Source organism: Paenibacillus xerothermodurans, assembly GCF_002220865.2.
GTDB classification, from domain to species: Bacteria; Bacillota; Bacilli; order Paenibacillales; family NBRC-103111; genus Paenibacillus_S; species Paenibacillus_S xerothermodurans.
On the sequence record NZ_NHRJ02000006.1, the window covers coordinates 1 to 115,343 of the forward strand.

The following is a 115,343-nucleotide window of genomic DNA, read 5'->3' on the forward strand; positions in this document are numbered from 1 at the left end:
ACAATGTGTTCTACCACACGGTGGCCGAAATCCGTAACAATGTTCAGCAATTTATGGACGAAATTATGAAATCTCGGTGGTCGATCATAGATCGGCTTTGTGTTAGGTTCTAACTCAATTCTAGCGAATTCATTAGTTCAACTTATATATTTATCCAGAGGAGAGAATTCACTTTTTCCTCCTATTTTATTAAATGCTGAGTCCAATTGGGAATTTGTAGCTTATGATAAACTGAGGCCTAACTTTGGAAGACTACTTTGTAATAAAAAGGCTTCACTCATCGATGGGCAGCATAGGCTTGGCGGTATAAAATCATATATTCGAGACACAAATTCTGAATTGAATGTACCTTTTGTCGCATTTCATTTTCTAGATGGTGACGAAGAAATCCAACTTTTTGATACGATAAATACCAAGGGAAAGCCGATAGGAAGCTCCTTAAGCAAATTTCTTCAGAGACAGGCAGATGAGTTAAGTTGGATTTCCACCGAGTTAGCTCTTCGAAATGATAGCCCATTTCATAATAACTCTTCAATTACTGGAAAAACACTTCTGGACGCCAAATCACTTTACAAAATCTTTATCGATTAGTAGAGATATTAACCAAACCAGCACATATAGTTCAGCTTTCAAAAGAAGTAAAGCTTATGCTTGTTATGGTTTATTTTAATGCAATAAAAGAACATTTTACTAAAGAGTGGTCCGATTATAAAGAGTATAGAATTACACATATTGTGTGTCTAAATGCTCTGAGTATTGCTGGAGCGCAAGTTTTTTCTGCATGCGTTGCCGAAGACAAGAAACATATTGACTATAGCCGTATAGTTAAATATGTTAAGAAATTGAAAAAACTAGATTGGTCCAGTTGCGGTGCTTTAAGATACATTCGTGGTACTTCTGGCTCTAAAACCCTTGCTTCTGAGTTATTAATTCAGATGATACCAGAGTAATATCTAGCAACCTACATCTTCTTCAAACACAATAAGATTTCAGAGATTCCATTTAAGTTGAGAAGCAGAGTATCAGTTAGCTTACGATTGAAAATGGATGACTTAAAGATCATCTCCATATTTCGCTGCTAATAGGTCCCAACATCTCACGTGCCAACAACCCATCTCCCACGGTTATTAATGGACTCGTGATAACAGTGCAACGGTCTCCATGCAGAAAATAGTGAAGCGGACAGCCAATTATACATTGTGTGAAAGGTATCAGTATCTTTGAATCCATTGTATTTAGGATAGATCTTGAAAAACCGTTCGAGTCCCATCGCTTTTCACATATCCTTTTTTACATATGTAATTTTACACACTCTAATTTAACTATGTAATTGAGGTTAATTCCTACTCATAAAAAGTTTGGGAAAATAAATAAGGCAGACGATCTAAGCGATCGACTGCCTTATTTATATTGGCTAGCAATGATCCCTGCTTCACCCATGAACCGATCCCCTTTTTAGTTAGCGATCCGGTAATAAACTCGTGTAAAGCGATGGCTATTTTTGTCCGTCTTTAATCTTTTCATACAATTTACCATCTTTAAAGGTCAATTGCACCTTAACTAAATCGGAATCTAACCCGTCAAAAATATAAACTTCAGTGTAATTTGGAGTCCCGCGTTGTCCAATAACCGAATGAAACTGACCTGGGCCTCCCACAATTTGGGTCACCTCTTGATAACTCATTCCTAATTGGAGCAAATCAAATTCCTGCTTCGTAATCAACCGATCACGCATCAATTTATTGTGCTTATCTACTGGTCTAGGTACTGGTGGATACACATTAGGCTCCATTTTCCTGGGATCGGTTATGGATTCCTTTTGATGAGTGATCTCCCCGTCTGCACATGCCATCAGTCCCAACATTAGTAAGATGACCGCGTAGTTCAACAACAACACCCCTTACGTGACAAATATAGATCAAAGAATACTATGATTAGTTATCTTTTAAACGCACATCTAATTGAAAAAGGTGCACCCACCTTAACCTTTTTTCATACATTCGAAAAATAAAAGCCCTCTGGGCTTATCACAAGCCCGGAGGACTCCATCAAGAAATTTAGTATGATATATCAAGAGAATAAGGTGTATCATGATATGCACGAACCACAATAATATATTCTCCGGAAGGATAATTAGGAATAGAAATCATGTCTTGAGGATCTCCCCAGCCATTCTCACTTACAACCGCCGGATCATCCCCATTTTGAGGTGATGTTCCTGGATTCCACACCATTAAATCAACGTCTCCACGATTTTCGGTTGGGTTTAATAATGTTACGTTTAAATCAGCGCCAGTGCGATTAACATTAACTTTATAAAAATAATCGAATCCTGCCGTAGCAGTATCATAAATTGTTCCGTAAAAACCACCAGATGAGAAAGAACCATAACTCCACCCGCCAGCTCGTTTAATCGATTCATGAATATCAATCATACCGTTACCATAGTTCATGTCATAACCAGGTGCTCCCATATCGATAGGGACTGCAGCTAATTCGCCTCCATTTGTATCACCTGTTGTGTAATAAGCATCCAGCATTAACGCATGTATCCCAGTGACTGCGGGTGAAGACATAGAAGTACCATTCTTACTCACGTATCCATTCGTACTGCCATGCATTGCTGCCGTGATATTCGTTCCTGGGGCGACCACCCATGGTCCTTGACCACCTGTTCCTCGACTGGAACTATAATTCTAGCCATAGCCGCCCTCTGCAGGGTATGTAGTCCGTTTTGCAAAAGTGCTCATTGTACCGTAATAATCTCTAACATTATCGCCATTTACATCTAGACCATGGGGCTCACCGTTCGCATCAAACCATAATCCATTTCCATTGTTACCTGCAGAAACAAAAACTGGTCTTCCCATACTATTCAATGTGTTAATCTGGTCAACAATAACTCCCTCCGCCTCAGTGTCAGCGAGGGTACCCAGACTAAGATTTACCAAGTCAAAATTCAAGGTATTGGCGTTATCAATTAACCATTGTAATCCCCGTTGTGGTTCGGGCGCTTTGCAGCTTGCAGGTCATTCGGACGAGCTCGCCCGCACTACCGGGCTAACGAGAAATGAAACACATCCTGCATGAGAATGGACGCCGCGCCGATCAGCTTCGCGTCTTGGCCGAGCGATGAAGTATACATATGCATTTTCTCAGATAGCACATGCAGCGCGTGCTTTGCGACGTAAGCATAGATTTTGTCAAACAACACGCTGGATTCAAAAATCAGCTCTCCGCCGAGAATAATGACTTCAGGGTTCAGCAGATTAATTAAGTTGACCACGCCGGCACCCAGATATCCTGTCATTTCATCCGCGACGTCGACGGCCAGTGCATCCCCTTCGTTCAGCGCTTCGTTGAAGACCGATGGCGTAATCGCGCCTTTTGTGACTGACGCCTTGCTAAGCATGGTCGTCCCCCTCCCTCTGGAGATGGACGTGATAATCCGCCCGTACACCGCCGGCCAGCTAACATAATTCTCGAGGCAGCCGACATTGCCGCATTCACATCGAATCCCGCTCCTGTCCACGCTCGTGTGCCCAAATTCCCCGGCACCGCCGCGCTCACCGCTAAGCAGCGTGTCGTTCACAATAATTCCGGCACCGACACCGTCCCCCACCGTGATATACAGCAGATTCCGGACGCCGCCGTATTTCCCCGTGAGCTTCTCAGCCATGACCGCAGCATTCGTGTCGTTCTCCACCCACACCTTTCGGCCGTACCGCAGCTCCATCATACTTTTTAAATCCATGTGTGCGAGACCCAGCTTCGCGTTATAATGGATGACCCCGGTGTGACGGTCGACGATGCCCGGAGTAACAACGGAAATACCGATGCACCTATCCATGTTGGTGGAGGCTTCGACCAGCCGGTCGATCATCTCCAACGTGGAGGCGAGCACTTGCTGGCCGTTGGTTTCCTTCACGTTTAAAGTTTGTTTCTCAAAGATGTCGCGTGCCAGGTTCATCTTGGCCACTTCGATCAGCGAATTGGAAATCGACGCGCAGATCATGAAATGGTTATCAGGAGAAAACTTCAACAGTATCGGCTTTCGGCCTCCATTGGATTGCCCGACCCCGGTTTCCTGTACGAAGCCTTCCCTGATGAGCTCCTGCACAGCCGAGGCCACCGTGGTCGGGCTAATATTGTTGCTTTTGGCGATCTCGCTGCGGGAGATAGGCCCACGCTCCCGGATCATATTTAAAATGATAGACCGGTTTAATTCCTGAATCAGCTTGACGTCGCCCGTTCGTATTTTTTTCAAGTTGAACCTCCGGTTTACATAGTCATCGTTATTTTGCGTGCAGAAGATGCCACGTTTCTTAAAGTTCGAACAACAAAACGCATTTGGAAATGAAAGCGTTGACAATATTCGCCCGGGCCGATACAATGGTGCTGTGAAGGCCTGATTTCTATCCACTTTATCCATCTACTGGAGAAATTATAGCATACAACATTAGCCCAGCATACTGACAAGGACACAAAATTCACTTTATTAAGTTAGGTATAGCACTTCCATCGCTACATGCTGCCACTGTGACATCGCTCTTCCGTGCCCACTTAATCCATCGACTGGATAAAGATGAACTATGATTATGCCGAGGAGGTGACGAGCCCGTCATTGTTTGCGTAAGAACAGCTTGTCCGGACAGAAGCCGGCACTCATTTACGGTTATATGAAACCAATCCAGGATGCGGAGGTAATCAGATGCGCGGAAAGCTCACTTCACTTCTCTCGGTCTCAACGGCATGTCTACTCTTGTTAACCGCATGCGGCGGGAACGATACCGGGGGCGACGCGGACGGCGGCACAGGCAAAAAAACAATTAATGTCGCGCTGTGGGATGAAAATGCCAAAGGCTTTTTGGATGAAACGATTGCTCTTTACAAAAAGGACCACCCCAATGTCGATGTCAAAGTCACCTACACTCCGTTCGCGGATTATTGGACCAAGCTGAAGACTAGTCTGGCCGGCAAGGGGGGCCCCGATGTGTTCTGGATAAACGGGCCGCACATTTACGCTTACGCCTCCTCCGGTCTGATTAAAAACCTGCAGCCGCTGATTGTCAAAGATAAACTGGATACCTCTATCTACACCCCTGCACTAGTCGATTTGTACACGTATGAAAAAAATTTATACGGCATCCCCTATTTTCTCGACTCCGCCGGACTGTTTTACAACAAAGAGATCTTCGACAAAGCTGGGATTAAATATCCTGACGGCACTTGGACCTGGGATACACTCAAGGAGAACGCGCCGAAGCTGACAGATAAATCGAAAGGCGTTTACGGGTACATCGCTCCTATCGCCAACCAGGGCGGGTACTACAACTACATCCACCAAGCCGGCGGGTATGTAATCAACGAAGAGCGAACCAAATCGGGCTTCGATTCTCCGGAAGCGCTGGCCGCGTTCCAGTGGATGGACACCTTTATGAAAAATGGCTCGTCTCCTTCCGGGCAGCAGCAAATCGAGACGGAGGGCAAACAGCTCTTCGGTTCCGGTAAAGCTGCCATGTACCCTGCTCTGTCGGTGAACAGTCCGGAATTTCACAAGCTGCTTGGAGACAAGCTCGGGGTCGCCCCGCTGCCGGCCGGCAAGCACAAAGCATCGATTGTCCACGGGCTGAGCTGGTCCATTAATCAAAACACGCCTAACGAGCAGGAAGCCTGGGATCTCGTGAAGGTGCTGACCAGCAAGGAAGGCAATGAGAATTTGGCGAAATCCGGCTTCAGCATACCGGCGTATAAGGGCACGGAAGCTGGATGGGTGAAGTCGATTCCTTCCCTCGACCTTAAAGTGTTCGTCGACTCCGTGGAGTTCGGTGTCGCCTATCCGGTTTCCCAGAAAACGGCGGAATGGCAGGCGGTAGAAACGAAGGAGCTGCAAAATGCATTCCTCGGCAAGAAATCGTATGAAGACGCGCTCAAGACTATCGCATCGGAGATGAATAACATTCTCGCGACGGAGAAGAAACAGTAAATCACTGTGCTAAGGCCGTACGATCCGCCGCGCATTCCGGCAACACCGCATAACAGCGACGGCGCTTTTCGGCAAGACCGTGTCTCTTATGCATTGCGAAGAAGTTCAAAGCGCCTAACCAAACAGAAGGGTGGTGTCAGCATGATCGAGCTTAACACGCAGGCGTCACACTCAAAGCAAAGCGGAATCCGCGGCCGGCGCTCACTGTCCAAACTTCAACTACATGAAGCGCTCTGGGCATACGTGTTCATAGCTCCCGTCGTTCTGGGGCTCGGTATATTTTATATGGCGCCTTCCGTTGCCTCGTTGTACCTGTCGTTCACCCAGTGGGACGGATTGTCTTCGCCGACTTTTACCGGGCTTGATAACTTCATTGAACTATCTAGGGATACCGCATTTTTGCAGTCCCTGGGGAATACCTTGTTGTATACCATAGGCACGGTACCCTTGACCTGCGCGTTCGCCGTCGTTGTGGCTGTTCTGCTGAACACATCAATTAAAGGTATGACGGTGTATCGCACGCTGTATTTCATTCCCGTGATCACTATGCCTATCGCCGTTGGGATGGTGTGGAGATGGTTGTACAATTCGGAGTTCGGGTTGATCAACTATGTGCTTGGTGCGCTGCATTTGCCTCAGCCAAACTGGTTGTTCGACGAAAATATAGCCCTCCTGTCGATCATTCTTATCAGCGTTTGGAGCGGGGTTGGGTATAGCGCGGTCATTCTGCTGGCAGGCCTCCAAGGCATATCCCCTGTGTACTATGAAGCAGCTTCCTTGGACGGTGCGGGACGGTTGTATCAGTTTTTTCGGATCACCATTCCGCTGCTCGGCCCGAGCCTGTTCTTCGTCACAGTGATGAGCTTCATTAACTCGTTTCAGGTATTCGATCTGATCTATGTGATGGTCGGCAAAAATGACGCCATGCTCGACGCCACCCGAACCATTGTGTACAACATTTGGGAGACCGGGTTCAGATTCTTTAATATGGGTTATGCTTCGGCGCAAGCGTTTGTGCTTTTTGTGATTATTTTGTTTTTCACGGTGCTGCAATTTTATTTTCAGAAAAAATGGGTTCACTATCAATAGAAGGAGGAATCGATATGGCAGCAATGGCTCCTGCCGCCGCCAAACGCGGGTCATCACATCTATGGGTGCACCTTACGCTCTTGCTCGGTGCGGTTATTATGGTCGCCCCCTTTTTGTGGATGATTTCCACCTCCCTGAAGTCTTACGCTGAATCTATGCAGGTGCCGCCGACATGGATTCCGACGGAGTGGCATACGGACAATTACGCGCGAGTCCTGGATACCGTGAACTTCCTGCAGTACTATCTCAACACGCTAGTCATGACCATCGGACGTACCGCAGGGCAGCTTGTGTTGTGCTCTCTGGCCGCTTATGCATTTGCTTGCATGCGGTTTCCGGGCAAGTCTGTGATTTTCATAAGCATGCTTTCCGTCCTGATGATTCCCTCGCAAGTGATCCTGATTCCAAGCTATGCGATCATGCGCACGCTTAACTGGCTGGACACCTTTTATGTGCTCATCGTTCCGGGCATCTTCAGCGCTTTCGGTACGTTTCTGTTACGCCAGTTCTTCATGAGCCTGCCGCGGGAGCTCGAAGAAGCGGCCAAACTGGACGGCTGCAGCTACTTCGGCATTTTCCGCTGGGTGTATCTGCCCCTGTCGCGGTCGGCACTCATCTCTCTGGCCATCTTCACCATTTTGGCCTCGTGGAACGATTTGCAATGGCCGTTAATCATGACCAGCGAGGATGAGATGAGGGTGTTGTCGATCGGCATCTCCGCTTTTCAAGGGCAGCATGCCACGGATTACCCGCTTCTCATGGCCGCAGCGGTCATGGCTACTATCCCGATCATCGTTATTTTTGTCTTCTTCCAGCGTTACTTTATCGAAGGGATTGCGATGAGCGGTATCAAGGGGTAACACGGTAAATAAAACATAAAAAAGGAGCGGCAGCGATGACTCATGTAATGTTGATCGGTGCGGGAACTATGGGCCGTACCCACGCGTTATGCTATGCGAAAATGGAGAATGCGAAGCTCACAGGCATTGTGGAAGCACGACCGGAGAAAGGCGAGGAATTAGCACAAAGCTTAGGCTGTCCGGTCTTCCCGACCTTGGACGCCGCCTTGGCCTCACTTTCACAAGTGGATGTCATTGATGTATGCCTTCCTACCTTCCTGCACAAGGAGTATGTGATGGCGGCAGCCGATGCGGGAAAACATGTCATTTGCGAGAAGCCGCTGGCCGGTTCGCTTGAGGACGCGCGTGAGATGATCGACCACTGCAAAGCGAAAGGCGTGCGGTTGTTTGTAGGTCATGTTCTCCGGTTCTTCCATGAATATGAACGCGCGAAACAGCTGCTTGACGATGGAGTAATTGGTGATGTGTCCGTTGCCCGGACCTTTCGGGGAGGGGGATTTCCTGCGGCGTGGAATAACTGGTACAACGACTTTGCCGGCAGCGGCGGCCTCACACTCGATATGATCATTCATGATTTTGACATTCTACGCTGGTATTTCGGGGACGTGCAGCGGGTTTACGCCAAAGGGCTGTATCCCTCCAATCCGGATCGGATGGATTACTCCCTGGTGACACTGCGGTTCCAAAACGGGGTGATTGCCCATGTGGAAGGCTCCTGGGCGCACCAAGGCTTCGGTATGAAATTGGAGATTGCCGGGAAGAAGGGCATTCTGGATTATGACAGCACCAGGGATAGGCCGGTCACAGCGGTGAGCCGCAAGGCCGAGGCAGGCTTTGCCGGTGTGGCGGTGCCGGAAAGTCCAGTGGCCGAAAGTCCGTATTACAAAGAATTGGCCCATTTTTTGGCTTGCCTCGTGAGTGATACGGACCCCCTGGTCACCGCGGAGGATGCCTACAGAGCGATGGAAATTTCACTCGCCGCGATTGCATCGATGAAATCCGGCAAGCCCGTAACACTAGGCGTCGTGCCTGTATTATAATCCAACCCGCAGGAGGTTATTGTGATGAAGATAGGTATCATAAGCTTTGCCCATATGCACGCTTACAGCTACGCGAAGGCGCTTCAGCGCATGGAAGGTGTCGAGCTGGCCGGGATTGCAGATGACAATCGGGAGCGCGGCGAGAAGTATGCGGCGGAGTTTGGCACCCGCTTTTACGCTGACTATAAACAGCTGCTGGATGAGGATTTGGACGGCGTGATCGTCACATCGGAAAATGCCCGGCACAAGGAGCATGTGGTGGCCGCTGCCGCTGCCGGCAGGCATGTGCTGTGTGAAAAGCCCATAGCCACAACTGTGAAGGATGCGAAAGAGATGATCGACGCCTGCAGACGGAACAACGTTCTGCTGCAAATCGCCTTCCCGGTTCGCTTTAATACTTCAGTTATCCGCGCCAAAGAGATCGTAGCTTCAGGCTCATTAGGCACAATCTTGGCTATGAGAGGAACGAACCGCGGGCAGAATCCGGGCGGCTGGTTTATCGATCCTGATCTCGCCGGAGGCGGCGCGGTGATGGACCATACCGTGCATGTTGTTGACATTATGCGTTGGCTGACAGGCTCGGACGTGGCCGAAGTGTATGCGGAGATCGACCACCGGGTGTCCGACACACCTATCGACGACACGGGCATCCTTTCCATGACATTCGATAACGGCGTCATCGCTACACTGGACTGCAGCTGGAACCGGAATCGCACTTACCCGACATGGGGTGATGTGACCCTTGAGATCATCGGGACGGAAGGCACACTGTCCATAGATGCTTTCAAACAGAAGATCGATGTACACTCCGACGACCGCGGCTTCCAACACGCTTATTGGGGTGATGATATGGATGCCGGACTGGTCCGTGACTTTGTTTTGTCGATTCGCGACGGCAAGACAGAGGCTTCGATCACGGGGGAGGATGGTATGCGTGCGCTCGAAGTCGCGTTGGGGGCTTATGAATCCGCCAAGCGTGTAGATCCGGTACGGCTGGGCGCGGAGTTTTCCGTTGGGGGGCGACCTGCATGATCAAGGCTATTAATCAATGGGGGTTCGCAGAAGGAACACCGCTTGAACAGGTGTTTGAGGTGAGCCGTGCGGCTGGCTTCGACGCCGTTGAGTTGAATCTCTACCCTGCCGGCTCGGTTGGACTGACCATGGATTCCACGGCGTCCGAGGCGGAGGCGATCGGAAGTATGGCGGATCGTTACGGTATTAAGCTGAGAAGCTTATCCACCGGGATGCTCTGGCAGGCTCCGCTATCCGCTGCGGATGAATCCACCCGCGCCGAAGGGCGGCGGATCGTTGCCAAACAAATCGAGCTCGCGAGTCTTCTGGGCATGGACACAGTGCTTGTCGTGCCCGGAGTTGTTAATGCGGTCACATCCTACGAGGTGTGCTACAGCCGCAGCCAGGATGAAATACGCCGGCTCATTCCGGCTGCCGAGCGCGAGCAAGTCCACATCGGGATCGAAAACGTGTGGAATAAGTTCCTGCTGTCCCCTCTCGAGATGGCCCGGTATATCGATGAATGCGAGAGCCCCTATGTCGGGGCGTACTTCGATGCCGGCAACGTGCTGCAATTCGGCTTTCCGGAGCAGTGGATCCGGATTCTCGGTCCGCGCATCCGCAAGGTCCACGTGAAAGACTTCAGCGTACAGGTTGGCAATATTCATGGTTTCGTGCCGCTGTTCGTAGGCAACGTGAATTGGCACGAGGTTCGTGCGGCGCTGGCCGAAATCGCTTACAATGATGTACTGACCGCCGAATTAAACCCATATGCGCATGATCCGGTGCAGATGGTTAAGGATACGGCTGTCCATCTGGATCGGATTATGCAGCTGACGGGTTCGGCGGGATAACGGGCGACCTGCCAGTCTAGGGCAGGTCCATATGGATATGCCCCTGCCCTAGTTCAATCTCTGACCTTCCCCCTGGACAGGGGGAGGTCACACGGTTCAAAGCCTGCCATCTGGCGAGGGTGGAAGTCGATGGGCTTCCACTCCCCATCACAGTGATATTTTGCGTATCGGAGTGATGCTCATTCTCCCCATTTGATTCAGGATTGTTGAACCCATCAGGATATGGTTGTTGCCACCAGCCGCATTCGCATTAAGCGTTGGCCAGCCATCCCCCGGATCGCTCCTCACCCGGACCGCCCAGCATCATGCCGGTGCCGATTGCAGTGCAGTCCAGCGGACTGTCCGCGATATGAACCGGCACACCCGTGTCTTCACTAATGCGTTTATCTATACCTTCCAACAGTGCGCCGCCGCCATACAGCAAAATGCCCTGCTCCACGACGTCCCCTGCCAGCTCCGGAGGGCAGGCCTCTATCGTTGCACGAATCGCGTCCACCACAATTTTCAGGTAATCGTCGAAAATGGCGAAAATCTCACTGGAAGTCAAACGGATGGTACGCGGCAAACCCTGCACCATGTCACGTCCGCGTATATCCATCCTGCGCTCTTCGCTCGAGTCGATGGCTGTTCCGATTTGTTTCTTGACTTCCTCAGCGGTGCGTATCCCTATCTCCACATTGTAAGTGCGTTTCACGTACTCCATGATGTCCTGGTCCAGAGACATTCCCGCTCGGTTGATGGTTTCACTTGCAACAATTCCGCCGAGCGACAGCACGGCAACCTGGCAGGTGCCACCGCCGATATCGAGCACCAAATGTCCCATCGGTTCATTAATAGCCAGTCCCGCCCCAAGCGCAGCCGCCAATGGATCCTCGACCACCACGGCCTTTCTTGCTCCTTTATGTATCATCGTTTCCTCAACCGCACGCTTTTGTACATTTGTGATGCCGCAAGGTACGGAAATATACACCTGAGCACTGCGAAACGCCGATGCGCGCCCTTGCACCTTTTTGATAAAATGCTGCAGCATCCTGCTGGTCATATCGAAATTGGCGATAACGCCGTTCTGTAACGGATAAGTAATTTGGACGTGAGCCGGGGATCGGCCGATCATTGCTTGGGCTTCGGCACCCACCGCAAGAAACTCCCCAGTATTATGATCCACAGCCACTACGGTTGGTTCGCTCAGCACAATGCCTTTGCCTTTTTCGAAGATGACCGTATTCGACGTGCCCAGATCAATGCCGTAAAATTTGCTGAAACGGTTAAACATGAATACCTCTCCTCCTTGGTTCGTTCGAAAACCCGATAGCTCATCGGAGGCCGGTTCAAACGGATATTATATTATTCTTGCCGCTGTCTAGTTTTGTGGGGTAGTATGCGTATGGAAGAATCATCCAACACACCAAACAGGGCCTCGACCTTAAAATGATACAATGGTTCAGCCGTGCTGGAAACTTGTAAATTGTAGCAGTTTTGGCGCTTGTATAGAGGCCCTCGCTGAGGAGGCATACGTGGCACCTCTGAAGCGCAACGTAAGCGGATACGTTCTATTAAAAACAAAAAAGCCGCTATTCTCGCGGTTGATGTGTTGTCGTTATGCTTTTCGCTTTGTATGAACCGGGACGCTGCTAGTCGGTCATCTTGTGTGGCAATAGATCTTTGTAAGTCAACAGCTTCAAAGCGATATTCACCTGCAAATCAGATAAGTGGCACACATCGGCCAGCTTGCCCACATCCTGACTGGGGGCGTCACCGTTTGCTATCGCGTCGAAGACTCTCTTTTCTGCAATACTCAGCTTTTTGAAATGATTGAGTTTTGTCCTCATGGGGTCTTGTCTGCTAGGAATCATGGCGCCTCCCTTTGTCCATAGAATTGCTTCAAGTTTAATTTAAACTCGTCGTTAAAAAATGAAACAAATGCATTGGGCGGCGGCACCGGAGTGACCAGGTTGCTGTTTGCTGCAGGTTATCTGAAAGGAGCTTCAACGAAGATAGAAAGCGGGAGATTGGCGGTATGCGTGACCGCTGCGACGGCCGCTATGGTCAAAAGCGTGATCAGCGTACTGCGTGACCGCTAGGACGGCTGCTATGCTCAAAAACGTGATCAGCGACGTACTGCGTGACCGCTAGGACGGCTGCTATGCTCAAAAACGTGATCAGCGACGTACGGGAAAACGCCAGTCCAATGAGATGTACCCATCGGACTGGCATGCAGCTCAAGATCTAGTCTAGTTTAATCCAACTGTCCCATTCATGCACAGCGTGCCCCTGGAAGGAAGAGTTGTTGCCCATGGCAGTGGTTAATGCGTTCAACTGGTTTAGCATCGCCGCGTTTCCGTGCGAATAAAAGCTGCTGCGTGGATCACCGTTGTTGACGGTTTCCACGGCCATTATCAGGGGAACACCGGCGCTGTTCGCATGATTCAATTCATCCTTGACCGATTCCGCCATTTGCTGCGCGTTGTCGAAATAAGCCATCAATGTCACTTGATCCACCCGACGAATCATCCAATCGGCCAACGTCGTGCTGCCTCCAGCGCCGTCCGACACATTGAACTTATCCAACCACACCGGCATGTCCATGCCTACAGCCAAATCGGAGTCAGACTTCACTTCTTCCGCGAAACCGCTGACGGTGTCCCTCCATAGCCCAATGACTGCATCCGAATCTTGTTTCCACTCCGGCAGTACGTACGGCTCCACATCCAGATGAATGCCATCAAATTTTTCCTCCGGCTGAACTTGCTGATTGTATTGTTTCACCCAATGAACGAATTCGTACATTTTTTTGTTGTGCTCGGGCAGTACCCAATTGGGTGCGCCACTCAACGCCCGCACCTCGATGCCTCTCGCACCCGCTTCCCGGATGAAATTACTGTAGTACGCAGTTGGGTACGTTGGATCAACAAACAAATAAACCCGATTGACATTTTTGTCACTTAATTGCTGCAGCGTGCCTTCTCTGTCATCGCCGATGACATAGGGATTCCACATCCAAGTGCTGACGACAGCTGGCTGCTCCGCCGCTTGCGCTTTATTTTCAATTCCCCCGAACAGCGGGAACCCGAGAAACGCTTGACCTGCCATAAAACAGCTCAGTACCACTTTTCCTACTCGCTTTGACCATAGAGACCGTTGTGTTGTTTGCATTCATCTTCTCCTTTGCCACGCTATGATTTGGATTGTATGTACCCATCAACACAGTTCGTTATAAAGAACCAAAATGAGACGGAATTCAATGAATGTTCACATTTCACATGAAAACACCATTGACTTCGGGGCTGCTCAACATTTTCTGATTTTATGTATTCTGTGACACCGATGAAACATAGGAGACTTCATGTCACAAACAGTTACTTATCCCGGAGAAAAACGACCGTTGAATAAACAGCAAAACAGCCGGGCGAAGGATAATCCCTTTGCCCGGCTGTTGCTCGCGAAAACAACCTATGTTGTCACGTTAGCAGACTTGCAGATTGATCCGCTTCTCTGCTAGCGCTCCTCTATGTCCCTGTTTGTCATTTCTTATGTTCGCGTCAATAGCTGTCCGTAAAAATCGTCAAGGAGTTGTCGTCGGCTGCGTGCTAGGTGTGCCTTGGTTTGGATTGGTTGACGTCCCTGTAGACGGAGTCGTCACACTGCCGCTTCCGCTGGTGCCGCCCGGAGTCGTGGTGCCAGTACTGCCTGTACCTGTACCGGTGCTTGTGCTGTCGGCTCCCGTGCCGCTAGTACCTGTGCCGGTGCTTGTGCTGCCCGCTCCCGTGCCGCTCGCACCTGTCCCGGTACTTGTGCCGCCGGTACTGCCGGCATCCGTACCGCTAGTGCCTGTGCCCGTGTCTGTCCCGCCAGTGCCGGTCCCGCCGGTACCTGTGCTGCCTGTTCCAGTGCCCGTGCCGGTGCTATCTGTTCCAGTGCCCGTGCCGGTGCTGCCTGTACCCGAGCCGGTAGTACCGGATCCGCTGCCCGTGCTGGTGTCACTGCCGGTTCCAGTGCTGCTGGAGCCACTGCCTGTGCTTGTGCTGTCACCTGTATTGCCGGTGCTGGTGCTTGGTGTAGTCGTACCTGATGTGCCACTGTCTGTGCCGGTGCCGGACGTGTCATCCGCCGAGCCGCAGCCGCTGATCGTCAAACCTAAAGCAAGAACTACAGCTGTCTGAATGAATCGTTTTTTCATAGGTTTCTCCTCCTTATTTTGGCTTCTCTATCCTATAACCTGATCGACCGCGCGTGAAACAGACATACATTGTAGTCATCACCGCTCAGCCGAACCCCCGCCGCCCGGAGCCACCGCCATCTGTCATGCAGCAAGCCTGCATCCATATTTGTGACAAATCTGTGAAATTTAATGTGGAAGCACGCAATGTTACACCAATTTGAAGCCACTGGATTTTCAGAAGGCCCGCTTGGCTGAAACCTTGGGAACGAGTATCCCCGGCGTAAAAAAAGGGAAACCCTAAGGCTCCCCAAACACTGTTACTTTCTATTATGTTTAAAAAAACCGGCCGCGCCGGTTTCCAAGAACGTAATGTAAGTTTAGGCCAGATCACTCAGAATGTTCGTTCCTTCCAAGTAACCGAGCTTTTGCAATTCCTTCAACTCCGCCTGGAGAGCATCCCTGTCATTGTTCGACAACTCAACCATCTCATCGACAGTTGCGCCGGGATGACTGTTCAAATATAGCAGCAGTCCTTTGGCCGCCCAGGACAATCTGCGGTCACCGTAATCGCCAACAATGTCGCGAAACACCTTGAACGGAATCAGTTTCTTCTCAGACAGGCTTTGAAGCGCTGTGGTGGCGTCTTGCACACTCATTCGGCCTTTGGCCGCGACCTCCGTCACTGTAGGCGGAGTGGGACTGCCTGCTTGGATAACATTATTTAGGACAAAACATACCATCTGTTGATAGATATCTAACTCCGGCACTTTGAAAATCTCTGAGATAGTAAACGATTGTGAATGAGCTGCAGGTGTTAAACTTGGCACTTTAATCCTCCTTATAAAACGTGACGTGCTACTGTTTTATTCGAAGCCGGAATGCGATAAAAGTCCGTCGAATGCAAAAACATCACACGATTAGGAGTTTCTGCTGGGCGTGCAGTGATAATCTACGAATTGGTTGATCGGAAAAAGGAGAACTCTCGCTGTTCCTTCCAGGATACCTTGGTTGATTTCGATGAAATTTTTCCCGCTGCGCACGTATTGGCCTTGCAGGCTGCCTATCGCTTCCACGTCGATCGAAACATCGTATGGTTTGGTTTCGACGTCTTTTTGATTCAAATAAATATAGAACGACGTGGCGTAATAAATTTTCATGCCTTGTACGACAAAATGGTCGTGGTGCACTTCGGTCATAAATCCGGTCACCGCGTCACCACCAGGCAGCTCCACCCGGAAGATGCCGCCTATTAGCGACTGGAGCCGCTGTGCCAACGTTGTTTTCTCGGGCAAGGGACAGCCGTGCTTAGTCAATGTCATAACGCATATCTCCTTCTCTCATCAAGTCATACATTCTATGAGAGCAAGTCTTAAATGGTATATGCTGTTGACGGCGCCGCGCGACACTAAAAAAGCTTAGCCGCGCACCTCCAGGTGGTGCAGACTAAGCTTGCTTCATTTCTGGCGGCCATCCGCCACCCTACGTCAACCAGACACAGCAGGCAGCTTTCGCCCTTCGTTTACGAGCAATACGCCTTCTTTGCATAATCCCAACGGCTCCCATCGGCAATTGGCGCATAGCCGGCTGATATCATCCGGCACGACATTGGTGTTGATGCTGCTGCACAGTTGCTCCCAACTTATAACGCTGCCCAGTTCGACGTCAACCGTGTCGAGTACCGCAGCATCTTTCAAGTAGATACCTTCATTGTGGCAGTGGGGGTGCTGATCTGCAGGATAAGCCTGACAAATATCATCAGGTCCTTCGATGATCTCGATCAATGTTTCAGGATGAAGCCGCAGCGTTTCATAAATCGATGTCATGTTTGCGCAAAATTGTTCCGAATAACCTTTTCCCCGATAACCTAACAAACAAAGAACATGATGTCCACGCAGTCGAATATTCATTCATGCATCCCCTTCCGGTGAGAATCGTCAACCTGATTATACCATTCGGGGTTTACATTTGTCCCTTATTGTTTGGCGTTCACGGAAGGTTAGGAGATCTGGCTAATTTTCTTTTTCGCCCGCTGCAAAGCATTGTCCACACGCTTAGGGTTAATGCCAGTATTAGCCGCGGTTTCGGTAAATGAGTAGCCCCGCAGGTAAGAAATGACCAACGGTTCGCTCCGTATGTGTGAGTTTGCTCAAGAAATGCTGAAGACGCTGCTGCTGAGCGGTTACCTGCTCATGTTCCAGAACATACTGCTCAGGCTGAGCGGATTTCTCATCAGGCATGAGATCGATCAGCGGCCGCCGGCTGTCGTCATCGTGCGCAGCCTCCAGCAGCGGTTGGCAGTGATTCAATATTTTTTGCTTTTTTCGTGTGGTTTGCTTCAAAACGCTGATCATAGCATTTTTCATATGGAGCCGTGCGAATGGGCCAAAGCTTCCTTTGTCAGTCTCAAACTTTACGAGAGCCATCCATAGACCTACGCATCCTGCTGGATAAAAATCCTCTTGTGTCACCCCGAGGGCAAAAAACTTTTTGCTGTATGTCCGTATGTTAGGGCGATAGAATTCTAGTAAACGGTCGAAGTTTTAACATAATGTTAGGATGCGGTTAACTTTTCACGAATTCACAGTCGTTCTTGCAGTTATCGGCCGTCAGAATATAAGTGCGCTGTGCAGTCCACAATACATATAATCCCATTTGACAGTTAGCATCCTGTGCAAAGGATGTGGTATAGTGGAGGACAAACAAAAAAGTTTGGAGGGGATTCTCTGTGAATTCATTTACGTTTTATAACCCAACCCGCCTCATCTTTGGCAAAGGCTCGCTGGATCAGCTGCCCGATCAACTGCCACAAAACGTTCGTGTTTTGGTGGTGTATGGCGGAGGCAGCATCAAAAGAAACGGTGTATATGACGGTGCTATGGAGCACCTGAAAAAGCTGAACGCCCAAGTCTTCGAGTTGGCCGGGGTCGAACCGAATCCTCGCCTGAGCACTGTACATAGAGGTGTCGAAATCTGTAAAAAAGAAAACATCGCGTACCTGCTCGCCTTGGGCGGCGGCAGTGTCATCGACTGTGTTAAGGCAATCGCGGTTGGCGCGAAATACGAAGGCGATGTATGGGATATCATCACTCGTAAAGCGACGCCTACGGACGCTCTGCCTTTCGGCACGGTTCTGACACTGGCTGCTACGGGCTCGGAAATGAACGCCGGCTCCGTCATCACAAACTGGGAAACACAGGAAAAATATGGCTGGGGAAGTCCTCTCACATTCCCAAAATTTTCGATTTTGGATCCACAGTTCACTTTCACGGTGCCGAGAGACCAGACGATTTATGGAATGGTTGATATTATGTCGCACGTGTTTGAGCAGTATTTCCATCACACGGACAATGCCCCTGTGCAGACCGGCTTCTGCGAGGCCATTCTCCGGACTGTTATAGACACCGCGCCAAAGCTGGTGGAAGATCTTGAAAATTTTGAGCACCGCGAGACGATTCTGTACTCCGGTACGATGGCGTTGAACGGCACGTTGTCGATGGGTATCCAGGGCGACTGGGCAACTCATAATATCGAGCATGCGGTGAGCGCCGTATACGATATTCCTCATGGCGGAGGCTTGGCTATCCTGTTCCCGAACTGGATGCATCATGTGCTGGACGCTGGCGTGGACCGCTTCAAGCGTTTGGCCGTCAATGTGTTTGGAGTGAATCCAGCCGGAAAATCCGACCGTGATATCGCGGTAGAAGGTATTCAAGCGCTGCGCGACTTCTGGACTTCAATCGGCGCTCCTAGCCGACTTGCGGACTATGAAATCGGCGATGACAAATTGGAGCTCATGGCGGACAAAGCGATGGTCAACGGTCCATTCGGCCACTTCAAGAAGCTGGAACGTGACGACGTTCTTGCGATCTATCGCGCGTCGCTGTAAGGCAGCTCCGACCTCGGCTCGAGCGAGAACAGCGGCAGCCCTTCCGGCACCGTGCTAAAGTAATGCGACCGGTCGGCGCTATGTCCCACTCACTCGGGGACCGCCTGACGATAAAGACATCCCAAGAAATACAGTCGCGAGTGCTGCTTGTGGCAGTAGAGAATTGATATAAGCATATAGTGATAGCGTGTGAATTGGCATTATAATTCGCACGCTATTTTTGATTTAAAAGCTATTTTGTAAAATATTGTTGCTACATAGAAAGACCAATCCTTAGTGCCCAAGAAGCTTCTCCTAAAATATAAGCTCTATGCAGTTCGCATACAACATCATGGTCAGATGACTCATATTTTCTCATTTTCATGATTAATCCTCACCCCCTAGCTGCACACCAGAATCTGCCGCGCGAAGGCGCCTTTTCTCACCACGCAGCGATCAGAGATTGTCAAGCCAGCCTGCACGATATCCCCATCGATGGTTTCCGTTGCAATAATTACGACTCGGCCCGCCAAGCGACGTGCTGCTGCCAGCATCTCCAAACGCTGCTCGGACGACAACTTTGAGCACAGGTTATACGGCAGATCAACGATGGCGGCATCGTAACTGCCGCTTAGCGATCTGATGTCCCCTATGGACACTACATCGGGCATTCCGAAGTGCGCTAAATTCACGCGCGCTCCTCTGACGGCCAACGGATTGATATCATATCCGACAATGTCGATTCCCATGGAAAGTGCTTCAATTAACACCGTTCCGATGCCGCAGCACGGGTCCACAGCCTTCACCCCGGGCGTGCGCGGAACGGCAATGTTAGCCACCGCCCGCGCAACACGCGTGCTGAGCGCCGTGGAGTAATTTTGCGGCTTGTCATTGTGCTGCAGCCACACCGCTTCGCTTGTGCGGCATTCGCCGAACAACCAGCGTCCTTCCGCGTAAGCGATGCCGTATAACCGCTGCGGCTGGCGCATGTCCGCTCGACCGCGTACGTGGGCTCCCAGCTCTCGCTCGATCGCGCGCTGCTCATTATAGTCGGCATCGCCATCGGCCTCAACGTACACAATCTTGAAAGTGTGCCCGCCCAGCTCCAGCTCTCGTATTTGGTCGGTAATGGCGCTTAAGCTGTCACCCATGTATTTGACCGTCAGCCGCTTCTTCATAAACGGACTCCGGCTCGGGTCAAGTTCGATTCCGCTTTCCAGATATCCTTGCCTTGGCTCAACGCCAAACAAGGTGCGCAGCTCCAGCCTGCACAGCGGCAGTTCATCCTCATGGCATGTGTAAGTATACAAAAAAGTTTGCATTTGCAAACGACTTGGGACATTCAACATGTATCCTTCTTTCCAATGGTTGTGATGGGTTGCGTTCAGTCTATCACGTAAGGGCATTGTATGATAGCTTTAAAGGAAGGAACTACAGCCAATGAACAGTTTCTGAAAGGAAAAAACTAAAGGATCTTAACACGAAGGTCCTTCTTTTGAAAAATGGAGTGTTTTCATGGAAATTATTATTGGTCTATCTTTTATACTGATATTATTAATTACTTTGGCATGGATAAGTATAAGGCATTTAATGAAAGGTATAAGAAATAGAAATGTTTTGACTATTTGCAAAGCATTAGTTGGAGTTATTTTGGTGATTGGATCTTCTTACTTTGTTTACACAATGATTCAGCTATTCTTAAATGCTCCTGGTTCGGATTTTAGATGAGTTATGACCAGCTGATCAAGAATGCCGATGACGCTATGTATTGAGCCAAGACAACTGCTAAGAACCAAGTTATTTATTCGAGCAAATGCTGCTTTTATCCGAAGCCGAATAATGACTGCAGCAACGTGAAAAAGGAACCTACACCTGAAGGTTGGTTCCTTTTTCTTGCGTCACAGCAGTGGCATCGGCAATGTACTGTGTACTTATAACATCTGTGCTGTTCATTGAACGCTGATGAATAAAATCTGAGGTTGTTCAGCGTTTTCGAAGTAAATTGATAGGTGTTTGCTCAGTCGCAGGAGTGTCGCTGTGCTTTTTTATTCATCGGACACTTTACCGGCTCTATTGGTTTGAGTAGGGAGAGAATCCCAAAAGCTTGTATCAACGGTATCGATAGAACCATCTGCAATAGCTCTCACCGTCGAAGCTAAGGTGGTAATCGTTTGTTTAATGAGGTAACCGTTACTTTTTTGTCCAAGCGCGTAGGATTCGATGTAGTGATCGGACATGCCCCGCATTTCGAACAGAAGAGTGGATATATCATAACGGACAGCTGCTCCGTTGCGTCCGATTTCTTCACCGGAACCGCCATTGTATTTTCCAATGTGGCCCCAACCCGTATTCTCGATAGCATGATACACGACTGCACCTAGTTTTTTAGAACGTTCTAGGACATCAGGCTTGACTTGAGAATTAGTCGGATAAAGAATGGATCCCGAAACAAGTTCGCCATCTGTTTGGCTGGTAGTTCCTTGATGATGCAGGTCAATCATGTAGTCGATATGATATTTTTCAAATACATTTTCATATAAGGCTTTCACTTCAGCTTCCATGCTGCTTATTGGTTTATCATGTTCACGATTCAAATCTATCTCGTTTGCATTATACCGCGTTAAGTGGCGGTCTCCATCAGCCAAGTAGTTCTCCAAGGAAAAATTAACATCACCCATGGCACCATCGGCATTTAACATAGGGATAATTAAGATATTCACTTTATCCAAGACATCTTTTGTTTTGTTTGTGCCTAAGTGCTTGATGAATTCAAGCGCTCCTTCCGTTGTCAGCTGTTCGTTTCCATGCTGCTGAGTTAAAAATAGAATGGTAGGGTTAGCAGGATTCGATATGTATTTTGACAAATAAATATCCCTGCCCTTCACAGTTTGACCGATGATCTCCAAATCCATTGACTTTTGCTTAGTATCTTGTGTTTTCAAGTATCCTACCATGCTGTCATACGTGTGAAGAATTGAAGTTTGGATAGAGCCTTGACCAGCTCCTGGTCCATTCCCCACTGCACCAACTGGGGCAGCGCCAACGGAAACAGCGCTTATTGCCATAAGACTGGATAGAGTAACGGACAAGATCTTCTTTTTTAAATTCATACATATCCTCCTTCACATTTTTTATAAAACGTTAAGAATTATTTAACCTGCGCGTTCAACTGAAGGTTGAGATTTGCGCAATTGAAGCTTACGTATCTCCAAGCGGATTAATAAGGATACTACTAGAGCTGCCGCAAACAGTGCCGCGAAAATGTACAGTGTGCCGATATAGCTATTGGTCGCTTCACGTACCCACGTGGCCAGAATCGGCCCCGCCAATCCCGCTGCCGCCCATGCGGTCAAAATATAACCGTGAATCGCACCCAGCTGCTTCGTGCCGAACATGTCGCCGATGTAGGCCGGAATGGATGCAAAGCCGCCGCCATAACACGTGAGAATCAAAAAGATTACAATCTGAAACAATTGTGCATTGGCCACCACCGGCAGCAGTAAAAATGCTGCGATTTGAATCAAGAAAAACGCGGTGTATGTATTCGGTCTGCCGATATAATCCGACAATGACGCCCAGCCGATGCGTCCCAGCCCATTAAACAATCCCATTAGCCCAACCATGGATGCGGCCGCAATGGAGGTCATGTTTGCAATTTCTTGCGCCATTGGAGAGGCGACAGATATGATCGCGATACCACACGTAACATTAATAAACAGCATCAGCCATAGCATCCAGAACCGTGCGGTTTTCACCGCCTCGTTAGCCGTGAGCTGAGACAGATCCGCCTTCAGTTTCTTTTTCCCAGTCTCAACAGCCGTTTTGAATCCTTCCGGCATCCAGCCGGCCGGCGGCGGAGCGAGATACAGTGAGGAACTCAGCATCAAAGCGAAGTAACTCGTTCCCAATATGTAAAATGTGCTGGCGATCCCGACTGAATCGATCAGCTGTGCGATGATAGGGCTGCTGACCAGCGATGCAAAGCCGAAACCCATAATCGCCAAACCCGTGGCTAACCCCCTTCTGTCAGGGAACCATTTGACGAGCGTGGACACCGGTGCGATATACCCGACCCCCAGACCAATACCGCCGCATACTCCGTAAAACAAGTATAACAAAGGCAGTGACGACAAGTGTACAGCCAGACCGGAGCCCGCTATCCCCACTCCAAAGAAGGCCGCGGCTAACAGTCCAGCCTTGCGCGGACCGTACTTCTCCACAAAATGGCCTAAGAAAGCTGCAGAAAGGCCAAGAAATAAGATAGCCAAGCTGAACGTGAACGTGACCTGCTGAAGGTCCCACCCAAATTGATTAATGAGTGGCTTGGTAAAGACACTCCAGGCATACACGGAGCCGATCGAGATGTGGATTCCAACGGCCGCTGCGGCAATGAGCCAACGATTTTTGATCTTTTCCATGAATCGCTCTCCTTCTCATTTATGTACCGTACTTCAATGCCTCGTTGTTATCTCCGACTCCTGTGCAAACGCTTTCCTATTCGCAGTCCTGAATCCATATTGCCGGATAACCAGCGAGCAAAATACTCCCTCCTTAGTTCGACAACTTGCCCTATAAAAACAGTATAACTTTTCCAATTCATGGTTTCAATTTTTTTGTTGAAACCTAAGCTATCCTCCTTCACCCGGTACCAATATTGGTAAACCTCGGAATGCCAACGCCCGACTACAGCCTTAGCGCAGGTTCGTTATTCAACACAAATGCTAAATAGCTGTGCTTCGCCCCGTTGTTCTTTGCCATTTAAGGCTTTACCAAATATTTACTTGTACTTGTCCCACAGTTCACACTTCCTCTCTATAATGTAAACGCGGTCGTAAAAACGAAAGGAGGTTTTATTGGTTGTTCACGAAACACCGCACAATCATTGTGATACTCATGCTCTGCTTCGGATTATTGGCGGCTCCTCCAGCTTCGGCGCATACCGATAACAGCGAAGGTTTCTCCAAAGTGTCTGGAGAGCCCGGCAAGCTGAGGTATCATCTTATGCTCGATTACTTCGAACTTGGCCGCGTCGTGATGCTGGAAGCCATGCCGGACATGCCTGCTACAGAGCTGGCACGCAAATTGGAGGAAAATCGGGCTGCTATTCTCACTTACATCCAAGACAATCTTAAGGTCTACATCAACGGACAACCGGTCGATGGCGCATTGGTGCAATCCTGGGTGGATACTAGAATCGGCCGCCTGTACGCCAATCTCGTTCTCGATTACCCCAACGCTTCCAATTCAAATGCGGTGGAAATCAGCTATGGAATTTTTTTCGATGACAACGACGAGCTTCACCGGAACATCACAAGCTATGAGCTGAACGGCCGTGAGGGGCAATACGTATTTAGTGCGCTGAACCGCGGGTTACCGTTAGGTGAAACCTGGTACATAGGACAAGCGATGCGCTTTATCCAGCTTGGGTTCCACCATATCATGATCGGGCTTGACCATATTTTATTTGTCGTGGCGTTGGTGCTCACGTCGAAGTCGGTCAGGGACGTGCTGAAAACCGTAACCATCTTCACCCTCGCCCACAGTGTGACGCTTGGATTGACAGCGCTAAATATTATTTCGGTGCCGTCTGAGACCGTGGAACCGCTCATTGCATTGAGCATAGCCTACGTCGCCATTGAGACTTGCATCATGCGGCAAAATAAAGCGCGCCCATACATCGTGTTCGGCTTCGGCCTCATGCACGGTGTCGGCTTCGCCGGGGCTCTAGAGCTCACCGGTCCGCTGAAGGCCAGCTCGCTGTTGTCGCTAGGCGCATTTAACATTGGTGTAGAACTCGGGCAATTATTGGTCATTGGTCTGTTGTTCGTACCGTTGTTGCTTGTTCGCCGATATAACTGGGCCCGTCGTGTGGAAGCGGTCGCCATGGTCTCTGTGTTTGCACTTGGCTTTTTCTGGTATTGGGAGCGGATGCTCGCCTGACGTGCACGCCACCTACCGCGAAAGGGGGAATGCCACGAAAAAAAGCAGCTTGGCGAAGGACGGATAAGCATCTGGATTGGTTCAAACTTAACCCTGGTGGAAAGAGGAGGAGATGAAGTGTCGCTATTGCGGAAATTCAAATGCAGCTCGAAGCGAGTTCAGGTGCTAAGCGTCGCGGCCATGTGCGCTATGGCTCTTGCCGCTGTGTATAAGCCGGTCATGGCCGGCACGCCCGAAGCAACGGTGAGCGGGACGGTGTTCGTAGATACGGATAGAAACGGTGTGCAAGACAAAGGTGAAATTGGTCTTCCGGGGATCAGCGTGTCGGACGGTGCTGCTATTGTCCGGACGGACGACCAAGGGAAATACATATTGCCGGTGGACACCGATCGCCGAGCGACGGATGTGGTGTTTGTGACAGTTCCAAGCGGCTTCGCCGTTGCTACGAATGAGTACAAAATTCCGAAGTTTTATCAAAATTTAGGCGCTCTGCAGCCAGGTGAGACCCGCAGCGCGGAGTTCGGTTTGCAGCCGGCGCCGGCGTCGGTGCACCCGAACTTTATCTTTGTCGGCATTGCCGATGTGCATGTGCAGGCCGGAACGACCAACAACCGTGAGCGTTTCACAGATCAATTGGCGCAATTGAATGCACTGACCGGCGGCCCTGCGTTTATCGCCATCAGTGGGGATATAACGAACAACTCGACCGACGCAGAGTACAAGGACTTCATCGCCAGCACGGCCACATCACAGTTACCGGTTTATCCGGCAGTGGGTAACCACGATTTCACCGGCGGGGCCAATTATGCCGCCCGAATCGACCGGTACCGCACTTACCTGGGCCCGGAATGGTATTCTTTTGATTATGGCCAGAAGCATTTCATCGTATTAGAAAATAATCTCGGTATGCGCGAAGCGGATCAAATGGAATGGCTGAAAGCCGATTTGGAACGAAACGGTAAAAATAAGGAGATTGTCGTTATCACTCACCGGCCGTTCAACAATCCACAGACGCCTCACCCATCGGAGGCGAAGCAGTATATTGACCTGCTCGGGCAGTATAACACCCGCCTCTTGCTGATGGGGCATACTCATGTGAACGACGTGGCCACGGATACGATTGAAACGGCCAAACACGTGGTGACTAACTCCAGCTCCTATACGATAGACCAGACACCGAACGGCTTCCGTGTCATTTCCTTTAAAGGGAACAAATCCACGAATCCGTACAAGTATTACGGCGTAGAGCAGAGCCTCACGATCGTGAATCCGGCGCCGCACAGCACGGTTCCGCAGGGCGATGTCCAAGTGCAGGTGAACGCCTACAACACATCAAGTAACGTAAAGGAAGCGAAATACCGCGTGGATGGCGGCTCTTGGAAGTCCCTCACAGGATCTGGTGCGATGACTTGGTCTGACACATGGAAAGCGGGCAAAGAATCGCTCGACGAGCACACGATCGAAGTCCGGGTGACAGACGACAGTGGAAAAACCTGGTCGGAGAGCAGTACCTTCACACTGGTAAAAGCATCCGAAGCGGCACGCCCGCAACAGGGTAAAAGCTGGCCGATGTTCCACGGTAATGCACAGCACACGGGCGAAGCACTCGATAAGCTGCCGCCGGATTTGAAGCTGGCGTGGAGCCATTTGACCGAAGGAACTATTCTCACCTCTTCTCCCGCTATCGTTAGAGATACAGTCTTTATTGGAACAAGAGACGAGAACGATACGAAGGAAAATACCGTGCTCGCACTGGATTTGGTCACGGGCCGGGAAAAGTGGAAATTCGCAGCCGACGCGCAAGTGCAAGCTTCTCCTGCTGTTGTAGACGGCATCGTTTATGCGTCTACGATCCGCGGCACCCTTTACGCGCTCGATGCGGATACAGGCAACAAGCTATGGGAAAAGACGGTTGGCGCAGGCGAAGTGAACCGGGCTTGGATGTATTACTCCCCTACCGTTGAAGACGGCATTGTGTATCAAGCGTACAGCTCAATGCGCGGTGGAGAAATGATGGCGCTCAATGCAGCGACAGGAGAAACCGTGTGGACCGCCAAGCTGGCAGGAGGCTGGATCACGGAGTCGTCGCCTGTGGTAAAAGACGGCAAGGTATTCGTCGGTGCGGATGGTGGTTACCTGATCGCCATTGATGCGAAAACAGGGAAAGAATCGTGGCGCGCACGTCCGGCCGGCGGCTGGATGCACTCTATGCCGGCCATCGCCGACGGCACGGTGTACATGGGCTACGGCGGCGGTCTGATCGTTGCGCTGGATGCTAACACCGGCACCGAAAAGTGGCGTTACAAAAGTGACACAAGCACCTCGTATATCGCAGGAAATACCACGGGCGCTTCCCCGGCCGTGGCCGAGGGAGTCGTCTATATGGGCTTCCCGAACGGCAGAGTCGAAGCGCTGAGCGCCGACACAGGCGCCAAGCTGTGGAGCGCAGCCACCAAAGGCGGCATTATCTCGTCCGCGGCGGTATCCGGCGGCACTGTATACGTAGGCTCAAACGACGGTTACTTATATGCGCTGGACAAAGAGAACGGCGCGGTCCAATGGTCATACGAAATCGGTGCGTGGGTAGCTTCTTCACCCGCAATCTCGGGTAACACGCTAGTTGTGGGTGCATTTGACGGTAACGTCTATGCCTTCACCGCTGGCAAGAAGTGATGTAAGCAAGGGGGCGACTTGCCCCCTCTCCCCGCCGTTGTGACTGCTTGCCAACGGGCCGAAGCGTCCACTACCAGTGTACACAGTGACAGCCAGTCGCAGAAAATCGTCTTGCAACAGTAGTCAACAGGTCACCGAAACGTCAAGTTCATGCCATGGACATCCACATTCAGCGGCGCTTTAAGTACCATAGGCTGTTGTTCAACCGATAAACTCGCTTATCACCTTGTTAAACCTATGACGCTCCTCCCAAAAAGGGCCGTGGCCGCTATATTGAAACGGAACCAGAGTAGAATTTCTTATGGTTCGATGCATTTCCAGCGCTTGTGCGAAGGGAATTACTTTGTCATGCACACCGTGAATGAGTAAAGTGGGGACCAATATTTTTGGCAGATCGGCATGCAGCTTCGCGTCTCGTAACAAAACGATGACCGCCGCGGTGGACCAACCCGCTGCCTTTAATCCTAATTGGAGAAACCAGTCCGAGAACGGCCGTGTTACATATTGAAAGAAAAAAGTGTCTGTCACGGTTTGCATCATTTTCGGCCGGTCATTCCGCGCTTCAGTGAGCAGGCTCTCAGCAGTTTCGGGTGTGAAACCTGTCGGCGCTGCAGCGTCGATCAGTACGAGCTTACTAACGCCATAACCGCTGTGCCGGGACATATACCGGATCGCAATCGCTCCACCTGTGGAGTGGCCGGCGAGAATAAAATTGTCTAATCGAAGCGCCCCAACTACACATCGGATATCATCCGCCAGACGGTCATAGTTATAGCCATGCAGTGGTTTGTCCGACTTGCCGAACCCCCGCCAATCGATGCCCACGCACCGATATCCCATTGCTGGAAGAACATCAAACTGGTATTCGAACTGCTTGTGGCTTAGCGGCCAGCCATGCAGGAACACTACCGTCCTGCTTCCCCGCGGATTGATGTCTTCCACATAGACCTTCACACCTGCTTCTACACTCACATAATAGCCCACGCCCATGCCTCCATCTCAGTGAAAAAATGACCATAACACTAATGTATGCCATGAAGCAAAATAGGTTACTGCCTATCGGGGCGGCCCGGTATATGTGGGTCAGAGCTTCATTTTGCCAAATTGGTGTTACGTGGACGTGTCCTGCCTATACAAAAAATGGAAAACTACATACCGTAACTAATAGAAACAGCGTATCAGCGTTTTTTGGTACCGACGCGAAAAGGATCGAGGAGAGTGAACGATGTCTAGTTACTCGGCTCATGAGCTGTATTTGGAGCTGCTGAAAAAAACAATTCTCAATGAAATCTACATTGACCTGGAAGGGGCCGATCCGCACAATCGCAGAGAAGGACTCGACTGGCCTGTCATAGGGCACAGTATGATTGGCAGACATCGCATGGAAAACTTACAACAATGCATGGCATCGGTTATTGCGAACAACGTGCCGGGTGACTTCATAGAGACGGGCGTATGGCGAGGCGGCGCGTGTATTTTTATGAGAGGCTTTCTCAAAGCGTATGGAATCACCAATCGGCAGGTGTGGGTGGCCGATTCTTTCGAAGGTTTGCCAGAGCCTGATATACAGAATTATCCGCAGGATATTGGCAGCGCACTTCATACTGTTTCGCAGCTCGAGGTGTCTTTGGAAAATGTACAAGAGAATTTTGCGAAATACGACTTGTTGGATGAACAGGTGCGCTTTTTGCAGGGCTGGTTCAAAGACACGCTGCCCACAGCTCCCATTCAGCAAATCGCGGTGGCTAGGCTGGACGGGGACATGTATTCCTCGACAATGGATAGTTTACGCAACCTGTATCCTAAAGTATCTCCAGGGGGTTATATCATCATCGACGATTATGGTGTGTTGGCCACTTGTGCGGCTGCGGTCACCGATTACAGAAACGAATTCGGCATTACTGATCCAATCATTCCGATTGATTCTACCGGGGTATATTGGCGCAAGACGCGTTAAAATTTTTGCATAGTGAAAAAACAACCGCCGGCTAAACTGCACCTCCAATGTTGATCGTGTCTAGCAATTGGGGTGCAGTTCAGTTCCGTCTGGCGGTCTTTCGCGCGTTATGTTACTTTCTTGCCACGTACTTGCGGATATCGAACGCTACGGCAGCCACGATGATCAGGCCTTTGATGATCAGCTGCCAATAAGGGCTGACCCCGATAAACGTTAATCCATAGTTTATGACGCCGAAGATCAACACACCAACCAGCACGCCGGGCACGGTGCCGATCCCGCCGGCGGTAGATACACCGCCCACCACGCATGCCGCTATTGCATCCAGCTCGTACATGTTGCCGTAGTTGTTGGTCGCACCGCCTGTCCGCGCCGCCTCCAGCACGCCGCCGAGGCCGTACAGCGCGCCTGCGAAGGCATAAATTTTGAGCAGGTTGCTCTGCACGTTGATCCCTGATACTGTGGCTGCCTGGCTGTTGCCGCCGATGGCGTACATATATTTGCCCAGCCGGGTTTTGTTAAATACGATCCATACGATGGCAGACACCACGATGGCTATAATGACGATGTATGGCACGGAATAAGGTCCGTTCGGCCCGACAAAGCCGGTGCCCAGTGCGGTAAAATCCTGCCTTAAGCCAGCGATCGGCTGGGACTCATTGGGCTTAAGGTCAAAATATAACGAATTCGCGCCGTACACGATGACCATCGTGCCCAAGGTCGCTATAAAAGGCGGCACGTTCAGCTTCGCCACAATCCAGCCATTGAGCAACCCCACTAACAGACCGGCGACGATGCCCAGCACGATCGGTGCCCACAGCGGAAGCTCAGGCATATCGGGAAAAAAGCGCCGAGGGTAATCCGATATCTGCAGCATCGATGCTGACAACACGGCAGTTAAGCCAACAACGCGGCCCGCTGACAAATCCGTGCCACCCGTGATCAGGACGAAGGCCATCCCCAAGGCGATGATCGCCCGGGTTGAGTTCTGCAGCAGGATGTCCCGGAAAATGTCTACGGACAGGAAGCGCGGATCAGTGATCGCTATTCCTATTACAAGAATGATCAGTACGATGTAAATTGCATACTGCGAGAAAAAATTGCCTATCGTTCTGGTTCTGTTATTTACCACCGGTGTGGTACTCATCAGAGTTCCCCCTTCAATTGCCTACGGCATACGATCTACGTATAGTGACGGCCATGGTACACCTATACGATTGTGCAGCCGTCGTATGTCATGCCATATACTTGGTGGCCAAGCGCATAATATCTTCCTCAGTCGCATCCTTCCCGCCAATAATGCCGGACAGCCTGCCTTGGCACATGACCATGATGCGATCGGACATGCCGAGCAGCTCGGGCATTTCAGAAGATATCATGATGATGCCCTTGCCCTGCTTCGCAAGGTTCGCGATGATTGAGTATATTTCGAATTTCGCGCCGACGTCGATGCCGCGTGTCGGTTCGTCCAGCAGCAATATGTCCGGTTCAGTCAGCAACCACCTGGCCAAGAGCACCTTTTGCTGATTGCCGCCCGACAAATTCCTGATCAACGTCTTGGTGGACGGTGTCTTAACCCTGAGCAGCTGAACGCTGTGTTCTACTGCCGCCCTGCTTTTGTGCTCATTCAGCAGCCGAACTGGATTGATATAGCGATCCAGATTGGCGACCGCCCCGTTTTCGAGCACCGACAGCACCGGGAATATGCCTGTGACCCGACGCTCTTCCGTCAGCAGGGCCATCTTGTGCTTTTTCGCATCAATCGGAGATTTGATTCTTACTTCTTTGCCGTGGATAGAGATCGAGCCGGAAGCCAATGCCCGCAAGCCGAACAACGCTTCGATAACTTCGGTGCGCTGTGCTCCGACCAAACCGCCGATGCCGAGCACTTCCCCTTTGCGCAGCTCAAACGATACATCTTTAAACGACTTAGGGTTCGTGGAAGTCAGCCCTTGTGCCTGGAGCAGCACACCGCCAGGAACGTTGGTCCTCTCCGGAAACCGCTGACTCAGATCCCGTCCGACCATCCGGGTGATGATGAGGTCGGTGGTTAGTTCGGCCGCAGGCCAAGTTCCAATCCACTTACCGTCCCGCATTATCGTAACATCATCAGAAATGCGCAGTATTTCCTCCATTTTATGTGAAATGTAGATGATGGCCACGCCCCGGCTTTTCAGCTGCTCTATGATCTTAAACAGCGCCTCCACCTCGTTGCCGGTGAGAGATGAGGTTGGCTCATCCATGATGATGACTTTGGAGTTGTAAGACACGGCCTTGGCTATCTCCAGTGATTGCAGCTTGGATACCGACATCGTGCCCGCCAGGGTATCCGGCCGGATGTCCATGCCCATCTCTTTAAATAACGCTTCGGTGTCTTTGTACATTTTTTTATGGTCGACCCAACGGACAGGTCCGACACCTTTCATCGGAAACCTGCCGAGCCATATATTCTCCATTACATTTCGCTGCGGAACGGGATGCAGCTCCTGATGGATCATCGACACGCCCAAATCGAGCGCGTCCTTCGAGCTGTTCATCTCCACCCTGCTGCCGTTCAGCCATATTTCGCCGCCATCCGGCTTGTATATACCAAAAAGACACTTCATCAGCGTCGATTTTCCCGCGCCATTTTCACCCATCAAAGCATGCACCGTGCCCGGACGCACCTGCAGGGTGACATTGTCCAGCGCCTTAACGCCCGGAAACTGTTTGGAAATTCGCAGCATTTCAAGCACATAGCCGTTGTCAGTCATGGTAACGCCCCCTGCGTATGTTGAATGTATACGCCCTCACAATCAGGAATCCTAGTTAAAGTGAAACGCAGCTTATAACGAAAGGAGGCTGCGAGGCAGCACGCACGGCTGCCTCCACCCGCTCCGCCTCGAGGATGTGCGTGTTTTACTTCGCGTCGTTCATATTGTCTTTGGTGATTTTTTTGTACGGGATCCACACATATTTACCGTCGGTGATGTCGTATCCCGCGTTGTCCTTGTTCGGTGTCTGACCCTGCGCCAGCACAGTCGCCACATTCAAAGTGGCCTTACCCTGGTTCTTCGCATCGTTCAACACCGTGCCAAGCAAAGTTCCCTCTTCCAGTGCTTTCAAAGCGGGTGCCGTAGCGTCCACGCCTACAACCGGAATGTATTTGTTGTCTTTGAAATAGCCTTTCGCTTTCAGAGCTTCAATTGCACCCAATGCCATATCGTCATTATTGGCAAACACCGCTTCGATTTTATCGCCTTGGGACGCAAGGAACGCGGCCATTTTCTCCTGCCCTTTCACGCGGTCCCACATCGCCGTATCCTCGGCTAGTTTCTCAACCTTCATTCCGGCATCCTCAACCGCTTTGATCGAAAACTTGGTGCGCAGCTCAGCATCCTGATGCCCCGGCTCACCCTTCAGCATGACGTACTGCACGGTGCCGTCCTTGTTTTTGTCCGCTTCGGGGTGGGCTTTGAAGTAATCCACAATGAGCTGCCCTGACATCGTGCCGGACTGCTCCGCTTTGGCGCCTACGTAATATACTTTATCCCACTTCTTCATGTCGTCGGCTAAAGGCTCGCGGTTGAAAAACACGACCGGTATGTTGGCTGTTTTCGCCTTGTCGATGATGACTCCGGCACCCGTACGATCGACCGGATTGATTGCAAGCGCATTCACTTTTTTCGTGATAAACAGGTCTACCTTGTCGTTCTGAGTCGGCTGCGCATTCTGACTGTCCACGATGTCCACCTCAGCCTTATCCTTCGCCGCGTCCGAGATGGCGTTGCGCACGCCGGTCATGAACGTGTCGTCAAATTTATAAATCGCGACCCCGATAATCGGCTGTTTCGCCGCCGCCGGCTGCTCTGTTTGCCCGCCTCCCGTGCCTGTCGCAGCTGCCGGGGTATTTGCTCCGCCGGAGCTGCCGCAGCCGACCATACCGGCCATTAATGCTGCAGTGATCATTGTGCAAACCGCCTTTTTCATGAGAAGACCTCCCGTGTATATAAGTTTCATTAACACAACCTATTATCTGGGAACGCCGACAAAAAACACATGCAATATTCTCATCAATACTATAAAAATTCTGCTGAATGTATGCGAAAAAAATAACCCTCCGCCGTTCACGCCCCGGCTCGATGGGTTATTTCACGAAAGGAAAGAGCAGCTTTTGATTGTCCGACCAAAACATATTTTCCTGATCAATCACCTTGGTTCCGGTATCTACGAATCCCGGCACTTCGCTCCCGTTCAAAGCGCCTAAGGCGTGCTTGACGCCAAGGTAACCCATGCTGAACGGGTTTTGGATGATTGCGGCTTGAATTACGCCTTCTTGCAAAAACTCGATGTTTTCCGGCGTACTGTCGAACGAGATTACTTTCACCTGACCAGCGAGGCCCAGCGCTTGGATCTCTGCCGCAACGCCGATGGAAGACACTGCATGGAGCGCGACAATCCCGTCGATTTGCTTGTGCTCCGCTATGATGTTCCGCACATGTTCACCGCAGCGTGTCTCATCCGATATGCAGTACTCTTTTTTCAACACCTGCACGCCATGATACTTCGCAATCTCGTCCAACAGCCCCCGCTCCCGCTCCTGCGAATTACGCGACTCCTTGCCACCGCTCATCACGGCGATTCGGCCGAACTCCCCGATCAATTCAATCAGCTTGCGGCCCGCTTGTCTGCCTGCCTTATAGTTATCGATACCTATGAAGCTCCGCACTTGAGGCGAGCTCACTTCAGAGTCAACAGTAATGACGGGCACCTGCTGCGAATCCGCCTCCTGTATGACGTCAGCTAACGCCTCATAGTCATTAGCAGCCAACACAACTGCCTCCGTGCCCTCAACCAGCGACTGCCGGACTAGCCCGATCTGCCCGCTCACGTCATCCTCTGCCCCAGGCTCGTATACCTTCAATGCGACATTGAATTCTTTAGCCGCAGCCTCCGCGCCCATGCGTACCGTCTGCCAATAGTCACTGCCGCCGGTCTTCAAAATTAACGTTACCGCCCTTGCCACAGTCGTGTGCGGTGCCGCCGCTTGCTGTGCACAGGAACTGGTGGAGATCGCAGCCAGCAGCGCGAATGTTGTCATGATCCCTAATCTCCGAACATAGGTCAACATATTATTCCCCCGCGTCCTCGTCCCGAATAACTGGAATCCACGCTTTCACGCACGTTCCTTCCTCCAATTCACTTGCAATCTCCAAGCCATAGGGGGCGCCGTATGTCAGCCTTAGCCGCTCGTGCACGTTGCGCACGCCAACCCCTGACCCCTCTGCCGAGCTCGTGCCGGCGGTCAACAGCTGGCTGAGCTTATCCTCGGGCATGCCCAATCCGTTATCTGTCACTTCAAAGAGCAGCTTATGATCTACGATGGCGGCTGAAATCTGAATGTACCCGGGATCAGCCATCTGTTCTATCCCATGATATATGGCATTCTCGACTAACGGTTGCAGTATGAGCTTGATCGTTTTGCACGTGAGGGTCTCTTCCTCCGCCGAAATCTTGAAATCAAATTTGTTTTTGTAACGGTTCTGCTGAATAATCATGTAGTTGCGAACATGCTCGAGTTCGTCCCCGACGGCGATGACCGATTGCCCTCGGCTGAGGCTGATACGGAAAAATTTCGATAGCGCAGTGATCATCGTAATAACATCCTCACTCTTCCCTGTTCCGGCCATCCGCACTACCGAGTTTAATGTGTTATACAGAAAATGCGGGCTTATCTGTGACTGCAGCACCTCCAGCTCGCTCTTGCGTTTGGCCTCCTGCTCGCGGACGTTGGCCTCCATCAGCTGCCGAATCCGGGCGACCATGACATTGAAGCTGCGCGACAAACGTCCCACTTCATCGTCCCGGCCAACGGCAATGTGAATATCGAAGATACCCTGTTCGACTTGACGCATTGATCTGTCGAGCCGCTTGAGCGGCTGCGAGATTTTGGCCGAAATGTACGCGGATACCAGCAGCACAAAAAGCAGTACGAATACCAGCAGCCAGGTGATAAAACCGCTAATTTCCTTGCGGGTGGTGACGGTTTCATCCATGTAGGAGACACCTATGATTTTCCAGCCGATGTTGTCCACAGTTTCAATGGTGATCAATCTCTTCTCACCGTTGGATTCGTCCAAGTAGCTTCCGTATGTATATTTCAGTGCTTGTTCAACGTTCTCATATTTTAGCCCGGCATAGATTAGCTGCTGCTGCGGATGGTAAATCATATTGCCGCCCGACTCGTCAATGATGTAGACGTACCCTTTTTTGCCCAAGCTCACCCGTCGGCACAGCTCGTCAATCGTCTTAAAGTTTACATCTATCATCAGCACCGCCGGAACGTTCCGCCCGTTGCGAGTGATGTTGATCCCCTTGCTCAAAGATACGACCCAGGTGTATTGGCCCTTGTACAAATTTTGAATATGCGGCAGGGAGAAGGACAAATGGTTCGGGCTCTCCCGAGCTGCCTGAAACCAGCTTTGCTCCGTCAATCGGGTGTTCACGCGCATTGGTTTGGACGGCAGTCCGGTCACCAACTCCCCGTCGGCAGTAAACAGTGCCATGGATACGATGTCCTGGCGTGTGTCCAAAATCGTCGTCAACCGCTCACCCAGCGTCACGTTGGGCAGGCTTGGGGTCGCGCGAATCTTCTCATCCACAAGCTCGAATACATCTGCCATCCCACGCAGGTAAATATCCAAATTATAGTTCACCTGCTCGACGATCTGCTGATTGCTCAAATAGGTGTTCTGCTCGGCCGTCTGCGCGAATTTATTGTATAATATGACGCTCACCAGCAGCATAACCAAAATGGTGATGAGTGTGAAAGCGACCGTGAGTATCACCTGAATACTGCGACCCCGCCAGTGATCCGTCCAGCGGTTCCACCATTTGTTCCACACTGTGACCATACCTTTCCCCCACTCACCCCTCTCTCGAACTGCTTCTATACTCTTTGGGAGACACACCTACATGTTTGCGAAACGCGAAGCTAAAATAATTCGGCTCGGCATAGCCGACTTTCCCTGCGATTTCAAGTGCTCTCAGGTCTGTTGTTCGCAGCATCTGTTTCGCCGCCTCCATCCGGACATGCTGCAGATAGCCGCCGAACGTCATTTTTGTCTCCCTTTTGAAAATACCGCTGAAATATCCGGCGCTGATATGCAGATGCTGGCACACCTTCGCAATAGAGATGTCACTCTGATGATAGTGGGCGTGCACGTACGCCTTCGCCTGGTCGACCAATGACTGGTAGGCGGAGTGCCGTTCATGGACAATGCTGCTCATTATTTTGCTGCACAGCTGTATGATCCAATCCTTCGCCTCTTGCAGGTTGGTGAAGCGGTCGATTTCGGCAAACGGTTTAAAGTCGGCGCCCAGCGCGACGTCAAGATCCGGCGAAGCTTGCTGGGCCGCCTTGAGTATTGTTGTCAGGATTTCCAACAGGTAAATCTGACAGTCCTTAATCGAAACATGGCCGTCGGAAATGCCGAGAAACAGCTCTTCCACAATATCCTGCAACTCCGTGAACGTACCGACCTTGATGCAGCGCATCAGCGCGCGCTCTTTCAACTCATCGAAGCGCAGCTTTTGCACATACCGGGCCTCGACATCATCAATGCAGATTACCCGGTTGTTACCAAGGATCAACCGGTAATCCAGCGCGTGCACCGCATCCTTGTACGAATAGCTCACCTGCTCCAGTTCCGACGTCACAGTGCCTACCCCGATCGTGACTGTTAATCGCAAATATTTTTCGATATTTTGGCGTATTTCCTCCAATGCAATCAGTGTCCGTTTGGTCACGGCCCCACGTTCCCGCTCCTCCGCTACGGTAAGCGCAACCAGCTGGTTATTATGTAAGAAAACGATCCCAAGTCCCAGCCTATTGATTATTTCCTCGGAAATATTTAACATCGCGAACAGTTTCAGCTCATTGTCTTTGGAATATCGCAGCGAATGACCTGCTTCGGCTTGATCGGTAGTGTTGTGATCCATGCTAATGACGGATACCACATAGCTCTGTCCCTGCAGCCTCAAGTCATAGTTACGCGCCTTTTCTTCAATCTCGGTTCTGCGCAGCCTCCTGCTGATCAATGCGGCCAGAAACACCTCCCGCAGTACCGGCAAGCTCTCACGGTAATGCTCCTGCAAAGCCGTCAGGTTTTCTTTCTGTTTCATGTCCGCGTCGATCAGTTCTTTTATTTTGATTAAAGCTGCGATAAGCTCATCATTTGAAAACGGTTTCAATACATATTCATCGATATGGAGTTTCACCGCCTTTTGCGCGTACTCGAACTCATCAAAGCCCGTTAAAATGATAATTTTAGCTGTCGGATAATGCACGCGCATCCATTCGGACAGCTGTATGCCATCCATAAACGGCATTCTTATATCCGTTACAACGACATCCGGCTTCCACCTTTCAATCATGTCCGTCGCTTCTTTGCCGTTCTCCGCCGTGTCGACCACGGTAAAACCATAGCCCTCCCAATCAATCTCCCGGAACAGACTGCAGCGTACGTCCTCTTCATCCTCCACCAGCAGCAATTTATACACGCCAACTACCTCCCAAATGCAAGAACTAATCTATAAGTCTAGTTGCGCCTCTATGCTTGATAATTATTAATTTATCAGAGTTTACATGTATTTGAAAATAAGGGGAACTTTGATTCATGAGCATTGTCTTTACATAAGTATTATTTTTCATTTGTTAGAATTTGGAATATAATAAAATATGTCATCGTATATTGTCGCTGTACGGCACCTAGACAAGGAGGATAAGAACGCAATGCCTGTCACCTCATTAACAAAAAGGTTTATCGCTAACCTGACTGTTGGTGTGTCTATCGTTTGCATAACTTACTTTGATTCAGGCGACTTCGGTTATCTGTATTTCGCAACGGTCTATGTATGCGCGGCCACAACATTGGATTTGGCTCGAAAGCTGTGGTGGAAAAGAAAAACCAGGACGTAACGCGAAAGGAGATGCGGGCACCTAAAAAATGGAACCATCAGCGAAAACATCGGGAGCGTATCATTTCATTCGGTGAGGGAGGTATATGATGAGCAAAAAAGCACGGGTGGCGTCGGACTGCACTACCGCTTGTCAGCCGGCGGCCGTGAACGACGGAGAAGGGGGCGGCTGCCCCGTTCTCTCACACTACCCACACATGCGGGGATGCATACGCGATACCCGAACCGGCAACCACCACTGCTGTGGGGTACATCACAAAAGGAAACATTGCAAAACACGCCCAAATACTTGGACGTTATCAATTCATCCTGTTCTTTTCCTACCGTACACCGGTACGGAAAACCTTTAAGATACCGAAAGTTTCAACCCCGCCAACAGCTATACTGCCAAAGCGAGCCAACGCCTCAGCATTTTCCTTAAGCATTTTATTCAAATCGTCCAGGCTCCTTGGAAAATCCGTCCCTTCAGACTCCGACGCCGAAAGTGCAAGATACCAAGAGACCACCTCATTTGGATCTTCAAATTGAATTCTTGTGCGTTTGTCTTGGCGGGTATAACCTCTGTGATAACCGTCAACATCGTCTGCTTCTTCCGTCTGATACAGCGGCCCAAATGCCGTTGTGCTTCCATCCGCCTTGTCTACCACTAAACAAGCGGTTCCGTACCCCTTGCCTGATCTGCCTTCTTTTACGACCTCAAGTCCAATATGTACATCATATAAGCCGTGATCTAATTTTGTAATGATATATCCACCTGTTACTTTCGTGTCACCTGATTTTTCCGTTTGACTCATATGATCAAATTGTTCTGACAAAGAAAAATCCCCCTACCATTGTTATCGTGACGCATTCCTGACCACGTCCTTTTGCAAAAAATAATATGCCCAATTTTTGCCTCCAACATCCATGCTGTTGGTACCGAGACCCACAAGGCAAACTACTCTACTATATAACAGTGCGTTCAACGAGTGGGAATTATAACTTATAGTGAGAGAGATGTCGTCTTCACGCCGCCGTGCTGCAACCCGAGGTGAGCAGCATTCAACCCTCAATTTCATTGTTTTGAGACAGCCTTCTTTCCACGTGCAATCGGCGAGCAATAATCAGTAGAGCGCTGAACACCAGTATGATCGGTATGATAAAAATATGCGGCGACATTCCCTCAATCATCGCGGGCAGCAAGTATCCGACGAGAGCAGCCGTTTGTGAAATAAACACGTACAGGCTGGACCCAAACCCTGTCCTGTGAATGAACATCCGCTGAACATACCCCATGGCTACCCCGTACAAAATGGACACGGACAAGGAATAGATAGGCTGAACTGCAAAAAACAGCGCCAACGGTGCAGCCAGCGCATAAACGATGTATGCCACAAGCGCACACACTCCGCCCAGCAGAATAACCTGCTTGCTTCCGTACCTGATCGCCCAATAGCCGGCTAAGGTCATGAACAACAGCTCGAACACGGCCTGGCAGCTCCATAAATAAGACATGAGGTGCGGTTTGCCGAACAGCTCATTGAACACTAGGGGCAAGTACAAGCCGCGAATCGCGTCCGCGCAGGACAGCATCAGAAGTGCAATTAACATCGGAAGCGAAAATGGTTCGCCATGCCGTGCAGCGGAGCCGATGGCCGCTCCCTTTATTTCGGTATACATCAGTAAAAGCAGGAATAACGCCATATATCCCATCAGGTTACCCCACAGCACGCCGTGAAATCCTGTCACCACGTACAGCATTGCTCCAAGGAGCAGCCCTGCAAAAAAGCCCACGCTAAAGCCCGTGCGCAGCCACAGCAGCGCCACCTCAACAATGGCTGAGGCCCGCTGCGTGAAATGGCTGCGGGCCATGGCAAAAATTTGTCCCATTATGAGTCCTGATGGTGCCGTAGCCAGCGCCATGCCGAGTAGAGCCCCCGCGTAGTCAGCGGCATTCATGTAAACGCACAATCCGGTAATGCACACTGCTGCCGCGGCCAGGGGAAGAGCTTTCTTCCCCTGCATTTTGTCGCTTACTATGCCAACGGATAGCGTAACCACAATGTTCAGCAGCAGCGATATGGCGAAGATCGAGACGATCTCCCTTTTGACCAGATGGAGATGCTCGCTCATATAAATCGCGTTCATTGGGGCTAAAATGCCCGTCCCCACACCATACAACACTATGGCCGCGAGAAGATAGCCCGCCCCCTTCACTCCAATAAATGCCTTAATGTCTGACACCATCTGCATAAATGCTGCACCGCCCGGTACTAGAAGTTATAGCCACTTTGCACAAATTGTCCGCTCATCAACAGTCAGCTCATTCTGCAGGCTGTTCGAACTACGGCCAGTGCGATTTCAAAAGTAAATTTCCTTGCCCTGCTCAGCAGATTCATAAATACCGCACAGTATTTTCATCATCTCAACACCGTCTTCCACCGGGCTGAGCGTCGCCGTCCTGCCCAGGCAGCTGCCGACAAAGTGGTTGATTTCATTTTGAAACCCCTCAGCAAAATCAAATGCAGCATTGTCAACCTGAGGAGACATGTTCAGGATCGTGTCATGCTTTTCGGACACTATGGCAAATTGCGGCTCGATTTCCGCGCCGCCCTTATCCCCAAACAGCTTCACGGTCACCTCATCTTTGGCCGCATGCAGAGTAAAGCTCACATCTACCATAATCGAGGCGCCATTCTCGAAACGAATGAGGGCGTTCGCCATATCTTCCACAGAATTTTGGCTGGCGTCATAGTCCGCAGCTTGATAGAACGACAGGTTTTTAATATTTGCACGGTTGCCAAGCTTGTTATACACGTTGCCGCTGACTGATCTCACCTTGGGCCGCCCCATTAAGTACCAACAAATATCAATGACATGCACACCGATATCCATCAGCGGGCCGCCGCCCGAACGGCTGCGATCCGCAAACCATCCGCCCGGATTGCCTAGACGACGCAAGCAGGAAGCTTTGGCATAGTAGATTTCGCCGAGCTCGCCATTTTCGATAAATTTTCGCAAAATCTGTGCATTGCTGCTGTATCTGCGGACAAAGCCAACCTGCAGCAGCTTGCCGCTGCGATGGACGGCTTTTTCGACTTCGAGCGCTTGCTCTACGGTGACGCTGAGCGGCTTTTCGCAGAGCACATGCTTACCGGCATCGAGTGCGGAGATGCTCACTTCGGCATGCGCATGATTCCACACACAGACGCTGACAGCATCGATGGCCGGATTAGCCAACAGCTCGCGATAGTCGGAATACACATTGGGAATTCCATATTGCTGTGCTTTTGCCTCCGCTCGCTGCACATTCAGGTCGCAAATGGCTGCGAGCTCCACATCCGCGTTGTTTCGATAGGAGTTCAGGTGCACCTCAGATATCGTGCCTGCGCCGATGACGCCGATTTTCAACTTGTTCATTTGCCATTGTTCCTTTCTGTTTTCGGCTTGAATTTAAAGGAATACGGAACTTCCTGACTTGGCGGAATCATGTGCGCTCAACGTGACTTTTAATGTTTCGACCGCCTCTTGGTATGGCGCCAGAATTGAATCTGGGTTTCCTGACATAACAGCTTGAATGAACGCGTCATCCTGTGCCTTATAGACATTCACCTGATTTTTATACGTGACCGTGTGATTGTTCTCCATAATGGTAAGTGCAGTGCCTTCCAGGAAGACTCTGAAGCCCCGGCCAATGACTTCCAGGCTGGACCGTCCATCGGGCTGATCGACAAAGGAAGTATCCAGATGTCCGACTGCTCCCGAGGCAAAAAGTAAGTTGACAGAATATACGTCAGGAATCGTGATACCTGGCACATCATCCATTACGGTTAAAGCCATATCAGCGGAAACTTTAGTGACATCGCCGGCTAGATAGCGCATTAAATCAACGTTGTGTGTAGTTTGTTCTACGAGCTGGCCTCCTGATTTGGTTATGTCTCTCCACCATGGCACAGGCAAAAATGACCCGAACCGGTGCGCCCGCACCATGGCTATTTTCTTATCCCTCAGATACTGCTTGGCACGCGCAATCGTATCCAGGTGACGCAGGCAGTATCCCGTCGATACCATAATGTTCGCGCTTTCAATGGCTGACCGTTTTCGCTCCACAGTTTCCATGTCGAGGCCGACCGGCTTTTCCACAAACAAGTGGATACCTCGCTCTGCAGCCTTCTCTTCCATGTGACCATGCGCAAAGGGAGGCACGCACAAAAACAGCGCATCCAACTGTTCCTTAGCGAGCATCTCATCGAAATCGCTGTAGGCAGCCGCGCCAAACTCAGCTGCCGCTCGTTCGGCGTTCGCTTGCACAATATCACATACGGCGGCGAGTTCCGCATACTCATTATTGTGTAAATGCTTTAAGTGCTCCGCGCCTATCCCTCCCGCTCCGACGACCCCAACGCGCACAACCATCGCACGTCCCTCCTTCTTCTGCGCTACGCTTCTGCCAACATCCGCTTGACGTTTTCCATGCCCAGCTTGGACCCGAGCCTGCATTCCTCCATGCCTTCGAATTCCACGGAGATATAACCATCGTAACCGGACTCCTTGATCAGCCGAAGCACTTCCGGTATCTTAATATCGCCGTGTCCGATAATCGCTCCTCTCAAATGATTGCCGCTTGCCGTTTGAAACCATCCGGTGCCCGGATTGCGGTCAGCCGGGCGCAGATAGAAATCTTTCAGATGCACCACACAAGCGAAAGGGAGATTCTTCTTCACCGCGGCCACGGGATCTTCGTCCACGCACATGAAATTGCCGATGTCCAGGGTCGTTTTGAAGTTGGTACGGTTGACCGCATGGATTAAGCTTTGAATCCTGCCGCTGGATTGGATGAAAAAGCCGTGATTTTCAACGCTGGTTGTTATCTGGTGCTGAGCCGCATAGTCGGCTATGATCCGGCAGGCGTTGACCAGAGACTCCAGATCCGCCTCGAACTGCTGAATCGCACACTCATCCACGGGCCGGAAGGCAACATCATGCCGCATTGTGCTCACGCCAAGGGCCTTCGCGATATCCACGTGCTTGATAACACGTTCGATCTCCCGCTCATACTCCGAGTGGTCCGGTTGAATGAAATTAGATGATACACAGTAATTCGAAATGTCTACGCCGACTTCTTGTGCCTTTTCCACAATTGCCTGTATTAACTCCGGACTTTCTTCCAAGTCAAAGCCGAACGGAGATATCTCCACATGCTCTCCACCGTTGTCGGCAACCCATTGAACAGCGTGCAGCACATCCATTTCACCGGTAGTGATGGCACGCGACAAACTGTATGTACTCAACCCGATTTTCATCCGGTCCCCTCCTTCAATTACTCTATTCCGTCACTTCAAGTTCTTTGACCAATTTTCCGCGCGGCTCTGCAAATCGTCCAGGAAGGACTGAATGTCCGGCGCATTTCCCTGAGCTGCTTGGCTGACAAATCCGTTGATGGCCGGGCTTATATCGCTCAGATAGAAAGGATTCGCCTCGTCCATAAGCTCGGAATGCGAGACCTCAGCCACCTTCAACGACTCTCTCACGAATTTATCCTCAGGCAGAACAAAATCTGGATTTTTCAGAGACGGCATATAGGAAAAATAACGGTAATTATGCTTCTGCATTTCGTAACCGGCAAGGAATTTCATCACCTCCCAAGCAACCTCAACATCCTTTGCCTCTTTTGCCATGATGATAGGATCAACCGCTGCCCATCCCTCTCCTTTCGGGCCGACATTCATCGCCGTCCCATAGCGGTCCAGCAGGCTCTTATCCCCGCTCACCCGGAATTCGCTCATGGTGGTGGCACCGGTCATATCGAGACCTATCGCGATGTTGTTCTTCGCCAGCCCGAAGTTTTCCGCTCCCTGCGCATTGACGAAGCCCGGAGGTGCTAAGGGGGCCGCTTTTTTCAGATACTCCAGAACTTTCACCATTTCCGGAGAATTCAACTTCCATTTAATGTTCTTCATGTCGGACAGGCTGCCTTCGGCCCCTTTGGCACCGAATGCCATAGTCAACGCCACGAAGGTGGATCCGTTGATCGAGTTGCCGGCCCAATAGAGGCCGTAATTGTGTTCACTTGTTTTGGGGTTGTTGCCGGTCATTTTTAATGCGCTTTCCAACACTTGTTCGGCAGATGCCTGCTCGGGAAGCGGAGGCACTCCCCAATCCTCAAATAGCTTTTTGTCGTACATGGTGATTCTTCTCCCGAGCACGGCGGGAATACCGAAATGATGGGCTTTATCAGGCGATTTGGTGCTGTAAGAATTATTCCATACACCGCTGATGTACAGATTCGGATCAAATTCAGGATCACCCTGGATCAAATCGTCGATATCCCGAATCAGTCCTGCCGCATACCATTGGGAGGCATAAGCTCCGCCAGTGTAAAGAATGTCGACATCTTTGGAAAGAAGCATTGCTGATTGCTTGGCTTTGGCGTTTTCCCAAGGGACTTGATAAATTTCCAATTTGATATTGGGATACATTTGTTTAAACGTCTTATCCAAAAACTCATTCAGTCCAACGCTTTCCGCGCCGGTCAGGGGATCAATTCCATTGTCCAGCTGCCAACCCGCTAATGCAACTCTCACCGTGCCTGCCAGATCAGACTTCTTTTCCACTGGCGGTGTGTCCATTGCAGCTTCCTCGGAAGAACAAGAAGCCAAACTAACAGCAAGCATTATCGCTAAACAAAGGAGTACAACTTTTTTCATTGCGGTTTACCCCTTTCTCAAATATAACACGACTGAATCGAACACGGTGCCTTATTGCTTGATGCCCGTCAAGGCGATGCTCTCAATGATGTACCTTTGAAGGAACAGATAAACGACTATCACAGGGACTAGGCTGACCGTTGTGGCAGCCATGATGATGGACGGGAATTTGTTAATGCCGTTGTTGTAGGTGAACATCGCAAGACCAAGCTGAATCGTATACTTAGATGCGCTTTTTAAAGCCAGCAAAGGCCATAGCAGGTCGTTCCATACGCCTAAAAAAAGAAGGATCACCATAGTTGCGACAATTGGAGTACACAGAGGAAAATAAATTCTGGAAAAAACCGTAAACTCTTTGGCACCATCCATGATGCCTGCCTCTCTTAAGCTGGAGGGAAGCTGATCAAAAAAGGCTTTGGCCAGGAACGTGCCGAACGCGTAGTTGAGTGCCGGCAGGTAGAAGGCCCAGTACGAGTCAATAAGATGCAGCTTGCTGAAGAGCAAGTATTGCGGAATCATAGTCATTTCGAACGGAATCATCATGGTACTTAACGCCAGGACAAGAACCACATCTGCACCTTTGAAACGGATCTTGGACAAGGCGTAGCCCGAAAGCAGCGCTGACCCCACACTTACCAAAATCACGCCGCAGCTGACATATACCGAATTGAGAATATATTTCAGCATCGGCACGTTCGTGAACGCCGCTTTGTAATTTTTGAAGGACGGATCTTCCGGCCAAAATCTCGGAGGAAAGCCTAATTCAAGCCTCGCAGCCCAGTCAAAGCTCGTGCTCACCATCCATACGAAAGGTATGATCATCACAAGCGAGCTTAAGGAGAGAATCAAGGTCAGGAACCATTGGACTACAGCTTCATTCAGCCGCCTCGAGGTACTTCGGAATTGCAAGGACGACATAGCCTCCCTCCTTCAGTCAAAACTGTCTTTTTTTCTGTTGAGTCTAAGCAGCAGAACCGTAAGCACAAGAATTACGAGGAACAGTAAATAAGAAGCCGCCGTCGCCAAGCCCATTTGCCCTGCCAGGAACGCGTTCCTGTAAATATACAATACGGCGCTGAGCAAGGATCCACTGGGGTTTCCCGCTGTTCCGCCGATCAGCCACACATCGGTAAAACGCTTCATGCTGCCGATCGTGCCCATCACAATCATGAACACGAAAATCGAACGCAAGTACGGGATGGTTATATACCACCATTTGGTTATCCCTCCGGCGCCATCCACCTCGGCAGCCTCATACAGCTCGCGGGGAACGCTCTGCAAACCGGCTATGAAAATAATCGTGTTGTAACCTAAAGCTCCCCACATGCTCATCATGACGATACTCAGCCGGGATACATTAGGGTCCGTGAACCAACCGACCGGAGCGATCTCGAACCATCCGAGCGCGAAGTTAAGCAGTCCTTCTTTGGTCGGAAAGAACAAGAAAGAAAACAATAGTGAAGTCGCCACGGCGGAAACTACGTTGGGCATAAAGAAAATGCCTTTGAAGATGTTTTTGGCCGTCACGAATTTCAAGCTGTTAATAACGCTTGCTAACACAAAGGAAACCGCAATCCCAAGCGACACCGATAGAATGCCCATGTACACGGTGTTGGAAAGAGACTGCCAAAAAATCGGATCATTCAGCACGTAGGCATAGTTGGCTGAGCCGACCCATGCTCCCCCGAGATTCGCACCCGACGTCTGGTGAAAGCTCATGTAGAGCGCCGCGAGCATTGGATAAATGGCAAAAGCAAACACACCGATAACCAAAGGAGAAACGAAGGCAAATCCTGTCCAGTCGTGTCGTGTCAATCTCCATTCACGCCGCTGTGCCATCTGGCTCATATCCCCTTCACCGAGAAGCCTTTGAAGTGGCTGTGGCTGCCATGGAAGCTGGAGAAGCCGATCTGGCCGGTTAAATACGGTTGATCGTTATCGCTGTATTCGATCTTTGGCTCGCCATTCACGCTAATCTTGAAGCGGTTACCGTTCGCTTCCACAGTGATCGAGTATGTTTCTTCAGTGCGCCACACACAATCGGCTGCCGCCAATTGTGTATAGCCGTTGTCGTTTTTGTAAAGCACGATTTGATTTTCAGGCGCGAGCCCAGCCGCGTAGGAGCGAATCGCTCCCTGCACACGAAATTGGATGTTATGGCAGCCTCCGGTCTTGGGGACAACCTTGCCTGTAAACACATAATCGTCCCAGTGCAAATCACCGGTATAACACTCCGCCGGCTCACCGTAATAGCTGCCGCTTAATTCCCCGTCCTCCAGCGTCCATAAGCCTCGGAGATACGTAAATTGAGATACTTCAATGTGCAGCGTATTCCATCTCTCCAACCGCTCCTTCGCAAAGTCCAGCTCATAGTCCGGTTTGCCGGAGAAATGAACGTCATCGACGTAAGCGCTAAGAGTACTATCCCAGCCGTGCATCGGAATCAATTCAACACCAGCTTCCTCCAAGCAGACACCACTCATGAAGGGGATATCAAGACGCACGTCTGCCCACTCACCGGGAAGCAGTGTTTTACTTTTACCGTAATGCCGAATGCCGGCGTTGCCGTCTTTTACATATGCGCGAGCTTTCACCGGATTCGTCTCCGCAAAAGGTATCATCACCTTCGCTTCTAACGACTGCCCCGGATAAAGAAGCGGTGAGAAGCTCGGATCGTAACGGCTGTCGTTGAAATCGTCGGGACGGTAGTAAGTTTTATGGTAAACCCGGAAACCGCAGCCGCCGCGTACCTTGTCAAATGTGATCTTGAGCGAGCCCGTTCCGCTGGCTGCGGCTTCCGTCGTATGTTCTACAGCTCCCGTCACGTGCCAATCTGCATCGGAATCCAGACGGAACGCATGTGTCGAGCCGGGATATTCAAAATGAAAGCGAGGCCCAACGCCAGCTAACACTGCTTTCCACTCGGCAGGCGGCTCTTCGCCGGCGATCTTGTAGCCAAGGTTGGCTATATAGGCGGCGCAGCCCGGAATATCCACGATGTTAAGTGAACCGATGACGGTGGAGCAGCACAAGAAGTCGTTGATCGGTTTTCGCCAGGAGTAACCAATACCGCCGAGACCGCTGCGCACGCCCATGATCGTACCCACGTTAGCAACGTTGCAGTCTGTGTCCCAGCCGCACATGTTGCATATATTGATTGCGCGGCTGAAATCACCTGCGCCGTACAGCAGAGAGAGCACGATCACTGCGGAATTGGGGATGATATGGCAGGCACCGGGATACCGGTCGTAGCCAAAGTTCTCGTGCACGTGCCGGAAGCAGTCCCGCCAGTTGCCGGGATTGTTCTCGTAGTAGCTGATGACGTCTCTGGTGATACGCGCGTATTCGGAATCCGCCGGAATTACAGACAGGCCGGCCGCAATGATGTTCCCGATGTCTTGCTCCGTGAAGGCTGCAGCAATACAAGCAGCGATGAACATACCACCATACTTGCCGTTACCGTCATGCGACACACTGGCCATTTTTTCAGCGTATTCGCTCGCGAGCTGGGGATTCCCGGGTGCGATCAGACCCCACGCATCGATGAAAATCTGGCCCCCGATTTGTTCAGCGACGGCGGACCCGTTCTGTTCCAGAGACCCCGATCTGGGAGCGGCAATGCCATTTTTTAAATTCAAATAAGCCGTATGCTCCGTTGATTTTCCATACCCGCCCCACCAGAAAAAGCCGTGTCCGTCCGGCACATAATTCAGCCACGTCAGACCCATTTGCTCCGCTGTAATCTCACTCGTGTAAGTGTAATCCTCCAACGCCCGCAGAAAAACCATAGGCCCGTTGGTATCGTCGTCTGCGGCAAAGTTTTTGAATTCATGCAAGTAACCGGTAATTTCCCCAAACGTGCGTTCCAACCGTTCATATGTCCAGCCTTCTACGTTACCCCCATGCCGGACGCCGATGATCTTGCCCAGCCAGCCCGCGTAAACCTTCTCGATATAATCCATCGGAATACTCGACATGCCTCAGCCTCCTATTCTTTAATACCGCTCATGACCACACCTTCCACGAAATGCCGCTGAGCTAAAAAATACACAAGCAGCACCGGCAATGTAACAATCACAGCTCCCGCCATCATATAGTTCCACTGCGTCGTGTAAGTGCCTTGAAACGTTGCAAGTCCCAGCGTTAGCGTCTTCAACTCGAGCTTGTTAATGTAAATCAGGGGTCCGAGAAAATCGTTCCACGTTCCCATAAAGATAAAAATCGCTAAGGTGACCAAAGCCGGTTTCGCGTTAGGCAGCATAATGTGCCGGTATATTTGCGGAAAGCTGCAGCCGTCGATCATTGCCGATTGCTCGAGCTCCTTCGGAAGTGTGAGAAAAAATTGCCGGAGCAAGAAGGTCCCGAAAGCACTGAACAACGCCGGGACAATGAGAGCGTTGTGGGTGTTCAGCCAGCCCAGCGACTTGATGATTTTGAACGTAGGTATCATTGTGACCTGGTATGGAATCATCATCGTCGCCAAATATACGGTGAATAATGCGTCACGTCCGGGAAATTTCAACCGTGCAAAAGCGTACGCTCCCATCGAGCATGTAAGCAGCTGGCCCACCACCACGAGCAGCGTGATCTTCGTTGTGTTTAACAAAAATTTCCCCCACGGAGCGCTATTAAACATATAAATATAGTTCTCCCAGAGCAGCCGGCCCGGAATCCACACAGGCGGAAATGCATACATTTCATTCAAGCTTTTGAGAGAGCTCGAGATCATCCAGAAAAACGGGATAATCATCAACAGCGACCCGGTTAGCAAAAACAGATGTATCGCTGCATGTCGCCATAGCTTTGAGCCCCTGCTTACCCTGCTTACAACCGTGCGCTGCAGTTCAACGTTTGCTTTGGGAGTACTCATCAAGCCTGACCTCTTTTCTCAATAAACGTCTTTGCTCTTGGCGAGCCTCATCTGGATCAAAGTAACGACAAAGATGATGGCGAATAATATGTAAGCCATAGCGGACGCGTAGCCCTGTTTGAAAAACTGAAACGCATTCTGGTATATCCAGAAGACCACAACGGTAGTGGATTTGGCAGGGCCGCCTCCCGTCATAACAAAGATTTGGTCAAACACCTGGAAAGAGCCGATAATAGACATCACTACAACAAACAAGGTGGTATGCCTCAGCAGAGGAACCGTAATGTAGAAAAACTGCTTGATCCCGCTAGCCCCATCTATCTTCGCAGCTTCGTACAACGCCGGAGAGATACCCTGCAGGCCTGCAAGGAAGATCACCATGTTGAAGCCCAGGTGTTTCCATATGCTCATGATAATGATCGCGGGCATTGCCCACTCAATACTCGCTAGCCATTCCGGCTGATACATATTCAACCGGGCCAGTATGGCGTTAATTAAACCGTAATCTGTGTTATATAACCACTTCCACACTTGAGCGACGGCGACCATGGATGTCACCACAGGGATGAAGAATGCGGTTCTGTATGCCCCCATGAAGCGAATTTTCGCATTTAATGCAATAGCCACAATTAACGCTAAAAGGACTCCCAAAGGTACCGTGCCCAAAGTGAAATACAGCGTATGGCTTAGTGAGGCTAAAAAATCCGCATCATGCAGCAGATTGGCATAGTTAGTTACACCGATCCACTTGGGCGACGTGATTCCATCGTACTTGGTAAAGCTCAAATATAGGGAACTGACGACTGGTATTAAGGTGAAAATCAGAAATCCGACCATAATAGGAGTGATAAATATATATCCCCATAGCGTTTCTTTGTAGCGGTAAGATCGCGGCGAAGTTATCATCGGGTGCCTCCTGTCAGAACAGCCTAAAAGCATAATTAGTTCAGAGCCTACAGTGGTTCACTCGCTCAAAATCTGGTTCATGGTGCTGACGATTTTGGTCTGCGTCTCCTCAGGCGATTGCGTGCCGAGCAGCATCAGATCGATTTCCTGTGTCACCGCCAGATTGATTTCCGCAGATCTCATATTCGTAACTTCCTCCAAGTTAACCATTGGCGCGCTGGCGATGAACGCTTTCACGTTGTCCGGAAACTTCGAATCGAGAATCATTTGGTTCGCCGCGTTGTCCTGCGTCGCAGGCAGAGCCATATTGTACTTGGCCACAATATTCATCCCTTCCGGACCCACGAAAAACTTCAATACCTCCCAAGCCTCTTTCGGATGCTTTGTCTCCGCTGATATGCCCCATTCCAGCACCCCTGCCTTGGTAGTCTGTGTGACCCCTTTAGGCATTCTGACCACATCCCATTGGAAGGGCAGCGGCTCGGCTTTAAAAGCCGGGAGCTGCCATAATCCTGATGCGAACATAGCAACCTGCCCGTTGCGGAACTGCGCGTCACTGCCCTGGCCCTGTGCTTTTTGTTCCGCCGGATTCGGGGAAGAACGATCCTGCACTGCAATCCGATGCATCAGCCGCAGGGCATTCAGTGCCTCCGGCGTGTCGAACCCGCTTTTCGTTCCATCCGACGAATAAATGTGAGCGCCCGCCCGGTTTAAGAATCCTCCCCAACTGAGCACGCCGTTCTCGATCAGATAGCCGTACTGCCTTTGCCCGGAATCAGTGAGTTTCTTAGCCGTCTCAATAAATTCCTGTTCCGTCCAGTCATCCGTCGGATACGGCCCCCCTTGTTTATCAAACATATCTTTGTTGTAGTACATCACCAAGGGAGACACTTCCTGCGTGAGCGCGTACAGCTTACCATCTACTCTGAAGGCATCCACAAGCGGTTTATAAAAGCTGTCCAAGTTGAAGCTCGCATCTCCCTCGATGAATTCATCCAGCGGCATCAACACACCTTTTTCCGCGAATGGAAACACCCAATCGTTCAAATACAAAATATCAGGAGCTTCGCCGCCGGACACTAGCGTCATCGTTTTCTGGTAGCGATCCGTACCAAGATCCACCCATTCGATTTTGATATTCGGATGCTTCTGCATAAACAAATCTGCGGTCTCATATCTCAGCTTCTTCTCTTGCTCGCTGCCGGATACGGACATTTTGATAGTGACTTGCCCCCCGGCGTCGGTGCTGTCCGTTGTGCATCCGGCTGTCAATGCTGCCGCCAGCGCGGCTCCAATTAGTACCGATAGCAGCTTTCGCTTAGGCATCTGAAATCCCTCCATTGTCGGATTAATTTCCACCACTCACCAGAAAACGGTGCGACGTCACCTCCTAGTTTCAATGTCAGATGGTCATGGACAGCCGTTGCAGTCAGCGGCCATATGGCAATGATCTGTAACCGTTTACAGAGCTTTGGATCAAGTATAGGCCATTGTCAGGACACAATTCTTCACGAAAAACGTTGAATTGTTCACAAAAACGGCTATTATTTTGATTTGCAAAAACGGTACTGATTTGGGGTCATACCAACAATGGCGTTGAACGCTCGGTAAAAAGAGTTATGGTTTTGAAAGCCTGACTGGAGATATACTTGCATGATAGACAAGTCCGTGCTTGCCAACAGCTTTTTGGCTTCATTGACCCGCAGCTCAGTCAAATAGTCCTTAAATCCGATCCCCATTACCTCCTTGAACAAATGCCGCGTCCGCGAGGGGCTAAGCGCTAGCTGTGAGGCCACATCCGACAACTCCAACGGCTCGCGGAAATTTTCCTGTAAATAGCTCAGCGCAGGCAATAAGATGAAATACAACGAAAAGACACTGTTGTTCCTCCCAGGAGGCGAGTGCTGACCATAATGTCGCAGCAAGAGCGCACATATCTGCATCATCGTGCCGCGGATCATGGCTTGAAAAGCCGGCTGACGTTCTGCGAATTCCTGCCGTAGAAAATGAATAAGCTGTCCGATCTTGCGGGCAGCCGTCTGCTCAGCGGGAATCTGATTTTGAAATGTTGCGGGGCGATAAATAAATGGCAGCAGCAGTTCCTGTTCACTCTCGACGATTTCTTTACTGAAAAAGACAAACAAATATTTGCTCGGATTATCCGGGTCGGATTGAGCGATATGTCTCTCCATGTTATTGACAACGAATACATCCCCTGCCTTCGCCCGATATTTTTTGTCTCCAAAGAAAAACCAACCGCTTCCGGACACACAATACCCGATTTCCAATGCAGTATGCCAATGAAATGTTTCCAGCGAGGAACTCGGCGTCCATTCTGACACTTTCACCGGCAAGTCTCTTTCCAGATCATAGGCTACTTGCATCAAACAACTCCTCCTGTGCGAATGATAAATTCCGAAGCACGCTTCTCACTCTTTACAATGTAACCACAACGCAAAATAAGGAGTCCACTGAATTAGTGGCTCCCTATTGTTGTTACATGTGGCTGTCATCGCGGCGCTTAGCAGTTAACTGTTTGTGGCCCGCTCAACTAGCAGCACGATCCGGTTGAGCTGTGCTGCACCCGCTCGCTATAGCTCATAGCGCTTCTCCCATGACCAAAATTGTGCGTCTTGTTGCGGAATAAGCTTGATTCCCATTTTGATCAGCAGCAAATTGTTACCGGCTTTGTCCTGCATTTCTTCTGCGTCAAAGGGCTTAAAGCCCAGCTTACGATATAGCAACAGCGCTCTTGTGTTGATGTTATGGCACATCAATTTTAACTGTCTGACGCCTGCTTCTTTTCTGGCTTTCTCCATCATCGTTTGGATAAGATATGCACCGGCACCTTTTCGTCTGTGAGCGGGCGAAATAATGACGTTGCCCAACCAACAATGGCTGCCCTGTTGTACGTCATATAGATTGCTGTATCCCACAACTTCGTCAGACAAAGTGATCACCGTCGCCGCGTGCCGTTGGAGCGCTAACGCTTCGATTGCTGCGGGAAGGACTGGATACGTCCACCGCGGGTACATGTAAAACAGCTCCGACTCATTCTGTGGGAAGGCCGAGATTATTGCAAAATCGTCATTCCTGACCGGCCTATGCGCGTACATGCAATGCATCACCCCTTTCGGTGGGAATGGATGTGGGGCTCTTCATTTGAGTTTATATGCGTTCGGCCCATTTTATTACTGGCGTATGGCCCCCAATCAGGGTACCATCCAGGAGAACACCGAAAACTGTAAGTAGGTGATCACGCAGACAAGCAGCACAAGGAAAATGCTGTGCCTCACAGTGAAGCGGAACAGCTTGGACTCGCTTCCCGACATGCCTACCGCTGCACAGGCAACTGCGATGGATTGCGGCGAAATCATTTTGCCCATCACCCCTCCGCTGCAGTTCGCAGCCACAGCCAAAACGGGACTCATGCCGATGCTGGTGGCGGATACTTTTTGCAAATTCCCGAACAGCATGTTCGAAGAGGTATCCGAGCCAGTGATAAACACACCCAACCAGCCCAGCAGCGGCGAAACTAAAGGAAACAGCATGCCGGCTGACGCGACGGCCTTGCCTAACGTAATGCTCATGCCGGATGAGTTAGTCACGTAAGCAAACCCGACAACCGAACAGATCGTAAGCAGCGGGATTCTCAGCTCATGCACGGTCTCTCCGAAAGTAGTCCACCAAGTTCTCCAGGGCACGGCCAAAATGAATTTGCTGACCACCGCGGCAAAAAGGACGGCTGTCCCGGCTGCGCCCAGCAGATCCAGCTTGAAAATGGCGGGGATAGGCTGCCCGTCCGCACCAATGATCAGGTTGTGGAGGCCCGGCACCGTCGGATGGAAGCTGAGCGCCCGGCCAATCATATTGATAGCCTCGAGGAAGCCGTTGTTTCCCTTATAGCCTCCGACCAACGCATCCTTGAAGCCGCTCACTCCCCAGAGCGAAATGAATATGGTAAGCACCAAAAACGGCGACCATGCTTTCAGAACCTTCCCGGCGGAATGGGGCGCATTAGGGACTTCGGACGTTGCAGCTATCGCCGCCATCGCCTCCTGCTCCGCGAAGCGTGAGATGGACTGCGGCTTCCACACCTTTAAAAAGAGCGTCAAACACAACATCGATACCAACGCGGACAGAATGTCGGGAAGCTCAGGTCCCAGAAAATTCGAAGTGAGGAACTGCGTCAGCGCGAACGATACGCCGGTCACTACGATGGCAGGCAGCACTTCCTTCGTCTTTTTCCAGCCGACCATCACCACCACCATGTACAGCGGGATAAACACCGAAATGAACGGCAGCTGCCGGCCGACCATCTTCGAAATATCCTGGACCGGAAGTCCTGTTGGGCCGGCTACCGCGGTGATGGGAATACCGATCGAGCCGAACGCTACCGGCGCTGTGTCGGCCAACAAGCATAATCCGGCGGCGGAGAGCGGGCTGAAGCCGAGTCCGATCAGTAATGCCGCACAGATGGCTACCGGCGCGCCAAACCCGGCGGCACCTTCCAGAAACGCCCCAAAGCAGAACGCGATCAGCAGAAGCTGAAGCCGGCTGTCTTCGGTAATCGAAACGATCGAAGTACGGATGATTTCGAATTGACCGGTTTTTACGGTGAGCTTGTACAAAAATACAGCGGTGACAATGATCCACGCAATGGGAATTATACCGTAAACGCCGCCTTGGACCGCGGACATTAACGCCATAGTCACCGGCATCCCGTAGGCTGTCACCGCGATCAGCAGACAGACGCTGAGCGTGGCCAAACCTGCATAAATGCCCTTCATTCGCTTAATCGCGAGGGCCCAAAAGAAAAATAAAGTAGGTACGATTGCGACAAGTGCCGACAATGCCAAGCTGCCGTTCACCGGTATAAAATTCTGAGTCCATGTCATAATTTGCTCACCCCAGCGAAATGTTAAAGCGCTTACGTGCATCTCGATAAATATGTGCGATGATATGATCATCAGACGAATTTCTTGTAAGCGCTTTTCAGATAGCCCTGATTATAGGGCATGTTCCCAGGTTTTGGCAAGTGTTGCATCGAGGGCTAGGACCGACAACATGCCCCATAGAACAGTGTATCGGAGGACGCCAAAAATAATCTCTGTTAGTGTGGGAGACTCTGCATCACCTGTTCCAGATGCTGCTTCATCATCCGAGATGCCTGCCGCACATCTTGCTGCACGATCGCCTCATAGATCGCCTTGTGTTCTTCGACCAACAAGTGAGGCGTCTGAGTGACCTGTCTTAGCCACAAACGGCGGGAAGCCTGCATCATGTCACGCAGCGAAGCGGACAATCCTTCCATCATGGTGCGCAGGTATGGATTCTGTGACGCTCTCGCGATGGACAAATGAAAATTAGCGTCATGCAGCTGGCTGATTTCCTCATTGCCGATCGCGTCCTCCATTTGCTGCAGGCTTCTGCTTAGATCCGCTATGTCTGCCTCGGTACGATACCGCGCGGCTAACTCGACACCGCCTACTTCTACGATTTCTCGCATCTGCATAAGCTTGCACAGATCTTCCTGATTGGCTGACTTCATCTGCTCCAGCGTGGAATGCAGCGCATTGGCGGCCACATAGGTGCCTCCGCCTTGCTTGGATTCGATCAAGCCGTGTGCCTTCAAGTAAGACAGTGCTTCTCGAATGGTAGACCGGCCGACCCGGTACTGTGCGGCAAGGTTTTCTATGGTGTCAATTTTTTGTCCCGGCTTTAAGCGTTCAGTTTGAATCATGCGCTGCAGCTCGTCGGCGATGATTTCATAATTTTTTTGACCCAAATTCATGGCGCGCCCCTCGCTCCTGTAAAAAAAATGATATCAATAATCTACTACATTTCAGCAAATTATGGTATACTCCATGAAAAATAGATCTGATGACCTGATAACTAAGGAGGCGTTAATGTGCTGTCAGCTGAATTGAAACACCGGTTGAGTGCGATCGTCGGTGATAAATATTATCTCGATACACCGAATGAATTGTATGCGCATTCATATGACGCGACACCCATTTTTCAAGCGATGCCCGATGCGGTGCTGCTGCCTGCGACGGCGCAGGAAGTGTCGGCGATTTTGCAGCTGGCTAACGAGCATGGCGTGCCGATCGTCCCCCGCGGTTCCGGCACCAATCTGGCCGGCGGGTGCATTCCCGTAGACGGGGGCATCGTGCTGAACATGACCAGATTTAATCGCATTCATGAAATCGATTCCAAAAACCTGACGGCCACCCTAGGTCCCGGCGTGGCCACGGCTGAGCTGCACAAGGCCGTTGAGGCGGAAGGTTTATTCTATCCTCCGGATCCCGGGAGCATGCGGATATCGACGGTCGGCGGCAACCTGGCTCAATGCGCCGGCGGCATGAGAGGCTTAAAGTACGGCGTAACCAAGGATTACATTATGGGGATCGAGTACGTCCTGCCGTCCGGTGAAATTTTGCGCTCCGGCGGCAAAAATGTTAAAGACGTCGCCGGCTACGACATGACCCGCTTGATGGTGGGCTCGGAAGGCACGCTCGGGGTCATCACCGAGATTACGGTGAAGCTTCTGCCCCTGCCGGCGACAAAACGCACGCTGGTTGCGTACTTCCACAATCTCACCGATGCCGCCCGCACTGTAGAACAAGTAATCGCCTCCCGGATTATCCCGGCTACCATCGAGTTTCTGGATCAGTCCACCATGAAGGTGGTGGATGACTTTGCGAAGCTCGGTCTTCCGTTGAACATGAAATCGATGCTGCTGATCGAGCAAGACGGCAGTGAAGATCAAGTCGTGCGCGACATCGCACAGATTGAGGAGATCGCTTGGTTGGAGGGAGCCGCAGACGTCCAGCTAGCGAGGACGTTCGAGGATGGAGCGAAGCTGCTGGCTGCCCGCCGCTCAGCGCTGGCCGCTCTTTCCCGGCTGCGCCCGACTACCATACTGGAGGATGCCACGGTTCCCCGTTCCCGCTTGGCGGAAATGGTGGAGGAAGTGGAGCGGGTGGCGGAAAAGTATCAGCTGCAGATTTGTACGTTCGGGCATGCGGGCGATGGTAACCTCCACCCCACATGTATGACCGATGAGCGGGATCAAGACGAGATTCACAAAGTGGAGCGAGCGTTCGAGGAAATCTTCCATGCCGCCATTCGGCTGGGCGGTACGATCACGGGCGAGCATGGCGTAGGCATGGCGAAGATGGACTATCTGCCCCTCAAAGTCGGGGAAGGCGGAGTGGAACTGATGAAACGCATCAAGGCGGCATTTGACCCTAACAACATTATGAATCCGGGTAAAATGTTCGCGAACAGCGCCCGTCGCAGAGTGGTGGTGCAGCAATGAGCACCTTACCGCAGTCGCCGCCCGCTTGCCAAACGAAAGATGCAAAGACGCCGCCGCTCCACAGCTTCAACATGGATGAGATTATGAACTGCATGCACTGCGGGTTCTGCTTGCCCTCCTGCCCCACCTATCGGGAGACGGGGATGGAGTCGTACAGCCCCCGCGGCCGGATCGCTCTCATGAAGGGCGTTGCTAACAACAGGCTGAAAATAGACGCCGAGTTTGAAAAAAATATGTATGCCTGCTTGGGCTGCCGGGCGTGTGAAACGGCTTGTCCTGCCGGGGTTCCGTACGGAAGCCTCATTGAAACAGCCCGCAAGGCGGTCGAGGACAAGAAGAAAAGTGATACTGGCATGCCACTGGTTCGCAGGCTTATTTTCAACAAAGTGTTTCCCCATCCAAAGCGTATCAGAGCGCTTGGTACTGCGTTATGGGCCGCTCAGGCCGCGGGACTGCAAGGGCTCGCCAGCAAAACCGGGCTTATCCGTATCCTGCCCCGGGAAATGGCGGAGATGCAATCCTCCGTGGAGAAAATCGCTTCGCCTATGGCGCGAAAGAAGCGGCGGGCGTACATGCACGCCGCACGTGAGCCACTGTACAAAGTGGGCCTGTTCACCGGATGCGTAATGGATGTCATGTTTTATGAGACGAATCAAGCCACCGCGAACCTGCTGAACAAGGTGGGATGCGACGTCATTTTTGTAGAGCAGCAGTCATGCTGCGGCGCACTGCATGCGCACGCGGGGGAAAAGGACGGTGCGGTCGACCTCGCGAAACGCAACATAGAAGCGTTCGAGAAAGCGGGGGTCGACTTCATTGTGAACAATGCAGGCGGTTGCGGCGCCGCATTGAAGGAATATCATCACTGGTTTCATGACGATCCGGAATGGCAAGCGAGGGCCATGGCGTTTGTGGCAAAAGTGCGCGATGTGAACGAATTGCTGGCAGAGCTGCCGCCAACTGCGTTCACCAAGACGCTGAATCTCCGTGTGACTTACCAGGATTCCTGTCACCTGGCACATGGCCAAGGAATTCGCAATCAGCCCCGTCAACTGCTGCGCAGCATCCCCGGAGTAGAGCTCGTCGAAATGAATAACGCGGACAGCTGCTGTGGATCGGCAGGGATATACAACATTACGAATTTCGATATGTCCATGCAAATATTGGACCATAAGATGGACGATGTGAAGTCCACGAAAGCAAATGTAATTGTGACCTCAAACCCGGGTTGTCTGCTGCAAATGAGACAAGGCATTATCCGGGCCGGCCTGCAGGCACACATGGAAGCAGTGCACATTATGGATCTTCTGCACCGGGCGTTGTAAAAGGGCGAGGCATGTTATCAGCCGAGCAGACGAAGCAGGGATTCAGGCATAGCATAAGCATTACTGCTCTGTGCTGCCGCGGCTTGTCGCCGGTTTGGGTGAGGGCTGCGGTGTGGATGGCCTCCGCTCTGTCCGTCACGCAGCGCGGCAACGCGCACCGGAATACGCCACGCAACGCGCGCCGGGACACGCCACGTAGCGCAGCAACGCGCACCGGAATCCGGCGCGCGTTGCCTATTTGTGCTTGTTTTTGATATCCTCAGCTCGCTTTAATACGGCCTCGACTTGCTTCTGCGTTTTCTCCAAATCCTTGAACATCTTCTGGATCCCCTTGTTGTCCATGAGGAAATTTAATCCCGCTTTTAGCAGTCTTTTGTTCAATCCGGCCTCCCCCTCCATCTACTTTTCTCACAGTTTATGGCAAACTATTGAGACACGTGTGAGCGGCCGTCACCGCGGGCATCGTTAATAGACAGGAGTGCTGCTGCTACAGAAAAGGTGGCAAAAAATAGCGCATGTCATGGTAAAATACATTGTATACAATTGTCGAATGTAATCGGATCGACGTGTGATCCGGCGAGGAGGAAGCGATGCTTTTTTTCACAAGACTCATTTTGCGGCTCATCCGGGTAAGCAATATCTTCGTGTTCGGAGCGGCCGCAGTATTTATTTTTTCCACTTCGCTGCTCGCGTACCGGTTGGAGCCGGACACCTTTGAAACGCTATTCAACGCCCTTTGGTGGGTGATGACCACGGTTACCACAGTCGGCTACGGGGACTTTTACCCGCGCACAACGGCAGGCAAGTGGCTGGGCATGTTCCTATTCATATTTGGGGTGAGTTTGCTATCCATCACCATTAGCAAGGTCATCGACGCTCTTTTGGTGTATCAGAGAAAAAAGGAGGCAGGGAAATTGCAGTATCACGGGCAAAACCATTTTGTTATCATAGCATGGAGCAAACATGCAGAGCTGGCCATACTGGAGATCCTGAACACGGACCCGTCTGCGGAGGTTGTGCTCATTGATTCAGCGGAAAAAACACCCCTAACTCACGACCGGGTACACTATGTACAGGGCAATCCGGTGCAGGAGGCTACGCTTGTGATGGCTAACCTAGCTAAGGCCAGAGCCGTGTTCATATTTGCCGATGAAGTAACGGAAAATCACACTGTGATCCGTGACACGGCATTTATCGACGGAAAAACTTTGCTGGTCGCCACGGCCATTGAGCGGAATTATCAACATGTACATACCATTGTGGAAGTCAAGGACGAGGGAAACATACGTAACTTTCAACATGTGAAAGTGGATGAATTCATTTTGGGTAACGAAACCATTTCCCATCTGGCGGTACGTTCAGCGTTCAATCCCGGCGCCTCCAAAATTTTATCGCAATTATTAACGCGAAGGGATGAAGGGGATCTTTTTCAAATTAACAAAAACCCTCAATGGACCACATACCGTGACGCCTTCGACGATCTGCTGAAGCAAGGAGCTACACTCATTGCGGACGGCGACAACCTCGGCATCAATCAGCGGCTGGACGACAAAATTCCAGACCAAGCGCAGCTGTTCGTGATCTGTGATAAAGCAGCGTACGAGAGGCTGGTGAGCAGGAGAGGTTCGCGCTAGGCTTGTGGAGGGTGGCAGAAAATTAAAAAAACAAGCCGGCCGGAGGCAGTCGTATTTCTGCCGCTCTCCGAGTCCAGCTCTTGCAAAACCATTATTTGCGCAATTGCCCTTCACGCTGTTTGCGCGCCTCCGCGATACTGCTGTGAAAATCCGGCGTGGCACTCAATATCCAGTTCCGGTGCAGCACTGCCGTTTCGTCATGCTCCGGCTGCTCATACGGCCACTCCTCGCCTACGCCTTCAGCATACTCTTTCATCAGCAGCAGCATGGCAATGCTCCACTGCCGTGCCCCTCTCGTATTCGGCACCAGCGGGTAATACTGGTCGTAAGCGGAGCGAATCAACGCATGAACCACTTCCTGCAAAAGGCTTGGAATATGCGCCTGCTCCACTTTCGCCGCGAGATCCTCCGGCATGACTGGCTCGTCCGTAGACGCATGCTGCTCATATTCCTCTATAGCGACAAAACCCTGCTGCATAGCGATCCAAAGCTTCATCCGGTCCAACGCAGGCTTGTACGACGCAGGCACCGTTATGGTCAGCTCCGGCGTCGGATCATCCAAATTGATCACGAAAGATTCGCCCATCTTCACGATCTTCGCATTACCCCGTACGCCCAGCCACCTGAGTGCAAGCAGCGCATGCGTCCTCACCTTGCCGTCAATCTGTTCGTTGCGGCATACCCTGCGTAGTAATCTCTCGCTTCTCGGATCAGGCAGCATACAGAGCAGCCGCACGCCCGACAGCACCGTCTCAGGGTCTGCCAGCCAAGATTCGGCTAAGCCGAAGATGGAGTCAATCGACTCGGTCAGAGTCCAGTCCAGCTCGATCCGGCGGTCTGCCAGCTCCTGCAGGCTGAGCATACCCTGCTCTTTCAACACCTGTTCCCCGTGGTCCGCCAACATTGCGTTATAAGACCTCTCCAGGTCGTCGGCCATCTGAGTGAAGGTCTCCCGCTCCTGAGCGGTTGTGCCCACCCGGGTGGACATCGCACGAATCCATTGCGAGAGCGCCAAAGGATTATTTTGATACATCATCATCGCAAAGGATATCATATCCTTATCGTACGGCAGCTGCTGAGTCAGGGCGAATCTCGCCAAAATCGTCTGTGCGTCGTACTCTTTTCGCATCAAACTAAGTGCCAGCACCAGCCCATTCCAAGCGTTGCCATTCGTATTGTCCGCCAGTGTGGCGCGATAGAAACAAAAAGCTGACGCACCATACGATTCTTGCTGCAGGTACTGACGGCCCATGCCGCCGAAATCTTGGCTCATCCCCAGTTCATCCCCCGTGATTGTAGTCAAGACAAGTATACATCAGATGCCGATGATGCAAAACTGAATTTTAGTCCGTCGGCCACATCGTCCGGTGGTACGCCATATCCCAGAACATATATTCATACCTCGTCGTGTTGAGAAAGATTTCTTCGAGTCTGGCCAGCTCACCTTCCGGCTTGCCCTGCGCCAGCTGATCGAGCAGACCGATACACCACTGCGCCAGACCACCGAACTCCTCCGAGCTGTACATACGTATCCACTCGCCATACAAGGCGTGGTCGGACGCTCCTGGGATGCTGCTGAGCTCCTTGCCGATCTCCCAATAACCCCACATGCATGGCAGCAATGCCGCTACCAGCTCCGCCAAAGATCCGTTCTGCGCGGCATGCAGCATATAGTGCGTATAAGCCAGCGTGATCGGTGAAGGCGCCGCATGCTCAAGCTCTTCTTCGGATATTCCGAATCGGGCGGCGTACGTGCGATGAAGAGACATTTCAACATTCATCGTCGAATCCAAGAGGGCGGCGAATTTGCCCATCGTCTGCAAGTCATTCGCTTTCACCGCGCCGAGTGCAAACAGCTTCGCATAGTCAATGAGATACAAATAATCCTGGATCATATAAAAACGGAACTTTTCCACCGGCAATGTGCCGTTGCCCAGCTCAATGATAAAAGGATGCGTGTGATTTCTGCGCCAAATCGGGTGCAGCTTGTGATACAATCGCTCTGAAAATTTCATGCGGCTTCCCTCCGATTACTTTTTCGTGTGACCCCATTCATAGATAAATTTCAGAATAACTTTCGTGTAGTCAACCAACTGCCGCACCGAAAGCTGCTCATTCACCGAATGTGCGTTGTGCAAGTCCCCTGGCCCATATATGGCCGCGGGAATGCCCGCGTGGCCGAACCATCCGCCGTCCGTCACCGTCGGCGACACATCAACCACAGCTGGCATGCGAAGCACACCCTCGTGAGAGCGCTTCAGCGTTTGCACGCCGGGATGATCCGGATCGACCTCAAGCGACGGGAAAATCTCGCCGCGGTCTTCGATCATCGACGAGCCTCCCCATTCAAAACGGGGCGGATTTTCCCGCAACCAGACATCTGCAGCCGCAACCTGCCGTATGTGCTCCTCTATCTCCTGCGCGACCTGCTCGTAAGTCTCATTCGGGTAAAAATGCACCGTAATCCACAAACGGCATTCGTCCGCGATAAATGCGGCATGCCGCCCTCCTTCGATCACTGCGGGATTGATCGTGTTTGTCCCCGGTTCGTATCCGGGATAGCTTTTCATCACCGCCCAGTGCCGTTCAAGCTCCTGCAGCCCTTGGATGATGCGCATCATTTTCTCGATCGCACTTGCCGCGAACCGTTTGCCCCCGGCGTGGATCATGCTTTTTCGCGTAGCATCGTGATGGGTCTGACTGCTCTTCACCGTGATCCAGCCTGTGATGACACCTCCCTGCCCTTGGATATGCAGATCACTGGAATCCACTACCACGGCAAAATCGGCCGTGTAGCCGCGTTTGCAGCACTCCAGCGTGCCGGCTTCGCCCACTTCCTCACCAATTACCGATTGAAAAATGAGATCGCCAGGCAGATGGATACCCGCCTCATGCAGCAGCTGCACCGCAAAAAGCGCACCCGCCATGCCGCCTTTCATATCGGCTGCGCCGCGGCCGATGATGACTCCATCTGTTACAACCGGCGTGAATGGGCCCTGCTCCCACGCCTCATCTTCACTCACTTCAGCCACATCGATGTGCCCGTTCACTATGAGGCTTTTGTAGTGCTCGGGATGGCTCCCTTTCAGCACGCCCGCAACATTGGGATCACCCGGATACACATCCCATTTGTCTACGGTGAAACCGTTATCCTGTAAAAAAGACGCAATAAACCGCTGGGCCTCGTCAGTGTTTCGTGCAGGCGGCGCAGGTGTGGGGAAACGAATCAATCGCTCCAATAGCTGCACCAGCTCGTCCTGGCGCGCCTCGACCTGCTTTATCAGCTCATCTATCGTGTTTGGCACTGCCTTCCCTCCCTTTCAACCCTAAAAAACATATGCTTTCCACCATACTCACATGGCACTGCCAGCCGTTTCTGGCGCACGCTCACAAGACGGCTTGGGCACCCTGCTCATGCCAAAAAACCGCTTCCCAAAGGAAGCGGCTGCCTTATGTACCTATACGAATCTACCGGCACGCATCACTTCCCTTCGCTAGCATTACCTAGATCAGGTGAGAGGGTTGAGACAGCATGTCTCTCTCAGCTTTGTGCAAGCACCCCTAGTGTTCACAATCTATTTATTTTTCTAGAAAATTATACCACATTACTCTTCGGGAGCTCAACAATGAGGCGTGTTCTATTGTTTTCGAAATTGCTCCAATAGCTCGCTGTATTTCTGATACCATTTTTCCCACTCGTCTTCACGGGAGTCCAAGCGTTTGCCGTCCAACAACAAGCCAATGACCTCCAAGCATACATGCCAGCCGGCGAGATCCTTTGGAGTGTGCGATGAAATCTTATGGATTTTTTGGATTAAAATCAAACGACAGCCGCCCTCTTCAGGATACAGCTCAAAACGAACCCGGTCTTCCCCCCACGTATACTCCAACACAGACTGTGCTTTGAGCTCAATGATCTCAAGCGGGCCAAACGTGTCATCATGCGGCTGAAACTTTATCATCCCGCCTTCGCGCAATTCTTCAATCTGGAGCTCGGTGAACCATTCGGCCAACTTCTCGTTCTCCGTTAATACGGCCCAGATTTCTTGCACTGGATGCTTGTAATGGCGTTCGAAGCGAGCAGCATAACCGCGCTCAGACTTTTCTACAGATGCTAACAGTGAAAACTCCTCCTTATCCGGTGCCTGCGTTGCGGTCGGTCATTGGTCCTGTAAAATTGCACGGCGTGCAGACTACTAGTCAACCCGGTTGGCACAGCTGCGCTCCTACTGCTTAAACCTGCCTGTAAGACTGGTGTTACTCACCCGTCCGCCGTTAATCTCACCCCTACTATATGGCATCAAAAATAACACTATGGCGCCTACCGCACCTGTCCAAACTTTTTCAACTTCATGAGCATATGATATCACGTAACAAAAAAACTTATTGCAAGGGAGTTGAAGCAAATGGGTTACGGTGCTGCTGGCGCAGGTCTGTTCACTTCCGTAGGTGTGATTCTGGTTCTCTTTATTCTTTTGGTAATTATTGCTAAATCCTGCTTGATCTGATCTCGTCATGGAGAGGCAGTCTCTACCGCACCGAATGGTTTTTTTACCATTGCGGCATGAATAGTTCGAACAGAAAGTATCCCCAAACTAATTACAAAGCCGGCCGCTTCATGCAGCTGACCGGCCTTTTTGCTTTTACAAGAGGGTCTAGCTGTCAGCCGGAGCACTGGACAGCTCAGCGACTGTTGGCCACGGGATGGACGATGTACTACAAGCTGGCGGTTGCATATCCGTGAACGGCGGGTTGGAAGACCTGCATCATTTCTCTAACCGCGCCTGCTGGCATTTCTGGAGGTTCATAGTACCCTCTGGCATTCATGTGCTGCCATACTTCATACGCCATTTGTTGGCAGTTATTAACGCACATTGTAAGAAAAGCGCGAATATCAGGATCAGTAGATTCGTTAACCGAGACCGTGCCTAGGACAGAACCAAGTGTGGTAATAATAAAATCACTGAGACGCCTGCCATTATAGGTTGGAGAAGGCACTATTTGCTGGTTTTGTAAGCCGATTTGTGGATTGTAGTTAAATGGTGAACGATAGGCTGGCACTGCTGCCATGGCCAGCTCTTTGTTCTGGAGCAGATTAATAGCTTGATTATATTCGGTATGCATGACTTGAATATGGCGCATTAGTATGGATTGTAATTCAGGATTTGTTGTCATTTCATAACATAATGCGTGCAATTCAATGTCAGCAATCAACTTTCGAAGAAAATCATTCATTTCCAATAATTCATGGGCGGCCCAATAGCTTCGCATGTTGAATCCCTCCGGCAGGCAATTTTGTTAATTTCAACCACGAACATATTGTGCGATGTTGATTCTCCTCCTATGGATCGAGCACACTTTATTGTTCGTATGCATCAGGTTCACCTTCGCATAATCATTCGGTGTCTCTCGCCGCCTTGCCCAGCACCGGAGTCACCGTTTACCTTGCTTTCGTATGCAGGTGATCTCACTCACGTGTGAGGGCTCAACTGACGTGCCTGTGCCGGCTTATCCCGCTTGCGTTCGCGTGCTCATTTTGCGCAGAGGCGTGCACAGCATGCTCAACAGCACCAGTCCGACGGTGGTCGTGCCCAACATCGTGTCGACGCCGTACAGATCAAAAATCCATCCCCCCGCGATAGGTCCCAACCCGCTGCCGAGAAACAGCGAGAACGCGAACACCGACATAGCCGTTGCCCGCGCCTGCGGGAGCAGGTCCGTGGCGTAAGTTTGCAGCGTGGAGTGGCAGTAGCTGAAGCCGAAACCAAGCACAATAAAGCCGATGCTGAGCGCGGTGACGCTGGGCCATACCCAGATGACAGCGAACCCCAGCGCCATAAGCAGCGACCCCAAAATGGGCATGTTGGGTGCACCTGTGCGCTGCAGCACCCAAGTGATGGTCCGGCTGCCGATGAACGCCCCAGCGCTGTACACGACTGTCAGCAGCCCAATCGCCAGGTAGGATAAATGCAGATTGTCGACGCCATAGACGCCGAGGAAGGTGAAGCCTGCGAAAAACAGAAAACCTTCCAAGAACACCAAAGAATAAATCATCCACGCTCTACGACTTCGCAGCAAGGCCAGATACCTCGACCTGAGCGGCAGCGTTTCCACCTGCTGCACCGCGTCGCGTTTGCGCTGCATGAATAAGGCCCACAAAGTGGGGACAGCCATGATGCCGAGCATAATAAACAACGCACGATAGCTGGCGAACTGCGCCACCACTCCCCCGACTGCAATGCCTAACGCCTGTCCCGTGGTTGACAGGGACATGAAAAACGCTATAGCACGCGGCCGTTCGGCCAAATCGTACTGATCGCCTATGAGTGCGAGCGTGGTCGGAATAATTCCCGCAGCGAACATGCCCGTAATAAACCGCAGCGCCAGCAGCCACCCGTAACTGTCAACGAATCCGCAAGCAATCGTGCCGAGAGCAAACAAGCACAACGAGCAGAGGATGGTCTTTACTTTGCCGACACGGTCCGCCAGCGGACCGTACGCCAGTTGAAACAGGCCGTATGGGATAGAATATGCGGTGACAAGCAGCGCTGCTGCAGACGCCGTAGTGCCGAAGACTTCAGCAATCGCAGGCAGCATCGGCGTGATCGCCCTGTTGTCGGCATTGACGAGCAATGCCCCTACGCCCAGCACCCATAGGATGCGCTGCTTCGCGGTGTTGGCAGTCATGGGTTTGCCTTGATGCACCTGGTGCTCCGCCACATTATGGATCGGATTCACTCGCTTCTCCTCCTGTAGTCAAAATACCGGCTTGGTGGGATTTTTACATAATTATACCATGTTACCATGTGCCAGTATGTTCAAAAAAGAGAGAGCCGCCCTGCATCAGTGCCTTGATTTCGCGTTCCGAATCAAAGCTGCCGTAGGCGAGCATTAGCTTGACCAGCGCCGCCTCTGTTGAAATATTTTCCAAAGCTATCGCCCCCGCTTGCAGCAGCTGCACAGAGGAGGAGTAGAGGTCTCCGGCGACGTTTTTTAACGGTGAAATATAGAGCGGCACGCCGTGATCCTTGCAGTACCCGATGAACCGCGTCAGCGAGTATAACTGCGCGTCATTATCACGCGCGGAGGCTGTGCCGGAGTGGTACACGCCGTGGAGCACCGCCTGCGGTTTGTTTCGCGTGAAATCGTAGTACTGATAATTCAAACCGGGAAACGGCTTGATGCAGACAACGCCTGAGGAAAAGCCCAGCCGCTCGAACGGGATCGTTGGCCGCTTCTGCGCCAACTGCTCGATGTCAGGGTTAATCGGGTGCCGGTTAATCCGCAGCTTATGGTCAACCATGCGGCCGAAATGTAGGCCGTACGGACTATCAAACTGATCGGTGAACGGATCGGCCTGGATCAGGCGTGTCCCGAGATGCACAACGGCTTCTCCCCTGTTGTTCTCGAACACCACGAACACTCCGGGAAGCGGTCCGTCCAATATCAAATCAACGGCACCGGCAAAATTGCGGAGACCGTTGCTTCGCTCGTCATCGAGCGGATAATTGCTGGCGGTTAACACAATGGGAATGCTGGTGCCATTGAACGCATAGCTCAAGCATGCAGCCGTGAAGGCGAGTGTGTCGCTGCCATGCGTAACGACTATCCCTTGATATGAGTCGAAATCCATGGTCCGCAAGCTGTTGATTAGGGTCATCCAATCACCCGGTGCGATATTTTCACTGAGCGTATTGAGCGGCTGAATCGTGTCAAACTGCACATTCCGGCTGTCAACGCTGTTATGATACGTTTCTATCAAGTGGTAGGCGGCCGCCTGATCCACGTTGATGGTTCGGTCATTTTTTTTGCTCCCTATCGTGCCCCCGGTGAAAACAACCAACACTTTCTGCATCAATGCACCTCCTCGCGGTATGTAAAGACTTATTCTGGATGGCAGTTATTGAATAATATAAACCGCAAAAGCAGATTAATACATTGAGCTTTCCTCAAACTGGCAATGCTTCGCAGCGTTTTGTATAAATATTAGGAAACCGAAGAGGGGAGCTCCGGGGAGCTCGGGCTTCCTCTTCGGTTTTTCCCGCTGCCGGCGGTGCCTCGAGAATCCGTCGCGGCTCGTTTGGAGGTGACCTGTATGATTCATATCGGATTAACGGGATTTGGCGATCATCAAGAGCTGTATGGCAAAATTAAACCATCAGAGCGGCTGGCGGCTTACAGCCAGCACTTTTCCTTTGTCGAGCTAGACAACCCCTTTTATGCGGTGCAGCCCGTCAAGCATTATGTGAAATGGGTGAGCGCCACTCCGCCATCGTTCGGCTTTGTCGTGAAAGCTTATCAAGGCATGACCTTTCACTTGCGCGGAAAAGATAAATATTTCGATTCTACGGAGGCGATGTACGAAGCCTTCCACGAGTCCATTCAACCGGTCATCGATGCGGGCAAACTAACGGCGGTACTATTTCAATACCCGCCGTGGTTTGATTGCAGCAGGCAGAATGTCGCACTGCTGCGTGAAACCCGCGAACGAATGCGGGACCTGCCCTGCGCTCTTGAATTTCGGCACCAATCATGGTTTGAGCCTGAGATGCGGGAGAGAACGTTAGATTTCATGCGCGAGGAGGGCTGGATCCATACGGTAGTGGACGAGCCGCAGGCAGGCGCCGGCACCATTCCGATTGTGCCCGTAGCGACGAGGCCCGACATCACGTATGTGCGGCTGCATGGACGCAACGTAAAAGGCTGGCAGCATGGCAGCCATCCGGAATGGCGCAAACAGCGCTATCTATATCGATACAGCACAAAAGAGCTGGAGGAATGGCGGGACCGGTTGCTCCAGCTCGAGCAGTCGTGCGGGCATATCTATGTTGTGTTCAACAACAATTCCGGGGGCGACGCCGCAGATAACGCTAAAGAACTCAGCCGGATGCTCGGCCTGCACGAACACGAGCAAGCCCGGCTTGAGCAGGTAGTTTTATTTGATGACACATGAACTGATTACTGGCCCGTGTGCTTGCGGATCAAGCTCATTTTCAATTCCCAAAGCTCGACACTTAAATTAACACGATAGATTTCCGGGTTCAATTTACGCAGGTATTGGGGCCAGAAGTGATGCAGCTGCTGCCGGTGATATTGTTTGATTTCGTCCAGAGACGGCATCGAATACATGAACTTGCCACCGACAAAGATAGGCTGCAGCAGAGACACCGCTTCATAATCTTCGACAAACTTATGGATATATGGGTGAACGGGATCAAACAGCTTGATACGCTCGCCCCTCTTGATGTTCTCCTCATGCCGTAGGGTTAAGTAGTCGGCCTGCGCTTTGCCTGTCGATTTGTCGATAATCCGATACACTTCCTTGAAGCCGGGATTGGTCACTTTCTCCGGGTTGCCCGAAATTTTGATGACCGGCTCGTAGTGGCCGTGATCTTCCCTAGCGACCAGCTTGTACACGCCGCCGAGAGAAGGCTGATCTGCAGCGGTAATCAGCTGCGTGCCTATCCCCCACATATCTATTTTGGCTTCCTGCGCCTTGAGGTTAAAAATTACATTTTCATCCAGATCATTCGATGCGACTATTTTGACGTAGTCCAGACCAGCCTTGTCCAGCATCTTTCTGGCCTCCTGAGACAGGTAAGCCAAGTCTCCGCTGTCCAGCCGTATCGCGTTGAGCTTTTTGCCCATGCCTTCGAGCATACGTCCCGTCTTGATTGCATTTGGCACGCCGCTTTTCAGCGTATCATACGTATCTACGAGCAGTGTGACGCCGTCCGGCAGAGCTTCCGCATACTTGCGGAAAGCCTCTTCCTCCGTCTCGTGGCCCTGTACCCAAGCATGAGCGTGTGTGCCTTTGGTGGGTATGCCGAAGAGCATCCCCGCCCGCATATTTGAGGTGGCGTGAAACCCGGCCAGGTAAGCGGCGCGAGCACCCCAAATGGCGGCATCCGCCTCTTGTGCCCGTCTCGTGCCAAACTCCATCAACACATCATTAGGAGCCACTTGCTTAATGCGCGAAGCTTTGGTCGCAATCAGTGTCTGATAATTCATAAAGTTCAGTATCGCGGTCTCGATCAATTGCGCCTCGAAAACCCGGGCTTCAACCCGGATGAGAGGCTCATTAGGAAATACCAGTGTGCCTTCAGGTACGGCACTCAGGTTGCCCGTAAACCTGAACCCTTGCAGCAATTCCAGAAACTCCTCGGAATAGTTTTCCTCCTGCTGCCGCAAGAAATCAATCTCTTCTTTGCCGAACTTCAAGCTCTGAATGTAATGGACAATCCGTTCCAAGCCTGCAAACACCGCATATCCGTTGCCAAAAGGAAGATTGCGGAAGTACACTTCAAACACGGCTTTTTCGTCCAAGGAACCTTTCACCCAGTGGGCGTACATCATATTGATCTGATATTTATCGGTATGAAGCGTTAAATTTTCGTAGTCCAACACGGTCACTCCGTTCGCTGTTATCTATGTAAGATATGCATCTAGTATATAAGTTTCGCCATCTATTTGTAACCACAAACAACCTGCGCGCCCATCGCATGCCGGAAATGACCGAGAGCCCATTCATGTCCGACAGCATTGAATGACGCCGTAGCGTCCTCATGCACAGTGATGTGGAACCCTTTGTTATAGGCGTCAACCGCCGTATGCAGCACACAGATATCAGTGCACACTCCAGCCAGGTGAAGCTCGTCTATACCTCTGCTTCGCAGCTGCAGCTCCAAGTTCGTGCCGCAGAAGGCGCTGTACCGGGTCTTATCCATCCACTGAATCGTTTCCCTGTTTTCATCGAATACATTTTGCAGCCGGCCGTACAAATGACGTCCATCTGTGCCGCGGATGTTATGGGGCGGGAATAAGCGCTGTTCAGGGTGGTAATGATCGTCCCGCTCATGGAGATCCACGGCCATAACCACAAAATCGTTCTGCTGAACGAAATGCCGGGTGATTTCACAAATGCGGTTTTCAATCGCGATACCTGGATCCCCACAGGGCAGCTGGCCGACCACAAAATCCACCGTGTAATCAATGACAATCAGTGCTTTCTTCAATACCCATTCCCTCCCGCAGCGTCACTTGAGTGATGATTATAATAACGAGAATATCAAAAGTTGAGGTAAAAGCCTAGTTCTGATTTGGATAAAAAACAGGACCTGACAATAATTATTGTCGGTCCTCGCTGCCAAATCTATCAGTTTATTCAGTCTTACTGCACTAAACTCAGTCTCCAGATCAGACTTTGAAAATCTCCCTCGAGAACAGGGACATGCAATCCTTTGTACATAAGCTCGTCGCCGCCGTATATTTCTCCCGAGCCGGCCACACGGTAGCGGCTGTCCGTATCCAATCCCCTCAACCGGATGGAGCGCAGCGGCTCTCCCGGCTCGGCCAGCACTTTGAAGTATGCAACCAGCGCCTCCGTCCGATCGTCGGATACGAACATCCAGGCCGTGATATTTCCGTCGAACGGGCTCGCCAGCCGGTAAAAATCTCCCCGTTGTATGAGCGTCCTAGCTTCTTTGTACGCAGCGACTTGCTGCTTGGCCAGCTCTTTCTCCTCCGCCGTGAACCGTGTCAGATCGAGCTCATAGCCGAAGTTGCCTGACATCGCTACATCACCGCGCATTTGCAGAGACGTCGTTCTGTGCATCTGATGATTCGGCACTGCTGATACGTGGGAGCCCATCGCGCTAATCGGATACACGATGCTCGTACCGTATTGGATTTTCAACCGGGCGACCGCATCCGTATTGTCGCTCGTCCACGTTTGCGGCATATAATACAGTATACCGGGATCAAAACGCCCGCCGCCCCCCGAGCAGCTCTCAAATAACACGTGCGGGAAAGCCGACGTAATCTTCTCCATCATATTGTACAGGCCCAGCATGTAGCGGTGTGCCGTTTCTTTCTGCCGCTCCGTCGGCAGCTGTGCGGAACCAATCTCCGTCATATGCCGGTTCATATCCCATTTCACGTATGTAATCGGAGCGCTGGACAAAATCGCGGATACGCGTCGGATGGTTTCATCGCATACATCCTGTCTCGACAGGTCGAGCACCAGCTGATTTCTCCCCAGCGTACGGTCACGGTCAGGTACATGCAGGCACCAATCGGGATGCTCGCGGTACAGGTCGCTGTCCGGCGAAACCATCTCCGGCTCAAACCAGAGGCCGAACTCCATGCCTTGGTCGACCACCCGCTGTGCTAAACTGTCTAATCCGTTCGGCAGCTTCTTCGTGTCTACAAACCAATCGCCCAGCGAGCTCTTATCGTCGTCCCTGTGCCCGAACCAACCGTCATCAAGCACGAACAGCTCAATACCCAGTTCCTTGCCTGCCTTGGCAATCTCCACGATTTTCTCTTCGTTGAAATCAAAATAAGTCGCTTCCCAGTTATTGACCAATACGGGGCGTTCCTTATCCCGGAACCGACCTCTGCACAATCGGCTGCGATACAATTTATGATAAGTCCTCGACATCCGCCCAAGCCCCTGCGCAGAATACACGAGCACCGCCTCCGGAGCCTGAAATGACTCGCCCGGCTCAAGCAGCCAAGAAAGATCGAACGGATTGATGCCGAGCGACACCCGCGTCGTCTGAAAAGGGTCCACCTCGATATTAGCCGCGAAATTGCCGCTGTACACCAGGTTAAACCCGTAGACGTCCCCATGCTCCTCATCCGCCCCGGTTGACATCAGGGCCACAAATGGATTGTGCTGATGGCTGCTGGCGCCTCTGCGGCTCTCTATCGACTTCGTACCGCCTGTGAGCGGCACGCGCTCGGCATGCCGTTCCCGCGCCCAAGTGCCCGATAAGTGCAGCAGATCGAAATCCGCATGAGGGAGATCCACACTCACACTGAGCGCGCGGTCCAAACGAACGGAATGATCGCCCTCATTAGTAAAGCGGACCGACCGGGTGATCGCGTCGTGATCGGTGAACGCGGTGTAAGAGAGCGTTACCGTGAGCCCGGTGGTTGTATCTCTAGTGACGATCTCGAGCGTCTGTGCCTCCAGTGCGTCCTCCACATAAGTGGCCGGCAGCCCTGTGAGCCCCGGTTTCCCGTCGACAATGCGGTAGCTTTCGAAGACGAGACCGGCAATTCTCGTACCATCTGCAAACTGCACTTCATAGGCCGGATGCCTGAAATCACCGGTGCCGTAAGCCGGGTACTCCTGCGGCAGATGATCCAGTGAGAACTGCTTGTCCCCCGCTGTGAAATTCGGACTGAACGGCCGTTCCGTGAATCTCGGCAAGCCCGCAGGGTTGAACGACCGAATACGTCTTCCCCAGTACGCATGCACTAATTGTCCGGTCGCCAGCACGTGAATCACATAGCTGGTATCCTTCGCAGTTAAATGAAACACCCGGTTGTTCTCGTTATAATGAATTGACATATGCTGCCTCCCCTAGCCTTTGACGGCGCCATCCGCCATCCCTTTGATAAAATATTTTTGGAGAAATAAATAGAGCACCGTAAGCGGTAACATGCCCATCAGGCAGCCGGCAGCCACCCAGTTGATGTTGCTGTGGAACTGGGAAATAAACATAGATAAAGCGACGGGTATCGTCTGCACTTCCCTTTTTTGCAGGAAAAATATCGAAAACTGATAGTCGTTCCATACCTGCACGCCGATCACGATGATGATCGTTGCTGTAATCGGTTTCAGAAGGGGCAAGATAATTTTATAAAAAATAGCGAACCTGCTGCATCCGTCGATTAATCCCGCTTCATCCAGTTCCCTCGGCACTGAGTTGATAAATCCGGTAAATAAGAAAATCGTCATTGGCAGCGAAAACGTCACCTGCGTAAGTATGATGGCCCAGTACGTGTTCATGCCGTCCATGTCTACGATAAATTTATACAAAGGAACAAGAATGGTCAAGGCCGGCACGATCAGACACGAGATGCTCAAAGTGTAGATAAAATTGTTCCACCTCGTTTGGTGTCTAGCCAGCGGATAAGCGGCGAACGCACCGATGATTACGACGAGAGCTATGACGGAAAATGTGATGATGCAGTTGTTCAGGATCGCCCTGCCTAAATGTGCATCCTCCCAAGCATGGACGAAGTTGTCCAGGTACAATGACTGGGAGGGCAGCCATTTGCTGCTCGTATCCTCAAGCGATTTGAACGACATATTGATCAGAATGTAGAAAGGAACAATGTGAACGATGCCTATCAATAGCAAAATGAAATATTTGATCGCCCGAGTCACATCTTCACTTCCCTTCTGCGCAGCAGGTATAAAGCCGTCAAGCTGATAACGCAAATGATCAAAAACATCACATTGCCCAACGCCGCGGCATATCCCGCATCCTGGCGGGCGAAATACAAATTGTACATCATGGTGGACAGCGATTGTGACGCGTAGCCCGGTCCGCCGTTAGTCATCGCGATGATCACGTCGAACAGCTTCAATCCCCCGATAACATTGATCACAATGTTAATGGTGATGGCGGGTGCGAGCAGCGGCAACGTGATATTGAGAAATCTGCTGAGCCATGTCGCCCCGTCGATATCGGCAGCCTCGTAGTACTCCTTGGAGATCGACTGCAGACCAGCGAGATAAATTATCATCGCGATGCCCATGTATTGGAACGTATTCACTCCTGTGATAATCCATACAGCCCTCGGCCCGCTAGCCAGCCAATCCACGGTTTCCTTGTTCAAGAGCTTCAGGAGATCGTTGATCGCTCCGGCTTCGAATTGGAAAAAGAAGTACGAAATGTAGCCCATAATAAGCGGACTAATGATGACAGGCAAGTACACGACGGTCCGTACGATCCCTTTCCCGCGAAGCTTTTGATCCAAAAATAAAGCGTATGCCAATCCGAGCAAATTTTGAAACAGCGTACTGCCTAATCCATAAATGAACGTGTTCTTCATCGTTTGGATAATCTTTGGATCGGTAAATATTTGAGCATATTTTTCCCAACCCACCCACGCGTACTGCTGCGAATAACCGTCCCAGTTGGTGAAAGATATTTTGATCCCTTGGATGAGCGGATAGAAAATAAAGACGCCAAACAACAGTAACGCGGGAACGTACATAAGATTCAGCACAGTAGGAGATTGCCAAAGCCTTTGCAAGGAAAAGCTGGGAGAATGGGTGGTTTTCTCAACCGGCATGTGCTTATTGTTCATTGTTGTCCTCCTGTCTCCCGTTAGTATTCTATTTGCCGGTTGTTCTCAAACGGTCGTATTCTTTTTGCATGTTCTCAGAGAATTGACGTGCGCTAATGCCGCCGGCGAGCAAATCCTGTCCGTTCTTACACATTACGTCCCACATTCCGTTAGGCAGGTAAGCCCGGTCAAAATAAGGCAGTACGCGTGTGTCTTTGTATTTGGTGAAGTCAGCGGTCATCGTTCCGGCATTGATTTCAATCCCCTTGAGACCCGGCGGCAGCGCTTGCGCAGCGGTAACCAATGTCACGTTTTCCGGCTTCGCGTAAAAGGCGACGAACTTTTTGGCAGCGTCAATGTTTTTGGAATCCTTCCACACGCCCCAGGTCGTCTTCTCCCCGCCCGCCAACGTCGGTGTATCACCCGCGGCCGTCGAAGGAATCGGCATTAATCCGCCTTTGACATTTGAATTTGTCTTCTTCGCTTCTTCGATCAGGAAGGGGCCGTAAAATCCGAATGCAACTTTGCCCTCACCGAATGCTTTTGCGGAATCACTATATTTGGCGGTGAGTACGTCCTTGTTTAAGTAACCCTTTTTTTGCAGATCGAGAAAAATTTCCGGCAGCTTGTCGAAGTTCGTCCAGTCGAACGACCCGTCGGTCAGCTGCTTGCTGAAATTGTTTTGCGGGCTTATAAACAGTGATGTCGCCATGAAATCGACGAATTGTCCGATCGGCCACGAATCCGCGCCCCCGATATGGATCGGTGTCACTTCCCCATTGCTCTTTGTTTTGATCTGCTCTGCCGCGGCCAACAGCTCGTCCCATGTAGTCGGAACCTGTACGCCATACTTCTCCAACACTTCCGCGTTGTACGCAGGTCCGGATTTGTCCTGGTCGATTGGCAGCGCATACACCTTGCCCGACTCGTCGGTCACTGCCGGTTTGATCGCGTCGTCCAGCTGCTTGGCCCACGGTTCATCCTTCAAGTCGAGCAAATATTGACCGTACCGCGCCTTCGACCAACCATGTGTGGCGAACACATCCGGCATGCTGTTTGAAGCCATTTTGACCTTCATGATATTCTCATATTCCGCTCCCGGAGCGCTGAACTCCACCTTAACGTCTGGGTTCTCCTGCATAAATTTGTCTGCAATCGTTTGGAGCACCTTCGCCGGTTCACCAACTACATTCGTCGCTACCGTGAGCGTCGTTTGACCACCGGACGCAGCGCCCTCTTCGTCACTGCCGGGCGTACCGCAAGCAGTTATTGCCCAAGCTGAAGCCAGTAAAACACATAGAACCGAAGCCGTTTTTGTTTTTTTCATACAAAACTTCCCCCTTAAATACTAGAATAATGCCAACATTGACTATCTGGAAAAAGCGTACCACACCTGTTTGCGCTTACAAAATGACTGAAAACTACAAAAAGAGTGCTCATTTCTACACTGCCGCATTCCGGAGGTCTCTTGACCTGCTCCCAGCAGGCCTATATCCTTAAGTTGGAGGGGAGAATTCTTTGTGACTTTTTTCCAGACTTTACGCTTTAAATTGACCATCATTTATCTACTGACCATCGTCGCGCCGTTCATCGTTCTCGCCCTGGCTATGCCTTATTATTCAGAGGGTATTCTGAAAAACGAAACGCAAAAGCTGACTGCCGGCACATTGAATGCCCTCACCCGTAACCTGCATACATATATGGACGATCTTGAACGGCTGACTGCGTCGCCTTACTTGAACGATAATGTGATTCAGGCGTTAAAATACAAAGCAGGCGGACACTATCGGACCGCGAGTGCGTATGACAAGCTGCAAACCGATCGCGCGCTGACCGGCACGCTGCCCAATTACTTGATTAACACACGCGAGGACATCTTAAGCACGATTATCATTTCAACAGACGGACAAGCCTACCTTACATCAAAACACAACGCGATGGAACTTGTTCCCAACTTTCCGTTCAGCTCACAGGACTGGTACAAACAAGCAGTCGATAGTGACGGCAGAGTCGCATTCATCAGCTCACATCCGCAATCCTATCTGATAAATCAAGGCTCCCGGCAAGTTTTCTCGGTGGCTCGGCTTATCAAGGACCCGGATTCCCGTCGGCCGCTGGCCGTTATTTTGGCGGATGCCGACACCAAAGTGCTGGAGAAAATTACGCGCGACATCACTTTCAACGTAAGCTCGATCGTTGTCATTCTGGACCAAAACCGCAACGTGATCTACGCGAACAAGCCGTTGACCGCCGCGCTGCAGGCACAGCTGACTAACGGTGACCATCCGGTGAGCGATCGCACGGCTTATGTAACCGTTTCCAGAACACTCACTCCAGCGGATTGGGAGATCGTGGTATTGTTGTCCAATAACGAAATTAAATCCAAGGTGCGGTGGACATACATTGTCGCTGTTCTTCTTTCTGTGGGCGGCTTGTTCGTGACCTTTTTCGTATTCCTCTATTTTACACGGTGGATCGTCAACCCTTTTCGGCAAATGAACACCGTGATGAATCAGGTGAAAAAGGGTAATCTCGACACGCGCTACGTACCGGAAGGCAGTGACGAGATCGCCCGGCTCGGCGAGTCCTTTAACAGCATGATTGCCCAGCTGAATGAACTGATCAACAAGGAGTACAAGGCTGTGCTCGCACAGCGGGATGCGGAATATCGCGCGCTGCAGTCGCAAATACAGCCGCATTTTTTGTATAACACGCTCAACTGCTTTATCGGCTTGAACCGTGCCGGTGACACCAAGCAGCTCGAAAACGCGATTTTTTCACTGAGCGGCATGCTGCGATATATTTTGCAGGAAAACCAATGGGCGACCATTGAGAATGAATTTTTGTTTTTGCAAAAATACGGTATGCTGCAGCAAACCCGGTTTCAAGAAAGGCTGACGATCCATGTCAGCTATGACACTGAGGCGGCAGATTTTCCGATCCCGAAGCTATTGGTGCAGCCGCTTGTGGAAAACGCCATCATCCACGGGGTGGAACCGGATGATAAGGCGAATCTCGTGACGGTGCACGCCACCACCCGGCGCGTAGGCGAGCAGAGCTTCGTTGTTATTGAGATCTCAGACAACGGGCTCGGGTTCGATGCACGCGGCGCGGCAGGACCGCGGCATTCCGGCGCGGAAGCCGCTGCGGCATTGCCGCAGGCCGATGGCTGCCCTGCCGTGGGGCAGCCACGCTCCGGTGGCGGGACCGCTGCGGGGCAGCCGCGCGCCAGCTCCGCGGCCGCAACAGCTGTACCGCAGGCCGATGGCTGCCCTGCCGTGGGGCAGCCGCGCTCCGGTGGCGGGACCTCTGCGGGGCAGCCGCGCGCCAGTTCCGAGGCCACGGCGGCAGCGCCGCGAACGGTGGTGCATGCTGCGGCGGTACAACCGCCCTCCCCCGGCGATATGCGGAAGGAGCCGTCGCAGTCTGACGGTCGAGCTCGGCATGTGCCGAGGCCGCACACCGGTCTGCCCAACGTGGAGGCTCGCCTTAAGCTGGCGTATCCAGACGCGGTGATGCATATCGCCAGCACAATGGGGGCGGGCACACGCGTAACCATTACCATTCCCAAGGGGGAAGAACAGCATGAACGTGTTATTGGCTGACGATGAAAGCTTGGTCAGATCGAGTCTGCGCAGTATGCTGCACGATCTAAGCATCCCGGTTCAGGTGATTGGAGAAGCGCGCAACGGCGAAGAAATGGTGGAATTGGTACGACAGCGCCAGCCGGACCTGGTATTTGTGGACATCCGCATGCCGAGGTTGAATGGTTTGGATGCGATTCGCCGGGGCAAGGCGGTCTCCCCGTACACGCAATGGGTGATTTTAAGCGGGTACTCGGAGTTTGCTTACGCCAAGGAGGCGCTGGAGCTCGGCACCCACGGATATTTGCTGAAGCCCGCCAGCCCCGAAGAGCTTGCGCAGTGCATGTCCGCGGCAGTGGCTGAGCACAAAAAAACGCTAGCCGCACTTAACCTGGAATTCGAGCATATGCTGGTCTCACTGCTGCACGGCACAGGGCCGCGCGATGAGATGAACCTAGGACCATTTTTCTCCCACTGTGAGTATCACTGTGTGATGTTTGTCATGGACAGCTCCCGCAATGACACTGACGGGTGCCGTAGGCAGGCGTTCGATTCCGATCTGCAACAAATGATGAACGATCTGCCGCAAGGCCCAAAAAGCAGAGCCGCCCTGCTCACACTGCGCGAGGGGCACTTGGCGCTAATCTGGGCTCGGGATGTGTCCGCGGGGTCGGAACGCGATCAACTGTGCGCTGACGGCAAGCAGGTAATAACGTCCGCGTACGAGCAATGCGTGGAGCAGTGTATTCAGAGGCACAGCACCACAGGGTTCGCCATATATGCGCTGCAGACGGCGGGCGGTTCCAGCTGCGGGATAATGCAGCAGCAAATGGCCGAGCTGCAAAGCCTAGCCTCTCTGCGAATGCTTCTGCCGGACGGGCAAGTGTACAAGCTGACAGACCTGCAGTCCCATGCAATTCGGCCGGACGTCCGGCAGCTGGCGATTCGCTTGGACCAACTGTGTCGCCATTACGCGGCTAAGGACTACGTGAACTACCACAAAGAGCTGACGCAAATAGAGCAATGCTTAACGACATTGCACCTTTGGCACGGCAGCCTTGCGCTAGATCACGTTTGCCGGTTTATGAACCGCGCCATCGGCGCAGGACTTTCGCCCGAGCATGCCTCGGCGCACTGGATTCGTCTGCTCCAGCAGAGAGGAGAGAACATCCTGGCTGATACGCCAAGCGAGAACAACTGGCAGGGTGATCTGGTGCAGCGCGTCATGGCATATGTAGACCGGCATTATATGAACGATATCGGCATAGGCCAAATTGCGGGTGAAATGAATGTCACCCCCAACTATTTGAGCTCGCTTTTTCATAAAAAAGGCGGAATCACCTTCGTAAAATATTTGACAAAAACACGTATGCTCAAGGCCAAGGAGTTGCTGCTCACCCGGCCTAACCTGAAAATCCAAACGGTAGCCGAGCAGGTCGGCTATCACAGCACCCGGCACTTCACCAAGCTGTTCTCGGAGTACTACGGCTGCTACCCGTCCGAGCTCCGGGAAAAGCATAGAGCTTGACCAGCGCTTCTCATCACATGCGACGCTGGTGAGCCCACAACACAAAAAATCCGCCCCTGTTCATCAGGTAGCGGATTGACTTAGGTCGCCGGGGTTTCACGTACGCTGCGCACTCGATAGGTTCGCGGCAGCCAGCCGCAGCTCACACACTGCCGGCGTACAGGTGCTCGTCTCGAACAGGCTGCGTTTCAATGATCGATTGAATGCTCGCCGCCACCGCGTCGGTCTGCGACAACAAAAACATATGGCCTCCTTGGAACACATGGAACGTCGGCTCACTGTAAAACCACTGCCGCCAGCCAGGGGCGTCGGCCATGCATTTTTCATCCTCAGACCCATTGAAGATATGTACCGGCGAGTGAATCAGAGAGTGGTCCGTGTGCTTGAATGTTTCCAAAGCCTTGAAATCCGCCCTGAATGCGGGCACAAAATAATCGAGGAGCTCTTTATACTGCACGAGCTCGGGCGGAATTCCGCCAATGCCGATAACATGATCGAGGAACGCACTGTCGTCCAAATGTGTTACAACATTCCGGTGTATGTGCGGCGGCTGCACCGCCGAAATAATCAGCGCTTGCGGGAATATACCCTGCCGCTCGAGCTTTTGGGCCAGCCTATAAATCACTAATCCGCCCATACTATGCCCGAATAACACGAACGGCTTAACCAATGCGGGTCTGAGCGCGGTCAGATACAGCTCCACCAGGGTCTCCATGTCATCCACCAGCGGCATAAGGTTAGTGCCATGTCCGGGAGGTTCGGCCACCAAAAAATGATAACGATCCTGCAAGCAAGTCTGGAGTGGACGAAACGACGCCGAATATCCTCCAGCGAACGGAAAGCATATGAGGCTCATGTTTTGCGTGGATGACCATCCCAGCTGCTGAATGAGTCTGCTCATTGTTTTACCAACCTCTCTTGTAAAATGGCGCCGATAAGCTCGGCGTTCTGTTTCACCATATCGCCATTCAGCATCTCATCGTGCTGTCCAAAGCCCTGGTGCTCCTGGAAGGTGCCCGTTGTCGCTTCCTGCCAGGAACCCATCCAAGCAGGCAGTGAAATATCTTGATCAGACCGTATGCAACGAATCTCTGCCCGCACGTGGCCCGTGTTGATTAATTCGATGAAATAAGAGTAATAAGCTGTGACTTTACGTGCTATCCCCTCGCGCACCGAATTGATTTGTAAATACGGATTGTCCTGATTGGCCTCCATCAGCGCTTGCACATCTTTCTCCACCGTACGATCGAGCTGACTGACACCTGTCTTCATGTAAGAATCGACCATGATCAGCATATCCACCGACCGGCCTCGCTGCTCTAATGCTTTCGCAACCTCGTAGGCCAGTGCACAGCCTGCGGAATAACCAAATATGACAAAAGGACCTTCGGGTTGGAGCTCCTCCATCATTTGGGTGTAACGCGCGATGCGATCATCACGTTCGATAAAATCAAATGCATATATCCGGTAGTCGGGCAGCGCCGCGGCTAGCTCACCGTACATGATCCCATAGCCCAACACCGGCGGAAAAGCAAATACATTCATGCCCCCATCGGGATTGAGGGTCGTCATCTCTGTCAGCGCCGAAGTTACGGGTAAACCGTCCGTGCCATTCCCCCACATTTCTAAATATGTCGCAATGCCGGCTATCGTCGGGGACTCAAACAAAAGCTTCACCGGCACGTCAACGTGAGTAGTTTTAAGAATTTGGGCGCACACTGCCATTGCTTTCAATGAATGACCGCCCAAAGCGAAAAAGTTTGCATGAATGCCAACAGTGGGCACACCGAGCACATCTGACCAAATCGCAGCCAGTTGAGCCTCAAGAGCGCTGCGTGGCGGGGTCATATCACCTCCGGCCTGGGCCGCTTGCTCCAGCTTGGGCAGCAGTCGGCGATCGACCTTGCCGTTGTGGGTGAGCGGCAGACGCTCCAACATGATGTACGTCGGTGGAACCATGTAGGACGGCAGCGCGGCCGCCAAATTAGTCTGCAGCTTGTCCGGCTCCAAAGCACTGCCTTCATGGCCAACGACATACGCGCATAGCGTCGTTTCACCCGACATGCTGCTCAGTGGCAATACTACCGCCGCCTTCACCTCAGGGCAGCGCAGCAGCTGCTCTTCAATTTCTCCCAGCTCAATGCGATGACCGCGTATCTTCACCTGATCGTCCAGCCGGCCGAGAAATTCAATGGTGCCGTCGGGAAGCCACCGTGCCAAATCACCGGTGCGATACAGCCGTGCTCCAGCGGCAAACGGATGCGGCACGAACTTGGCCTCGGTCAGGTCAGGCCGGTTCAAGTAGCCGCGGGCGAGCCCCGGTCCGCTTATGCACAATTCGCCGACCGCTTCCAGCGGCTGAAGCTGATTCGTCGGGCTAAGCACGTAAGCCCCGGTCAGGCTCAGCGGTCTGCCGATAGGAATTATCGCAGCATCCTCCGGAATGTGATTCACGGGGTAAAAGGTTGCGAACACCGTGGTCTCTGTTGGGCCATAAACATGGATGATTTTATCCGGCCCCATCCGCTGCAGCGCCTTACGCACATGAGGGACGGAGCATCGTTCCCCGCCGAACAGCACCTTTCGGATACCGCGCATCCATGTGTCCCCTGCATCTACGAGCAGGTTGAAGAGCGCAGTCGTAGTGAACATCACCGTCACTTTTTGAGCTTCCATCAGCTGGATGAGCTTACCCATATGGAGAATGGTTTCATTCCTCGCTATCACCAGCTTTGCCCCATTCACCAGTGCGCCGAACAAATCGAATGTAAAACCGTCGAATGCATAATTCGATAACGACAGCAGAGTGTCGCTCTTGGAGATGTCAATATAATTCGTATCCTTGACAACTCGTGTTATGTTCGCGTGCGTCGTCAGATTTCCTTTTGGATTGCCCGTCGTACCGGATGTATAGATCACATAAGCCGGGTCATCCGGGGATCCGGCGGCATCCAGGTTATATCCATCACCCCGATAGAGTACCGGATTGTCGATGTAGAGCCGCGGCCCCGCCGGAGAAACGGCGTCCGCCAAATCAGTCAGCTCATACTGTGTGAGCAGCAGCGGCGAACCGCTGTCCTCCAGCATAAACCGGATACGCTGCTCGGGGTATGCGGGATCGATGGGCAGATAAGCCCCACGCGCTTTCAACACGGCCAGTATGCCGACGATCATTTCCGGCGAACGCGAGACCAGCATCGCCACTAACGTGCCGGCGGTCACCCCTCTTTCAACCAGCAGTCGTCCCAGCTGGTTAGCCCGTTCGTTGAGCTCGGAATAGGTCATGGTCCGATCTTCACACACAATAGCGATTTGGTCCGGCTGCTCCGCAGCGCAGCGCTCGAACCACCTAGTCAGCGTAAGACCATGCGTGAGAGGGCCCCACGTTTCCCCGCTAAACCGCTCCAGCAGAAGCTGCTGCTCAGCTAAAGTGGCTATCCGTACTTCCCCAAGTTTAATCTGAGGGCGGGCAGACACTTGCTCAATGATGCCGCATAATTGATCCCTTAACCTTACGATGAAGGTCTCCTCAAACATATTGGTGTTGTATGCGAGCTTCAGCGCCATTTCCTTACCGGGGGAGGCTAGTAAATTTAGATCATAGTTCGATTTCTCAAACACGTCGGTTGTCCCCACCGTGAATCCGAGGCTCTGCTGCTGCTCATTCCCGCCAGCCTCCTGGAGAGGGTAGTTCTCAAACACAACGATATGATCGATCATGTCAGGATGCGCTGCACGGCTTTGAATCTCATATAACGGGACATATTGGTGCGGCTCCGAATCTAGCGACCCCGATTGAACCATCGAGATGAATTGCGCAAAAGAGAGCTCTGCGGCCGCTTCTACCCGCTTCGGGACGACGTTGATAAACAGTCCGACCATCTGCTCCACCCCACTAATGTCCGCAGGGCGTCCTGACACGACAGTTCCGAACAAAATATCGTCAGAGCGTTGATACCGGCTCACCAGAATAGCCCAAACCGCCTGAAGCATAGTGCTCAGAGTTACTCCGTGCTCTTGTGCCAATTCTGTGATCGCGCGGGTTTGTTCTTCCGTCAGACGGAAGCACACCTCGCCGGGCTCAGCGGCCGCTTGGCCATCTTTTTTGCGCTGTTCGGCGAAGGTCGTTTGCCCCGCAAAGCCGGACAAATAATCATCCCAGTACTCGAGCGATTTTTGCTTGTCCTGCTTGTCCAGCCATTTGATGTACTCTTTGTACGGCTTGACGGGCGGCAGACTGTAAGCCCTATTGTGCAGCAGCGCTTCGTACACGCGGAACAGCTCCTGTACAACAATGCCGAAGCACCAGCCGTCCAAGACGATATGGTGGTAGCTCCACACCCATTCGTAGCTGTTATTCCCCTTGTTAAATACAACAGTGCGCATCGGAATGTCTTTAGATAGATCGAATCCCCGTGCTTTATCCTGCTGCTTGTAAGCCTGTACGCGTTGTTCCTGCTCTGCTGCCGAAAGACCGGAAAGATCTGTTTCCTGCACCTGAAACGCCCGGTGCTTCAGCACAACTTGCACCGGTCTTTTCATTTTTTCATGCACAAAAACCGTCCGAAAAATATCATGCCGGTCCACGATCACGTTCATGCTTTCCGCAAGCAGGTCAGCGCGAAAAGTCCCCTGTATCTGCATTGAGATCTGCTCGACGTAAAAGCTGCGTCCCGGGTTCAGAACGGTGTGGAACAGCATACCCTCCTGCATTGGCGACAAATAATACATGTCCTGCACTTGATCTTTTTGAAACTGACTCATTTAATTCGCTCCCCCCGTGTGGTCCCCACTCACACTATTAACAAGATAATCTCACGCTGTTACCCGGCATTTGCGGGAGAACATGGAATGTCTTTGATCTTCTCCATGTTCCACACCGCTTGGCCAACATGTCATCGCGCGCTTTTCGTAAGTATGTGCTTTCGCCTATGAGCCGCAACTGTTCTCAGGCAGCCTCAGCCTAGCTTTTCCGACAGCACTTCGAAAATGTCCTCCATTTCGTCCATTCCCAAATCCGTGGCATCGAAATCACTTGGCGTGAGATCCTGGTCTTTCTTCTCGACGCAATGGTGGATCAATTGCAGCAGATGGCGCTGAAGCCTCTCCATCAGTTGAGTGATCGTGCCCCGCAAATACTGCTGTTTGTTAAAGGTGCAGGATAGAGCGAGCCGCCCGCCCCGCACGATGCCGCTGAAGTTGAGCGCGTGCAGTGCTTCCGACTCTCCGCTGATCTGATCGCCCATGCCATATGTTGAAGGGCCGAAGGCATCCGTTTGTACCTCACTGTCAAACTGTCCGAGGTAATTGAAGCTGATTTCCGGCTTGAGCGCGAACTCCAACCCCGCTTTGTGCTCTGCTGCGGTTAAGTAGCGCAGGATGCCGTAGCCTACCCCTTTATCCGGAATACTCCTCAAGCCTTCTTTCACCGTTTTGATCAGCGTCGGCAATGGACCGTCTGGCATATTCAATAGGATCGGATACTGCGCCGTGAACCAACCGACGGTGCGCGACACATTCATTCCTGGCAGGATTTCTTCCCGGCCGTGACTTTCGAGATTAATGCATATCTTGGACTCGCCCGTCCACTCCTGCACAGCCATTCCGAGCGCAGTCAATAAAATGTCGTTCATCTCCGTCCGGTAAGGTTTATGAACTTGCGTGAGAAGCAGGCGAGTGTCCTCTTGTGATAATTCTACCGATACCGAGGCACAATCTTTTATCACGTGCGTAGTGCTTGCGTTATCCTTCGGCAGCGGCATGATACGCTCATTTTCAATCCGCTGCCAGTAATCCGCCTGCTTAAGGAATGCCGGCGAGTCGGCATAGGCCTGTAAGCCCTCCGCCCAGTCCTTGAACGAATTGGTTTTATCGGGCAAGCTCACCTCTTCTCCCCTAACGGCCTGCAAATAGCCTCCGGCGAAGTCCTCCAGTAAAATCCGCCACGACACTCCGTCCACCACCAGATGATGGATGACGATAAGCAAATGATCGCCATGATCGGTTTGAAAAATCACCGTTTTCAGCAGAGGGCCCTGCCCGAGATCGATACTGCGCTGCACCTCATCGGCATAAGACGTGATCCGCGTTTCAATATCGTTCACGCCTTGGAGATCAACCACCTGCACACTCACCTCGCCGCTCTCCGAGCCGCGATTGTGCTGCACCACTCCTTCCTGGCTGAACGTGTAGCTCATGCGGAGGGCATCATGATGCTCCACAATTTTGCTCAGCGCCTCTTGCACAGCATACGGGGCGAAGCCGGACGGTGCATGCAGCATAACAGACTGATTCCAATGATGCATCGCGGTAAACCGCTGTGCGAAGAACCAGCGTTGAATCGGGGTCAGCAAGACGTCGCCCTCTACCATGCCTTGCTCAGCCGTCGCACCCTCGGCTCGCTGCAAATACGGGCCGACCTGTTCGATCGTCGGATGTTGGAACAGATCCTTCATCTCGAGCTTCCAACCCTCCCGGTACAGGCGGCTCGCCATCTGTATCGCTTTGATCGAATCGCCGCCGAGCGCGAAGAAATTCTCCGTGGTGCTAACTTTGTCAAGTCCCAGCACATCCTGCCATACCTGAGCCAGCAGTGCTTCGAGCTCGTTGGCCGGCCCGTTATATGTTGACGGTTCGGCAGTGCTGATCTGCGGAAGCGGCAGCGCTCTCCGGTCTACCTTGCCGTTTGGCGTCATGGGCAGCTGCGGGAGCTCAACCCAATACTGAGGCACCATGTAATCAGGCAGTACACTCGCCAGATCCATTTTCAGTTCATCGGCATCCAAGCTTCCCACAGGCACCACATACGCGCACAGCGCCGTGTTTCCCTGGGAATCCCGGATATCACTGACCACGGCGGCGCTAACTGCTGCATGCTGAGCCAAATGCACCTCTATCTCGGGCATTTCAATCCTAAATCCTCGAACCTTCACTTGTCGGTCTATACGGCCAAGATATTCAATAGTACCGTCTTCCAGCCATTTGGCGGAATCGCCCGTGCGGTACATCCTCTCGCCCGGCACGAACGGATCGGGTACGAACCGCTCTGCCGTCTCCTCAGGCCGGTTCATATAGCCGCGCGCCAAACCTCTGCCGGCGATACATAGCTCTCCTGCGACCCCGGTCGGCTGTAACTGACCGCCGCTTCCCAGAACGTACAGCCGCGTGTTTGTGATCGGCCGGCCGATTGTGATCGTTTGAGCCCCGTGCTTAACGCTCGTGCTCGTGGCCACCACGGTGCTTTCCGTCGGCCCGTAGTTGTTAACTAACGTGTATCGATGCTCCGACCCAACCCTTTTCAACTGATCCCCACCGGTGAGCAGGACGCGCAGGGAACGGTTGTCCAGCTCCATAAACTGCTCGCACAGTTGGGTGGGCAGGAAGGTTACCGAGATGCCGTTGTTATTGAAATATTCATTCAAACGCACGATGTCCATGCGAATCGTTTCGTCTATGATATGCACCTGGGCACCCGCCACCCAGTATGGGAACAGCTCCCACACGGTCGCATCAAACCCGAACCCGGCATATTTGGCGCTTCGGTCATTGCTACCTACGGCAAATGCCTCGTTGTGCCAGAAGCACAGGTTCACCAACGAACGGTGCTCGATCATGACGCCTTTGGGCTGCCCAGTCGTGCCGGACGTGTAAATGATGTATGCGAGATTGTCGGCCGCCGCGTTGACACCGGGATTGGGCACTTCACTGTTGAACCCGCCCGAGCAGTCGTGCTCTCCATCCAGCAACAACACTTCTCCACCGAACTCCTGCGGCACAGCCAAACCTGTCTGCGTCAGTAGCAGGCGCGCATTGCTGTCGGACAGCATGTAGGAGATCCGCTGTGCAGGATAGCTCGGGTCGATCGGCACGAACGCGCCGCCGGCTTTCAATATGGCAAGAACCCCTGCGGCCATTTCCAGCGATGGCTTGGCCATGATGCCGACAGGCTGATCCGGACGAACCCCCTTGGCGATCAGCACACGAGCCAACCAATTGGCTCTAGCGTTGAGTTCCCGGTATGTCCACTGCCGCCCGTTGTATACCACCGCCGCTTGATCCGGAGTAACGAGCACCTGATGCTCGAACAGCTCGTGAATCGTTTTGTCCGTTGGGACGTCGGATTGCTCCGTGCGATTCCATTCCACGAGCGTTTTTCGTTTTTCCTCAGCGGTAAGCAGTTCAATGTCGGCTAGACGGGCGTCCGGATTTTCAACGGCACCCAGTAAAGTGTTCAGCAAGTACGCGCTCCAGCGGACTACCGTGTCCTTTTTAAACAAGTCGCAGCAGTACTCAAATTGAAGCCCAAGTTCATCCGCGCGCTCAAAAGCTCCCAGTGTTAAATCGAACTTGGAAGTAGTATGAGGCATGTCATACGGCGCAATGTTCAAGCGATCCAGCCGAAGCACATCCCGATCCGCATTCTCCGAGGTAAGCATCACGTTGAACAGCGGGTTCCGGCTGACATCTCTGGGCAGGTCCAGCTTATTGATCAGCTGCTCAAAAGGATAATCCTGATGCTCGATGGCCTGAAGACTGGCTTCCTTAACCTCCAGGAGCAGCTGCCGGAATGTTTTGTCCGCACGCGGCCCGGTTCTCAGAGCCAATGTGTTGACGAACATGCCCGGAATCGCTTGGCTATCCGGATGTGCTCTGCCTGAAACGACGGAGCCGACAATTACATCATCCTGTCCTGAGAGCTTAGCTAAAAAGATGTTGAACACGGACAGCAGTACCATATGCATGGTCGTTCCGGTTGCCAGCGCAAGCCGGCGGATCTGATCAGTCAATTGCTTAGATGCGCGGAAGCGTACAACATCGCCCGCAAAGCTTTGCACCGAGGGACGTGGATAATCGGTCGGCAGCGACAGCTCAGGTATCGTGCCTGAGAATGTCTCCAACCAATACTGCTCTTGCCGTTCAGCCACCTCCTGCTGCGCCGGTTCGTTGTACCATGTTGAGAAATCCTTGTAATGCAGCTTGGGCTGCGGCAGAGCCTGCCCTGCGTACAGCGCGGCTAATTCCTTCACCAAGATTTCATTGGAGTGGCCGTCGGTAATAATGTGATGCGTATCGGTCAACAAAAGATGCCGGTTCTCCGCCAACTTGATCACGCACGCTCGGAACAGTGGTGCCGAATGCAAATTAAACGGACGGATGAACTGCTCTATCAGCTCAGGTGCTTCCTCCTCGATGCATGCCAGCTGGTGCAATTCAAACGGCACTCGCTGATGGATTTGTTGTACCGGTTTGCCTTCGATGTCCATAAACGACGTGCGCAGCGACTCATGCCTGTCGATCAAGGCCTGGAGTGCTCGTTCCAGCCGCGATGCATCGAGCTCGCCTTCCAGAAGCAGAACGGACGGCATGTTATAGCTAGCGCCGGACGGTTCGAATTGCTGCAAAATGTACATCCTGTTCTGCGCGGAGGAGAGCGGATAATACGGCTGCTCGGGCGCGGGCTCTATCTGCGCATAGACAGACGAACTGCCGGCTGCAGCTTCATCGAGATATGCCGCAAGACCTCGCACGGTCGGCCGATCGAATAATACTTTGATCGAAATGTCGCGGTTGAGCTTCGTTTGGAGGCTGCCGATCAACATCATCGCCTTCAGGGAGTGTCCGCCCAAATCAAAAAAGTTGTCATCCACGCCAACGCGGTCCGCGCCGAGCGTTTCCTGCCATAAATCGCACAGCACGAGCTGCATTTCACTTTCGGGGGCCGCGTACGCTGCTCCGGATGTGTTGACTAATACAGGTGCAGGCAGGGCACGACGGTTGATTTTGCCGTTCGCCGTCAGCGGGATCGATTCGACTTGGACAAAGTAGCTTGGAACCATATACTTAGGCAGCTGCGCCGATAACCATTCCCGCACGGCCGCAGCGGCGAGCTCGCCCTTCTCGGCCACGAAGTATGCGCACAACTCCTGAGCTGCACCTTGTTCGGGATACCCGACGACTACAGCCTTGTCCACCTTTTCATGTCTCACCAGCGCCGCCTCAATTTCGCCCGGCTCGATGCGGTAGCCGCGGATTTTCAGCTGGCCGTCCATTCTGCCCAAAAATTCTATTTCACCGTCCGGCCGCTTGCGCGCCAGATCCCCCGTTCTGTACATCAACTCGCCCGGCACGAACGGATCGGCCACAAATTTCTCCGCAGTCAGTTCCGGCAGGTTCAAGTACCCGCGGCCTACGCCGTCACCGGCGATGCATAGCTCACCCGGCAGTCCAACGGGCTGCAGTCGGTTGCCGGCATCCATGATATACAGCCGGTTGTTGCCAATCGGCCTGCCGATCGGTACATAAGCGTTCACATTGGCAGAGCCTTCGCATGCTTCCGGCCGGATATCGAATGCAGAGGCATCGACGCAGCACTCGGTCGGCCCGTACACATTAGTGATCAGCGGTGCGCTGCCGGCAGACGCAAACAAATCGTAAACTCCTCGCACCGTCTCCTGCGGCAGCGCTTCTCCTCCGATCAGCATATGACGGATGCCAACGCCCTGCACATTGCCAGCCGCCAGCAGCATCTGCACGTGAGCCGGCGTGCCGTCGGTGACATCGATACGGTGCGATCGATAATATGCCGCCAAAGCACGGCCATCCATGGACGATGATCTGGGTACGACGAACAATGTGTGCCCCAGAAGCAGCGAAGCGAATATTTGCTGCACCGACGCGTCAAAGTGAAAAGGTGCAACCAACGCAACATTTAAAGTCGTATGATCATGCTGTGAGTAAACGCGGTCACGCAAGCCTTCGACCAAATGGAGCACTTGACGATGTTCTATCATGACCCCTTTGGGCTTGCCGGTCGTGCCTGATGTGTAGATTATGTAAGCCAAATCATCCGCCGCAGTGGCTATCTGCGCCGATGTCTCACTCAGCGCACGGTCAGCTGACTCTAACGCCGAGCTGCGGGCGGCGGATACGTCGATGACTGCGCCGTCGAATAGTTCGCCGACACGGGCAGCGTATTGCTGTTCAGTGATAAGCCCACGCGCACGGCTGTCCTGCAAAATAAATTCAATGCGCTGATCCGGATTGTCAGGATCGATCGGCACGTATGCTGCACCGGCTTTAAGCACAGCCAGCATGGCCGCTATCGCATCGGTCGAACGCGACAAAAGCAGCGCCACAGCGTCCCCACGTCCGATGCCGAGACCGCTCAATGTGCGCGCCAGACTCGCCGCCCTCTCCTCCAGCTCGTGGTAGGTGAGCTGTCCGTCAGGGGCGACAGCCGCTATCCGTTCCGGCATTTTGGCCGCCTGGCTCTCAAACTGGCTGTGGATGCATTGGTCCGTCGCATAATTCACTCCAGTGGCTCTGGACTCTTCCAGCAGTTGACGTCGTTCCCCCGCTGACAGCATATCCATCTCACTGACAGTCGCGTCAGGATTGGTCACTGCGGCGGCCACGAGTTGTACCAAATAGCCACTCCAACGTCGCATTGTGTCAGCCGAAAACCGCGCTGTTGCATAATCGAAGCTCAAACGGATTTCATTATTCGATTCGAGCGCTTCCAGCGTCAGATCGTACTTAGCCGCCAGGGGCCGCATGGGATAGTCGGACAAGCTCAGCTCGCCCAGCCGCATTTGTGGTGTGTTCATGTTTTGCATGTTGAACATCACGTTGAACAGAGGAGTCCGGCTTGTGTCCCTGTCAATCGGCAGTTTTTCGACCAACATTTCAAACGGATAATCCTGATGTGCGAATGCTTGCAGGCACAGCTCCTTGACCTCCGTCAGATACTGCCTGAAGGTTTTGCTGCCTTCGGGCGCACTGCGAAGCGCGAGCGTATTAACGAACATACCCGGCATATCCCGGATGTCGGCATGTGTTCTTCCCGCGATAGGCGAACCAACGATGATGTCCTCCTGCGAGGAACATTTGGCCAGGAATACGTTGAATGCGGCCAGCAAAAACATATATGCCGTTGTGCCCGTAGCAGTCGTAAGCTCCTGAATTCTTCCGGCGAACTCCTTGCTTATGCCGAACACGAACCTGTCACCTGCGGCGCTCTGCTGAGAGAGGCGGGGGTAATCGGCCGGTAAATCCAGCACCGGGATGTCGCCTGCAAACTGATCGAGCCAAAATGACTCAAGGCGGCCCAATCTCTCCTGCTGCTCCGGCTGGTTTTGCCACACGGCGTAGTCCTTGTAGTGAAGCTTTGGTTCGGGCACTGTCTGCCCGCCATACAATGCAGCCAAATCCTGCACCAGCACTGCGGTAGATGCACCGTCGGTGATACTATGATGCATGTCAATGAGCAGAAGATGGCTGTGTTCATCAAATTGGATCAGCTCAGCCCGCAATAATGGTGCTTGATCAAGATCAAACGGCCGCACAAAATTACGGATTAATGTCTCGCTGTCCTTCTCCGACGCGCGAGTGCACTCCAACTGAAACGGAATGTGTTCGTGTATCTTTTGCACCAGCGCTCCGTCTACCATATGGAATGACGTCCGCAATGTCTCATGCCGGGCGATCAGTCCCTGGAAGGCCGCTTCCAGGCGCGACTGGTCCAACTCCCCTTCCAGGCTTAGCGCGGCGGGAATGTTGTAGCCGATACCCGCTCCTTCCAGCTGGCTCAAAATATACATGCGTCGTTGCGCAAATGATAGTGGGTAATGCGGCTGCACTTGAGCGGGCTCGATCACACCCGCGCTATCTTCGGTCGCGGCTTGCAAGCTCTCGGCCAAACCCCGAATGGTCGGACGTTCAAACAACAATTTGATAGGAACTTCACGTTCGACTTGTTGATGCATTCTGGAGGTCAGGAGCATGGCTTTTAAGGAGTGGCCGCCGAGGGAAAAGAAATCGTCATCGATACCCACACGCTCAACGCCAAGCACCTCCTGCCAAATTTCCGCCAAACGTTCCTCCAGTTCAGTGCGTGGAGCTTGGTAAGTGTCTCTGCCCGCACCTGCAGTTGGCTTGGGCAATGCCTTCCTATCAAGCTTTCCGTTAGACGTGAGCGGCATCTTCGGCAGCTGCATGAAATGTGCGGGCACCATATAATCCGGCAGATGCACGGAAAGCGCTTGGCGCAACTCGCCGAGACTCAACTGCTCGCTTCCGGTAAAATATGCCACCAGCATCGGCTGTCCGTGATGATCCGTCAACGGCAGCACAGCAGCTTCAGTGATCGCCGGTATCTGCAGCAAACGATGTTCAATCTCGCCTAATTCGATGCGGAAGCCACGAATTTTCACCTGATGATCACTGCGTCCAAAATACTCCATTTCTCCATTCGGCAGCAGCCTGGCCAGGTCTCCCGACCGATACAGCCGCTCACCCGGCTTATATGGGTTGTCAATGAACCGCTGCGCCGTCAACTCCGGGCGGTGCAGGTAACCGCGAGCCACCCCAAGGCCGGTAACACACAATTCGCCGATCACGCCCATTGGCACGAGGTTCATGTCCTTGTCCATGATGCAGCAGCCGAGCGTCGGTATGGGTACCCCGATGTTCGAGATATTGCTGTTGATTTCTTCCGTCGCGATTTCTTTATATGTAACATGCACGGTTGTCTCGGTGATGCCGTACATGTTGATCAGTTTGGTCTCCGGGTATTTGTCGTTCCATTCCCGAAGTATCGCCGGCTGAAGCGCCTCGCCGCCAAAAATAACATACCTCAATTCAAGCTCCCGGCTAGGTGCGGCGATCTCACGCTGGATAAGCGCAGCGAACGCGGTCGGTGTCTGATTCAGTACGGTGACTTTCTCATCGATCAACAGCTGACGGAACTGTTGTGGCGACTGCGCGACCTCTTTCGGCACGGCCACCAGCTTGCCTCCATATAAGAGGGCACCGTACATCTCCCACACGGAAAAATCGAAGCAGAAGGAGTGGAACATCGTCCATGTATCTCTGCTGCTGAATGTGAACTGAAGCTTGTCGTTTACCAGCAGACGCACAACATTCCGGTGCGAAATCATCACCCCTTTGGGCTTGCCTGTCGTGCCGGAGGTATAGATGACATAACATAAATCGTCCGGCGAATTTACCGGCGCCAAGTTGTACGTCGCTCCGTCGGTGACATCAACGTCGGACAGTTCCAAGCAGAGTGTCTCACCCGAGAAATCTACGCTGTTCAGTAAATGACTTTGGGTGAGCAGAACCCTTGCACCGCTGTCCTCCAGCATAAATTCGATCCGGTCGGAAGGGTATGCCGGGTCAATTGGGACATATGCCCCGCCAGCCTTCAGAATCGCCAACATGCCCACTATCATCTCCGGAGAACGCTCGGCCATAATTGCCACCAGTCCATCCGGCCCAACGCCTTTTGCCCGCACGAGTGCGGCCAGCCGGTTGGCACGCGCATTCAACTCCCGGTACGTGAGCCGACGATCCTCGAACACTACAGCGGCACGATCGGGCACTCGCTCAACCTGCTCCTCGAACAACTGCTGGATTGTCTTGTCCTGCGGATACGAAACCTCAGCATGGTGAAGCGAACCAAGCAGCTGCTGTCTTTCATCCTCCGACAAGTAGCATACCCCCCTGATGTGCGCTTCAGGGTTGCTAACCATGGCCCAGGCGATATTAGTTAGATGTGCTGCAACCTTTTCAATCCACTGTCTATCATAGACGGAGGCGTTGTACATCATCTTGATGGTCCACTGGTCGCCGGGAAATGCAATCAGATTAAAATCATAGTTGGTTTCGTCCGACCCTCCGACGACCTCCGCCGAAAAACCCAGACGCTGCTCAAAGTTCCCGTCCTCAAGCTCCCGTTCCAGCGGAAAATTTTCGAAAGCAAGCAGATGGTTCACCAACTGTTGACCTAACACGGAACGATTTTGGATATCATACAGCGGCACGTGATCATACTTTTCCGCCTCGAGTGCACTCTTCTGCACGGCCGCGAACAGATCCGCAAACGTAGCATTCTCGCCCATACGGACGCGAACCGGGATGGTGTTGATAAACAAGCCCACCATGCTTTCTATGCCATGGATAGATGAAGGCCGACCGGAGACGACGGCGCCGAACACCACATCATCCGTATTGTTGTATCTGCCAAGCAGCATGCCCCACATAGCTTGGAACATGTTGGATGCGGTGACCTGATAGCGGTTTGACACCTGCTTGATCGCTGCAACCAGCCGCTCATCCCAAGTGAAAGTCCAGCTCTCGTTGCGGTACACATCGCCGGCAGACGGCCGGCGGCCGCCCGGCAGCGGCGTGGCCTGGTCGAAATCCGCCAACCTGGCGTCCCAATAAGTGAGCGCCGCTTCTTTGTCCTGTTTTGCCAGCCATTTGATGTACTCGCCATACGGTCTTACAGGTTCGACGGCTAAGGTCCGGCCGCTGCGCAGCGTCTCATAGCATTGGAACAGCTTTTTCATCAGCACGCCCAAACTCCAGCCATCAATCAAAATATGGTGGTTGCTCCACATGAATTGATACGAGCTCTCCGTCAGCTGAAAGATCGCGACCCGGATAAGAGGATCTTTTGCTAAATTAAACCCGTTGGTCTGGTTTTGATGCCTGTAGGCCTGTAAATAGCGCTGTTGCTCCGACTGCTCCATTTGCGTGATGTTCTCGTAATGCACAGCCACCTGGCGTTCGGCAAACACGATCTGCCGGGGCCGCTGCAGCTGCTGGTGCACAAAGGCGGTACGAAGAATTTCGTATGATTCGAGCAAATGATCTATACATTTCTGCACAATCGTCACATCTAAATGGCCGGTGACGTGCAGCTCCAACTGGGTGAAATAGGATGAGGACTGTGGATCAAGCACAGCATGATACATCATACCTTCCTGCATGGGCGTCAACGGGTAAACCTTTTGAATTGTTTTCTGACTCATAATTCACCTCATTGAAATGTTATAGTGTGTGTAAACGTACTCCCACAGCGTGCCGATCATGCGACTGGCATTTCCATGCATAAACGGCTCCTAAGAAATGCACGTGGATTAGGCGACTCAAATAATTTCCAGCAGTTTGTCAAGTTCCTCCAGTGTCAGATCGTCGTCTCCAAGATCGCTTGGCGTGAGCTCGGCGCCGTCCTGGCTTAAGCAGTGCTCGATCAGGCGTTGTAGTTGCATTTTGAAGTTTTCGCTCAACTGCCTCATGGTATGTTCCGCGTATTCGTGCTCATCGTAGGAGATGCTCATGCTGAGTGCGCCCGCTTCGATCACCCCGACAACGTCCAATGCATGCATTTTTTCCGTGGAAGGGCTGAGCGAGTTCCCGATGGGCAGATGCGACCGCTTGAACAGATCCATTCCTGCGCCGTTATCGTATTCCCCTAGGTAGTTGAAGCTGATCTCAGGCACCACCTGAAACGAGAGACCCGCCCGGTTCGCTTCAGCCGTCAAATAGCGCAAAATACCGAAGCCAATCCCTTTGTTGGGAATGTGGCGCAAGTCCTCTTTCACCCGCTTGATCTGATAAGACGCATCATCGGCGTATCGCATATCCAGCACGACTGGATACTGTGTCGTGAACCAGCCCACTGTACGGGAGACGTTGATGTCCTCCATAATCTCCTCGCGACCATGTCCTTCGAGATTAACGAGCAGCTGTTCAAACCCCGTCCATTCATGCACGGCAAGGCCGAGCGCGGTCAGCAGTATATCGTTCATCTCGGTGCGATATGCAGCGTGAGCGCGGGTTGTCAGCAGCTCCGTTTCTCCAGGCGTGAGGGTAAACCCAACCGTACGTGCATGCCGCATCCGCCTCTCATCTACCACAGCGTCCTTAGGGAGCGAGCGACCACCCAATTGTTCCAACCTGCTCCAATAGCTGACTTCCTGCAAAAGCGAGTATGAGTTGGCATATTGCTGCAGCCGTGTCGCCCACTCCATGTATGAATGGGTTTTAGCAGGAAGCACGATGGCTTGCCCTTGCTCGGCTTGCACATATCCGGTCACCAAATCCTCCATTAAAATGCGCCATGACACCCCGTCCACAACCAAATGATGGATGGCGATAAGCAGATGATCTCCCCGCTGGGTGTGGAAAATCGCGGTTTTAACTAACGGGCCGCAGACTAAATCGATCCCGGACTGTATGCGTTCCGCCTCGAGCAGAACAGCCTGTTCGAGTTGTTCCTCCGGCTCGTCCAACCGGATGACCTCCACTGGCGCCAGCATATCTGCAGGTGCGTGATTAAATTGTGAAACATGCCCGTCTGCTGTCCATTCAAAGCTCATACGGAGAGCATCGTGGTGCTCAATGATCTTATTGAGCGCCCGTTCTGCGAGGTCGGGCTGCAGCCCCTTAGGTGCGAACAGCATGACAGCCTGATTCCAATGGTGGATATCCGTGAAACGGCGCTCGAAAAACCATTTTTGGATCGGAGTCAGGGCCACTTCCCCAATTACAGGTGTCTGTGCCGCCTGTGCACCCTTGGTCGATTGCAAATACACACTTACCTGCCCGATGGTCGGATTTTGGAACAAGTCTTTCATGTCCAGCTTCCATCCCTGCTTGTTCAGGCGGGCGGCCATTTGGATGGCTTTGATCGAATCGCCGCCCAACGAGAAGAAATTGTCTGTGATGCCGACCCGCTGCACGCCGAGCACATCCTGCCACACCTCGCAAAGAATTCGCTCGCCCTCGTTTCTTGGAGCTGCGTACTCTTCACCGCTTGTGTCAGCCCCCTGTTCGGGCAGAGCTTTACGGTCCACTTTTCCATTGGCCGTAAGCGGCATTCTGTCCACTTGTACAAAATACGAAGGGAGCATGTATGCCGGCAGCGTCTGCGACAAAGCGGTACGCAGTTCTTGTGCCGACAGTTCCCGCTCAGCTGCCACATAAGCGCAAAGATAGTTCGCGCCTGCGGCATCCTGCCTTACGACAACCACTGCGTCCTCAACATCGTCGATAAGCATCAGCTGTGCCTCGATTTCCCCGAGCTCTATCCGGAATCCCCGAACTTTGACCTGTTGATCGATCCGGCCCATAAATTCAATCGAACCGTTCGGCAGCCAGCGTGCCAAATCACCTGTCCGGTACATTGTTTTCCCTGGCGCAAACGGGTCGGCGACAAACTTCTCAAGGGTCAAATCCGGACGGTTTGAGTATCCGCGCGCCACCCCATCTCCACCCACACACAGCTCTCCAGGCACCCCAATGGGCTGAGGCTGATTGTAAGCATTCACGATGTATGCCGTTGAATTGCCGATGGGCCGCCCGATCGGAATATGCTCTGCATAGTCCTCGTCAATCCTGAAGCACGTGGAAAACGTGGTGTTCTCCGTCGGGCCGTACCCGTTCCACAGGGTAAGCCCCGGGCATGCATGCCGAACCTGGTTAACATAGCGTGGCGTTAAAGCGTCGCCTCCGATGATCAGATCGCGCATATATGCGAACATTGCAGCGTTCTCCTGCGCCAGCTGATTGAACAAAGGAGAAGTCAGCCACATCGTAGTAATCTGATGTTGCGCCAAAAACTGCGCGAAGCCATGTGCGTCCAACAACGTGGATTTCGGCACCGGGTACAGCGTGCCCCCATTCAGCAGGGCGCCGAACATCTCAAATGTGCTTGCGTCAAAGCTGATCGAACCAGTCTGCGCCATCCGGCAGTCGTCGTCTAGTGGAATATAACCGGCATTTTTCACCAACCGCACCACATTGCGATGTTCGACCATCACGCCTTTCGGCTGACCGGTAGAACCGGATGTGTAGATGACATAGGCCAAATTTCGTGCTAGCCCGACATGCGGCGTCGTCATAGATTGTTCCGCTGCGCCGCGCTTGTTCAAGGCTTCGGCGAGATTGTCGTCGTCGATGCAAAGCACATCTATTCCCTGCAAACGACCGGCCATTCGACCTGTGGTCAACACCAGCGCCGCTCTGCTGTCCGCAATCAGATACCGCAGCCGTTCGTCCGGATAGTCCGGATCGATCGGCATATAAGCGCAGCCCGCTTTAAGAATCGCGATGATGGCAACCACAACATCTACCGACGGTTCCAGCATCATTCCGATGATGCTCTCCGGCTGCACGCCCTTGGCCCTTAGCAAGCCCGCTAGACGGTTCGCCCGCTCGTTCAGCTCACGGTAAGTGAGCTCATCTGCGCCTAACACCACCGCGACTTTATCCGGAACTCGCTCAGCCTGTTCTTCGAACAGTGCATGGATCGTTTGATCCCGAGGGTATGCCCTCTTCGTGTCGTTGAAGCCGGCCACCACCTGGACTATGTCGGCTTCCGTCATCATGTTGACGTGAGCCAGCGTCACGTCCGGCTGGGCTGTGACATTACGCAGTAGCTCCACGAGATGCCCGATCCACCGCTCAATCGTCTCACGTTTAAACAAAGCCGTGCTGTATTCCATGCTGCATGCTAATCGCTCATCTTGCTCCACAACCGACAGTGACAGGTCGAATTTGGCTATGTCGAAGTCGAAATTATATGGCTCCAAACGAGCGTCGGACATCTGCAGCGTGGCCATGTCCATATTTTGAAGAGCAAGCAGTGCGTCAAAAACCGGATTACGGCTCATGTCCCGCTCAGTTTGAATTTTCCCCACCAGCTCTTCGAACGGATAGTTCTGGTGCTCGTACGCACCCAGCGCCAACTGCTTCACCTCACGCAAATATTCGGTGAAAGGCTGGTCCAACCTCGGGCGAGTACGCATGGCCAGCGTGTTCACGAACATGCCGACGATGCCATCCAAGCTGGTGTGCGGTCTGCCCGCCACAGGGGAGCCCACAACGATATCTTCCTGTCCGCTCAGCTTGGCCAGCAGCGTACTATAGGCGGCGAGCAGCACCATATACAAGGTGGTGTCTGTGTCTCGTGCCAGCTTATACAACCCCTGGGAGAGCTCCGAGTCCAACTCGAAATCAACCCGGCCTCCCGCGAACTGCTGTACGGCAGGACGCGCATGATCCGTGGGCAGGCTGAGCACAGGCGGCTCGTCGGCGAATTGCGCAAGCCAGTAATCCTCCTGTTCACGGTACGAATCTGTGTCTGCCCAGGATTGCTGCCACGCCGCATAGTCTTTGTATTGAATTCGCAGTGGCTGCAGCGTTTCGCCTGCATACAGCTGCGTTATTTCTTTTATGAGCACGCTGACGGACATGCCATCCGAGATGATATGATGCATATCGAACAGGAGCAGGTGCTGCTGTTCGGCAGTCCCGACGACCTCAACCCGTAAAAGCGGTGCTTGTTTCAAGTCAAATGGCCGGATGAACTGTTTAATCAAGCGTTCCGCTTGGTCTTCTCCAGCTTCGCGGTACGCCACTGTAAAATCAACTTGCTGATGAATCCGCTGAACGGGTTCCCCCACAACCTCGTCGAATGACGTGCGCAGAGCTTCATGACGTTCGATCAGCTGCGTCATCACCGCTTCAAACCGCTCCCGATCAAGGGGGCCCTCGATGCGCAGCACCGACGGCATATTGTAGCTCTGCTGTGCCCCCTGCAGCTGGTGCAGTATATACAACCGTTTTTGCGCCGAGGAGAGCGGGTACGTTTCCTGTGGTGCGGCCAGTGGTATGGCAGCATACGCGTTTGTCTCCGCGGAGGCGATGACCTCGGCGAGTGCGGCCACCGTGGGTGCTTCGAACAGCGTACGGAGCGGTACTTCCGCCTGCATTGTCTGGCGAATGCGGGCCAGCATAGACATGGCCTTCAGTGAGTGACCACCCAGCTCGAAGAAATTGTCATGCACTCCGATCCGCTTAATGCCGAGCACTTCCGCCCAAATTGCGGTCAGTTGTGTTTCCGCTGGACTGCGTGGAGCTGTGTAATCTGCGCCCGCGTGGTCACTCATCACCGGCTGCGGCAGCGCCCGCCGGTCAACTTTGCCGTTACCGGTGAGCGGCAGCTCCTCCATCTGCACGAATGTGGTTGGGATCATATAAACCGGCAATTCCTTCGCCGCATGCTCTCTCAGTTCACTGTGCGAGAGCGGCGCGTCCGCTACGACATAAGCGCAAAGCATCTTGTCGCCGGCTGCACCCGACGGTGCGTCGACAGCCAGAACGACGGCTTCACGGATCGATGTATGCCTCAGTAGTTGATGCTCTATCTCGCCCAGCTCAATGCGCTGACCGCGAATTTTGACCTGATGATCGATGCGGCCGATAAACTCAATACTGCCGTCCGGCAGCCAGCGTGCCAGATCGCCCGTCCGGTACAGCCGGCTTGTTCCGTCGAACGGATGGGTGACGAACTTCTCCGCGGTCAGCTCGGGGCGGTTCGCATAGCCCAGTACTAGCCCATCACCGCCGACACATAATTCACCCGGCACCCCAATCGGCTGGGGCTGACGGAATGCATCGAGAATTAACACCGTAGTATTGCTGACAGGCTTTCCGATCGGAATCGCAGTCGCGTCATCCGGTATCTCATCGACGGCATGGTACGTAGCGAACACCGTGCTCTCCGATGGTCCGTACATGTGCAGCAGTGTTCCCGGTCCAGCCGCCTGCAGTGCTTTACGCACGTGCTCGACCGACGCCCGCTCCCCGCCGAACAGTACCTTCCGGATACCGGTCAGGCAGCCCGGACTTACGTCGACAAGCAGATTGAACAGGGCCGTCGTTATCATCATGATAGTGATGCCTTCCCGTTCGATCACCTTCGGCAGGAGCGCGATATCCAAGACGGTGTCTTTGGCAGCGAGCACAAGCTTCGCACCGTTCAACAGTGAGCCGAATACATCGAACATGAATGCGTCGAATACGTAATTAGACAGGGAAATAAACACATCTTGGTTGCTTACTTCGAGATAATTCGTATTTTTCATTGTCCGGATGATGTTCGCATGTGTGACCATGTTGCCCTTGGGATTGCCGGAAGTACCGGAAGTGTAGGTGAAATTGGCAAGATCCCCCGGTTGAATCGCGACACCAAGGTTGGCTCCGGACGATGTGTAATGTTCCGCATCATCGGCATATAGGCACATTCCGGAAAAAGCCAGCTCAGACGCCTTAGATTCATGTGCACGCTGGGTCAGCAGCACAGCAGCTCCGCTGTCCGACAGAAAATATTCCATCCGTTGGACAGGATGCTCCGGATCCACGGGCACGTAGGCTGCCCCCGCCTTCAGGATCGCAAGCACACCGACAATCATCTCCACTGAGCGGTTCATCAGCATCGCGACGACATCTCCCGGCCGAATACTTGCAGCACATAGACTGCGTGCAAGCCGATTCGCCCGCTCGTTTAATTGCTTATAACTGAGCTTATGGCCTTCGAAAGACAACGCCTCTGCATCTGGAGCCGTCTGCGCCTGTTCTTCGAGCAATTCCACGATGGTCCGATGTTTGGGATACTGGGTCGCCGGCGGATTGAAGTCCTGCAAAAGCGGCCGCTCCTCTTCCGGCGTAAGCATTCTGTGTTGTCCCAGCGGAGCAGTGGAGTCTTGGGCGACAGCCTCAAGCAGATTGACATAGTGCCCCAACATCCGCTGAACCGTGCCTCTGGTGAACAACGCCGTGCTATAATCCATCTCCAATGTGATACCATCCGGCTCTTCTTTTGCCTGCAAAGTGAGATCGAACTTCGCCACATGGAAATTCGTCTCATACACCGATAACTGGATTTCACCGATGTCCGGCATGCCGTCCATCGCGTTCTGCAAGCTAAACACCGCATCAAACAGCGGATTCCGGCTCAAGTCCCTCGGTAGTGCGAGCTTTTCCACCAGCTGTTCCAGCGGGTAGCTTTGATGCTCGAAAGCCTCCAGCGCCGTGCGGCGCAGATCGTCGAGCAGATCGACAAAGCTGTGCTGCCGGTTGATCCTCATCCGCAGCGGCAGCGTGTTGACGAACATCCCGACGATACCGCCGAGGTCACCGTGATTCCTGCCCGCCGCAGGCGTACCAACCACAATGTCGTCCTGGCCCGTATATCTGGCGAGCAGAGCATAATAGGTAGCCAGCAGAACCATGAACAAAGTGGCGCCGTTGGCGTCGGCCAGGATGTGCAATTTGTCTTTTAAGCCTGCGCTCACAGACATCGACACCCGGTCTCCGTGGAAGCTTTGCACCGCAGGTCTCGGTGAGTCAGTCAACAGCTGCAGCACAGGCAGTTCCCCGCTGAACGCCGTCAGCCAATACGGCTCATCCCGATCGTTCTCAGCCTCCTGCCTTCTGGCCTGCCACACAGCATAATCTTTGTACTGCAGCCGGAGCTCCGGCAGCTGCTCCCCGGAATACGCACGGGCCAAATCACTGAGTATAATGCCAATGGACACCCCATCCGACACCAGATGGTGCATATCGACCAGCATGATATGGTGTTCATCTGCTAGTCGGACCAGCGCTACCCTTAGTAAGGGCGCTTGGCTTAAGTCAAACGGCCGAACGAAAGACGTCATTGTGGCCTCCAGCTGTCCCCAATCCGACTGATCCGCCGTGGTGATCCTAAACGGAACATGGTCATGCACCCGTTGTGCAGGTGTCCCGTCAACGCTTATGAAAGACGTTCGGAGCGACTCATGCCGTTGAATAAGCTGGTAAAACGCCTGCTCCAGACGGACGGTGTCAACAGGGCCGTCCAGCCTGACCGCCGCCGGCATGTTGTAGCCGATCCCGGCCTCTTCTAACTGACTCACAACGTATACCCGTTTCTGGGCGAACGATAGAGGATACTTTTCACTTATTTGCGCGGGCTCGATGGCCACGAACGCCTTACGCTCCGCACCCGCTACGTACTCCGCCAAGGTGCGAACCGTGGGAAATTGGAAGATTACCTGCAGCGGCACCTCAACGCCGCACTCTTTGTGCACGCGGGATAGCACGGCCATCGCCTTGAGCGAATGTCCGCCGAGCTCAAAGAAGTGATCATGCAAGCCAACTCGCTCCACGCCAAGCACATCCTGCCAAATCCCGGCGATCCGAGCCTCCACTTCGTTCGTCGGCGCAGCATACTCCCGCCCCCCGGATATAACGATGTCTTGTGAAAGCAGCGCCCTGCGGTCCACTTTCCCGCTGGATGTCAGCGGAATCTGCTCCACAGACACAAAGTAAGACGGAATCATATATGGGGGCAGCTCTCGGCCTAAATGGTTCCTCAATTCCGTTATTGAAAACATGTGATCCGTATTGCGGAACACCAAAAATGCGCAAAGATCCGCGCCCGTACGTCCATCGCGTCCATCAGGACGGGCGATAACTACCGCTTTCTCCACGTCCGGGTGCTTGCCCAGAACCGCTTCAATCTCACCGAGCTCGATTCTGTAACCGCGTATCTTAACCTGATCGTCCATCCGACCCAAGAACTGCACAGTGCCGTCCGGCCGCCAGCAGGCCAAATCGCCCGTGCGGTACATGGTGTGCCCAGGGACGAATGGATCAGCCACAAATTTCTCCGCAGTCAATGCCGGCAGGTTCAGGTATCCGCGCCCTACTCCCTCGCCGGCAATGCATAATTCACCTGTTAATCCTACCGGCTGCATACGTCCGTATGGATCAAGGATGTACAGCCGATTACCTCCCAACGGCTTACCGATGGGCAGATACGCCGCCCCGTGGTCCGCATCATCCTGCTCCGGCAGGATGTCGAACGCAGAGGCATCCACGCAGCATTCCGTCGGTCCGTAGACGTTCGTTATCACAGGCACCCGGCCGCTTTGCTTAAACAGTTGTTGCAGCTGCCGCACGGCCTCCCGAGGCAGAGCTTCGCCGCCGATCAGCAAGTGCCGCAGACTAACTCCTCTAAGGTCGCCCGCAGTGAGCAGCATTTGCACATGAGCCGGCGTGCCGTCCGTCACGTCAATGCAGTTGGCCCGGTAAAAATCCGCCAGCGAGCCGCCATCGGCCAGCGCCAACTTAGGGGAGACACACAACGTGTGGCCCAGCAGCAGTGCTGCGAAAATCTGCTGAACGGACGCATCAAAGTGAAAGGACGCGATCAGCCCTACACGCATGGCGGTGTCGTATGCTCTGTACACTTGACGCTCCAACGCTGCGACGAGATGCAGCACTTGGCGATGCTCGATCATCACGCCCTTCGGCTTACCCGTCGTTCCCGACGTGTAGATGATGTAGGCCAAATTGCCCGGACCGGCGACTTCCGTTAAATTGCTGCCGTCACCTTCAAGCAGCAGTTTTTCCTCCAACAGCACGGTTTCCACTAATGGCACTTCGCCTCGCTGCAGCAGCTCCTCGTCAGCAACTACCAGTTTCGCGCCGGCATCCTCAATAATGAAACGAACCCGTTCTCGCGGAGCCTCGGGATCAATCGGCACGTATGCCCCGCCTGCTTTCATTATTGCCAGCATCACCATAGGCACCCGGCCAGAGCGCGCCATCAAAATCGCTACCGGCGTGTCCGGGCCGACTCCCTTTGACCGTAAAACGCGGGCCAACCGGTTTGACTGTTCGTTGAGCTCCTGATAGCTCAATTGCATTTCTGGGCCCTGCTCTATTGCCGTTTGGGACGCAATGGCAGCCGCACGCTCTTCGAACACACCATGCACCGTCATGTCTTTCCGGTAAGACATCACGGTGTCACCAGACATCTGCAACAGTTGTTGTTGCTCCTCCGGTGTGCACATTTCCAGCTCATGCAGTTTTTTGTGAGGGTGTGCCAGCGCGTCTGAGAGCAGGTTCATCATGCGTTGAAACAAATCTTCGATTTCATCCTTCGTGAACAGGTCGGTGCGATAATCAATATCCATCGCCAAACGTCCCGTATCCCAGCGTTCTTTTACGTGTATAGAGATATCATTGATCTCATGCCCGCTAAAGAAGGGTTCGGTCAGATAAGAAATATCTTCCTTCTCACGCCACTGCATAACCTGATACTCCAGAGACACCCCGAACAGCCTCTCAACACTGCCGTGCTTTTCCCGCAGCTCGTTCACCAGCACATCATACGGATACTTCTGGTGGCGGATGATCGTGATTTGATCTTTCATCTTTTGGTTGACGAAGGCTGCGACATGCTCGTTGGCATCTACATGGGTGTGGACAGGCACGGTAGACACGAACATACCAAGCATCTGCTTCTCTTTCGCATTGGTCCGATTGGCCATGAACGTTCCAACGACCACATCGGCTTGTCCGGTAGCACGCCACATGTAAATATCCAGTATCGATAAAAACAAGGAAAGCGGACTAACATTGTATGCTTTGCAAAATAGCTCAACACCGGTTTGCAGCGTATCGGGAATGACTTTGGATAAACGTCCGGCTTCGGTGCGTATCCCGTATGAATCGCTGCGCTTTAACCATGCGAATTCCGGCAAGGCCGCGAATTTATTGTGCCAATACTGCTTGTCTTTGCGGTAACGCTCAGACTGTTCATAATTCACCTCACTTTGTATATGTTCCAGATAGGAAGGCGGGTTGATTTGAGATGCTTCAGCTCCTTTCGTAAGCTCTAAATAGAGATCGATGATTTGATTCACCAGCATCACCATAGAGATTCCGTCGGCTATGATATGGTGAACTTTCACGAACAACCAGCATTCGTCACCATTAATCTTAAACAGGGTAAATTGGAATAAGTGAGAGTCATAGAGAACCATTGGCTTTCGTAACTCAGCCTCGCCCCATTCGAGAATCGAACCGGCATCGCCTCCGGTATCGCCGTAATCCAACCAGGCAATGTCAAAATCTTGATCATCCGATACATACTGCTTGACCTCTCCGCCGTCCTGTGCAGACACCAGTCTCAATCTTAGTGAGTCGTTCAAACTTACCAACCGCCTGATCGCCTGGATCAAGAGAACGCTGTTAAACCCTCCTTCCGCTCTCAGTTTTGCAAAACCGCCCAGATTCGCAATGCTTGTCCCTGGGTAAAATTTCTCCGTATACCAAATTCGCTGCTGCGCGTGGGTTAGCGGATAATAAACGACGCTGTGCATGCACTTCTCCTCCTCAGTAGCTGGTCGATTTGAAATAAAAAATCCATCCGAACAACAAAGATGCACTCCCCTAGACACTCGGCTGCTGTCGACCATGGCGTCCCCGACGCTTTCAGGCCATGGCTTTGCGTTCCTACACTTCTATAGGTTGCCCTTAACAAGTCGCGTGTTTTTAGTTGTCGAATAACTGCGGTAAAATCGTCCAATCATCACCATTATGCCAGTCTCGGCCTGTCAATGGCGTTTTTTATTTGTAAATTTTTGATATAGGGCCTAAAAAATGGATGAGCATTGGTTTCACCACCCGGGTCGTTAGTAGCAGCGCATGACACTGGTAAAATAATGTAAATAATTGTTCCTCTTTTGATAATATATTCCATTTTAACCTATTAATTTTAAAAAAGATATACTTTTTCATGAATAGATTGTCGTACCAATTTCCTATACCGCGAATTTTCGCACCACCGTGCTGCGCTATGAGCAAAAAGACCTACTAGTACTTTTACAGCTGGAAACGTCTCCTAAAAAATTCATGTATCAACACAGGTGGAACCGCACCTTGCATGTGCCGTACAACACAAAAAAAAACACCGTCTGACAATATCTGTAGACGGTGATTGTTCGGTGATCTATATTACGTGTCCTGCCCACGTTCGCAGTACTGCCGACTTCACGCCATGGTTGCCAGCATGTCTTCAGTGACCTGATACCGTAAGGGTTGTCCGCGGGTGAAGCACTCAAATTCCTCTGCCGCCACCACTCCCATGCGGGCGACTTCCAGGCCCAAGCTCCCTGCGATATGGGGCGTAAGTATCACATTATCCAGCCTAAGCAGCTCACTGTCGTCCTGCACAGGTTCCGGATGCGTGACATCCAACACCGCGGTCCGCGTCGGCACCTCACGCAGTGCTCGGATCAAATCCGCCTCCACCACCTGGGCGCCCCTGCCGGTATTAATGAACGTGGCATGAGGCAGCATTTTGTCGAAGTGCTCGCTGCGCAGGATGCCGACCGTTTCCGGAAGATTTGCCAGGTGATTGGAAATTGTGTCACACCGGCGGAATAAATCGACCAAATCCGTTTTTCGGACGCCTAATTCTGCCGCTGCCGCGTCAGGCAGGAACGGATCAAACACGTCGATCTCCAAATCGGAGGCGCGCAGCAGACCGATGACCTTGCGGCCGATCATGCCCGCTCCGATGATACCAACTCTCGCTCCATAGTTTCCTGGATACAGGTTCATCAATCGTCTGGCTTCTGCATAACCGAGTTTGTACTGCCTGGACGTTAAAAAGTAACCTTTGTTGGCGAGCACGATCTGCGCTGCGGTATATTCCGCCACCGGCACGGCGTTCGCCGCCCAACTGCTTACCAGAATGACGCCACAGGACAAGAATTGCCTGGCGAAACGCTGCACCGAGCCGGCCGCGTAGAACAACGCTTTTAAATTGGGGAACCAGGTCCGGATCTCAGCTGCGGTGAAATGGGGGATGCCCCAGGTGGAAAAAGCGACTTCCACATCCTTGAGCGCCTCGGCATGGTGGCGTGCGTTATGCCTGTGGATGTACTCCGAATACAGATTCACTGTCTTTTTCAAGCGACGCATGGTACTCTCATCGAACACGCGCGTAATATACTTGTTGTCCGGTTCAGCCAGAAACACCGCTTTTATGCCCATTGGATGGGTCCTCCTTCAGTGAATGTTTTAGTAAGCGCTTTCCATTACGGAAAGGGGCTTTTTTGCCATAATACCTTACCTGTCATGATAATATGCCGGAAAGGGGCAGGACCATGCGAAGTTATTTGATTCAGGCAGTTCTGCGGCCGCGGCTGAGCGCGCACGGAATCAGACGAACTTGCTGCGCAATTCGGCCGGCAGTTCACGGCTTTTCCGCGTCTCCGAGTCCATCGTCACACAAGTCACCATCGCGTCAGCGCACAGTTCACCCCGTTGGTTAAAGATCATTTGCTCCAGCACATAGCTGCTCCGCCCCATCCTACTGGGCCGCGTGTAGATGGACAGCTTGTCTCCCTGCCGGCACTCCTTGCGGTAATTGATGTTGACATTGACAGTCACGGTTTGAATGCCCATTTGCAGGAACACATCATACGGCAGCCCGGCGCGCTCGTACCATTCCTCCCGGCCCCACTCCAGGTACTCCAAATACTTCGCGTTGTTCACATGCCCGTTCATATCAATTTCCGTCGAGCGGACTATGATGTCCAGTGCGACCTCCATCGTTCCATCCCCCTCGCCTTATAGCTTAGTTCGCCCCCGCGAGGGAGCTTTCTTCGCCTCAATAAACACAGGTGCTCTACCCGTATGGTATACTGTTTCGCTCACATCACTTTTACCATGTTTCCATGCGCATCGCAATATGAGTTTGATATATTTTCGGCGAAAAGGATTATTGGAATGATGGCTTAGGTACTTTCACTGTGACAGCTATTGTGCGATATTTATGAAAATTATTTGCCCCTTGCTCGCGGTCTTCTGTCTTCCAGCCAATCCTCGCCTTCCACCTGGCCCACTGCGGCCATGAGAACGGAAAGATGGTCTCTGCCATCGAGTTCTAAATATTTGTTTACCTCGCTGTCATACCAAGCCCCAATCGTACAAACACCTAACTGTAATGCATTGCCTAAGATATGCAGCTGTTGGGCAATGTGTCCGACATCCCACCAAATATACCGGTATGCCCTCTCGTAGTATTTCGTTTTTGTGCGTGGAATCATAGCTGTCCATACAAAATTGACCGCAGATATCTTCGTCATTTCTTGGCCGAGTGTGAATTCATAAGATAGTTCGGACACGTCCTCCAGCTTCAATCCTTCCAATGTCCACTCTTTTACATTGAGATGGTAAAGCCCCTTTTGCAATCCCTCCACGTTGTTGACCAACAGATAAGTTTCAATCGGGTACAGCGCGCCTGCAGACGGCGTCGTTCTAAGCTGGTAGTCCCCCATATCCGCGGTGATCCCTTGTGTGCCCCACAACAATTGGTTCAGCACGTTGAGAGAAATAGGCTTGTCTAAAAAATTTCTCCGTGAACGGCGATCTGCTATCACTTCCCACAAGTCTGGTGTGGCCGTAAGATGCGGTTCCCCTAAATCCACGCGCACTCTGGCGCGGGGGTAGCCCAGGTAAGTCGGGGGACGCTGCCCTTGCTCATATCGCCTGCCGCGCGTCATTGTCTCCAACTCACGCGGTGAATAAGACGTCGCTTGTATAAACTGTTCACAGATTTGCTCCCAGTCCTTGTGCATGGCTACCATTCCTTTTAGAGACTTTTGACTTCAACCTGGTCGACAATATATCTATATTTACCTCTTTAACATATTTTCACCAATCTACAGCGTAGTCTATGCAACAATTATCTCAGCTCAGGCCGACAGCCGGAGGAACTCACCCTTGAACTAAAACTTTTTATTATATATGATTGTGTAAGTTATCTGTCAGTCATTATTTCATCTGCATCGCTGACCGTTCTTCATGCGTTTTTGTATACGCATACAATTCCCTGTTGGACAGTCGAACTGTGCTCAGGTCACCACTACATAGCTTGGAGGGCATGAAAATTATGAAGGCTGGGCTGTATATCTCGAGTAAAAATGTAGCCGTGGATCAACTGGATAAGCCCATGCTGCAGCCAGGGGAGGCGCTGGTTAAAGTCGCCTATGCCGGAATCTGCGGCACAGATATGATGATTTACGGGGGCAAGCACCCTAGAGCGCAAGCTCCTTTGGCGATGGGGCACGAATTCAGCGGCGTGATAGAGGAGATCAGCGGCCAATCCGATTTCTCGATAGGAGATCGAGTCGTGGTCGAGCCGACGTTGAGCTGCGGCGCATGTGAAGCCTGCAGCGCAGGTGAGTATCACGTCTGTAAGACGCTCAGGCTCATCGGCATTGATAAACACGGCGGATTCGCGGAATATGTCGCGGTGCCCGTGCATCGGCTGCATCGTATTCCTGCCGGGCTGTCGGACACTCATGCGGCGCTCGCAGAGCCGCTGGCGGTAGCCGTTCACACTGTGCGGCGCTCGAGCCTTAAAGTAGGCGACACCGCTGTGATCCTGGGCAGCGGTCCGATAGGTTTGCTGATAGGGCTCGTGGCGCAGCAGGCCGGAGCGAGCGAAATTATTATTTCCGACATCAGCACCTACCGTTTGGCAAAAGCACGCCAGCTTGGATTCACCGCATTGAACGCAAAGAGCGTCAACGTCACCCAGCAGGTGGCCGAGCTGACGGCCGGCGCAGGAGCGGATGTAGTGTTCGAGGCAGCGGGCAATCAGATCACAGCCAAGCAAATGATCGAAACCGTCAGAATCCAGGGGCAGATTGTTGTCGTGAGCGTATACAAACAGCCCCCGACGGTTGATTTGGCCGCGATGCATTTTAGAGAGCTCTCCCTGACAACGACAAGGTGTTATAGCCGAGGAGACTTTGAAAAGGCGCTTCGGCTTATGCAGAGCGGGATGATTGACGTGTCCCCCATGATTTCGCATGAGCTGCCGCTGGAATGGATTGCCGAAGGGTTCGAATTGATGGAAAATCCGGATGTCTCCCTCAAAATCTTGTTCAAACCATGACATAGTAACTACATATGTGACGCCTCCATCCTAATTTATTTGGACGGAGGCGTTTCTCTGTTCCCGCCAAGAAAAGCATGAAGTGAAGCTTCTCGGCCGGGCAGTAAAAGAACCCGAGTGTGAAAGTACGGACCGTCCGTGCTATGATATACTGGTCGTATTGCTAACATGATAGACTGAGGAGGGATAAACATGGCAGAATTAATCACTGGACATGAAGCGATAAAGGTCGAGATCAGCGTGCCAAAAGAATTCAATTTCGCCCAAAACTGGGGTTATTTGGCCCGGTGGGCTAACGAATGTATGTTGCACGTAGCCGATACTAAAATTTATAAGCTGATGCCATACAAAGAAGGCCCACTGTTATTGGAAGTGAGCGAAGGGTGCAACGGAGCTATCGCGGTTGTTGCGAGAGGGCAGGCCTCTCCTGCTGACTTAGATGCCGAGGCAGCCGTTATCCGCTATGTGCGAGAATGGTTTGACCTGGACACCGATTTGGCCCCATTCTACGCATTGGCGCAAAACGACGCCTTGCTTCGGCGGGTTGTCGACCAATACCACGGTCTGCGAAATATGGGTATCCCCGACTTGTTTGAGGCTCTATGTTGGGCGGTGCTTGGCCAGCAAATTAATCTGACCTTCGCCTACACGTTGAAGAGACGTTTTGTGGAGTCCTTTGGCGAGCATACTGAGTGGAACGGCCGCACACATTGGCTCTTCCCAACGCCAGAACGCATCGCCGCCTTGGAAGTCGACGATCTCACCGCGCTGCAAATTTCAAAAAGAAGAGCGGAGTATCTCATTGGTATCGCCAAGGCGATGGCCGCCGGAACACTGAGCAAAGAACTGCTGCTCGAGACAGGCAATTGCTCGGACGCGGAAAAAGTATTGACACAAATCCGCGGCATCGGTCCTTGGACGGCCAATTACGCGCTGATGCATTGTCTAAGGTTCCCGTCTGCTTTTCCTATCGCTGATGTGGGCTTGCACAATGCGATCAAGCATCTTATGGGCATGGAGAATAAACCAACGATTGAAGTTATCCGTGAGCTCTCGTCGGGATGGACGAACTGGGAAGCCTACGCTACATTTTACCTATGGAGAGCACTGTATTAAGCCGTTCCTCGCCACGATCACTCCGGCGGATGGCATAGCATGACTGTTAGGGGTTGAACGCCTGTGTTTTCCCAGAAAACCTGGCCCACCGCAGCCGGAACAAAAATTTCGTCGGCTTGCGCCACATCCTGCTCGTGTGTGCCGCAAATTAGCCCGTCCCGAGCCCGAGATCACGATCGCTATTGTGAATCCCCCCGCTCCATCCGCCGCCAAGCCACCAGTGACTTCCAACAGACATTTCGGAACCGGTCGGTCTGTGTGCTGTCGATCAAGCTATACTCTTTGCGGCTTGGCGCCCAACATCGGTGCGGGATTCCGTCGACTACGAGGGAATTTATGAAGAATAGAATTATTTTATTTTTTATTAATATGCTCTTTTCTTATGATTTTTTCAGGATGTATCTCAAAAGAATCCTCTCAAGATAAGTTTGTAGTTTGGGGAAAAAGCACGGATAACGAAGAAGTGACGAACTCACTAATAAAATGCTTAAAAGACTCAAATGTTGAATATTAACGACAGCCACTTTTTCGTAAATAAATAGGTGTCGAGTATGGGATGATATTGGGGGATGTGGGTAACGTAGAGATAAACGGCCAAGCAAGGAAATCATCACCCGCCTGGCCGTTTGCAGCATTTTGTTGGTAGCTGAGCTGATACCCGGCAGCCCGCTTAAAATCAGAGGAGAGCCGTGTATTCAGCCACCATATTCGATATGCGCGCTATCCCGGCATGCGTGCATAGCGGAACATATATCTAATCCGTGAAGATGTGGCTGCCGATTGTTTTAATTTGCGGGCGTGCCATGCTCCATAGTGCGGTAGCTATTTTCGGGTTGTAATAATATAGCGCTCCATTGGTAGGATCCGAGCCATTCAATGCTGCCCGGGCCGCACGATACGCGGTGCTGTTGGGTTGAAGCGAATATTGTCCGTCATCGACCGCCGTAAATTGCCCGGACTGAAAGATCACCTCAGTGATCGAGTCGGGAAACTTGGAGGACTGCACCCGGTTTAACACTACGGCACCGACAGCTACCTGACCCTCAAAGGACTCGCCTCGGGCTTCCGAATGAATGATGCGGGCCAATTGGTCCAGACTGCTTTGTTTTGGTTTCGCTTTTTGTTTCAGCTTTGCCACCGTGGCGTCATCGGCCACCCCGGTCACGGGCAGCTTATTAGCTGTTTGAAAAGCTTTAACTGCTTTCGCAGTGAGGGAACCGTAATACCCGGTTACCCCCTCTTTAAAATAGCCAAGTGAGCTCAGACGTTCCTGGATATCAAGCACATGCTCGCTTTGAGTACCTGATTTAATCGGAGCGGCGGACACTGCAGAAGCTGCTACGGTCATCCCTATCGCGCACGCGCATAAGGATAAGAGTATCTTAGATGTTTTCAATTTCCGTTTCCTCCTCTTCTTTTGTGCACCTCGCGTATGTACGTGAAATTCCATTTTCGTTCATGTAGCGGTATTGTGGTCTAATCCCGTAACTGAATCCACGCGTGAAAATCA

The 115,343-nt window shown here is 52.2% G+C and carries 83 protein-coding genes, 2 pseudogenes and 1 riboswitch (1 of these 86 running past the window's edge); of the genes and pseudogenes, 24 read left to right on the forward strand and 61 right to left on the reverse strand.

Annotation, left to right across the window (positions count from 1 at the left end; all coding sequences use genetic code 11):
- The first annotated feature begins 99 nt into the window (after positions 1 to 99).
- Together CBW46_RS12040 and CBW46_RS12045 are read left to right on the forward strand one after the other, a co-directional pair.
- Positions 100 to 591 (forward strand): DGQHR domain-containing protein, encoded by a 492-nt coding sequence (locus CBW46_RS12040; protein WP_207802283.1) that lies wholly within the window; start codon positions 100 to 102, stop codon positions 589 to 591.
- 56 nt (positions 592 to 647) lie between these two features.
- Positions 648 to 950: a hypothetical protein gene (locus tag CBW46_RS12045; RefSeq protein WP_089200253.1), complete on the forward strand. Its 303-nt coding sequence runs from the start codon at positions 648 to 650 to the stop codon at positions 948 to 950.
- A gap of 545 nt (positions 951 to 1,495) precedes the next feature.
- On the opposite strand, the gene CBW46_RS12050 is transcribed toward CBW46_RS12045, so the two are convergent.
- From CBW46_RS12050 to CBW46_RS12060, 3 genes and pseudogenes are all read right to left on the reverse strand, one after another.
- Positions 1,496 to 1,888: a DUF3862 domain-containing protein gene (locus CBW46_RS12050; RefSeq protein ID WP_089200254.1), complete on the reverse strand. Its 393-nt coding sequence runs from the start codon at positions 1,886 to 1,888 to the stop codon at positions 1,496 to 1,498.
- Positions 1,889 to 2,057: 169 nt separating this feature from the next.
- Positions 2,058 to 2,675 (reverse strand): annotated as a pseudogene (locus tag CBW46_RS12055) (S8 family serine peptidase); the annotation flags it as partial.
- 377 nt (positions 2,676 to 3,052) lie between these two features.
- Positions 3,053 to 4,267: an ROK family transcriptional regulator gene (locus CBW46_RS12060; RefSeq protein ID WP_243633285.1), complete on the reverse strand. Its 1,215-nt coding sequence runs from the start codon at positions 4,265 to 4,267 to the stop codon at positions 3,053 to 3,055.
- Positions 4,268 to 4,711: 444 nt separating this feature from the next.
- On the opposite strand from CBW46_RS12060, the gene CBW46_RS12065 reads away from it, so the two are divergent.
- The 6 genes from CBW46_RS12065 to CBW46_RS12090 all read left to right on the forward strand — a co-directional run bounded on the left by CBW46_RS12065 (position 4,712) and on the right by CBW46_RS12090 (position 10,840).
- Complete coding sequence (locus tag CBW46_RS12065) at positions 4,712 to 5,986, forward strand: ABC transporter substrate-binding protein (protein WP_089200257.1); 1,275 nt, start codon at positions 4,712 to 4,714, stop codon at positions 5,984 to 5,986.
- A gap of 141 nt (positions 5,987 to 6,127) precedes the next feature.
- A complete protein-coding gene (locus CBW46_RS12070) occupies positions 6,128 to 7,075 on the forward strand; it encodes a carbohydrate ABC transporter permease (protein WP_089200258.1) in 948 nt (315 codons plus the stop codon).
- Between the two features lie 23 nt (positions 7,076 to 7,098).
- Positions 7,099 to 7,935 (forward strand): carbohydrate ABC transporter permease, encoded by an 837-nt coding sequence (locus CBW46_RS12075; protein ID WP_089200403.1) that lies wholly within the window; start codon positions 7,099 to 7,101, stop codon positions 7,933 to 7,935.
- A 35-nt stretch (positions 7,936 to 7,970) separates the two neighbouring features.
- On the forward strand, positions 7,971 to 8,975 hold the full coding sequence (locus CBW46_RS12080; protein ID WP_089200259.1) for a Gfo/Idh/MocA family protein: 1,005 nt from the start codon (positions 7,971 to 7,973) through the stop codon (positions 8,973 to 8,975).
- A 24-nt stretch (positions 8,976 to 8,999) separates the two neighbouring features.
- A complete protein-coding gene (locus tag CBW46_RS12085) occupies positions 9,000 to 10,007 on the forward strand; it encodes a Gfo/Idh/MocA family protein (protein ID WP_089200260.1) in 1,008 nt (335 codons plus the stop codon).
- Positions 10,004 to 10,840 (forward strand): sugar phosphate isomerase/epimerase family protein, encoded by an 837-nt coding sequence (locus CBW46_RS12090; protein WP_089200261.1) that lies wholly within the window; start codon positions 10,004 to 10,006, stop codon positions 10,838 to 10,840. The genes CBW46_RS12085 and CBW46_RS12090 overlap by 4 nt, the downstream gene beginning before the upstream one ends.
- 250 nt (positions 10,841 to 11,090) lie before the next feature.
- Here CBW46_RS12090 and mreB read toward each other — a convergent pair whose 3' ends face one another.
- Positions 11,091 to 12,113, reverse strand: coding sequence for a rod shape-determining protein (gene mreB / locus CBW46_RS12095; RefSeq protein WP_089200262.1), 1,023 nt, complete (start codon positions 12,111 to 12,113; stop codon positions 11,091 to 11,093).
- A gap of 358 nt (positions 12,114 to 12,471) precedes the next feature.
- A complete protein-coding gene (locus CBW46_RS12100; RefSeq protein ID WP_133253972.1) occupies positions 12,472 to 12,669 on the reverse strand; it encodes a hypothetical protein in 198 nt (65 codons plus the stop codon).
- A gap of 114 nt (positions 12,670 to 12,783) precedes the next feature.
- Here CBW46_RS12100 and CBW46_RS21300 point away from each other — a divergent pair, with 114 nt between their 5' ends.
- Positions 12,784 to 12,921, forward strand: a complete 138-nt coding sequence (locus tag CBW46_RS21300) for a hypothetical protein (RefSeq protein ID WP_165842279.1) — start codon at positions 12,784 to 12,786, stop codon at positions 12,919 to 12,921.
- A gap of 145 nt (positions 12,922 to 13,066) precedes the next feature.
- Here the strand turns inward: CBW46_RS21300 and CBW46_RS12105 are convergent, their stop codons facing one another.
- A complete protein-coding gene (locus CBW46_RS12105) occupies positions 13,067 to 13,993 on the reverse strand; it encodes an alpha-amylase family protein (protein WP_089200264.1) in 927 nt (308 codons plus the stop codon).
- 190 nt (positions 13,994 to 14,183) lie between these two features.
- Between CBW46_RS12105 and CBW46_RS21305 the strand changes: the two genes are divergently transcribed.
- Positions 14,184 to 14,339, forward strand: coding sequence for a hypothetical protein (locus tag CBW46_RS21305; RefSeq protein ID WP_165842280.1), 156 nt, complete (start codon positions 14,184 to 14,186; stop codon positions 14,337 to 14,339).
- A gap of 63 nt (positions 14,340 to 14,402) precedes the next feature.
- On the opposite strand, the gene CBW46_RS12110 is transcribed toward CBW46_RS21305, so the two are convergent.
- From CBW46_RS12110 to CBW46_RS12135, 6 genes and pseudogenes are all read right to left on the reverse strand, one after another.
- Positions 14,403 to 15,017: a hypothetical protein gene (locus CBW46_RS12110; RefSeq protein ID WP_089200265.1), complete on the reverse strand. Its 615-nt coding sequence runs from the start codon at positions 15,015 to 15,017 to the stop codon at positions 14,403 to 14,405.
- A 359-nt stretch (positions 15,018 to 15,376) separates the two neighbouring features.
- Positions 15,377 to 15,826 (reverse strand): helix-turn-helix domain-containing protein, encoded by a 450-nt coding sequence (locus CBW46_RS12115; protein WP_089200266.1) that lies wholly within the window; start codon positions 15,824 to 15,826, stop codon positions 15,377 to 15,379.
- Between the two features lie 90 nt (positions 15,827 to 15,916).
- Entirely contained in the window at positions 15,917 to 16,318 is a 402-nt protein-coding gene (locus CBW46_RS12120; protein ID WP_089200267.1) for a hypothetical protein, read from the reverse strand.
- A 165-nt stretch (positions 16,319 to 16,483) separates the two neighbouring features.
- Positions 16,484 to 16,906 (reverse strand): DUF1284 domain-containing protein, encoded by a 423-nt coding sequence (locus CBW46_RS12125; protein ID WP_089200268.1) that lies wholly within the window; start codon positions 16,904 to 16,906, stop codon positions 16,484 to 16,486.
- Positions 16,907 to 16,995: 89 nt separating this feature from the next.
- On the reverse strand, positions 16,996 to 17,118 hold the full coding sequence (locus tag CBW46_RS22300) for a sigma factor-like helix-turn-helix DNA-binding protein (RefSeq protein WP_424446336.1): 123 nt from the start codon (positions 17,116 to 17,118) through the stop codon (positions 16,996 to 16,998).
- Positions 17,069 to 17,524, reverse strand: a pseudogene (locus CBW46_RS12135) (sigma-70 family RNA polymerase sigma factor); the annotation flags it as partial. The gene CBW46_RS22300 and the pseudogene CBW46_RS12135, both read right to left, overlap by 50 nt.
- A 200-nt stretch (positions 17,525 to 17,724) precedes the next feature.
- On the opposite strand from CBW46_RS12135, the gene CBW46_RS12140 reads away from it, so the two are divergent.
- Positions 17,725 to 18,885: an iron-containing alcohol dehydrogenase gene (locus tag CBW46_RS12140; RefSeq protein ID WP_089200271.1), complete on the forward strand. Its 1,161-nt coding sequence runs from the start codon at positions 17,725 to 17,727 to the stop codon at positions 18,883 to 18,885.
- 380 nt (positions 18,886 to 19,265) lie between these two features.
- Here the strand turns inward: CBW46_RS12140 and CBW46_RS12145 are convergent, their stop codons facing one another.
- A complete protein-coding gene (locus tag CBW46_RS12145; RefSeq protein ID WP_089200404.1) occupies positions 19,266 to 20,186 on the reverse strand; it encodes a TRM11 family SAM-dependent methyltransferase in 921 nt (306 codons plus the stop codon).
- A gap of 193 nt (positions 20,187 to 20,379) precedes the next feature.
- Here CBW46_RS12145 and CBW46_RS21020 point away from each other — a divergent pair, with 193 nt between their 5' ends.
- On the forward strand, positions 20,380 to 20,592 hold the full coding sequence (locus CBW46_RS21020) for a hypothetical protein (protein WP_133253973.1): 213 nt from the start codon (positions 20,380 to 20,382) through the stop codon (positions 20,590 to 20,592).
- 317 nt (positions 20,593 to 20,909) lie between these two features.
- Here CBW46_RS21020 and CBW46_RS12150 read toward each other — a convergent pair whose 3' ends face one another.
- Positions 20,910 to 21,974: a M14 family zinc carboxypeptidase gene (locus CBW46_RS12150; protein WP_089200272.1), complete on the reverse strand. Its 1,065-nt coding sequence runs from the start codon at positions 21,972 to 21,974 to the stop codon at positions 20,910 to 20,912.
- Positions 21,975 to 22,016: 42 nt separating this feature from the next.
- On the reverse strand, positions 22,017 to 23,282 hold the full coding sequence (locus tag CBW46_RS12155; protein ID WP_089200273.1) for an L-lactate MFS transporter: 1,266 nt from the start codon (positions 23,280 to 23,282) through the stop codon (positions 22,017 to 22,019).
- 439 nt (positions 23,283 to 23,721) lie between these two features.
- On the opposite strand from CBW46_RS12155, the gene CBW46_RS12160 reads away from it, so the two are divergent.
- Complete coding sequence (locus CBW46_RS12160) at positions 23,722 to 24,804, forward strand: HupE/UreJ family protein (protein ID WP_089200274.1); 1,083 nt, start codon at positions 23,722 to 23,724, stop codon at positions 24,802 to 24,804.
- A 117-nt stretch (positions 24,805 to 24,921) separates the two neighbouring features.
- On the forward strand, positions 24,922 to 27,477 hold the full coding sequence (locus CBW46_RS12165) for an outer membrane protein assembly factor BamB family protein (protein ID WP_089200275.1): 2,556 nt from the start codon (positions 24,922 to 24,924) through the stop codon (positions 27,475 to 27,477).
- Positions 27,478 to 27,678: 201 nt separating this feature from the next.
- On the opposite strand, the gene CBW46_RS12170 is transcribed toward CBW46_RS12165, so the two are convergent.
- Complete coding sequence (locus tag CBW46_RS12170) at positions 27,679 to 28,461, reverse strand: alpha/beta fold hydrolase (RefSeq protein ID WP_207802284.1); 783 nt, start codon at positions 28,459 to 28,461, stop codon at positions 27,679 to 27,681.
- 241 nt (positions 28,462 to 28,702) lie between these two features.
- Between CBW46_RS12170 and CBW46_RS12175 the strand changes: the two genes are divergently transcribed.
- Positions 28,703 to 29,434, forward strand: a complete 732-nt coding sequence (locus tag CBW46_RS12175; protein ID WP_089200277.1) for a TylF/MycF family methyltransferase — start codon at positions 28,703 to 28,705, stop codon at positions 29,432 to 29,434.
- A gap of 112 nt (positions 29,435 to 29,546) precedes the next feature.
- On the opposite strand, the gene mglC is transcribed toward CBW46_RS12175, so the two are convergent.
- The 22 genes from mglC to CBW46_RS12290 form a co-directional block, all read right to left on the reverse strand.
- Positions 29,547 to 30,581 carry a galactose/methyl galactoside ABC transporter permease MglC gene (mglC, locus tag CBW46_RS12180; RefSeq protein ID WP_089200278.1) on the reverse strand — a complete coding sequence of 345 codons (1,035 nt, stop codon included), beginning with the start codon at positions 30,579 to 30,581 and terminating at the stop codon, positions 29,547 to 29,549.
- An 88-nt stretch (positions 30,582 to 30,669) separates the two neighbouring features.
- Positions 30,670 to 32,187, reverse strand: coding sequence for a sugar ABC transporter ATP-binding protein (locus CBW46_RS12185; protein ID WP_089200279.1), 1,518 nt, complete (start codon positions 32,185 to 32,187; stop codon positions 30,670 to 30,672).
- 145 nt (positions 32,188 to 32,332) lie between these two features.
- Positions 32,333 to 33,403, reverse strand: a complete 1,071-nt coding sequence (locus CBW46_RS12190) for a galactose ABC transporter substrate-binding protein (protein ID WP_089200280.1) — start codon at positions 33,401 to 33,403, stop codon at positions 32,333 to 32,335.
- A 157-nt stretch (positions 33,404 to 33,560) separates the two neighbouring features.
- Positions 33,561 to 34,514 (reverse strand): substrate-binding domain-containing protein, encoded by a 954-nt coding sequence (locus CBW46_RS12195; protein ID WP_165842281.1) that lies wholly within the window; start codon positions 34,512 to 34,514, stop codon positions 33,561 to 33,563.
- A 31-nt stretch (positions 34,515 to 34,545) separates the two neighbouring features.
- Positions 34,546 to 36,327 carry a cache domain-containing sensor histidine kinase gene (locus CBW46_RS12200; protein ID WP_089200282.1) on the reverse strand — a complete coding sequence of 594 codons (1,782 nt, stop codon included), beginning with the start codon at positions 36,325 to 36,327 and terminating at the stop codon, positions 34,546 to 34,548.
- Between the two features lie 13 nt (positions 36,328 to 36,340).
- On the reverse strand, positions 36,341 to 37,975 hold the full coding sequence (locus CBW46_RS12205; protein WP_089200283.1) for a response regulator transcription factor: 1,635 nt from the start codon (positions 37,973 to 37,975) through the stop codon (positions 36,341 to 36,343).
- Between the two features lie 737 nt (positions 37,976 to 38,712).
- A complete protein-coding gene (locus tag CBW46_RS12215) occupies positions 38,713 to 39,207 on the reverse strand; it encodes a hypothetical protein (protein WP_089200285.1) in 495 nt (164 codons plus the stop codon).
- A 226-nt stretch (positions 39,208 to 39,433) separates the two neighbouring features.
- Positions 39,434 to 40,624 (reverse strand): MFS transporter, encoded by a 1,191-nt coding sequence (locus tag CBW46_RS12220; protein ID WP_089200286.1) that lies wholly within the window; start codon positions 40,622 to 40,624, stop codon positions 39,434 to 39,436.
- Positions 40,625 to 40,732: 108 nt separating this feature from the next.
- Complete coding sequence (locus CBW46_RS12225) at positions 40,733 to 41,791, reverse strand: Gfo/Idh/MocA family protein (RefSeq protein WP_089200287.1); 1,059 nt, start codon at positions 41,789 to 41,791, stop codon at positions 40,733 to 40,735.
- Positions 41,792 to 41,824: 33 nt separating this feature from the next.
- Positions 41,825 to 42,787: a Gfo/Idh/MocA family protein gene (locus tag CBW46_RS12230; protein ID WP_089200288.1), complete on the reverse strand. Its 963-nt coding sequence runs from the start codon at positions 42,785 to 42,787 to the stop codon at positions 41,825 to 41,827.
- A gap of 23 nt (positions 42,788 to 42,810) precedes the next feature.
- Complete coding sequence (locus CBW46_RS12235) at positions 42,811 to 43,674, reverse strand: sugar phosphate isomerase/epimerase family protein (protein ID WP_089200289.1); 864 nt, start codon at positions 43,672 to 43,674, stop codon at positions 42,811 to 42,813.
- A 30-nt stretch (positions 43,675 to 43,704) separates the two neighbouring features.
- On the reverse strand, positions 43,705 to 45,078 hold the full coding sequence (locus tag CBW46_RS12240) for an extracellular solute-binding protein (protein WP_089200290.1): 1,374 nt from the start codon (positions 45,076 to 45,078) through the stop codon (positions 43,705 to 43,707).
- 51 nt (positions 45,079 to 45,129) lie between these two features.
- Entirely contained in the window at positions 45,130 to 45,996 is an 867-nt protein-coding gene (locus CBW46_RS12245; protein WP_089200291.1) for a carbohydrate ABC transporter permease, read from the reverse strand.
- A gap of 12 nt (positions 45,997 to 46,008) precedes the next feature.
- Complete coding sequence (locus CBW46_RS12250) at positions 46,009 to 46,917, reverse strand: carbohydrate ABC transporter permease (protein WP_089200292.1); 909 nt, start codon at positions 46,915 to 46,917, stop codon at positions 46,009 to 46,011.
- Positions 46,918 to 46,922: 5 nt separating this feature from the next.
- Complete coding sequence (locus CBW46_RS12255; RefSeq protein ID WP_089200293.1) at positions 46,923 to 49,055, reverse strand: ADP-ribosylglycohydrolase family protein; 2,133 nt, start codon at positions 49,053 to 49,055, stop codon at positions 46,923 to 46,925.
- Between the two features lie 11 nt (positions 49,056 to 49,066).
- On the reverse strand, positions 49,067 to 49,948 hold the full coding sequence (locus CBW46_RS12260; RefSeq protein WP_165842282.1) for an ABC transporter permease subunit: 882 nt from the start codon (positions 49,946 to 49,948) through the stop codon (positions 49,067 to 49,069).
- Between the two features lie 18 nt (positions 49,949 to 49,966).
- Positions 49,967 to 50,854, reverse strand: coding sequence for a carbohydrate ABC transporter permease (locus CBW46_RS12265; protein ID WP_207802285.1), 888 nt, complete (start codon positions 50,852 to 50,854; stop codon positions 49,967 to 49,969).
- Between the two features lie 57 nt (positions 50,855 to 50,911).
- Positions 50,912 to 52,180, reverse strand: a complete 1,269-nt coding sequence (locus CBW46_RS12270; RefSeq protein WP_165842283.1) for an ABC transporter substrate-binding protein — start codon at positions 52,178 to 52,180, stop codon at positions 50,912 to 50,914.
- Between the two features lie 218 nt (positions 52,181 to 52,398).
- Positions 52,399 to 53,238, reverse strand: coding sequence for an AraC family transcriptional regulator (locus CBW46_RS12275; RefSeq protein WP_089200296.1), 840 nt, complete (start codon positions 53,236 to 53,238; stop codon positions 52,399 to 52,401).
- Between the two features lie 207 nt (positions 53,239 to 53,445).
- The gene (locus tag CBW46_RS12280) at positions 53,446 to 53,979 is read right to left on the reverse strand and encodes a GNAT family N-acetyltransferase (RefSeq protein ID WP_089200297.1); all 534 of its coding nucleotides are present in this window, start codon (positions 53,977 to 53,979) and stop codon (positions 53,446 to 53,448) included.
- Positions 53,980 to 54,066: 87 nt separating this feature from the next.
- Positions 54,067 to 55,752 carry an L-lactate permease gene (locus tag CBW46_RS12285; protein WP_089200406.1) on the reverse strand — a complete coding sequence of 562 codons (1,686 nt, stop codon included), beginning with the start codon at positions 55,750 to 55,752 and terminating at the stop codon, positions 54,067 to 54,069.
- 215 nt (positions 55,753 to 55,967) lie between these two features.
- The gene (locus CBW46_RS12290; RefSeq protein ID WP_089200298.1) at positions 55,968 to 56,648 is read right to left on the reverse strand and encodes a FadR/GntR family transcriptional regulator; all 681 of its coding nucleotides are present in this window, start codon (positions 56,646 to 56,648) and stop codon (positions 55,968 to 55,970) included.
- Between the two features lie 117 nt (positions 56,649 to 56,765).
- On the opposite strand from CBW46_RS12290, the gene CBW46_RS12295 reads away from it, so the two are divergent.
- A complete protein-coding gene (locus CBW46_RS12295; RefSeq protein ID WP_089200299.1) occupies positions 56,766 to 58,178 on the forward strand; it encodes an FAD-binding oxidoreductase in 1,413 nt (470 codons plus the stop codon).
- A 71-nt stretch (positions 58,179 to 58,249) separates the two neighbouring features.
- The gene (locus tag CBW46_RS12300; RefSeq protein WP_243633296.1) at positions 58,250 to 59,503 is read left to right on the forward strand and encodes a (Fe-S)-binding protein; all 1,254 of its coding nucleotides are present in this window, start codon (positions 58,250 to 58,252) and stop codon (positions 59,501 to 59,503) included.
- Positions 59,504 to 59,737: 234 nt separating this feature from the next.
- Here the strand turns inward: CBW46_RS12300 and CBW46_RS21310 are convergent, their stop codons facing one another.
- On the reverse strand, positions 59,738 to 59,884 hold the full coding sequence (locus tag CBW46_RS21310) for a hypothetical protein (protein ID WP_165842285.1): 147 nt from the start codon (positions 59,882 to 59,884) through the stop codon (positions 59,738 to 59,740).
- 209 nt (positions 59,885 to 60,093) lie between these two features.
- On the opposite strand from CBW46_RS21310, the gene CBW46_RS12305 reads away from it, so the two are divergent.
- Positions 60,094 to 61,137: a potassium channel family protein gene (locus CBW46_RS12305; RefSeq protein WP_089200301.1), complete on the forward strand. Its 1,044-nt coding sequence runs from the start codon at positions 60,094 to 60,096 to the stop codon at positions 61,135 to 61,137.
- A 91-nt stretch (positions 61,138 to 61,228) separates the two neighbouring features.
- Here the strand turns inward: CBW46_RS12305 and CBW46_RS12310 are convergent, their stop codons facing one another.
- The 4 genes from CBW46_RS12310 to CBW46_RS12325 all read right to left on the reverse strand — a co-directional run bounded on the left by CBW46_RS12310 (position 61,229) and on the right by CBW46_RS12325 (position 65,189).
- Complete coding sequence (locus tag CBW46_RS12310; RefSeq protein WP_089200302.1) at positions 61,229 to 62,410, reverse strand: hypothetical protein; 1,182 nt, start codon at positions 62,408 to 62,410, stop codon at positions 61,229 to 61,231.
- 70 nt (positions 62,411 to 62,480) lie between these two features.
- On the reverse strand, positions 62,481 to 63,152 hold the full coding sequence (gene tenA / locus CBW46_RS12315; RefSeq protein WP_089200303.1) for a thiaminase II: 672 nt from the start codon (positions 63,150 to 63,152) through the stop codon (positions 62,481 to 62,483).
- Positions 63,153 to 63,167: 15 nt separating this feature from the next.
- Positions 63,168 to 64,442 (reverse strand): acetylornithine deacetylase, encoded by a 1,275-nt coding sequence (locus CBW46_RS12320; protein WP_089200304.1) that lies wholly within the window; start codon positions 64,440 to 64,442, stop codon positions 63,168 to 63,170.
- 164 nt (positions 64,443 to 64,606) lie between these two features.
- Positions 64,607 to 64,710: riboswitch (TPP riboswitch) on the reverse strand.
- 65 nt (positions 64,711 to 64,775) lie between these two features.
- Positions 64,776 to 65,189 (reverse strand): SRPBCC domain-containing protein, encoded by a 414-nt coding sequence (locus CBW46_RS12325; RefSeq protein WP_341538182.1) that lies wholly within the window; start codon positions 65,187 to 65,189, stop codon positions 64,776 to 64,778.
- 354 nt (positions 65,190 to 65,543) lie between these two features.
- Between CBW46_RS12325 and CBW46_RS21795 the strand changes: the two genes are divergently transcribed.
- Entirely contained in the window at positions 65,544 to 65,645 is a 102-nt protein-coding gene (locus CBW46_RS21795; protein WP_089200306.1) for a sporulation protein YjcZ, read from the forward strand.
- Positions 65,646 to 65,853: 208 nt separating this feature from the next.
- Here the strand turns inward: CBW46_RS21795 and CBW46_RS12335 are convergent, their stop codons facing one another.
- From CBW46_RS12335 to CBW46_RS12345, 3 genes are all read right to left on the reverse strand, one after another.
- Positions 65,854 to 66,408 carry a spore coat protein gene (locus CBW46_RS12335; protein ID WP_089200307.1) on the reverse strand — a complete coding sequence of 185 codons (555 nt, stop codon included), beginning with the start codon at positions 66,406 to 66,408 and terminating at the stop codon, positions 65,854 to 65,856.
- A gap of 237 nt (positions 66,409 to 66,645) precedes the next feature.
- On the reverse strand, positions 66,646 to 67,875 hold the full coding sequence (locus tag CBW46_RS12340; protein ID WP_089200308.1) for an MFS transporter: 1,230 nt from the start codon (positions 67,873 to 67,875) through the stop codon (positions 66,646 to 66,648).
- Positions 67,876 to 67,936: 61 nt separating this feature from the next.
- Positions 67,937 to 68,992: an asparaginase gene (locus tag CBW46_RS12345; RefSeq protein ID WP_089200309.1), complete on the reverse strand. Its 1,056-nt coding sequence runs from the start codon at positions 68,990 to 68,992 to the stop codon at positions 67,937 to 67,939.
- 240 nt (positions 68,993 to 69,232) lie between these two features.
- Here CBW46_RS12345 and CBW46_RS12350 point away from each other — a divergent pair, with 240 nt between their 5' ends.
- Entirely contained in the window at positions 69,233 to 70,090 is an 858-nt protein-coding gene (locus tag CBW46_RS12350; RefSeq protein WP_089200310.1) for a DUF72 domain-containing protein, read from the forward strand.
- Between the two features lie 5 nt (positions 70,091 to 70,095).
- Here CBW46_RS12350 and CBW46_RS12355 read toward each other — a convergent pair whose 3' ends face one another.
- From CBW46_RS12355 to CBW46_RS12380, 6 genes are all read right to left on the reverse strand, one after another.
- Complete coding sequence (locus CBW46_RS12355) at positions 70,096 to 71,541, reverse strand: nicotinate phosphoribosyltransferase (protein ID WP_089200311.1); 1,446 nt, start codon at positions 71,539 to 71,541, stop codon at positions 70,096 to 70,098.
- A gap of 62 nt (positions 71,542 to 71,603) precedes the next feature.
- Complete coding sequence (locus CBW46_RS12360; protein WP_089200312.1) at positions 71,604 to 72,152, reverse strand: cysteine hydrolase family protein; 549 nt, start codon at positions 72,150 to 72,152, stop codon at positions 71,604 to 71,606.
- 155 nt (positions 72,153 to 72,307) lie between these two features.
- Positions 72,308 to 74,497, reverse strand: a complete 2,190-nt coding sequence (locus CBW46_RS12365; RefSeq protein ID WP_089200313.1) for an alpha-galactosidase — start codon at positions 74,495 to 74,497, stop codon at positions 72,308 to 72,310.
- 12 nt (positions 74,498 to 74,509) lie between these two features.
- The gene (locus tag CBW46_RS12370) at positions 74,510 to 75,319 is read right to left on the reverse strand and encodes a carbohydrate ABC transporter permease (RefSeq protein WP_243633286.1); all 810 of its coding nucleotides are present in this window, start codon (positions 75,317 to 75,319) and stop codon (positions 74,510 to 74,512) included.
- Positions 75,316 to 76,155 (reverse strand): carbohydrate ABC transporter permease, encoded by an 840-nt coding sequence (locus CBW46_RS12375; RefSeq protein ID WP_243633297.1) that lies wholly within the window; start codon positions 76,153 to 76,155, stop codon positions 75,316 to 75,318. Before CBW46_RS12375 ends, CBW46_RS12370 begins: the two co-directional genes overlap by 4 nt.
- 121 nt (positions 76,156 to 76,276) lie before the next feature.
- A complete protein-coding gene (locus tag CBW46_RS12380; RefSeq protein WP_089200314.1) occupies positions 76,277 to 77,554 on the reverse strand; it encodes an ABC transporter substrate-binding protein in 1,278 nt (425 codons plus the stop codon).
- 193 nt (positions 77,555 to 77,747) lie between these two features.
- Here CBW46_RS12380 and CBW46_RS12385 point away from each other — a divergent pair, with 193 nt between their 5' ends.
- Positions 77,748 to 79,832: a sensor histidine kinase gene (locus tag CBW46_RS12385; RefSeq protein WP_089200315.1), complete on the forward strand. Its 2,085-nt coding sequence runs from the start codon at positions 77,748 to 77,750 to the stop codon at positions 79,830 to 79,832.
- Positions 79,813 to 81,339 carry a response regulator gene (locus CBW46_RS12390; RefSeq protein ID WP_089200316.1) on the forward strand — a complete coding sequence of 509 codons (1,527 nt, stop codon included), beginning with the start codon at positions 79,813 to 79,815 and terminating at the stop codon, positions 81,337 to 81,339. The genes CBW46_RS12385 and CBW46_RS12390 overlap by 20 nt, the downstream gene beginning before the upstream one ends.
- Before the next feature lie 142 nt (positions 81,340 to 81,481).
- Here CBW46_RS12390 and CBW46_RS12395 read toward each other — a convergent pair whose 3' ends face one another.
- The 7 genes from CBW46_RS12395 to CBW46_RS12430 form a co-directional block, all read right to left on the reverse strand.
- Positions 81,482 to 82,240 (reverse strand): thioesterase II family protein, encoded by a 759-nt coding sequence (locus CBW46_RS12395; RefSeq protein ID WP_089200317.1) that lies wholly within the window; start codon positions 82,238 to 82,240, stop codon positions 81,482 to 81,484.
- Positions 82,237 to 86,103 carry a non-ribosomal peptide synthetase gene (locus tag CBW46_RS12400; protein ID WP_089200318.1) on the reverse strand — a complete coding sequence of 1,289 codons (3,867 nt, stop codon included), beginning with the start codon at positions 86,101 to 86,103 and terminating at the stop codon, positions 82,237 to 82,239. Before CBW46_RS12400 ends, CBW46_RS12395 begins: the two co-directional genes overlap by 4 nt.
- A 194-nt stretch (positions 86,104 to 86,297) precedes the next feature.
- Positions 86,298 to 97,154, reverse strand: a complete 10,857-nt coding sequence (locus CBW46_RS12405) for a non-ribosomal peptide synthetase (protein WP_089200319.1) — start codon at positions 97,152 to 97,154, stop codon at positions 86,298 to 86,300.
- Positions 97,155 to 97,271: 117 nt separating this feature from the next.
- A complete protein-coding gene (locus tag CBW46_RS12410) occupies positions 97,272 to 108,125 on the reverse strand; it encodes a non-ribosomal peptide synthetase (protein WP_089200320.1) in 10,854 nt (3,617 codons plus the stop codon).
- Positions 108,126 to 108,795: 670 nt separating this feature from the next.
- On the reverse strand, positions 108,796 to 109,803 hold the full coding sequence (locus CBW46_RS12420; protein WP_089200322.1) for a hydroxyacid dehydrogenase: 1,008 nt from the start codon (positions 109,801 to 109,803) through the stop codon (positions 108,796 to 108,798).
- Between the two features lie 168 nt (positions 109,804 to 109,971).
- Complete coding sequence (locus CBW46_RS12425) at positions 109,972 to 110,364, reverse strand: acyl-CoA thioesterase (protein ID WP_089200323.1); 393 nt, start codon at positions 110,362 to 110,364, stop codon at positions 109,972 to 109,974.
- A 230-nt stretch (positions 110,365 to 110,594) separates the two neighbouring features.
- On the reverse strand, positions 110,595 to 111,392 hold the full coding sequence (locus tag CBW46_RS12430; RefSeq protein ID WP_089200324.1) for a SagB/ThcOx family dehydrogenase: 798 nt from the start codon (positions 111,390 to 111,392) through the stop codon (positions 110,595 to 110,597).
- Positions 111,393 to 111,697: 305 nt separating this feature from the next.
- Between CBW46_RS12430 and CBW46_RS12435 the strand changes: the two genes are divergently transcribed.
- Positions 111,698 to 112,717: a zinc-dependent alcohol dehydrogenase gene (locus CBW46_RS12435; protein WP_243633287.1), complete on the forward strand. Its 1,020-nt coding sequence runs from the start codon at positions 111,698 to 111,700 to the stop codon at positions 112,715 to 112,717.
- A 204-nt stretch (positions 112,718 to 112,921) separates the two neighbouring features.
- A complete protein-coding gene (locus CBW46_RS12440) occupies positions 112,922 to 113,833 on the forward strand; it encodes a DNA-3-methyladenine glycosylase family protein (protein ID WP_424446379.1) in 912 nt (303 codons plus the stop codon).
- Positions 113,834 to 114,587: 754 nt separating this feature from the next.
- Here CBW46_RS12440 and CBW46_RS12445 read toward each other — a convergent pair.
- Together CBW46_RS12445 and CBW46_RS12450 are read right to left on the reverse strand one after the other, a co-directional pair.
- The gene (locus CBW46_RS12445; protein WP_089200327.1) at positions 114,588 to 115,229 is read right to left on the reverse strand and encodes a cell wall hydrolase; all 642 of its coding nucleotides are present in this window, start codon (positions 115,227 to 115,229) and stop codon (positions 114,588 to 114,590) included.
- Between the two features lie 80 nt (positions 115,230 to 115,309).
- On the reverse strand, positions 115,310 to 115,343 hold the final stretch of the coding sequence (locus CBW46_RS12450; protein WP_089200328.1) for a hypothetical protein. 905 nt of this gene lie beyond the right edge of the window; 34 of the gene's 939 nt are visible here — the last part of the coding sequence; its start codon lies off the right edge, out of view — the gene reads right to left on this strand; it ends in the stop codon at positions 115,310 to 115,312.

Excerpts from the sequence above, each read along its gene's own strand:
- CBW46_RS12175 (WP_089200277.1), top strand. The coding sequence starts at position 28,703 with ATGTCTAGTTACTCGGCTCATGAGCTGTATTTGGAGCTGCTGAAAAAA.
- mreB (WP_089200262.1), bottom strand. The coding sequence starts at position 12,113 with ATGTTTAACCGTTTCAGCAAATTTTACGGCATTGATCTGGGCACGTCG.
- CBW46_RS12235 (WP_089200289.1), bottom strand. The coding sequence starts at position 43,674 with ATGAAAATCGGGTTGAGTACATACAGTTTGTCGCGTGCCATCACTACC.
- CBW46_RS12185 (WP_089200279.1), bottom strand. The coding sequence starts at position 32,187 with ATGACTGACAACGGCTATGTGCTTGAAATGCTGCGAATTTCCAAACAG.
- CBW46_RS12335 (WP_089200307.1), bottom strand. The coding sequence starts at position 66,408 with ATGCGAAGCTATTGGGCCGCCCATGAATTATTGGAAATGAATGATTTT.
- CBW46_RS12300 (WP_243633296.1), top strand. The coding sequence starts at position 58,250 with ATGGATGAGATTATGAACTGCATGCACTGCGGGTTCTGCTTGCCCTCC.
- CBW46_RS12125 (WP_089200268.1), bottom strand. The coding sequence starts at position 16,906 with ATGAATATTCGACTGCGTGGACATCATGTTCTTTGTTTGTTAGGTTAT.
- CBW46_RS12240 (WP_089200290.1), bottom strand. The coding sequence starts at position 45,078 with ATGAAAAAAGTTGTACTCCTTTGTTTAGCGATAATGCTTGCTGTTAGT.
- CBW46_RS12045 (WP_089200253.1), top strand. The coding sequence starts at position 648 with ATGCTTGTTATGGTTTATTTTAATGCAATAAAAGAACATTTTACTAAA.
- CBW46_RS12430 (WP_089200324.1), bottom strand. The coding sequence starts at position 111,392 with ATGCACAAGGACTGGGAGCAAATCTGTGAACAGTTTATACAAGCGACG.
- CBW46_RS12400 (WP_089200318.1), bottom strand. The coding sequence starts at position 86,103 with ATGAGTCAGTTTCAAAAAGATCAAGTGCAGGACATGTATTATTTGTCG.
- CBW46_RS12065 (WP_089200257.1), top strand. The coding sequence starts at position 4,712 with ATGCGCGGAAAGCTCACTTCACTTCTCTCGGTCTCAACGGCATGTCTA.
- CBW46_RS12345 (WP_089200309.1), bottom strand. The coding sequence starts at position 68,992 with ATGCAGAAAGTGTTGGTTGTTTTCACCGGGGGCACGATAGGGAGCAAA.
- CBW46_RS12290 (WP_089200298.1), bottom strand. The coding sequence starts at position 56,648 with ATGAATTTGGGTCAAAAAAATTATGAAATCATCGCCGACGAGCTGCAG.
- CBW46_RS12230 (WP_089200288.1), bottom strand. The coding sequence starts at position 42,787 with ATGGTTGTGCGCGTTGGGGTCGTCGGAGCGGGAGGGATAGGCGCGGAG.
- CBW46_RS12390 (WP_089200316.1), top strand. The coding sequence starts at position 79,813 with ATGAACGTGTTATTGGCTGACGATGAAAGCTTGGTCAGATCGAGTCTG.
- CBW46_RS12225 (WP_089200287.1), bottom strand. The coding sequence starts at position 41,791 with ATGAACAAGTTGAAAATCGGCGTCATCGGCGCAGGCACGATATCTGAG.
- CBW46_RS12155 (WP_089200273.1), bottom strand. The coding sequence starts at position 23,282 with ATGGAAAAGATCAAAAATCGTTGGCTCATTGCCGCAGCGGCCGTTGGA.
- CBW46_RS12110 (WP_089200265.1), bottom strand. The coding sequence starts at position 15,017 with ATGAAAAAACGATTCATTCAGACAGCTGTAGTTCTTGCTTTAGGTTTG.
- CBW46_RS12365 (WP_089200313.1), bottom strand. The coding sequence starts at position 74,497 with ATGTCAATTCATTATAACGAGAACAACCGGGTGTTTCATTTAACTGCG.
- CBW46_RS12395 (WP_089200317.1), bottom strand. The coding sequence starts at position 82,240 with ATGAGCAGACTCATTCAGCAGCTGGGATGGTCATCCACGCAAAACATG.
- CBW46_RS12305 (WP_089200301.1), top strand. The coding sequence starts at position 60,094 with ATGCTTTTTTTCACAAGACTCATTTTGCGGCTCATCCGGGTAAGCAAT.
- CBW46_RS12350 (WP_089200310.1), top strand. The coding sequence starts at position 69,233 with ATGATTCATATCGGATTAACGGGATTTGGCGATCATCAAGAGCTGTAT.
- CBW46_RS12195 (WP_165842281.1), bottom strand. The coding sequence starts at position 34,514 with ATGACAACATTCGCGCTGCTGGCTGCGATCTCCACCAGTTCCTGTGCA.
- CBW46_RS12280 (WP_089200297.1), bottom strand. The coding sequence starts at position 53,979 with ATGCATTGCATGTACGCGCATAGGCCGGTCAGGAATGACGATTTTGCA.
- CBW46_RS12270 (WP_165842283.1), bottom strand. The coding sequence starts at position 52,180 with ATGCCTAAGCGAAAGCTGCTATCGGTACTAATTGGAGCCGCGCTGGCG.
- CBW46_RS12100 (WP_133253972.1), bottom strand. The coding sequence starts at position 12,669 with ATGAGGACAAAACTCAATCATTTCAAAAAGCTGAGTATTGCAGAAAAG.
- CBW46_RS12375 (WP_243633297.1), bottom strand. The coding sequence starts at position 76,155 with ATGTACGTTCCCGCGTTACTGTTGTTTGGCGTCTTTATTTTCTATCCG.
- CBW46_RS12245 (WP_089200291.1), bottom strand. The coding sequence starts at position 45,996 with ATGTCGTCCTTGCAATTCCGAAGTACCTCGAGGCGGCTGAATGAAGCT.
- CBW46_RS12265 (WP_207802285.1), bottom strand. The coding sequence starts at position 50,854 with ATGATAACTTCGCCGCGATCTTACCGCTACAAAGAAACGCTATGGGGA.
- mglC (WP_089200278.1), bottom strand. The coding sequence starts at position 30,581 with ATGAGTACCACACCGGTGGTAAATAACAGAACCAGAACGATAGGCAAT.
- CBW46_RS12425 (WP_089200323.1), bottom strand. The coding sequence starts at position 110,364 with ATGGAGGTCGCACTGGACATCATAGTCCGCTCGACGGAAATTGATATG.
- CBW46_RS12405 (WP_089200319.1), bottom strand. The coding sequence starts at position 97,154 with ATGAGTCAGAAAACAATTCAAAAGGTTTACCCGTTGACGCCCATGCAG.
- CBW46_RS12275 (WP_089200296.1), bottom strand. The coding sequence starts at position 53,238 with ATGCAAGTAGCCTATGATCTGGAAAGAGACTTGCCGGTGAAAGTGTCA.
- CBW46_RS12120 (WP_089200267.1), bottom strand. The coding sequence starts at position 16,318 with ATGACATTGACTAAGCACGGCTGTCCCTTGCCCGAGAAAACAACGTTG.
- CBW46_RS12080 (WP_089200259.1), top strand. The coding sequence starts at position 7,971 with ATGACTCATGTAATGTTGATCGGTGCGGGAACTATGGGCCGTACCCAC.
- CBW46_RS12150 (WP_089200272.1), bottom strand. The coding sequence starts at position 21,974 with ATGAATTTAAAAAAGAAGATCTTGTCCGTTACTCTATCCAGTCTTATG.
- CBW46_RS12420 (WP_089200322.1), bottom strand. The coding sequence starts at position 109,803 with ATGGGCATAAAAGCGGTGTTTCTGGCTGAACCGGACAACAAGTATATT.
- CBW46_RS12260 (WP_165842282.1), bottom strand. The coding sequence starts at position 49,948 with ATGAGTACTCCCAAAGCAAACGTTGAACTGCAGCGCACGGTTGTAAGC.
- CBW46_RS12410 (WP_089200320.1), bottom strand. The coding sequence starts at position 108,125 with ATGCACAGCGTCGTTTATTATCCGCTAACCCACGCGCAGCAGCGAATT.
- CBW46_RS12070 (WP_089200258.1), top strand. The coding sequence starts at position 6,128 with ATGATCGAGCTTAACACGCAGGCGTCACACTCAAAGCAAAGCGGAATC.
- CBW46_RS12255 (WP_089200293.1), bottom strand. The coding sequence starts at position 49,055 with ATGTCGAGTATTCCGATGGATTATATCGAGAAGGTTTACGCGGGCTGG.
- CBW46_RS21305 (WP_165842280.1), top strand. The coding sequence starts at position 14,184 with ATGTCACAAACAGTTACTTATCCCGGAGAAAAACGACCGTTGAATAAA.
- CBW46_RS12435 (WP_243633287.1), top strand. The coding sequence starts at position 111,698 with ATGAAAATTATGAAGGCTGGGCTGTATATCTCGAGTAAAAATGTAGCC.
- CBW46_RS12075 (WP_089200403.1), top strand. The coding sequence starts at position 7,099 with ATGGCTCCTGCCGCCGCCAAACGCGGGTCATCACATCTATGGGTGCAC.
- CBW46_RS12090 (WP_089200261.1), top strand. The coding sequence starts at position 10,004 with ATGATCAAGGCTATTAATCAATGGGGGTTCGCAGAAGGAACACCGCTT.
- CBW46_RS12190 (WP_089200280.1), bottom strand. The coding sequence starts at position 33,403 with ATGAAAAAGGCGGTTTGCACAATGATCACTGCAGCATTAATGGCCGGT.
- CBW46_RS21795 (WP_089200306.1), top strand. The coding sequence starts at position 65,544 with ATGGGTTACGGTGCTGCTGGCGCAGGTCTGTTCACTTCCGTAGGTGTG.
- CBW46_RS12105 (WP_089200264.1), bottom strand. The coding sequence starts at position 13,993 with ATGCAAACAACACAACGGTCTCTATGGTCAAAGCGAGTAGGAAAAGTG.
- CBW46_RS12200 (WP_089200282.1), bottom strand. The coding sequence starts at position 36,327 with ATGGTCACAGTGTGGAACAAATGGTGGAACCGCTGGACGGATCACTGG.
- tenA (WP_089200303.1), bottom strand. The coding sequence starts at position 63,152 with ATGAAATTTTCAGAGCGATTGTATCACAAGCTGCACCCGATTTGGCGC.
- CBW46_RS12380 (WP_089200314.1), bottom strand. The coding sequence starts at position 77,554 with ATGAAAAAAACAAAAACGGCTTCGGTTCTATGTGTTTTACTGGCTTCA.
- CBW46_RS21020 (WP_133253973.1), top strand. The coding sequence starts at position 20,380 with ATGGAAATTATTATTGGTCTATCTTTTATACTGATATTATTAATTACT.
- CBW46_RS12310 (WP_089200302.1), bottom strand. The coding sequence starts at position 62,410 with ATGAGCCAAGATTTCGGCGGCATGGGCCGTCAGTACCTGCAGCAAGAA.
- CBW46_RS12250 (WP_089200292.1), bottom strand. The coding sequence starts at position 46,917 with ATGGCACAGCGGCGTGAATGGAGATTGACACGACACGACTGGACAGGA.
- CBW46_RS12145 (WP_089200404.1), bottom strand. The coding sequence starts at position 20,186 with ATGCAAACTTTTTTGTATACTTACACATGCCATGAGGATGAACTGCCG.
- CBW46_RS12285 (WP_089200406.1), bottom strand. The coding sequence starts at position 55,752 with ATGACATGGACTCAGAATTTTATACCGGTGAACGGCAGCTTGGCATTG.
- CBW46_RS12220 (WP_089200286.1), bottom strand. The coding sequence starts at position 40,624 with ATGCAGATGGTGTCAGACATTAAGGCATTTATTGGAGTGAAGGGGGCG.
- CBW46_RS12085 (WP_089200260.1), top strand. The coding sequence starts at position 9,000 with ATGAAGATAGGTATCATAAGCTTTGCCCATATGCACGCTTACAGCTAC.